At 71.9% G+C, this 115,343-nt stretch carries 96 protein-coding genes and 2 tRNA genes; 36 read left to right on the top strand and 62 right to left on the bottom strand.

The window, feature by feature from the left end:
• Positions 1-85: 85 nt before the first annotated feature.
• Positions 86-1,333 carry a cytochrome P450 gene (locus tag ABZX75_RS16550; protein WP_355411049.1) on the bottom strand — a complete coding sequence of 416 codons (1,248 nt, stop codon included), beginning with the start codon at positions 1,331-1,333 and terminating at the stop codon, positions 86-88.
• A gap of 237 nt (positions 1,334-1,570) precedes the next feature.
• Here ABZX75_RS16550 and ABZX75_RS16545 point away from each other — a divergent pair, with 237 nt between their 5' ends.
• Positions 1,571-2,782: a globin domain-containing protein gene (locus ABZX75_RS16545; RefSeq protein ID WP_355411047.1), complete on the top strand. Its 1,212-nt coding sequence runs from the start codon at positions 1,571-1,573 to the stop codon at positions 2,780-2,782.
• A gap of 14 nt (positions 2,783-2,796) precedes the next feature.
• On the opposite strand, the gene ABZX75_RS16540 is transcribed toward ABZX75_RS16545, so the two are convergent.
• The 4 genes from ABZX75_RS16540 to ABZX75_RS16525 form a co-directional block, all read right to left on the bottom strand.
• Positions 2,797-3,858 (bottom strand): nucleoside triphosphate pyrophosphohydrolase, encoded by a 1,062-nt coding sequence (locus ABZX75_RS16540; protein ID WP_355410898.1) that lies wholly within the window; start codon positions 3,856-3,858, stop codon positions 2,797-2,799.
• A gap of 28 nt (positions 3,859-3,886) precedes the next feature.
• The gene (locus ABZX75_RS16535; RefSeq protein ID WP_355410896.1) at positions 3,887-4,510 is read right to left on the bottom strand and encodes a SurA N-terminal domain-containing protein; all 624 of its coding nucleotides are present in this window, start codon (positions 4,508-4,510) and stop codon (positions 3,887-3,889) included.
• 292 nt (positions 4,511-4,802) lie between these two features.
• A complete protein-coding gene (locus ABZX75_RS16530; protein ID WP_355410894.1) occupies positions 4,803-6,389 on the bottom strand; it encodes a serine/threonine-protein kinase in 1,587 nt (528 codons plus the stop codon).
• On the bottom strand, positions 6,386-7,015 hold the full coding sequence (locus ABZX75_RS16525; RefSeq protein ID WP_355410892.1) for a hypothetical protein: 630 nt from the start codon (positions 7,013-7,015) through the stop codon (positions 6,386-6,388). The genes ABZX75_RS16530 and ABZX75_RS16525 overlap by 4 nt, the downstream gene beginning before the upstream one ends.
• Before the next feature lie 219 nt (positions 7,016-7,234).
• Between ABZX75_RS16525 and ABZX75_RS16520 the strand changes: the two genes are divergently transcribed.
• Entirely contained in the window at positions 7,235-8,077 is an 843-nt protein-coding gene (locus ABZX75_RS16520; RefSeq protein WP_355410890.1) for a hypothetical protein, read from the top strand.
• A gap of 166 nt (positions 8,078-8,243) precedes the next feature.
• On the opposite strand, the gene mfd is transcribed toward ABZX75_RS16520, so the two are convergent.
• A complete protein-coding gene (gene mfd / locus ABZX75_RS16515) occupies positions 8,244-11,771 on the bottom strand; it encodes a transcription-repair coupling factor (RefSeq protein ID WP_355410888.1) in 3,528 nt (1,175 codons plus the stop codon).
• 261 nt (positions 11,772-12,032) lie between these two features.
• Between mfd and ABZX75_RS16510 the strand changes: the two genes are divergently transcribed.
• The 3 genes from ABZX75_RS16510 (at position 12,033) to ABZX75_RS16500 (ending at position 14,135) form a co-directional block, all read left to right on the top strand.
• Positions 12,033-12,302 (top strand): type II toxin-antitoxin system prevent-host-death family antitoxin, encoded by a 270-nt coding sequence (locus ABZX75_RS16510; RefSeq protein WP_355410886.1) that lies wholly within the window; start codon positions 12,033-12,035, stop codon positions 12,300-12,302.
• Positions 12,299-12,673 (top strand): type II toxin-antitoxin system VapC family toxin, encoded by a 375-nt coding sequence (locus ABZX75_RS16505; protein ID WP_355410884.1) that lies wholly within the window; start codon positions 12,299-12,301, stop codon positions 12,671-12,673. Before ABZX75_RS16510 ends, ABZX75_RS16505 begins: the two co-directional genes overlap by 4 nt.
• A 199-nt stretch (positions 12,674-12,872) precedes the next feature.
• The gene (locus ABZX75_RS16500) at positions 12,873-14,135 is read left to right on the top strand and encodes a DUF2079 domain-containing protein (protein WP_355411045.1); all 1,263 of its coding nucleotides are present in this window, start codon (positions 12,873-12,875) and stop codon (positions 14,133-14,135) included.
• 67 nt (positions 14,136-14,202) lie between these two features.
• Here the strand turns inward: ABZX75_RS16500 and ABZX75_RS16495 are convergent, their stop codons facing one another.
• Positions 14,203-16,791: an FtsX-like permease family protein gene (locus tag ABZX75_RS16495; protein WP_355410882.1), complete on the bottom strand. Its 2,589-nt coding sequence runs from the start codon at positions 16,789-16,791 to the stop codon at positions 14,203-14,205.
• Complete coding sequence (locus tag ABZX75_RS16490) at positions 16,788-17,606, bottom strand: ABC transporter ATP-binding protein (RefSeq protein WP_355410880.1); 819 nt, start codon at positions 17,604-17,606, stop codon at positions 16,788-16,790. Before ABZX75_RS16490 ends, ABZX75_RS16495 begins: the two co-directional genes overlap by 4 nt.
• Before the next feature lie 335 nt (positions 17,607-17,941).
• On the opposite strand from ABZX75_RS16490, the gene ABZX75_RS16485 reads away from it, so the two are divergent.
• Together ABZX75_RS16485 and ABZX75_RS16480 are read left to right on the top strand one after the other, a co-directional pair.
• Positions 17,942-19,588, top strand: coding sequence for an MFS transporter (locus ABZX75_RS16485; RefSeq protein WP_355410878.1), 1,647 nt, complete (start codon positions 17,942-17,944; stop codon positions 19,586-19,588).
• Between the two features lie 92 nt (positions 19,589-19,680).
• A complete protein-coding gene (locus ABZX75_RS16480) occupies positions 19,681-20,808 on the top strand; it encodes a hypothetical protein (RefSeq protein WP_355410876.1) in 1,128 nt (375 codons plus the stop codon).
• Positions 20,809-21,056: 248 nt separating this feature from the next.
• Here the strand turns inward: ABZX75_RS16480 and ABZX75_RS16475 are convergent, their stop codons facing one another.
• The 3 genes from ABZX75_RS16475 to ABZX75_RS16465 form a co-directional block, all read right to left on the bottom strand.
• Positions 21,057-21,929: a cellulose-binding protein gene (locus ABZX75_RS16475; protein ID WP_355410874.1), complete on the bottom strand. Its 873-nt coding sequence runs from the start codon at positions 21,927-21,929 to the stop codon at positions 21,057-21,059.
• Between the two features lie 145 nt (positions 21,930-22,074).
• Complete coding sequence (locus ABZX75_RS16470; RefSeq protein ID WP_355410873.1) at positions 22,075-24,642, bottom strand: SUKH-4 family immunity protein; 2,568 nt, start codon at positions 24,640-24,642, stop codon at positions 22,075-22,077.
• A gap of 7 nt (positions 24,643-24,649) precedes the next feature.
• Positions 24,650-25,663, bottom strand: a complete 1,014-nt coding sequence (locus ABZX75_RS16465; protein ID WP_355410872.1) for an SMI1/KNR4 family protein — start codon at positions 25,661-25,663, stop codon at positions 24,650-24,652.
• 406 nt (positions 25,664-26,069) lie between these two features.
• Between ABZX75_RS16465 and ABZX75_RS16460 the strand changes: the two genes are divergently transcribed.
• Together ABZX75_RS16460 and ABZX75_RS16455 are read left to right on the top strand one after the other, a co-directional pair.
• Positions 26,070-26,534 (top strand): YwqJ-related putative deaminase, encoded by a 465-nt coding sequence (locus tag ABZX75_RS16460; protein WP_355411043.1) that lies wholly within the window; start codon positions 26,070-26,072, stop codon positions 26,532-26,534.
• A 2-nt stretch (positions 26,535-26,536) separates the two neighbouring features.
• Entirely contained in the window at positions 26,537-27,046 is a 510-nt protein-coding gene (locus ABZX75_RS16455) for an SUKH-3 domain-containing protein (protein WP_355410871.1), read from the top strand.
• A 105-nt stretch (positions 27,047-27,151) separates the two neighbouring features.
• Here the strand turns inward: ABZX75_RS16455 and ABZX75_RS16450 are convergent, their stop codons facing one another.
• Complete coding sequence (locus ABZX75_RS16450; protein ID WP_355410870.1) at positions 27,152-28,441, bottom strand: histidine kinase; 1,290 nt, start codon at positions 28,439-28,441, stop codon at positions 27,152-27,154.
• A 131-nt stretch (positions 28,442-28,572) separates the two neighbouring features.
• On the opposite strand from ABZX75_RS16450, the gene ABZX75_RS16445 reads away from it, so the two are divergent.
• The 7 genes from ABZX75_RS16445 to ABZX75_RS16415 all read left to right on the top strand — a co-directional run bounded on the left by ABZX75_RS16445 (position 28,573) and on the right by ABZX75_RS16415 (position 34,623).
• Positions 28,573-29,475 carry a hypothetical protein gene (locus tag ABZX75_RS16445; RefSeq protein ID WP_355410869.1) on the top strand — a complete coding sequence of 301 codons (903 nt, stop codon included), beginning with the start codon at positions 28,573-28,575 and terminating at the stop codon, positions 29,473-29,475.
• A gap of 22 nt (positions 29,476-29,497) precedes the next feature.
• A tRNA-Gln gene (locus ABZX75_RS16440) sits at positions 29,498-29,570 on the top strand.
• Between the two features lie 107 nt (positions 29,571-29,677).
• Positions 29,678-31,123, top strand: coding sequence for a bifunctional UDP-N-acetylglucosamine diphosphorylase/glucosamine-1-phosphate N-acetyltransferase GlmU (gene glmU, locus ABZX75_RS16435; RefSeq protein ID WP_355410868.1), 1,446 nt, complete (start codon positions 29,678-29,680; stop codon positions 31,121-31,123).
• Positions 31,124-31,255: 132 nt separating this feature from the next.
• The gene (locus tag ABZX75_RS16430; protein ID WP_355410867.1) at positions 31,256-32,233 is read left to right on the top strand and encodes a ribose-phosphate diphosphokinase; all 978 of its coding nucleotides are present in this window, start codon (positions 31,256-31,258) and stop codon (positions 32,231-32,233) included.
• 200 nt (positions 32,234-32,433) lie between these two features.
• Positions 32,434-33,015 carry a 50S ribosomal protein L25/general stress protein Ctc gene (locus ABZX75_RS16425; RefSeq protein WP_355410866.1) on the top strand — a complete coding sequence of 194 codons (582 nt, stop codon included), beginning with the start codon at positions 32,434-32,436 and terminating at the stop codon, positions 33,013-33,015.
• 90 nt (positions 33,016-33,105) lie between these two features.
• Positions 33,106-33,696: an aminoacyl-tRNA hydrolase gene (gene pth / locus ABZX75_RS16420; RefSeq protein WP_355410865.1), complete on the top strand. Its 591-nt coding sequence runs from the start codon at positions 33,106-33,108 to the stop codon at positions 33,694-33,696.
• Between the two features lie 201 nt (positions 33,697-33,897).
• Positions 33,898-34,623 (top strand): LPXTG cell wall anchor domain-containing protein, encoded by a 726-nt coding sequence (locus ABZX75_RS16415; protein WP_355410864.1) that lies wholly within the window; start codon positions 33,898-33,900, stop codon positions 34,621-34,623.
• Positions 34,624-34,729: 106 nt separating this feature from the next.
• On the opposite strand, the gene ppc is transcribed toward ABZX75_RS16415, so the two are convergent.
• Positions 34,730-37,438 carry a phosphoenolpyruvate carboxylase gene (gene ppc, locus ABZX75_RS16410; RefSeq protein WP_355411041.1) on the bottom strand — a complete coding sequence of 903 codons (2,709 nt, stop codon included), beginning with the start codon at positions 37,436-37,438 and terminating at the stop codon, positions 34,730-34,732.
• A gap of 482 nt (positions 37,439-37,920) precedes the next feature.
• Here ppc and ABZX75_RS16405 point away from each other — a divergent pair, with 482 nt between their 5' ends.
• Both ABZX75_RS16405 and ABZX75_RS16400 read left to right on the top strand, forming a co-directional pair.
• Positions 37,921-38,907 carry an acyl-CoA desaturase gene (locus ABZX75_RS16405; protein ID WP_355410863.1) on the top strand — a complete coding sequence of 329 codons (987 nt, stop codon included), beginning with the start codon at positions 37,921-37,923 and terminating at the stop codon, positions 38,905-38,907.
• A complete protein-coding gene (locus tag ABZX75_RS16400; RefSeq protein WP_355411039.1) occupies positions 38,907-39,578 on the top strand; it encodes a TetR/AcrR family transcriptional regulator in 672 nt (223 codons plus the stop codon). Before ABZX75_RS16405 ends, ABZX75_RS16400 begins: the two co-directional genes overlap by 1 nt.
• A 170-nt stretch (positions 39,579-39,748) precedes the next feature.
• Here the strand turns inward: ABZX75_RS16400 and ABZX75_RS16395 are convergent, their stop codons facing one another.
• Complete coding sequence (locus tag ABZX75_RS16395) at positions 39,749-40,606, bottom strand: trans-aconitate 2-methyltransferase (RefSeq protein ID WP_355410862.1); 858 nt, start codon at positions 40,604-40,606, stop codon at positions 39,749-39,751.
• A 160-nt stretch (positions 40,607-40,766) separates the two neighbouring features.
• Here ABZX75_RS16395 and ABZX75_RS16390 point away from each other — a divergent pair, with 160 nt between their 5' ends.
• Positions 40,767-41,264: a MarR family transcriptional regulator gene (locus tag ABZX75_RS16390; RefSeq protein ID WP_355410861.1), complete on the top strand. Its 498-nt coding sequence runs from the start codon at positions 40,767-40,769 to the stop codon at positions 41,262-41,264.
• Here ABZX75_RS16390 and ABZX75_RS16385 read toward each other — a convergent pair.
• The 12 genes from ABZX75_RS16385 to rsmI all read right to left on the bottom strand — a co-directional run bounded on the left by ABZX75_RS16385 (position 41,223) and on the right by rsmI (position 56,390).
• Positions 41,223-41,987: a response regulator transcription factor gene (locus ABZX75_RS16385; RefSeq protein WP_355410860.1), complete on the bottom strand. Its 765-nt coding sequence runs from the start codon at positions 41,985-41,987 to the stop codon at positions 41,223-41,225. The genes ABZX75_RS16390 and ABZX75_RS16385 overlap by 42 nt on opposite strands.
• Positions 41,988-42,510: 523 nt before the next feature.
• On the bottom strand, positions 42,511-43,458 hold the full coding sequence (galE, locus tag ABZX75_RS16380) for a UDP-glucose 4-epimerase GalE (RefSeq protein ID WP_355411037.1): 948 nt from the start codon (positions 43,456-43,458) through the stop codon (positions 42,511-42,513).
• A gap of 126 nt (positions 43,459-43,584) precedes the next feature.
• The gene (locus ABZX75_RS16375) at positions 43,585-44,274 is read right to left on the bottom strand and encodes a LuxR C-terminal-related transcriptional regulator (protein ID WP_355411035.1); all 690 of its coding nucleotides are present in this window, start codon (positions 44,272-44,274) and stop codon (positions 43,585-43,587) included.
• A gap of 129 nt (positions 44,275-44,403) precedes the next feature.
• The gene (locus ABZX75_RS16370) at positions 44,404-46,113 is read right to left on the bottom strand and encodes a PQQ-binding-like beta-propeller repeat protein (protein ID WP_355410859.1); all 1,710 of its coding nucleotides are present in this window, start codon (positions 46,111-46,113) and stop codon (positions 44,404-44,406) included.
• Between the two features lie 40 nt (positions 46,114-46,153).
• The gene (locus ABZX75_RS16365) at positions 46,154-47,794 is read right to left on the bottom strand and encodes a PQQ-binding-like beta-propeller repeat protein (RefSeq protein WP_355410858.1); all 1,641 of its coding nucleotides are present in this window, start codon (positions 47,792-47,794) and stop codon (positions 46,154-46,156) included.
• A 153-nt stretch (positions 47,795-47,947) separates the two neighbouring features.
• A complete protein-coding gene (locus tag ABZX75_RS16360) occupies positions 47,948-49,762 on the bottom strand; it encodes an ABC-F family ATP-binding cassette domain-containing protein (RefSeq protein ID WP_355410857.1) in 1,815 nt (604 codons plus the stop codon).
• Positions 49,763-49,920: 158 nt separating this feature from the next.
• Positions 49,921-50,847 (bottom strand): 4-(cytidine 5'-diphospho)-2-C-methyl-D-erythritol kinase, encoded by a 927-nt coding sequence (locus ABZX75_RS16355; RefSeq protein ID WP_355410856.1) that lies wholly within the window; start codon positions 50,845-50,847, stop codon positions 49,921-49,923.
• A 29-nt stretch (positions 50,848-50,876) separates the two neighbouring features.
• Positions 50,877-51,788, bottom strand: a complete 912-nt coding sequence (gene rsmA / locus ABZX75_RS16350) for a 16S rRNA (adenine(1518)-N(6)/adenine(1519)-N(6))-dimethyltransferase RsmA (RefSeq protein ID WP_355410855.1) — start codon at positions 51,786-51,788, stop codon at positions 50,877-50,879.
• 130 nt (positions 51,789-51,918) lie between these two features.
• Positions 51,919-53,178 carry a ubiquitin-like domain-containing protein gene (locus tag ABZX75_RS16345; protein WP_355411033.1) on the bottom strand — a complete coding sequence of 420 codons (1,260 nt, stop codon included), beginning with the start codon at positions 53,176-53,178 and terminating at the stop codon, positions 51,919-51,921.
• Positions 53,179-53,911: 733 nt separating this feature from the next.
• Positions 53,912-54,832, bottom strand: coding sequence for a TatD family hydrolase (locus tag ABZX75_RS16340; protein WP_355410854.1), 921 nt, complete (start codon positions 54,830-54,832; stop codon positions 53,912-53,914).
• Between the two features lie 10 nt (positions 54,833-54,842).
• Complete coding sequence (locus tag ABZX75_RS16335; RefSeq protein WP_355410853.1) at positions 54,843-55,382, bottom strand: hypothetical protein; 540 nt, start codon at positions 55,380-55,382, stop codon at positions 54,843-54,845.
• Between the two features lie 159 nt (positions 55,383-55,541).
• A complete protein-coding gene (rsmI, locus tag ABZX75_RS16330; RefSeq protein WP_355411031.1) occupies positions 55,542-56,390 on the bottom strand; it encodes a 16S rRNA (cytidine(1402)-2'-O)-methyltransferase in 849 nt (282 codons plus the stop codon).
• Positions 56,391-56,615: 225 nt separating this feature from the next.
• Here rsmI and ABZX75_RS16325 point away from each other — a divergent pair, with 225 nt between their 5' ends.
• Together ABZX75_RS16325 and ABZX75_RS16320 are read left to right on the top strand one after the other, a co-directional pair.
• On the top strand, positions 56,616-58,298 hold the full coding sequence (locus ABZX75_RS16325; protein WP_355411029.1) for a phospholipid carrier-dependent glycosyltransferase: 1,683 nt from the start codon (positions 56,616-56,618) through the stop codon (positions 58,296-58,298).
• Positions 58,299-58,426: 128 nt separating this feature from the next.
• Positions 58,427-60,073 carry a penicillin-binding transpeptidase domain-containing protein gene (locus ABZX75_RS16320; protein ID WP_355410852.1) on the top strand — a complete coding sequence of 549 codons (1,647 nt, stop codon included), beginning with the start codon at positions 58,427-58,429 and terminating at the stop codon, positions 60,071-60,073.
• A gap of 208 nt (positions 60,074-60,281) precedes the next feature.
• Here ABZX75_RS16320 and ABZX75_RS16315 read toward each other — a convergent pair whose 3' ends face one another.
• From ABZX75_RS16315 to ABZX75_RS16300, 4 genes are all read right to left on the bottom strand, one after another.
• Positions 60,282-61,490 carry a serine hydrolase domain-containing protein gene (locus ABZX75_RS16315; protein WP_355410851.1) on the bottom strand — a complete coding sequence of 403 codons (1,209 nt, stop codon included), beginning with the start codon at positions 61,488-61,490 and terminating at the stop codon, positions 60,282-60,284.
• A 91-nt stretch (positions 61,491-61,581) separates the two neighbouring features.
• Complete coding sequence (locus ABZX75_RS16310) at positions 61,582-62,322, bottom strand: ABC transporter ATP-binding protein (RefSeq protein ID WP_355410850.1); 741 nt, start codon at positions 62,320-62,322, stop codon at positions 61,582-61,584.
• 92 nt (positions 62,323-62,414) lie between these two features.
• Positions 62,415-63,176 (bottom strand): cobalt ECF transporter T component CbiQ, encoded by a 762-nt coding sequence (cbiQ, locus tag ABZX75_RS16305; protein ID WP_355410849.1) that lies wholly within the window; start codon positions 63,174-63,176, stop codon positions 62,415-62,417.
• A gap of 1 nt (position 63,177) precedes the next feature.
• Positions 63,178-64,275: an energy-coupling factor ABC transporter permease gene (locus tag ABZX75_RS16300; protein WP_355410848.1), complete on the bottom strand. Its 1,098-nt coding sequence runs from the start codon at positions 64,273-64,275 to the stop codon at positions 63,178-63,180.
• 170 nt (positions 64,276-64,445) lie between these two features.
• Here ABZX75_RS16300 and ABZX75_RS16295 point away from each other — a divergent pair, with 170 nt between their 5' ends.
• Positions 64,446-64,835: an SsgA family sporulation/cell division regulator gene (locus ABZX75_RS16295; RefSeq protein WP_355410847.1), complete on the top strand. Its 390-nt coding sequence runs from the start codon at positions 64,446-64,448 to the stop codon at positions 64,833-64,835.
• 153 nt (positions 64,836-64,988) lie between these two features.
• Here the strand turns inward: ABZX75_RS16295 and ABZX75_RS16290 are convergent, their stop codons facing one another.
• Both ABZX75_RS16290 and ABZX75_RS16285 read right to left on the bottom strand, forming a co-directional pair.
• A complete protein-coding gene (locus tag ABZX75_RS16290) occupies positions 64,989-67,241 on the bottom strand; it encodes an MMPL family transporter (protein ID WP_355410846.1) in 2,253 nt (750 codons plus the stop codon).
• Between the two features lie 127 nt (positions 67,242-67,368).
• Positions 67,369-67,968, bottom strand: a complete 600-nt coding sequence (locus ABZX75_RS16285; RefSeq protein WP_355410845.1) for a TetR/AcrR family transcriptional regulator — start codon at positions 67,966-67,968, stop codon at positions 67,369-67,371.
• Between the two features lie 151 nt (positions 67,969-68,119).
• Between ABZX75_RS16285 and ABZX75_RS16280 the strand changes: the two genes are divergently transcribed.
• Positions 68,120-71,452 (top strand): S41 family peptidase, encoded by a 3,333-nt coding sequence (locus tag ABZX75_RS16280; protein WP_355410844.1) that lies wholly within the window; start codon positions 68,120-68,122, stop codon positions 71,450-71,452.
• A 341-nt stretch (positions 71,453-71,793) separates the two neighbouring features.
• On the opposite strand, the gene ABZX75_RS16275 is transcribed toward ABZX75_RS16280, so the two are convergent.
• From ABZX75_RS16275 to ABZX75_RS16260, 4 genes are all read right to left on the bottom strand, one after another.
• Complete coding sequence (locus tag ABZX75_RS16275) at positions 71,794-71,961, bottom strand: hypothetical protein (RefSeq protein ID WP_355410843.1); 168 nt, start codon at positions 71,959-71,961, stop codon at positions 71,794-71,796.
• Positions 71,962-72,035: 74 nt separating this feature from the next.
• Positions 72,036-72,920 carry an SDR family oxidoreductase gene (locus ABZX75_RS16270; RefSeq protein WP_355410842.1) on the bottom strand — a complete coding sequence of 295 codons (885 nt, stop codon included), beginning with the start codon at positions 72,918-72,920 and terminating at the stop codon, positions 72,036-72,038.
• On the bottom strand, positions 72,917-73,861 hold the full coding sequence (locus ABZX75_RS16265) for an alpha/beta hydrolase (RefSeq protein WP_355410841.1): 945 nt from the start codon (positions 73,859-73,861) through the stop codon (positions 72,917-72,919). The genes ABZX75_RS16270 and ABZX75_RS16265 overlap by 4 nt, the downstream gene beginning before the upstream one ends.
• Positions 73,858-75,522 carry an NAD(P)/FAD-dependent oxidoreductase gene (locus tag ABZX75_RS16260; protein WP_355411027.1) on the bottom strand — a complete coding sequence of 555 codons (1,665 nt, stop codon included), beginning with the start codon at positions 75,520-75,522 and terminating at the stop codon, positions 73,858-73,860. Before ABZX75_RS16260 ends, ABZX75_RS16265 begins: the two co-directional genes overlap by 4 nt.
• A 152-nt stretch (positions 75,523-75,674) precedes the next feature.
• Between ABZX75_RS16260 and ABZX75_RS16255 the strand changes: the two genes are divergently transcribed.
• A complete protein-coding gene (locus tag ABZX75_RS16255) occupies positions 75,675-76,358 on the top strand; it encodes a MerR family transcriptional regulator (protein ID WP_355410840.1) in 684 nt (227 codons plus the stop codon).
• Here ABZX75_RS16255 and ABZX75_RS16250 read toward each other — a convergent pair.
• Positions 76,340-77,143, bottom strand: coding sequence for an exodeoxyribonuclease III (locus tag ABZX75_RS16250; protein ID WP_355410839.1), 804 nt, complete (start codon positions 77,141-77,143; stop codon positions 76,340-76,342). The genes ABZX75_RS16255 and ABZX75_RS16250 overlap by 19 nt on opposite strands.
• Before the next feature lie 38 nt (positions 77,144-77,181).
• Between ABZX75_RS16250 and ABZX75_RS16245 the strand changes: the two genes are divergently transcribed.
• Positions 77,182-77,676, top strand: a complete 495-nt coding sequence (locus ABZX75_RS16245) for a GNAT family N-acetyltransferase (protein WP_355410838.1) — start codon at positions 77,182-77,184, stop codon at positions 77,674-77,676.
• 364 nt (positions 77,677-78,040) lie between these two features.
• On the opposite strand, the gene ABZX75_RS16240 is transcribed toward ABZX75_RS16245, so the two are convergent.
• The 14 genes from ABZX75_RS16240 to galU form a co-directional block, all read right to left on the bottom strand.
• Positions 78,041-79,414: a CoA transferase gene (locus ABZX75_RS16240; RefSeq protein ID WP_355410837.1), complete on the bottom strand. Its 1,374-nt coding sequence runs from the start codon at positions 79,412-79,414 to the stop codon at positions 78,041-78,043.
• Between the two features lie 33 nt (positions 79,415-79,447).
• Positions 79,448-79,801 (bottom strand): hypothetical protein, encoded by a 354-nt coding sequence (locus ABZX75_RS16235; protein ID WP_355410836.1) that lies wholly within the window; start codon positions 79,799-79,801, stop codon positions 79,448-79,450.
• A 289-nt stretch (positions 79,802-80,090) separates the two neighbouring features.
• On the bottom strand, positions 80,091-80,621 hold the full coding sequence (locus ABZX75_RS16230) for a hypothetical protein (RefSeq protein WP_355410835.1): 531 nt from the start codon (positions 80,619-80,621) through the stop codon (positions 80,091-80,093).
• The gene (locus tag ABZX75_RS16225) at positions 80,618-82,063 is read right to left on the bottom strand and encodes a hypothetical protein (protein WP_355410834.1); all 1,446 of its coding nucleotides are present in this window, start codon (positions 82,061-82,063) and stop codon (positions 80,618-80,620) included. Before ABZX75_RS16225 ends, ABZX75_RS16230 begins: the two co-directional genes overlap by 4 nt.
• A gap of 14 nt (positions 82,064-82,077) precedes the next feature.
• On the bottom strand, positions 82,078-82,551 hold the full coding sequence (locus ABZX75_RS16220; RefSeq protein ID WP_355410833.1) for a hypothetical protein: 474 nt from the start codon (positions 82,549-82,551) through the stop codon (positions 82,078-82,080).
• A gap of 576 nt (positions 82,552-83,127) precedes the next feature.
• The gene (locus ABZX75_RS16215) at positions 83,128-83,967 is read right to left on the bottom strand and encodes a hypothetical protein (protein ID WP_355410832.1); all 840 of its coding nucleotides are present in this window, start codon (positions 83,965-83,967) and stop codon (positions 83,128-83,130) included.
• Positions 83,968-84,180: 213 nt separating this feature from the next.
• A complete protein-coding gene (locus ABZX75_RS16210) occupies positions 84,181-84,867 on the bottom strand; it encodes a hypothetical protein (protein ID WP_355410831.1) in 687 nt (228 codons plus the stop codon).
• A gap of 442 nt (positions 84,868-85,309) precedes the next feature.
• Positions 85,310-85,383: transfer RNA gene (locus ABZX75_RS16205), tRNA-Ala, on the bottom strand.
• A 77-nt stretch (positions 85,384-85,460) separates the two neighbouring features.
• Positions 85,461-86,513 carry a gephyrin-like molybdotransferase receptor GlpR gene (gene glpR / locus ABZX75_RS16200; protein ID WP_355410830.1) on the bottom strand — a complete coding sequence of 351 codons (1,053 nt, stop codon included), beginning with the start codon at positions 86,511-86,513 and terminating at the stop codon, positions 85,461-85,463.
• A 158-nt stretch (positions 86,514-86,671) separates the two neighbouring features.
• Complete coding sequence (locus ABZX75_RS16195; RefSeq protein WP_355410829.1) at positions 86,672-87,280, bottom strand: GNAT family protein; 609 nt, start codon at positions 87,278-87,280, stop codon at positions 86,672-86,674.
• Positions 87,281-87,297: 17 nt separating this feature from the next.
• On the bottom strand, positions 87,298-87,798 hold the full coding sequence (locus ABZX75_RS16190) for a MogA/MoaB family molybdenum cofactor biosynthesis protein (protein WP_355411025.1): 501 nt from the start codon (positions 87,796-87,798) through the stop codon (positions 87,298-87,300).
• A gap of 119 nt (positions 87,799-87,917) precedes the next feature.
• The gene (gene moaC / locus ABZX75_RS16185) at positions 87,918-88,397 is read right to left on the bottom strand and encodes a cyclic pyranopterin monophosphate synthase MoaC (RefSeq protein ID WP_355410828.1); all 480 of its coding nucleotides are present in this window, start codon (positions 88,395-88,397) and stop codon (positions 87,918-87,920) included.
• A 74-nt stretch (positions 88,398-88,471) separates the two neighbouring features.
• Complete coding sequence (gene glp / locus ABZX75_RS16180; protein ID WP_355411023.1) at positions 88,472-89,845, bottom strand: gephyrin-like molybdotransferase Glp; 1,374 nt, start codon at positions 89,843-89,845, stop codon at positions 88,472-88,474.
• 88 nt (positions 89,846-89,933) lie between these two features.
• The gene (galU, locus tag ABZX75_RS16175; RefSeq protein ID WP_355410827.1) at positions 89,934-90,836 is read right to left on the bottom strand and encodes a UTP--glucose-1-phosphate uridylyltransferase GalU; all 903 of its coding nucleotides are present in this window, start codon (positions 90,834-90,836) and stop codon (positions 89,934-89,936) included.
• A 92-nt stretch (positions 90,837-90,928) separates the two neighbouring features.
• On the opposite strand from galU, the gene ABZX75_RS16170 reads away from it, so the two are divergent.
• Positions 90,929-91,543: a 5-formyltetrahydrofolate cyclo-ligase gene (locus ABZX75_RS16170; protein WP_355410826.1), complete on the top strand. Its 615-nt coding sequence runs from the start codon at positions 90,929-90,931 to the stop codon at positions 91,541-91,543.
• Here ABZX75_RS16170 and ABZX75_RS16165 read toward each other — a convergent pair.
• A complete protein-coding gene (locus tag ABZX75_RS16165) occupies positions 91,538-94,387 on the bottom strand; it encodes a penicillin acylase family protein (protein ID WP_355410825.1) in 2,850 nt (949 codons plus the stop codon). The two genes, ABZX75_RS16170 and ABZX75_RS16165, sit on opposite strands and share 6 nt — an antisense overlap.
• Positions 94,388-94,667: 280 nt before the next feature.
• Here ABZX75_RS16165 and ABZX75_RS16160 point away from each other — a divergent pair, with 280 nt between their 5' ends.
• From ABZX75_RS16160 to mscL, 7 genes are all read left to right on the top strand, one after another.
• On the top strand, positions 94,668-96,131 hold the full coding sequence (locus ABZX75_RS16160; protein ID WP_355410824.1) for a potassium/proton antiporter: 1,464 nt from the start codon (positions 94,668-94,670) through the stop codon (positions 96,129-96,131).
• Positions 96,132-96,609: 478 nt separating this feature from the next.
• On the top strand, positions 96,610-97,953 hold the full coding sequence (locus ABZX75_RS16155) for an MFS transporter (RefSeq protein WP_355410823.1): 1,344 nt from the start codon (positions 96,610-96,612) through the stop codon (positions 97,951-97,953).
• A 67-nt stretch (positions 97,954-98,020) separates the two neighbouring features.
• Positions 98,021-98,332, top strand: a complete 312-nt coding sequence (locus ABZX75_RS16150; protein WP_355410822.1) for an FmdB family zinc ribbon protein — start codon at positions 98,021-98,023, stop codon at positions 98,330-98,332.
• Between the two features lie 110 nt (positions 98,333-98,442).
• The gene (locus ABZX75_RS16145) at positions 98,443-99,276 is read left to right on the top strand and encodes an S-methyl-5'-thioadenosine phosphorylase (protein WP_355410821.1); all 834 of its coding nucleotides are present in this window, start codon (positions 98,443-98,445) and stop codon (positions 99,274-99,276) included.
• A 194-nt stretch (positions 99,277-99,470) separates the two neighbouring features.
• The gene (locus ABZX75_RS16140) at positions 99,471-100,046 is read left to right on the top strand and encodes a carboxymuconolactone decarboxylase family protein (protein ID WP_355410820.1); all 576 of its coding nucleotides are present in this window, start codon (positions 99,471-99,473) and stop codon (positions 100,044-100,046) included.
• Positions 100,047-100,289: 243 nt separating this feature from the next.
• Complete coding sequence (locus tag ABZX75_RS16135) at positions 100,290-100,793, top strand: hypothetical protein (RefSeq protein WP_355410819.1); 504 nt, start codon at positions 100,290-100,292, stop codon at positions 100,791-100,793.
• A 123-nt stretch (positions 100,794-100,916) separates the two neighbouring features.
• Positions 100,917-101,411 carry a large conductance mechanosensitive channel protein MscL gene (gene mscL / locus ABZX75_RS16130; protein WP_355410818.1) on the top strand — a complete coding sequence of 165 codons (495 nt, stop codon included), beginning with the start codon at positions 100,917-100,919 and terminating at the stop codon, positions 101,409-101,411.
• 31 nt (positions 101,412-101,442) lie between these two features.
• Here the strand turns inward: mscL and ABZX75_RS16125 are convergent, their stop codons facing one another.
• The 7 genes from ABZX75_RS16125 to ABZX75_RS16095 form a co-directional block, all read right to left on the bottom strand.
• Entirely contained in the window at positions 101,443-101,667 is a 225-nt protein-coding gene (locus tag ABZX75_RS16125; RefSeq protein WP_355410817.1) for a hypothetical protein, read from the bottom strand.
• Between the two features lie 61 nt (positions 101,668-101,728).
• Complete coding sequence (locus ABZX75_RS16120) at positions 101,729-103,156, bottom strand: NarK family nitrate/nitrite MFS transporter (RefSeq protein ID WP_355410816.1); 1,428 nt, start codon at positions 103,154-103,156, stop codon at positions 101,729-101,731.
• Between the two features lie 2 nt (positions 103,157-103,158).
• Entirely contained in the window at positions 103,159-103,527 is a 369-nt protein-coding gene (locus ABZX75_RS16115) for a hypothetical protein (protein WP_355410815.1), read from the bottom strand.
• Positions 103,524-104,243, bottom strand: a complete 720-nt coding sequence (locus ABZX75_RS16110) for a Rieske (2Fe-2S) protein (protein ID WP_355410814.1) — start codon at positions 104,241-104,243, stop codon at positions 103,524-103,526. Before ABZX75_RS16110 ends, ABZX75_RS16115 begins: the two co-directional genes overlap by 4 nt.
• Positions 104,240-104,839 (bottom strand): 4Fe-4S dicluster domain-containing protein, encoded by a 600-nt coding sequence (locus ABZX75_RS16105; protein ID WP_355410813.1) that lies wholly within the window; start codon positions 104,837-104,839, stop codon positions 104,240-104,242. Before ABZX75_RS16105 ends, ABZX75_RS16110 begins: the two co-directional genes overlap by 4 nt.
• Before the next feature lie 7 nt (positions 104,840-104,846).
• Positions 104,847-107,177, bottom strand: coding sequence for a molybdopterin oxidoreductase family protein (locus ABZX75_RS16100; protein WP_355410812.1), 2,331 nt, complete (start codon positions 107,175-107,177; stop codon positions 104,847-104,849).
• Complete coding sequence (locus tag ABZX75_RS16095; protein ID WP_355410811.1) at positions 107,174-108,337, bottom strand: MFS transporter; 1,164 nt, start codon at positions 108,335-108,337, stop codon at positions 107,174-107,176. The genes ABZX75_RS16100 and ABZX75_RS16095 overlap by 4 nt, the downstream gene beginning before the upstream one ends.
• Positions 108,338-108,534: 197 nt before the next feature.
• Between ABZX75_RS16095 and ABZX75_RS16090 the strand changes: the two genes are divergently transcribed.
• A complete protein-coding gene (locus ABZX75_RS16090) occupies positions 108,535-109,719 on the top strand; it encodes a low temperature requirement protein A (protein ID WP_355410810.1) in 1,185 nt (394 codons plus the stop codon).
• A 202-nt stretch (positions 109,720-109,921) separates the two neighbouring features.
• Positions 109,922-111,178: a cytochrome P450 gene (locus ABZX75_RS16085; RefSeq protein ID WP_355410809.1), complete on the top strand. Its 1,257-nt coding sequence runs from the start codon at positions 109,922-109,924 to the stop codon at positions 111,176-111,178.
• Between the two features lie 139 nt (positions 111,179-111,317).
• Here the strand turns inward: ABZX75_RS16085 and ABZX75_RS16080 are convergent, their stop codons facing one another.
• A complete protein-coding gene (locus tag ABZX75_RS16080; protein ID WP_355410808.1) occupies positions 111,318-111,812 on the bottom strand; it encodes a DUF5949 family protein in 495 nt (164 codons plus the stop codon).
• A gap of 482 nt (positions 111,813-112,294) precedes the next feature.
• Here ABZX75_RS16080 and ABZX75_RS16075 point away from each other — a divergent pair, with 482 nt between their 5' ends.
• Positions 112,295-112,750 carry a DUF6299 family protein gene (locus ABZX75_RS16075; protein WP_355410807.1) on the top strand — a complete coding sequence of 152 codons (456 nt, stop codon included), beginning with the start codon at positions 112,295-112,297 and terminating at the stop codon, positions 112,748-112,750.
• 89 nt (positions 112,751-112,839) lie between these two features.
• Here the strand turns inward: ABZX75_RS16075 and ABZX75_RS16070 are convergent, their stop codons facing one another.
• Positions 112,840-113,007, bottom strand: coding sequence for a hypothetical protein (locus ABZX75_RS16070; RefSeq protein WP_355410806.1), 168 nt, complete (start codon positions 113,005-113,007; stop codon positions 112,840-112,842).
• Between the two features lie 84 nt (positions 113,008-113,091).
• The gene (locus ABZX75_RS16065; protein WP_355411021.1) at positions 113,092-115,095 is read right to left on the bottom strand and encodes a SpoIIE family protein phosphatase; all 2,004 of its coding nucleotides are present in this window, start codon (positions 115,093-115,095) and stop codon (positions 113,092-113,094) included.
• Positions 115,096-115,343 lie beyond the last annotated feature (248 nt).

Raw genomic sequence — 115,343 nt, 5'->3', positions numbered from 1 at the left:
TACCTTTCGCATAACGGCGGGGTAACGGCAGAACCTAGCGGCCTTCGAACGATTGTCACAAGTTCCGACAGAAACTGACTTCGGGTCAGTCGGCTCCACCGGCTCCGGGAGGCGTGAAGCGGACGGGCAGCGTGCGCAGGCCGCGCATGATGAGCCCGCCGCGCCAGCGCAGTTCGGCCGGGTCCACGGCGAGCTCCAGGTCCGGAAGGCGCGTCAGCAGCGTCGCGAGCGCGGTCTGCCCCTCCAGCCGGGCGAGCGGGGCGCCCAGGCAGTAGTGGATGCCGTGCCCGTAGCCGAGGTGCTGGTTGTCGGTGCGGGACAGGTCGAGGGTGTCCGGGTCGGCGAACCGCTCGGGGTCCCGGTCGGCGGCGGCGAGGACCACCAGGACCGGGTCGCCGACCGCGATGTCCTGGCCCGCGAGGGTCAGCGGCTCGGTGGCGAACCGCCAGGTGGCCAGCTCCACGGGGCCGTCGTAGCGCAGGAGTTCCTCGACTCCGGTGGCCAGCAGGCCGCTCTCGCCGGCGGCCAGGGAGCGCTGGAGCCGCTCGCGCTGGTCGGGATTGCGAAAGAGGGCATAGAGCCCGTTACCCACCAAATTGACGGTGGTTTCGAAACCTGCGAAGAGAAGGATGAAGGCCATCGCGGTGGCCTCGCCCTCGGTCAGGTGGTCGCCGTGGTCGCTCGCCCGGATCAGGTCCGAGATCAGGTCGTTGCCCGGATCATCCCGTTTGCGATGGATGAGCTCGCCCAGGTAGGTGCGCATCTGCTTCACCGACCGGGCCACCCCGCCGCGCGGCCCGCCGCCGTGCCGGATCATCATGCCCGCCCAGTCGCGGAAGTCGTCCTGGTCCTCGCGCGGTACGCCGAGCATCTCGCAGATGGCGTAGATGGGGAGCGGGAAGGCGAACTCGTGGATGAGGTCCGCCTCGCCCTTCGCCCCGGCCCCCGCCTTTTCGACGATCTTGTCGATGAGGTGGTCGGTGAGCTCCTGCACGCGCGGGGCGAACTCGGCGACCCGGCGCGGGGTGAACGCCTTCGACACCAGCCGCCGCAGCCGGGTGTGGTCCGGCGGGTCGATGTTGAGCAGATGCGTCATCAGCTCCGCCTTGCGCTCCCCGGGGATCCCGGTCTTGCCCTTGGCGTGCGCCGGCTCGGCGTGGTGCGCGGGGTTCTTGCTGAGCCGCTGGTCGGCGAGGGCCTGGCGGGCATCGGCGTACCGGGTGACCAGCCAGGCCTCGACCCCGCTGGGGAGCTTGGTGCGGTGCACGGGGGAGTTCTCGCGCAGCCAGGCGTAGGCCGGGTAGGGGTCGGTCGCGAACTCCCAGTCGAACAGGGTCGGGCCCCGGCCGGAAGGAGCGGCGGCCGGGGCGTCGGCTGGTGTCTCGGCCGGGGCGTCGGCTGGGGTGTCGGCCGGGGTGTCGGCTGGGGTTGCGGGGGTCTGCTCGTGCACCCGATGACCGTATCCCGGTCCCAAGGGGTGCCCCGTATGCGTGGTTCGTCGCGGCTGTCCGTAGATCCGCCATTCCTTGACCTCGGGTTGTCCGACATTCCTACTTTCGGTTTTGTGGATGTGAGGATCTTGAGCAGCAGCTTCGCGGTGGTGGAGAGACGGGCCGAGCACGCGGTCAAGTTCTTCTACACCCACCTCTTCTGGCACAACCCCGGGATCCGTGACCTCTTCCCGGCTTCCCCCCAGGACATGGAGCGGCAGCGCGACCGGCTCTTCGCCGCGCTCACGCACGTGATCGCCCACCTGGAGAACGAGACCCTCCTCCCCTATCTCCACGACCTCGGCCGCGACCACCGCAAGTTCCTGGCCGGTCCCGAGCACTACGCGGCCGTCGGCTCCAGCCTGCTCGCCGCGCTCGCCGAGGCCTCCGGCGGGGCCTGGACCCCGTACGTGGAGAAGGCCTGGGCCGAGGCGTACCAGGTGATCGCCGACGCGATGATGTCCGGAGCCGCCGCGAGCGGGGATCCGCCGTGGTGGGACGCGGAGGTCGTGCGCCACCTCCGGTACGGGGAGGACATCGGCGTCCTGACGCTGCGGCCGCACGCCCCGCTGCGCCATCTCCCCGGCCAGTACGTGAGCGTGAGCAGCGACCGGGTCCCGACGACCTGGCGCACGTACTCCATCGGCAACGCGCCCCGCCCGGACGGCACGCTGGACCTGCACGTCAGCCGGATCGGGCAGGGGCGGCTCAGCACGGCCCTCGTCCGGGACGTCCGGCCGGGCGACATGCTGCGGCTCGGCTCCGCCGGCGGCCGACTGGTGTTGCGCCGTGAGGACCGCCCGGTCAGCCTCATCGCCGCCGGCACCGGCTGGGCGCCGATCCGGGCCATGCTGGAGGACCTCGCGGAAGACCCTCCCGATCAGGACGTACGGCTCTTCGTCGTCGCGCGGGACGCCGCCCACCTCTACGACCGCCCGCTCATCGAGGAGTACGCCGCCTCCTGCGGCTGGCTCGCCGTCACCTACATCACGCCCGCGCCCGGGCAGCACCGCAACCAGGCCACCGACCGGCTCGCCACCGCGCTCGGCCACCGGGGCATGTGGCCCGACCAGGACGTCTACCTCAGCGGCCCGGCGCCGTTCGTCGAGGAGACCGCGTACCTCCTGGAGGAGCTGGGCGCCCACCCCGGCCGCATCTTCTACGACTCCGTACCCGCCGGTGGCAGGGGCCACGAACCCGGCGACCGCCCACTGGGCTTCGGCGAGTGGTTCCTGAACCGCCCGTCGCCGCACTGGCACAACCCCGCGGCCCGCGCGCCGGGCCCCTGCTGAACCGCCGCTGAGGGCTACGCGCCGACGCCCTCGGCCGCCCGGATCGCGTCCCGGTAGACGCGGGCCGCGGCGCGCAGCGCGGTCTCCGGGTCCACCCCCTGCGCCTCGGCGCGCGCCGCCAGCTCCAGCAGCTCGTACCCGATGCCCTCGCCGCGGGGCAGTTCCACGGCCACGCCGCCCGCGCGGACCCGTCCGGCGAGCTTGGACGCGAGCGCGAGACCGGGCTGGCCCAGCGGGATCCCGTCGGTGACCGACTCGCGCTGCTTCTCGACCGCCTTGGTGCGCTGCCAGTGGGCGTGGACGTCTTCCGGGGTGTGGGCCTCGGCGTCGCCGAAGACGTGCGGATGCCGGTGGATCAGCTTCTCCACCAGGGTCCCGGCCACGTCGTCGATGGAGAAGGCCCCGCCCGCGTTCTCGTCGGCGTCCTCGTCGGCGTCCTCGTCGGCGTCCCCAGCCTCCCCGCCGCCCTCCTCCGCGATGCGGGCGTGGAAGACCACCTGGAGCAGGACGTCGCCGAGCTCTTCGCGCAGCTCGTTGCGGTCCCCGGCCTCGATGGCCTCAACGAGCTCGTACGCCTCCTCGATCGCGTACTTGGCCAGGCCCCGGTGGGTCTGGGCGGAGGTCCAGGGGCACTCGCGCCGGACCCGGTCCATGACCTGGACCAGGTCGAGCAGGCGCGCGCCCGGCAGATCGTACGATCCGGGCAGCAGCTCCAGGTCGGGCATGGAGACCCGGCCGGAGCCGACGAGGCGTGCCAGCCCGTCGGTGAGCCGCTGGTCTCCCTCACCGCCGGGGAGCACCACGACGGTGCGCCCGCCCGCGCAGGCCTCGACGAGCTCGTGCGCGTCCGGGGTCTCGTACGCGACCTCGATGCCCGCCTCGCGCAGGTACGGCAGCTGCGGGTGGCCGGGGTCGGCGCACAGGACCCGGTCCGCGGCGTGCAGGGTCTGCCACGCCGGCCAGGACAGCACGCCGGGGGCGACCCGGTGGCTGGTGGTCAGCAGGACGATGCGGCCGGTGGGCTCGGCGGGTGCGGGCCCGGCCGGGGCAGGCTCGGCGGATGCGTGGTCGGTCACCCTTCGAACCTACCTCTGCGGCGCCGCGTCAGGCTCCGGCGGGGGCCTGCTCGGGGCGGGTCTTCTGGGTGATCCAGGGGGTCTGCCCCTCGCCGAGCTGGAGCTGCTGGGCGTCCCAGGCGCCGTAGCGGGGATTGACCTCGATGCGCAGTGCCTTGGCGGCGGCTGCGGCTGGCTCGGTGAGCTTCCCGCTGCCGTACTTGGTGTTCAGCTTGGTGAGCAGGACCCGGTCCCGGAGGAAGCGGTCGACCTGGCCGGGGGCGGTGGCGGCCTTCTGCAGCAGCAGCGCCTCGAACTGCTCGGCTCCGCCGTTGTCCTCGACGTACGCCTTGCGCTCGTCCTCGATCTCCTTGGGGGAGACCGTGAGGGAGGCGGTCTCGGCCATCTTGTCGATGATCCGGCTCTGGAGCATCGAGCCGAGCTTGATCCGGTCCAGGCCGGGGGTGCTCGCGATGAGCTCGGCGGCGGCGTCCCCGGAGCGGTTCTGGGCGGCGCGTACGTCCTTCACCTGGGCCTGGACCGCGGAGGTGGTGATCCGTTCGCCGCCGACGACGGCCGCGGTGCCGGGGCGGGCCTGGCCCGAGCAGGCGGACAGCAGGGGGGCCGCCAGGAGCAGGGCGGTGGAGACGGAGAGCGCTGTGCGACGGTGCAAAGGAGCCTCCAGGGCCGGGAGATGGTGCGTCGGTGCAGAGGGGGCGTCCTGTCGACCGGACCGGGCGCCGCGGGCGTCGCGGGCCCCGCCCGGTCGACAGGACACCCCCTCAGGCCGTGCGGTGATCGATGGTATGCAGTCGAGGTGGTCCGGGCCACCGGTTCGACCAACGATTCCGCAGGTGTCGGGGTGCGTGTTCACCCGGCGGCCATCCTCCGGGCCTCCTGCCGGGCACGGCGGTGGCGGGCGCGGCCCTGGCCGCCCTGCTCGGCCTGGCGCTCCGGCGGCGGCGTCAGCGCACCTGACCGAGCCAGTGGAGGGTACGGCGGACCTCGGCCGGGAAGGGGTGGGCGGGGCCGTGCAGGCGTTCCGCGTCGAACAGGAGCCGGGCCAGGGTGTCGTGGGCCGCCGGGCGGTCGCCGAGGGAGAGCAGCAGGTGCGCTATCCGGCGGCGGACCTCGAGGGGGAGGCCGGGGTCCGGGTTGGCGTAGTGGTTCTCGAACAGCGGGAGCAGCGCGCGGTATTCCGCGAGGGCGGCCGCCGGTTCGCCGAGCTGTTCCAGGCACTGGGCCGCGTCGTAGCGAAAGCGCAGGACCTGCGGGTCACCGGCGGAAAGCTCTCCCCCCGTCTTCGACGGGGAGGTGCCCCCCGCAAGGCGGCGCAGTTCCGGCAGGGCGCGGCGGTACTGGCCGTCGTCCATCAGCGTGGCCGCGTACTGCTTGCGCAGGGAGCGGACCACCGGGGAGTTTTCGCCGTGCTCGGCGGCGGCCGCCGGGAGGATGCCGCCCAGGATGTCCACGGCCTGGGTGAGCAGGCCCTCGTCGAGGAGCTTGCGGGCCTCGTCCACGGCGCCCGGGATGTCCGGCCGGGGCGGTGTCGTGGGCGTCGCCGGCGTCATCGGCGGGACGGTCGGGCGCGGCGGGATGAGAGCCGCGGCGCTGTCCGGCCAGGGGGCGTGCGGGCGCAGGAAGGGGCGGGTCGGGTCGAGGGGACCCGTCCCCCGGACCCGGCCCGGGTGGACTCCCGGGGCGCCGCTGCCGCGGGCGGGCAGGAGCGGGGCGAGGGCCTCGTAGACCTCCTGCGCGGAGGCGGGGCGGTCCTGCGGGTCCTTGGCGAGCATGCGCAGGAGGACCGCCTCCAGCTCCTGCGGGACCTCGGGGCGCAGCGGGCGGATGGGGGCCGGCGGCTCGTACAGGTGGCGGTGCAGGACGCCGAGGGCGGTGGATCCGGCGAATGGGACGGTGCCGCTGAGGAGTTCGTACAGCAGCACGCCGAGCGCGTAGAGGTCGGTGTGGGGGCCCACCGCGCCGCCCATGGCCTGCTCGGGCGCCATGTACGCGGGGCTGCCGATCGGCGAACCGGTGCTGGTGAGGCGGGTGGTGTCGGTGTCCATCACCGAGGCCACGCCGAGGTCCAGGACCAGGACGGTGCCGTCCGGGCGGACCATCACATTGCGCGGCTTCAGGTCCCGGTGCACGATCGGCACCGCGTGCACGGCGGACAGCACCGCGCACAGCTGCGCGACGACGCAGACCGCCCACGGCCAGGGGTACGGGTGGTGCTCGGCGAGGTGGTCGGCCAGGTCGGAGCCCTCGACGTGGCCCATGACGAGGAAGAGCTCGTCGCCGTCGCTGCCCGCGTCGTGCACCGTGACCAGACCGGGGTGGTCCACCTGCGCCGTGACCCGGCACTCGCGCACGAAGCGGAGGCGCAGCTCCTCGGCGACCGCGCCCGGGCCGGCGACCTTGTCGGGGCGCAGCAGCTTGACGGCGACCCGCCGGTCCAGGCGCTCGTCGTACGCCGTCCAGACCTGGCCCATGCCGCCCTGGCCCAGGATGCTCGCGAGCCGGTAGCGGTCGCCGATGAGGCGGTCGGTCACCGGTGCGGGTCCTCTTCGCGGGGCGGCTGCCGCGGGTGCGGCGTCTGCTTGCGCAGGAGTTCGCTGAGCTCGTCGAGTTCGGCGCGGACCTGCCCGATGCGGGGCGGCGCAGTGGGCTGCGGCGGCTGCGCGGGGACCTGGTGCGGCGGCTGCGCGGGAGCCTGGTGCGAGGGCCGCGTCTGCTGCTGCGGCGCCGGCGGGTAGCCGTACCCCTGGGTCGTCTGCTGCGGGACCCCGTAGGGCGCGGGGCCCTGCGGGTACCAGTGCGCGGACCGGGCCGCGGCCCTGGCCTCGTGGTGGCGGATGTCGGAGTAGAGGAAGTAGACGCAGGTGACGAGACCGGTCAGGATCACGCCACCCGCGCCGGTGTTGCCCTGCCAGCCGTTGGTGTCGGGCGTGGGGTCGGCGCCGATCAGCGCGAGCCAGCTCACGCTGAGGACGCTGACGAGCACGAGCAGCGCCCAGTCACGGGGCTTGCGGGTGAGGATCGCGAGCCGCAGCATCGTGCCCCAGGCCAGGAACCCGCAGCTCAGGACGGGCAGCAGGGCGAACAGCACACGCAGCGCCACCACGCCCCCGGTACTGGGCTGGGGGCCGTGTTGCGGCGGGAGGCCGGGGGCGTGCATCGCTGCTCCTGACGGGCCGTGCGGAAGGGGTTTCGGGTCTGAGCGTATACAGCGTTTCCGGCCGTCGGTGAGGGGATGTCCCAACCGTTGTACGGATGCCGCCCGGCAGTTCCGCGGGCGGCGTCCGGCGGCGCCGCCCGGCCCCGGAACAACCGGGGCGCGAGCGGCGCGTGGGGACGGCTAGTGTCGGGTCGACAGTTGTTCCAGGGGGGAATGCACATGCGTAGCGGGACGATCGCCGCGACGGCGCTCGGCACGACGGCCCTGTTCGCGCTGACGGCCTGCGTGCCCGGGTCCGGCGGGGACAAGGCGGCGGAGATCGGGAGGGCGGCCCGGGCTTCGGCCGGCGCCACGGCGCCCGCGCCTACGGCCTCCGCGCCGGCCAAGGGTTCGGACGGGATCGAGGGCATGTCCGGCGCCGACATCCTGACCCGGTCCTACGAGGTCACGCGCAAGGCCGAGTCGGCCCATGTCGTCGCCAAGGTGCGGGACCAGGGCAAGCCGATGGAGATCGACCTCTCCCTCGACAAGAAGGGGAACTGCAACGGCGTCATCCGGCTGGAGGGCATGGGCACGATGACCCTCGTCAAGTCGACGGAGCTCATCCACTTCAAGGGTGACGCCGCCTACTGGCGGGGCACGGCCAAGGCCAAGAGCGCCCCGAAGAAGCAGACCGACCAGATGGTGGCGACGCTCGCCGACCGCTGGGTGCGGATCCAGACCTCCGATCCCCGCGCCGCGACGATGACGAGCAGCTGCGATCTGGACAAGCTGACGGGCCACTTCGGCAAGGGCAGCCCGCTCGCGCGCAAGGGCGAGACGGCGACCGTCGACGGCAAGCAGACGCTGGCGATCACCTCACCGGCCAAGCAGGGAATGCAGACCGACTACGTGGCCACCCAGGGCACGCCGTACCTGCTGAAGTCCGCCATCTCCGGGGACACGACCGGGGAGATCTCCCTCTCCGGCTTCGGCGCCCCGGTCGACGTGACCTCGCCGAAGGACTCGGACATCCTCGACCTGTCGAAGCTGGGCGGCGGCGTCCCGGGCGAAGCCGTCTGAACCAGGGGGCTCCGCTCCCCCGGCGGGCGGATCACCCCGAACGGCGTGCGGCCGCGGCCGGGGACCGTCACGTCCCCGCCGCGGCCGCCGCCGTCGCACGGGCTCGCGCCGTCGCACGGGCTCGCGCCGTCGCACGAGCTCGCGCCGCCGGACCGGCCTAGAGGGCCTAGCCGAGGATGGTGGTGAGGAACTCCCCCGTCCAGCCCAGCAGTTCGCGGCCGACCAGCGGCTTCCCGCCGATCTTCCCGGTCTTCGGCCGCGGGATCAGCACCTGCGAGGTGGCGGGCTTGAGGACCGCCCCCGGGTACAGCCGCTTGAGGCGCAGCTCCTGCGACTCGCGCAATTCCACCGGCCCGAAGCGGATGTTGGGCCCCTGGAGGGTGATGTCGGCGACCCCGCAGGCGCGGGCCAGCATCCGCAGCCCGGCCACCAGCAGCAGGTTCTCCACCGGCTCGGGCAGCTTGCCGTAGCGGTCGGTGAGCTCCTCCCGTACGGCCTTGACGTCCTCCTCCGAGTTGGCGGAGGCGATGGACCGGTAGGCCTGTAGGCGCAGCCGCTCGCCGGGCGCGTAGTCGTGCGGGACGTGCGCGTCGACCGGCAGCTCGATCTTGACCTCCAGCGGCGGCTCCTCCTCCACCCCTCCCTGGACGGCGGCCCGGTAGTCGGCCACCGCCTCGCCCACCATGCGGATGTACAGGTCGAAGCCGACCCCCGCGATGTGGCCGGACTGCTCGCCGCCGAGCAGGTTGCCCGCGCCGCGGATCTCCAGGTCCTTCATCGCCACGTACATGCCGGCGCCCATCTCGGTGTGCTGGGCGATCGTCGCGAGCCGCTCGTGGGCGGTCTCGGTCAGCGGCTTCTCCGGCGGGTACAGGAAGTACGCGTAACCGCGGTCGCGGCCACGGCCGACGCGGCCGCGCAGCTGGTGCAGCTGCGAGAGGCCGAAGTTGTCGCCGCGCTCCACGATGAGGGTGTTGGCGTTGGAGATGTCGATGCCCGACTCGACGATCGTCGTGGAGACCAGCACGTCGAACTTCTTCTCCCAGAAGTCCACCACGACCTGTTCGAGGGCACTCTCCCCCATCTGGCCGTGCGCGGTCGCGATGCGCGCCTCGGGCACGATCTCGCGCAGCTTGGCGGCGGCCCGGTCGATGGACTCGACCCGGTTGTGGATGTAGAAGCACTGGCCCTCGCGCAGCAGTTCGCGCCGGATGGCCGCGCCGATCTGCTTCTCCTCGTACGGGCCGACGAAGGTGAGCACCGGGTGCCGCTCCTCCGGCGGGGTGGTGATCGTCGACATCTCGCGGATGCCCGTCACCGCCATCTCCAGGGTGCGCGGGATCGGGGTCGCGGACATGGTGAGCACGTCGACGTTGGCGCGGAGCTTCTTCAGCTGCTCCTTGTGCTCGACGCCGAACCGCTGCTCCTCGTCGACGATGACCAGGCCCAGGTCCTTGAACTTCGTCTCCTGCGAGAAGAGGCGGTGGGTGCCGATGACCACGTCCACCGAGCCCTCGCGCAGCCCTTCCAGGGTGGCCTTGGACTCGGCTTCGCCCTGGAAGCGGGAGAGCGCCTTCACCTTCACCGGGAACTGGCTGTAGCGCTCGGAGAAGGTGCCGAAGTGCTGCTGCACGAGGAGGGTCGTCGGCACGAGGACGGCGACCTGCTTGCCGTCCTGGACCGCCTTGAACGCCGCTCTCACCGCGATCTCGGTCTTGCCGTAGCCGACGTCGCCGCAGACCAGCCGGTCCATGGGGACCGACTTCTCCATGTCCTCCTTGACCTCGGCGATGGTGGTGAGCTGGTCGGGCGTCTCCGCGTACGGGAAGGCGTCCTCCAGCTCGCGCTGCCAGGGGGTGTCGGGGCCGAAGGTGTGGCCGGGCGCCGCCATGCGCGCGCTGTAGAGCTTGATGAGGTCCGCGGCGATCTCCTTGACCGCCTTCTTGGCCCGCGCCTTGGTCTTGGTCCAGTCGGCGCCGCCGAGCCGGTGCAGGGTCGGGGCCTCGCCGCCGACGTACTTGGTGACCTGCTCCAGCTGGTCGGTGGGGATGTAGAGGCGGTCGCCGGGCTGGCCGCGCTTGGCGGGTGCGTACTCGACCAGGAGGTACTCGCGGGTGGCGCCCTGGACGGTGCGCTGCACCATCTCGACGTAGCGGCCGACACCGTGCTGTTCGTGGACGATGTAGTCGCCGGCCTCCAGGGTCAGGGGGTCGATCGTCTTGCGGCGCCGGGTCGGCATCCGGCCGAGGTCCTTGGTGGCGGTGCGCTGGCCGGTCAGGTCGGTCTCGGTGAGGACGGCGAGCTTGAGGGCCGGGTCGACGAAGCCGTTGCCGAGGGAGCCGCAGGCCACGTGGACCAGGCTCGGCTCCAGGGTGCGCAGGTCCGCCTCCAGCCGGGCCGGGATGCCCTCGCCGCCGAGGACCTCCACGGTGCGGGCGGCCGGGCCGTGGCCCTCGGTGAGGTAGACGGTGTGCCAGCCGTCGGCGATCCAGGCCTTGGTGTCGGCCAGCGCGCGGGCGGTGTCGCCCCGGTACGCCTCGGGGGCGTGCATGCCGAGCTTGAGGACATCGCCGCCCGCCTCCTCGTCCGCGGCGAAGGGGGAGACGGACCACCACATCATGCCCAGCTCGCGGGCCCGGTCGCGGACGTCCGCGATGCCGCGCAGCGAGGCGGCGCCGACGTCGATGGGGGCCTCGCCGCCGCCGGCGGTGGCCGCCCAGGAGGCCATGAGGAACTCCTGCGAGGTGGCGACCAGGTCCGCGGCGCGCGTGCGCACCCGCTCGGGGTCGCAGACGACGGCCATCGACCCCGCCGGCAGGACGTCGATCAGCAGCTCCATGTCGTCGACCAGGACCGGGGCCAGGGACTCCATGCCCTCTACGGCGATCCCCTCGGCGATCTTGTTCAGCAGTTCGCCGAGCTCGGGGTGCGCCTCGGCGAGGGCGGCGGCACGCTCCCGTACCTGGTCCGTGAGCAGCAGCTCGCGGCAGGGCGGGGCCCACAGGCCGTGTTCGGCGACCTCCAGGGACCGCTGGTCGGCGACCTTGAAGTAACGGATCTCCTCGACCTCGTCGCCCCAGAACTCGATGCGCAGCGGGTGTTCCTCGGTGGGCGGGAACACGTCAAGGATGCCGCCGCGCACGGCGAACTCCCCGCGCTTCTCGACGAGCTCGACACGGGCGTACGCGGCGGCGGCCAGCGCCTGGGTGATCTCGCCGAGGTCGACGTTCTCCCCCTGGCGCAGGCTCACGGGTACGAGGTCCCCGAGCCCCTTGACCTGCGGCTGGAGCACGGACCGGATGGGCGCGACGATCACGCTGACGGGCCCGGCGGCCGGGTCGTCCTTGCTCGGGTGCACGAGCCGGCGCAGTACGGCGAGCCGGCGGCCCACGGTGTCGCTGCGCGGGCTCAGCCGCTCGTGCGGCAGCGTCTCCCAGGAGGGGTAGTCCGCCACCTCGTCGGGCGGCAGCAGCGAGCGCAGCGCGGCGGCCAGGTCCTCGGCCTCCCGCCCGGTGGCGGTGACCGCGAGCACGGTCCGCTCGGTCTGCCGCGCCAGCGCGGCGATCGTGAAGGGCCGCGCGGCGGCGGGTCCGACCAGGTCCACATGCATGCGGCTGCCGTCTCCGGCCGCCGTGACCGCCTCGGCGAGGGCGGGGTCCCGGGTGACGGCATCGAGCAGTCCGTGCAAGCTCATGAAGGGGCTTTCCGTCCGATGGAGTGCTTGAAGGGGCAACGCGAAGGGCCCGACACGTCACACGGGCCGGGGTTTCCAAGCCTACGCCCGCCCGTCTCCCGACCCCCGCCCCTCACGGAATCGCTGCGCGCCGCCGCTTCTGCCTCCGTTCCCCCGCGCGGGGGAACGGTATCCCCCCTGGGCGTGACGGAGCTGGCGCGGACTGGGCCGATCTGATTAAGCTTGGCCCAGTAGTTAGTCCACCTCGGCCCTGGAGCTCCCATGGAAGCGGCCCGGCAGTACAACGTCCACGAGGCCAAAACGAACTTCTCCAAGATCCTGGAGGCGGTCGCCACGGGCGAGGAAGTGATCATCAGCAAGGCCGGCGAGCCCGTAGCGAAGGTGATCCCGCTCGCGGGAAAGGTCTTGCGGACCTCACGTGGATCCGTCCGGGAAGCCGTTGTCTTCGCCGAGGACTTCGACGACATGTCCGACGACGCCGGCTTCGCCGAGGCCTTCGGACTGCTCCCCCCCGCCGAGGCAGCCGAGTGAAGCTCCTGGCCGACACCCACGTCATCGTGTGGTGGCTGATGGACTCGCCTCAGTTGACGGAACAGGTCAAGCACCTGCTCGACACCGAGCGACTCGTCTACGTGAGCGCCGTCACCCCCTGGGAGCTGGCGGTCAAGCAGGCCCTTGGCAAACTGGACGGCCCGGAAGACCTGCCCGAACGAGCCAGGGACTGCCAGCTCCGGCCGCTCCCCATCACTGCCCTGCACGGCATCCGGGCAGGCCAGCTCCCCTTCCACCACAGGGACCCCTTCGACCGGATGCTCATCGCCCAGGCCCAGTCCGAAGGGCTGACCCTCGTCACCCGGGACAAGTTCATCCCGCTCTACGATGTCGACGTACTGACCGTCTGAGCTCGCCGCGTCGCTCGCGCAGGAGTTCACCCCGCCCGGCCGAGGGAGCACCAGTCCCGTGACGCGTGACGCGATAGCCCGCCCTGCGTCCGCCGCTCCCCCCGTGCGGCGGGAGGGCACCCGGTGGGCGGGGCCCTACCTGGTGGCCGCGGGTTTCTTCCTCGTGTACCTGGTGCTGTCCGTCGGGCGGTTCCGCCGGATGGACTGGACCTCCTGGGACCTGGGGATCTTCGAGCAGGCCATCCGGGCGTACGCGCACCTGCAGACGCCCGTCGCCGACCTGAAGGGGCCCGGGGCGAACATCCTCGGCGACCACTTCAGCCCGATCATCGCCCTGATCGCCCCCCTCTACCGGGTGTTCCCGGGGCCCGTGACCCTGCTGGTCGCCCAGGCCGCGCTGTTCGCGCTCTCCGCCGTCCCCGTCACCCGGGCCGCCGGGCGGCTGCTGGGACGGCCGCGCGGACTCGCCGTCGGGGCCGCGTACGGGCTGTCCTGGGGCATCCAGCGGGCCGTGGAGTTCGACTTCCACGAGATCGCCTTCGCCGTACCCCTGCTGGCCTTCGCCCTGGAGGCGCTGCTCGCCCGGCGCTGGCGCGCCGCGCTGCTGTGGGGGCTGCCGCTGCTGCTCGTCAAGGAGGACCTCGGCTTCACGCTCGCCGCCCTGGCCGTGGTGGTGGCCTGGCGGGCCATGCCCGGCGACCGGCGCGCGGGCTGGACCGCGCTGGCCGTCGCCGCCGGAGCCACGGTGGCCGCCGTCCTCGTGTTCACGGTCGTCATACCGGCCTTCGCGACCGCGGGCTACGGCTACTGGGACAAGATCGGCGGCGCCGGTCCGCTCGACGGCCTCTCCACCAAGCTCCCCACCCTGGCGTGGGTACTGATCCCCACCTCCGGGCTGCTCGCGCTGCGCTCGCCGCTGCTGCTGGTCGCCGCCCCGACCCTCGGGTGGCGGTTCCTCTCCGGGGACGAGCACTACTGGTCCACCGACTGGCACTACAGCGCCGTCCTGATGCCGGTCGTGACCCTCGCCCTCGTCGACGCCATCGACACCGTCCGGCGGGGCCACCGGCCCAGGCTGCGCGCGTACGCCCTCCACCTGCCCACCGCCGTCCTCGCCGCGGGCCTCGCGCTCAGCGCCACCACCCTGCCGACCGCTCAGCTCGCCGAGGCGCGTACGTACGAGAAACCCGCCCGCGCCGGGGCGATCGAGCGGCTCCTCGCCCAGATCCCGGACGGGGCCAGCGTGGAGGCCGACACCACTCCGTTGACCCGGCTGACCTCGCGCTGCCGCGTCTTCTGGATCGGCGGCTCCCGCGGGGTGGTCCCGGACTGGATCGCGATCGACAACTCCTCCCAGTGGGCCGGAGAGGACCCGACCGCCTACGCCCGCCAGCTGCACCCCGGCGAGCGGTTCACGCTCGTGGACGAGGCCGGGGGGATCGTCCTGATGCGCAGGGGCTGAACGGCACGGCGCCGGTCCGGGACCCAAGGTCCCCGACCGGCGCCTCCCCCGTACGACCGCGGCCGTCCTACTCGCTCGCGATCGCGTTCAGGATGTTCATCCGCCCCGCCCGGAAGGCCGGGACCAGCGCGGCGAACAGGCCCACGAAGGCCGAGGCGGCGAACACCCCGAGGATCGTCGGCCACGGGATCTCCAGCACCTTCAGGCCCTCCAGCGCGAGCAGCTGCTGCGCGGTGGCCCCCCACCCCATGCCCAGCCCGAGGCCGAGCAGGGCGCCGAAGAGGGCGATGACCACCGACTCCAGGCGGATCATGCGGCGCAGCTGGCGGCGGGAGAGGCCGATGGCGCGCATGAGGCCGATCTCCCGGGTCCGCTCGACCACCGACAGGGCGAGGGTGTTCACGACGCCCAGGACCGCGACGACGATGGCGAGGGCGAGGAGGCCGTAGACCATGTTCAGCAGGGAGCCGACCTCGTCCTTCAGTCCCTGCTTGTAGTCGGACTGGTTGAGGACCTTGTACTGCGGGTACTGCGCCAGCGCCGCCTTGACCTCGGCGTACGCGGCCTCGGCCTGACCGTCCTTCGCGGTGGCCAGCAGCATGAAGGGGCGCGGCATCCGGTCGGCGGGGAGGTTCGCCTCGGCGACCGCGGTGCTGACGTACTTCATGGTCTTGTCGAGGCTGCCCTCGTCACTGGTGATCGCCGCGACCTTCAGCTTGACGGTGCTGCCGCCGGTGAAGGCGACCGTCAGCTCGTCACCGAGCTCGATGTGGTGCTCGGTGGCGTAGATCGAGCCGACCGACATGGAGTCCTTGCCGTACGCCGCCGCGTGCTCCCCCGCGACCATCTCGCGGCGGATGTCCTTGGCGTACGTCGGGTCGGTGGCGCCCAGACCCACCTCGCTGGTGGTGCCGTCGGGTGCGGTGATCTTCGCCCGCACCTGCCGGTAGGCGGTGACGTGGTCGAGGCGGGCGGAGGCGCGCAGCGCCTCCTCGGCCTGCGGCATGACGGGCTGCCCGGTCGTGGCGTTGACGATGTAGTCGGCGCCGACGGACTTGTCGAGCTCGTTGGTGGCGGAGGCCACCATCGAGGAGCCCACCACCGACAGGCAGGCCACCAGGGCGAGCCCGATCATCAGCGCGGCGGCGGTTGCGCCGGTGCGGCGCGGGTTGCGCAGGGCGTTGCGCTCGGCGAGGCGGCCGACGGACCCGAAGGGCCGCAGCACCACGCCGGACAGCACCCGTACGACGCCCGCGGCGAGCAGCGGGCCGATCACGATGAAGCCGACGAGGGTGAAGACGACGCCGAGGCCGAGCCACAGGCCGCCGGCCTTCGCCTCTTCGGCGCTCGCGGCGAGGAGGAGGCCGGCTCCGCCGATGCCGGTGAGGACCAGGCCGAGGACGGCGCGGACGATGCCGGCCTTCCTGTCGCCGGGGGTGCCCGCCTCGCGCAGGGCGGCCATCGGGGAGACCTTGCTGGCCCGGCGGGCCGGGACGAAGGCGGCGATGACGGTGACGACGATGCCGAGGAACAGGCCGATGACCGGGGTGGTCCAGGCGATGGTGAGCTCGTCCGTGGACAGGTTCATGCCCATCTGGCCCATGAGCTTCATCAGCCCGATGGCCAGGCCCACGCCCGCGCCGACGCCGAGGACCGAGCCGACGATGCCGAGGAGGAAGGCCTCGACGATGACGGACTTGAGGACCTGCCCGCTGTCGGCGCCGATGGCGCGCATCAGGCCGATCTCACGGGTGCGCTGGGCGACCAGCATGGAGAAGGTGTTGAAGATCAGGAAGATGCCGACGAGGAAGGCGATCCCGGCGAAGCCGAGCATCACGTACTTCATGACGTCGAGGAAGGAGCCGACGTCCTTGCGGCCCTGGTCCGCGGATTCCTTGGCTGTCTGCAGCGTGTAGGTCTCGGCGCCGACGGCGGACGCGATGTTCTGCTTGAGCTGCTCGTCACTGACGCCGTCCTCGGCGGTGACGTTGATGTTGGTGAACTGACCCGTAGCGCCGAGCAGTTCGCGCTGGGCGGTCTCCGTGTCGAAGTAGACGATGGTCGCGCCGGGGTTGGTCATCTTGAAGGTGGCGATGCCGGAGATCGTGGCGCGGAAGTCGCCGGTGACGGCGATGGTGCGCAGCTCGTCACCCATCTTGAGCTTGTGCTTCTTCGCCGTGTCGGCGTCGATCATCACCTCGGTGGGGCCGCGCGGCGGGTGACCCGAGCTGACCTCCATCGACGTGAGCTCGTTGTCGTTCCAGCTGGCGGCGATCGTGGGAGCGCCCGAGGTGGGGCCGACGTTCTTGTTCTCGGCGTTGACGACCGTGACGGACATCGAGATGACGCTGCCCTGGGCCGACCGGACGCCCCGCACGGCGGAGACCTTCTCGACGGCGTCGGCCGGCAGGGTCGCCGGCCGGCCGCTGCTCGGGTTCTCCACGTCGTCCTCGGCGGACCCGGCGGCGGCCTTGGCACTGACGGTGACGTCGGCGCCGGTGGTCGTGAAGAGCTTCTCGAAGGTGGTGTTCATGGTGTCGGTGAACACCAGGGTGCCGCAGACGAAGGCGACGGAGAGCAGGACCGCGACGGCGGAGAGCGCCATCCGCCCCTTGTGCGCGACGAAGTTGCGCCGCGAGGTCTTCAGGACGGTCATGAGGTCCGCCCGCGTGCGTCGAAATCGGGGGTCTGGGGGCGCCCCCCGGAAAAGCGCAGCATGCGGTCGAGGACCTGGTCCGCGGTGGGCCCGTACATCTCGTCCACGATCCGGCCGTCGGCCAGGAAGATGACGCGGTCCGCGTACGAGGCGGCGACCGGGTCGTGCGTGACCATCACGATGGTCTGGCCCAGCTCGTCCACCGAGCGGCGCAGGAAGCCGAGGATCTCGGCGCCGGCCCGCGAGTCCAGGTTTCCGGTCGGCTCGTCCCCGAAGATGATGCTGGGGCGGGCGGCGAGGGCGCGGGCGACCGCCACGCGCTGCTGCTGGCCGCCGGAGAGCTCGGTCGGGCGGTGCTTCAGCCGTCCGGCGAGGCCTACGGTCTCCACGACCCGGTTCAGCCACTCCGCGTCGGGCTTGCGGCCCGCGATGTCCATGGGGAGCGTGATGTTCTCCAGGGCGTTCAGCGTGGGCAGCAGGTTGAACGCCTGGAAGATGAAGCCGATCCGGTCGCGCCGCAGCCGGGTGAGCTTCTTGTCCTTCAGCCCGGTGATCTCGGTGTCGTCCAGGTGGATCTGACCGCTGGTCACCGTGTCGAGACCGGCGAGGCAGTGCATCAGCGTGGACTTGCCGGAGCCCGAAGGGCCCATGATCGCGGTGAACTCGCCGCGCCGGATGTCCACGTCCACCTCGTCGAGGGCGACGACGCGCGTCTCGCCGGAGCCGTAGGCCTTGACGACCTCGCGGGCCCGGGCCGCGACGGCTTCATGGCCTCCAGTGCCCCCGTGCCTGGTTTCGGTCACAGCCGTTGTCACGGTGTCTCTCCTCGTTCGATTGCGCGCGAGCACCTCGCCGCGCTGCGTACGTCGCCGTCATGAAGTCTGTGGCGGGAGGGTCTGGGGCGCGCTGGTGCCCATCGCCGTGTCCGCCCGGGGGTTAACCCCACCCCCGGCCCCGCCTGTATGAACCAGTTAAGGACGCGCCGGAGGCTTCTTCCTCCTCCGCCCGGACGAAAGACCCCTGGCCCCTTGTGCGGAGCGGCCCCTAGGGGTTCTCCACCCTCCGGGCGAGCCGCCGTGCGGGATACCGCGGGGTATGCCCGTGGTGAGAAGGTGTTCCCCGCATGTGCGTGCAGGGGGAAGGAATCTCGGTGGGCTCAGGAGAGAGCGCGAGCGGCAGCCCGGACGGCATATCCGGAAAGGCTTCGGACGGGGTGAGCGGAGGGACGGTTTCGGCCACGGGCGACACCGGGGCCGCCGCGACCCGGCCGCCGGCCAGACCGTCCGGCAGACCACCCGGCAGACCGCCGGCCGCGGTCGTCGCCTCGCTGATGCTGGGCATGGCCCTCGTCGCCCTCGACAGCACCATCGTCGCCACCGCCGTCCCGCAGATCGTCGGCGACCTCGGCGGCTTCTCCGTCTTCTCCTGGCTCTTCTCCGGCTACCTGCTGGCCGTCACCGTCACCCTGCCCGTCTACGGGAAGCTCTCCGACACCTTCGGCCGCAAGCCCGTACTGCTCTTCGGCATCGGCCTCTTCCTCGTCGGCTCGCTGCTGTGCGCGCTCGCCTGGAACATGGCCGCCCTCATCGCCTTCCGGATCATCCAGGGCCTGGGCGGCGGCGCCCTCCAGGGAACCATCCAGACCCTGGCCGGCGATCTGTACCCGCTCAAGGACCGGCCGCGGATCCAGGCCCGGATGTCGGCGGTCTGGGCCACCTCGGCCGTCGCCGGCCCGGCGCTCGGCGGGCTGCTCGCCGCGTACGCGCACTGGCGCTGGATCTTCCTGATCAACCTGCCGCTGGCCGCCCTGGCCCTGTGGATGATCGCCCGCCACCTGGCCGAACCCGTACGGTCCCCAGGCCGCCGGGGCCCGATCGACTGGGCGGGAGCGCTGGGCGTCTTCGCCTGCGGCGGGCTGCTGCTCTTCGCGCTGGTGCAGGGCGGGGTGGCCTGGCCCTGGCTGTCGGCGCCCTCACTGGCGCTGCTGGGAGGAAGCGCGGTGCTGGCCGCGGTTGTGGTCCGCGTCGAGCGCCGGGCCGAGGAACCGATCCTCCCCGGCTGGGTGTGGCGCCGGCGCACCATCGCCGCCGTCAACCTGGCCATGGGCGCGCTCGGCCTGCTGATGGTCGCCCCGATGGTCTTCATGCCGACCTACGCCCAGTCCGTACTGGGCCTCGGACCCATCAGCGCCGGCCTGGTCATGTCCGTGATGACCCTGAGCTGGCCCATCAGCGCCGCCCTCAGCCAGCACGTCTACCGGCGCATCGGCTTCCGGAACACCGCGGCCGTCGGGATCGCCCTGGCCGCCGTGATCCTCTACTCCTTCACCCTGCTCCCGTACTCCGCCGAGCCGTGGCAGCCCGCGCTGATCATGCTGCTGCTCGGCGGCGCCCTCGGCCTGTTCCAGCTCCCGCTGATCGTCGGGGTGCAGTCCACCGTGGGCTGGGCGGAGCGCGGGACCACCACTGCCTCGGTGCTGTTCTGCCGGCAGCTCGGCCAGAGCGTCGGAGCGGCCTTGCTGGGCGCCGTCGCCAACGCGACCATCGCGGCCCGGCTGGTGGACTCCCCCGTGCCGGGACTCCCGGGCAGCCTGGACGACGTGGCGAGGGCGCTGGAAGAGCCGCGACTGCTTCCCCGGGCCACCGCCGACTACCTGCGCGAGGCGGTGGCCGCCGCCGTGGACCACATCTTCCTCGGCGCGACGGCGGCGGCCGTGGCCTCACTGCTGGTCCTGCTGCTGGTGGCGCCGCGGAAGTTCCCGGTACTGCCGGAGCAGGGGGAGCACCGGGAGGAGTGACGAGCCGTCACCGGCGCATGCCGGTGCGGCTTGTCACGGCCGGGGCCAGTGGGTAAGTCTCTCGTCAGGACCGACCGTTTCCGGGGGACGACATGGCTTCCACACTCTTCGCGCTCGCGTTACTGGCCGCCTTGGCCGGGCCGATCGGCCGGCGGCTCTACCGCCGCCCGGGCTTCATCACCGGCCGCGACGGCCGCCTGTCCACCTCGATCACCCTGGCCCTGGCCTGGACGGTGATCCTGCTCTGGCTGCTGCTCACGATCCTCGTGTACGGGCTCACCGCGGGCGGCGGCGTCGACTGGTTCCAGGGCGAGCACGGCCCGCTGTCCACGCTGACGACGGTGTACCTGCCGCTGCTCGGGGGCCCGTACGTGGCCCTGATCGCGGCCAAGACGGTCGTCGGCATGCGCGTGGAGAGCGGCGGCATGGCCAAACCGGCGCCCAAGCCCACCGCTTCGGGACGGCGGCCGCTGCGGGAGCTCATCGCGAACGACAGCGGCCGGACGGACCTGATCGACCTCCAGTACGTCGCGCTCAGCGCGGTCACGATGCTGTACGTGGTGCTGTTCTTCCTCGCGGACGTGGGCGGCGGACTGCCGCGCCTGCCCGCCGAGATGTGGGCCCTGACGGGCGCCCCGGCCGGGGCCTACCTGATCAACAAGATGGCCACGCGGGCGACTCCGGTGATCACCGACGTCACGCATGAGGCCGGCCTGCTGACCGTCGCGGGCGGCGGCTTCGCCCCTGACCCCGCGGGGCGGCCGGCGCAGCTCAGCGTGGACGGCGCCGTGCTTCCGGCCGCCCTCGACCCCGTGACGGGCGCCCTGACGGCCCCCCTCCCGGCCGCGACGGAGCCCCCCTTCACGGTGGTCGCCACGGCGCGCGGCCTGCGCAGCGACCCGTACCGATACGCCCCGACGGCCGCGGTCGCCTCCGCGACCCCGATCGCTCCTGCGCCCCTTCCCGAGGCGGCCCCCGCGGCGCCCGTCGCTGCGGTCCCGGTCGCCCCGACGGCCTCGCTCGCTCCGGTTGCTCCTACGCCCCTCGCCCCGGCGGCTCCGGCTGTCCCGATCGCCCCGACGGCCTCGGCCGCTGCGGCGGCACCGGTCGCTGCGGTCCCCGTCGCGCCGGCGGTCTCGATCGCTCCGGCGGCTCCGATCGCCCTGCCGGCGCAGCAGCAGACCGGAGGACTGGACACCGATGAGGCCGTCTCGCCCTGAGGGCCGGGTACTCGGTGCGGGGTGCCGCTGCGCGGAGCTGGTCCCCGTCCCGCAGGCACACCGCCCCGTCGGCGGTGTCGAGGCGCGTGGGTGGGGCGGGGCTCGCGCGGGGGCGGGGTGGCGGCGGGGGCGGGGCTCGCGCGGGGGCGGGGTGGCGGCGGGAGCGGGGCTCGCGCGGGGGCGGGGTGGCGGCGGGAGGGGGGTGGCGGCGGGAGCGGGGTGGCGGCGGGAGCGGGGTGGCGGCGGGGCTAGCCCTCCGCCGGGGTGCGGCCCGTCAGGGCCGCCAGGCTGGCGCGGACGTGGTTCATGTGCGCCCGCATCTCCTCCTGCGCCTCCGCGTGCTCCCGCAGGATCCGCTCCGTCTCGCGGCCGATCCGCTCCTCCTGGACCCGGGCCGCCGCGAGGAGCTCGTGGGCCTGCGCCTCCGCGTCCTCCTGGCCGTGCCGCGCCGACTCCTCCGCCTCCGCGAAGCCGCGCCGGGCCTCCGAGAGCCGCCCCTGCGCATACCGCTCCAGCTCCGCGTGACGGGCCTCCAGCTCCGCCTCCCGCGCCGCCAGCTCCCGCTCCGCCGCATCCCAGCGCTCCGCGTGCTCCTGCTCGCGCTCGGCCAGCAGCGCGTCCGACCGCCGCCGCATCTCCGTCAGCGCCGTCTGCGCCTCCGTCCGCCATGCCGTCGCCTCGTCCCGCGCCTCCGCCCGGAGTTCGTCGGCCTCCCGCTGCGCCCGCAGCAGCCCCTGCCGGGCCCGGACTTCCGTCTGCTCGCGCACCGCGTCCGCGTCCTGACGCGCCAGTTCCGCCGCCCGGTCGGCGTGTGCCTCGGCCGCACCCAGCGCCGCGGACGCGTCCACCCGCGCGTCCGCCCGTACGGCGTCCGCCTCCTCCTGCGCCAGGAGCAGGATCCGGCGGGCCCGTTCGCTCAGCTCCTCGTACGTCTGCGGGGCCAGCGTGGACACCGCCTCACGCAGCCGCGCCGCTTCGCCTTCCATCCGCTTCGCCAGGACGGTCAGCCGTGCCACCCGCTCCCAGGCCTCGTCGCGGCTGCCGGAGAGCCGGGCGAGATACCGGTCGACCTCTTCGATGCGATAGCCACGGCCACGCACGGTCGCAATGGGTGCACTCATCCTGGAAGCGCCTCTCTCGCGGGGATTCCTGTCAAGGATGCGTCATTTGCGCGCAGAAGCCGGAATGGCCGGGCCGAGACCCTGTTCGAGGGTCTCCACCCGGCCATTCAACTGATCACCCGATCGACACCGGTTCAGTCCGGCGTCACAGCAATCCGTCCCACATCTGCTCCAGCAGCACCGACCACCAGCTCTCCGGCGAGGCCAGGGCCGCGATGTCCAGCCCCGCCAGATTCGCCTGGAAATCGACGGTCCAGCGGCCCGCCTGCTCCGGCGTCAGATGCTGGCGCAGCCGCCACATGTGACCCAGCATCGCGAGGGACCGTACGAACTGCGGCAGGCTCGAATTCACGAACTGCGGAGGTACCGGGGCACCGCCCGGACCGCCTTCCACCGGCACCGCCACGATGTGCGCGGTCCCGTACTGCACGCAGAGCGCCTTGCCGAAGTCGCTGCCGACGACGAGGTACGAACCGGCGTCCGACGCGGGCTGCACCTGCCGCTGCGCGGCCATCTCGGCGAGCGTCGGCACCGGCTGGCCCGGCACCGCCTGGCCCCAGAAGAACGGCCCGAAGTCGACGGGCACGCCCGCCCACATCAGCGTCTGCGCCACGATCTCCGGCACGCCCTGACGGGACACCGCCCGCTGGTCGAAACGGAAGACACCCTGCGGGCCGAACGCCCCCGCCAGCTCCTGCGCGATCGCGTCCAGCGGGATCGCCGGCTGGAGCGGCACCTGCGGCAGCGGTGCCCGTACCGGCGCGGGGCGCGCCGGGCCGTCCGCCACCTGGTGCAGCTCTCCCTGATGGGTCAGCAGATGCCGCATGCCCTGCTGGCGACCCGCGTGGTCCTTGCCGTACGGGGCCACGCTGGTGATCCGCACCTGCGGCCAGGTCTCGCGGATCATCCGCGCGCAGTAGCCGCCGGGCAGTTCACATGACTCCAGCTCGGTGTGCAGTTCCAGCACCTGCTGCGGCGGCACGTTCATCGCCCGCAGCTCGTGCAGGATCTGCCACTCGGGGTGCGGGGTGCCGGGGGCCGAGCGGCGGATGAGCTGCTGCTCGGAGCCGTCGGGAGCCCGGTAGCGGAGCACGGCCTGATAGCCGGGGCCGACGGTCGGCACACCGGTGGGCCCGCCGACGGGCCCGGACACGGCCTGGGGCGCGGGCCCGGGAGGAGCCGGCGGCCGGCCCACGGCGGGACCGGCCAGCATCGTGGCGGCATGCTCCAGCCCGCCCCCGGGAGCACCGGGAGCGCCCGGCGGACCGGGAGGCTGCGGTACGCCGGGACCCGCGAGCATGGTGGCAGCGTGATGCGCCCCGCCACCGGGGGCCCCGGGCGGACCGGGAGGCGTCGGCGGCTGCCCCACAGCCGGACCCGCCAGCATCGTCGCGGCATGGTCCAGCCCCCGCCCGGAAGAGGCTGGAGACCCCGGCGGACCGGGAGGCTGCGGCGCACCGGGAGCACCGGGCGGACCGGGAGGCTGCGGTACGCCCGGACCCGCGAGCATGGTGCCGGCATGATGCGCCCCGCCACCGGGGGCCCCGGGCGGACCGGGAGGCGCGGGCGGCTGCCCCGCACCCGGAGCACCCGGAGCACCCGGCGGACCGGGAGGCGCCGGCGGCCGACCCACAGCCGGACCGGCCAGCATCGTCGCCGCATGGTCCAGCCCACGCCCGGAAGACGCGGGAGACCCCGGCGGACCGGGAGGCTGCGGCGCACCCGGAGTACCCGGAGCACCGGCGGGGGCGGGGGAACCCGGCCGGGAGATCTGGGCCTTGCTCGTCGGCGCGTCGGCGATGTCGCCCCCGTGCGAACCCTGCGAGCCCTGCAAACCCGTTCCGGGACCCGAGCCCGCGCCCGGCCCCGCCGCCGACACCGGCCCGAGCGCCGGCGCGATCGCGGTCTTCGGCAGCTGGCTGCCCCCCGCCATCAGCGTGGTCTTCGCCTCCGCCGCCGTGACGGGCGGCGGGGCGTCGTCCAGGTCCGACCCGGACAGCGGCGGCGCGAACACGGTCGCGGGCAGCGGCACGGACACGTCGTCGTCCGCGCCGGAGTTCACGTCCGTCCCGGCCCACGGCGTGGAGCCGGTCGGGACAGGGGCGGGCGTCCGGGCCGGCACCCCGTCGTTGGCGGTCGGCTCGTACGGGATCCCTCCCTCACGCCGCAACGGCACCGGGTCCACCGGCGCCGACACGGCGTCAACGGGCTCCACCGGAACGGGAGCGGCGGATTCGGCAGGAGCAGCCGAAACCGGCTCGGCCGAAGCCACGGGGGCCACCGGCGCCGGAGCCGGAGCCGGAGCCACAGCCGCAGCCGAGCTCGACGAACCGCCCGGAATCCCCGCCCGGTCCGCCGCCTCCTGCAACCACTCCGGCGGACTCAGCATGAAGGAGGTCTGCTCCGAGTCGATCCGCGGCGTCGGCACCGAAGCCTCCGCCACCGGCGCGGCCGGAGCCCCGTACTCCTCCTCGTACCGGCGGATCACCTCACCCACCGGCAGCCCCGGCCACAACGTCACCTCGCCGCTGTCCCGCGCGATGACCAGCCGCTGCCGGCCGCCGCCGGACACGGGGCCCGTCGCGCGGTCCTCCGCCCACACCACGAACCCCAGACCGAACTCCCGTACGCGCACCTCGCGGTGCTGGTACGCGGGCACCTCACCGTTGATCCACTCCTCGGCGCGCTCCTGCGCCTGCGCAAACGTCACCACCGCGCCGTCACCCCTCATCCGTACCGGAACGCGCCACCGGAACCGGCCCCGCCACGGGAACCGAGCGTGCGAATCCGCCGTCCACCATCAGACCGGCCACCGTCTCCAGCTCCGGCGGATTCCCCGCCAACCGCTCCAGAAAGGCGTCGAAATCACCGCCGCACGGCAGCAACAGCCGCTCCACGCGCTCCTGCACCGACCAGCCGTCCCGGTCGCGCGCATCGTCGTACGGGGAGAACCACACAGAACCGATCGCCTCGCCCTTCACCTTCACGGCGAGCAGTCCGCCCTGGACGAAGGCCACGCACAGGTAGTCCTTCGTCAGGTGGTCCCGCAGACACTTGTTGACGTACACGAGGTCATTGACCGCCGCCTCCTCACGCACCGTGAAGAACGGCTGGTCCACCAGCAGACCGAGGTCCACGTCGAGGCCCGCGCCCACGGGAGCGCAGCCGCCCGCGGCCTTCAGGAACGAGCGGTACGGCTCCGGCAGCCGGTAGCCGAGGTCCTCCTCGACCCCCTGCACCTGCTGCTCGGACACCGACACCACCGACTTCGGCAGCCCCAGGTGCGCCGGGCGCACCTCCTGAAGCGACCGCGTCCCGCGCTTCTCGTGGTCGACCGGCGCCGTCGCCAGTCCCGCGTGATGCCGCAGCAGCGCCTTCACCTCGACCGGGACCAGCTCCATCCGCCGCGAACCCGCCACGTGGTGCCAGGTCCAGCCGTGCGGGGTCGCCACCGGGCCGACGGTGTCCCACAGCTCGTGGCCGACGGCCTGCATCGCGGCGTTCGCGGACACGTAGTCCGTCAGCCGCAGCTCGTCCACGCCGAAGCCCTCCGGGGGTTCGGCGATCTCCACGGCCGCACGCGCGTACGGGGAGAGGTCCGGATGTCCGCCCTCGTCCATCCGCACTCCGTGGGGATGCCGAGCGGCCCGGACCGGGTCCGGGAAATGCACGACCTGCCCCGAATAAGCGGCGTTGGGTGGCGCGGCGTGATGCCCGAGCCGACCTGTCGTCATGGCGGTAGCCCCCTGCTGGATCTGGCTGGTTCACCACAGCCTATGTGCTGGGGCAAGGGACCCACCCGCACGCGACCCGCGCACCCGCGCGCGGGCCGGGAACATCCGAATTGATACGAATATTCGACCCCGCTTCCGCGCGACAGGGGACATTTGGCAGGCTGTCCCCGCACCACGGGGGCGTGCGCGACAGCGGCCACCACCGCGGCACGGGAGGGAAAGCACGACCATGCAGAACACCGCGACACGTACGGAACCAGCCGACACGGCCTCAGGGACCCCGCGAACGCCCGGCACACCGGGCACACCGGGCACACCAGACAGACCCAGTACACCCGGCACACCGGCACCCACCGGCGCCCCGGGAGGAGCCGCCGACGCGGGCGGCCCCGCCGGCGACCCCCGCCTGCGCTGGAGCAGCGCCGACGGCCGCCCCGCCGCGCCCGTCCTGCGCTTCCGCCGCGACGGCATCCTCCCGACCGTCGCCGCCGCCCTCTCCGTACGCGGTGAAACCCTCACCGGCACCGCCGGCAAGGCCGACCAGCCGCCCGTACTCCACCCCCTCGTCCAGGACTTCCTGGACACCCTCACCAGCGGCCAGCGCGAACGATTCACGGGCCGCTGCCCCGAGGCGATCCTGCTCTCCCGCCACCTGACCACCGTCGAAGGCGCCCGCAGCAAACGCGCCTCCCGCAAGCCCCTCACCCCGAGCGAGGCCCGCCGCTCGCTCAAACACGCCAAGATCACCGCCCGCCGCATCCGCGAGGACGGCGACCCGCTCCACGGCAGCTACGCACCCCCCTGCCGCTCCTGTGACGCCCTCCTCGCCCACTTCGGCGTACGCCCCGTCGACCTCACCGCATCCGAGTAGCCATGACCACTGCCTCAGCCTCCTACGACCGCTCCTCGACCACCCGCTTCCCGGTCGCCGTGGACTCGGCCCTGCGCACCGCCGGCTGGGAACCCGGCCGCTGGGACATCAAGCAGGCCGAGTACTGGGCCGACGCACTGCGGGACCACACCACCCCCGCCGGGCACCGGCACACCGTCTTCCCCGCCGCCGTCGAGGCCTGGGCCGAATTCGGCGGGCTCACCGTCACCGCCCCGGGACCCGGCCGGCAGATAGCGCCCACCGCGGTCCGGCTCGACCCGCTCACCGGACTCCACCTGGCCCGAACCTTCGCCGACCTCGGCCGCGCCCTTACCACCCAGCTCTGCCCCCTCGGGGTCGGCGCGGACGGCGGCTCGCACCTCGCCATCGACCGCGAAGGCCGCGTCTACGGCATCGACCACACGGGCGACTGGTACCTCGGCTCAAGCCTCGACGAGGCCCTCACCCTCCTCCTGACGGGCCTCCAGCCGACCCGCCTCACCACCGGCTGACCGGCATACGGTCCGGACCGGCGGGCGGGCGCGCGGCCGGGCGCACGTCCGGCCACGTGGCCGGACGCCCGGCGTACGGCCACCACCCGCACCGACCCGGGCGGCCTACTCGGCCGGCAGCACCGCCGACACCCGGAACCCGCCCGCATCCGTCGGCCCGGACACGAACACCCCGCCCAGCCCGAGCACCCGCTCCCGCATCCCGACCAGCCCGTTACCGCCACTGGGCAGCCCGGGCTCGGCGGCCTTGCCGTCACAGGGCCCGTTCTCCACCTGCATCGCCACCTCCCCGTCCCGATGCGCGAGCCGCACCACGACCCGCGCGCCGGGAGCGTGCTTGTGGCAGTTGGTGAGCGCCTCCTGCACCACCCGGTACGCGGTCTGCTCCACCTCCGGCGCGTACGCCACCCCCTCGCCCCGCACCACCATCTCCACGGCCATCCCGGCCGCCCGCGACTGCCCGACCAGGTCCTCCAGCGCATCGAGCGAAGGCCCGTCCTCCAAACCGCCCACCAGCACCACGGGCGCAGCCTGCACCGCGGGCCCGGCCGACACCGCCGCCGCGGCCGACACGGCCGCCACGGCCGGCTTCGGCGCCTGCGCCCGCAGCACGCCGAGCATCTCCCGCAGCTCCGTCAACGCCTGCCGCCCCATGTCCCCCACCAGCGCGGCGTTCTTCGCGGCCCGCGCCGGGTCCTTCAGGGCCACCGCCTCCAGGGCCGCCGCGTGCACCACCATCAGGCTCACCCGGTGCGCCACCACGTCGTGCATCTCCCGCGCGATCCGGGTGCGCTCCTCGGTACGGGCCCACTCGGCCCGCTCCTCCGCCCGGTCCGCCAGCAGCGACAGCTCCCGCTCCAGGGAGTCCGCCCGCTCCTGAAGGCTCTCCAGCAGCCGCCGCCGGGCCCCTATGTACAGCCCGAACAGCACCGGCGGCACGGTCAGCGCCACCGCCACGAAGCAGGACAGCACGACCACCAGCGTCGGGTCGGCCTCCACGTCCCCGCGGGTCCGCAGGTACATCACCACGAAGGTCCCGCCCAGTGACATCGAGGCGAGGACCGCGGTGATCCGCCGGGGCACGTCGGAGGAGGCGAGCGTGTACAGCCCCACCACTCCGAGCACGAACCCCATCGCGGCCGGCGCCACGGCGATCCCCACGAGCACCACCGCGATCGGCCACCGCCGCCGCAGGACGAGCGAGGCCCCCACCCCCAGCCCGAACAGCACCCCCACCACGGTCGGTACCCCCGCCTCACGGGCGAAGGCCACCCCTTCCCACGCGCACTCGACGGCGGACACCCCGCCGAGCCCCACGTCCCACACGGCATCCCGCCGCCGCCCCCACCACGCCGGCGGCCCAGCGCGGCCTTCCACTTCCCCCGTACTGGTCATGCCGTCCAGCCTACGCAGCGGCCCCAGCACACTGGCCACCGGAAATCCCGGAAACTGCCGGTCATCGCACGTACGACTGAATCGTCCACGAATCAAGACCTGAATCCCACATTCCGGACGATATTGGCGACATGACCGAAATCCGACGTCGCCCCGGCGACGGCACCGGCGGCCTCCGCACCGGAACCGCGACCTTCGAATCCCTCCGCGAGCAGGCCGTCACCCTGCGCCGCGAAGGGCTGAGCCTGCGCCAGATACGCGACCGCCTCGGCGTCCACAACAACACCATCCTCAACGCCCTGGTGAAGGGCGAACCCCCGCCCGCGTGGACGAAGCGCCCCCGCGCCAAGGACGACCTCCGCGCGAAGGCCCGTGAACTCCGCCTCCGGGGCATGACCTACGACGAGATCCAGGTGGAGCTGGGCTGCTCGAAGAGCTCGATCTCCCTCTGGGTCCGCGACCTCCCGAAGCTCGATCACCGGTCCCCTGCGGAGCAGGGGAGGGACGCGGCCCTCAAGCGCTGGGCGCATGAAGGACCCCTGCGGGAGGCTCGACGTGAGGCGGCCGTCTCGACGGCCGAAGACGCTGTGGGTGCGCTGAGCGCCCGCGAACTCTTCCTCGCGGGCGTCGCCCTCTACTGGGCGGAAGGGAGCAAGAGCAAGCCGTACCGGCGCGATGAGAGCGTCACGTTCATCAACAGCGACCCGGGCGTCATTCGGGTCTACCTGGCCTGGCTGCGCCTGATGGAGATACCCCGCGACCGCATCCGCTTCCGCTTCCGGGTGATGATCCATGAATCCGCCGACGTGAGCGGGGCCGAGAAGTACTGGGCGGATCACGTGGGCGTGGACCACGACCAGCTTCAGCGGACCACCCTCAAGAAGCACAACCCGAAGACCGTCCGGAAGAACACGGGCAGCGCATACCGCGGGTGCCTGATCGTCCGCGTCTCATCCGGATGCGACTTGTACCGTCGCATCGAAGGCACGTGGTGCGGCATAGTAGGTGGCGTCGACTCGATCACCGGCACGTAATGCCCGATTTAGTCGGCTATATTCCCCCGTAGTGTAATTGGCAGCACAGTGGCTTTTGGTGCCATTAGGTTCGGGTTCGAGTCCTGACGGGGGAGCCCTGCACCGGGTCCTGACCATCGAGGTCGGGACCCGCGTTCGTTCGTGGCCACTGGGGCCCCCGGTATCCTTCCTGCGTCCACTCCCGAAGCCGAAGGGCATCCCCGTGAGCGCCAACCGCCCGGCAGCCGTCGTCGTACTCGCAGCGGGTGAAGGCACCCGCATGAAGTCGGCCACTCCCAAGGTTCTGCACGAGATCTGCGGGCGTTCGCTCGTCGGTCACGTCGTCGCCGCCTCCCGCGAGCTGGACCCCGCCGAACTCGTCGTCGTCGTCGGGCACGCCCGGGAGCAGGTCGGCGCACACCTGGCCGGGATCGACGCCGGCGTGCGCACCGCCGTCCAGTACGAGCAGAACGGCACCGGCCACGCCGTCCGGATGGCCCTCGAAGAGCTCGGCGGGCCCGTCGACGGCACCGTGATCGTCGTCTGCGGGGACACGCCGCTGCTGACCGGCGAGACCCTGGAGCAGCTCGCGCGGACGCACACCGCCGACGGGAACGCCGTCACGGTGCTCACCGCCGAGGTTCCGGACTCCACCGGCTACGGGCGGATCGTGCGCGACGCCGGCGGCGCCGTGACCGCCATCGTCGAGCACAAGGACGCCACCGACTCCCAGCGCGCCATCCGGGAGATCAACTCGGGGGTCTTCGCCTTCGACGGCGCCCTGCTCGCCGACGCGCTCGGCAAGGTCCGCACCGACAACAGCCAGGGCGAGGAGTACCTCACCGACGTGCTGGGGATCCTCCGCGAGGCGGGGCACCGCGTGGGTGCCTCGGTCGGCAGTGACCACCGCCAGATCCTCGGCATCAACAACCGCGTCCAGCTCGCCGAGGCCCGCGCGCTGCTGAACGCGCGGCTGCTGGAGCGGGCCATGCTCGCGGGTGTGACGGTCGTGGACCCCGCCAGTACGTTGGTCGACGTGACCGTCACCTTCGGGCAGGACGCGATCGTCCACCCCGGTACGCAGCTGCTGGGTGCCACCCATGTCGCCGAGGGGGCCGAAGTCGGCCCGAACACCCGGCTGAAGGACACTCAGGTCGGCCCGCGCGCTCGCGTGGACAACACCGTGGCCGACAGCGCGGTCATCGGCGAGTCGGCGAGCGTCGGTCCCTTCGCGTACCTGCGTCCGGGCACGAAGCTCGGCTTGAAGGCCAAGGCCGGTACGTACGTCGAGATGAAGAACGCGACGATCGGCGAGGGTACGAAGGTGCCCCACCTGTCGTACGTGGGCGATGCGACGATCGGTGAGTACACCAACATCGGTGCGGCGAGCGTCTTCGTGAACTACGACGGTGAGCACAAGCACCACACCACCGTCGGCTCACACTGCAAGACGGGCTCCGACAACATGTTTGTGGCTCCCGTCACGATCGGGGACGGCGCTTACACGGCCGCCGGTTCGGTGATCACCAAGGACGTGCCGCCCGGTGCGCTGGCGGTGGCCCGTGGCCAGCAGCGGAATATCGAGGGCTGGGTGGCCCGGAAGCGTCCGGGCAGTGCGGCGGCGACGGCGGCTCAGTCGGCGGCTTCGGAGGACTCCGAGCGCCGTTGAGGTGAACTGACCGGAAACGGGTGCGTCCGGGACGGCGTACCGTGATAGTGCACGCAATTCGGCTGGCTCACCGTGTGCGGGACGGACGCACATGGGGGCGAGCAGCTTCAACACGTCTGAGGAGACAGTGCTGTGACCGGGATCAAGACGACCGGCGAGAAGAAGCTGATGCTCTTCTCCGGCCGCGCCCACCCCGAGCTGGCCGAGGAGGTCGCGCACCAACTGGGAGTCGGCCTCGTGCCGACCAAGGCTTTCGACTTCGCGAACGGTGAGATCTACGTCCGTTTCCAGGAGTCGGCTCGCGGCGCGGACTGCTTCCTGATCCAGAGCCACACGGCTCCGATCAACAAGTGGATCATGGAGCAGCTGATCATGATCGACGCGCTGAAGCGCGCGTCGGCACGCTCCATCACGGTGATCGTCCCGTCCTACGGGTACGCCCGCCAGGACAAGAAGCACAAGGGCCGCGAGCCGATCTCGGCCCGTCTGGTCGCCGACCTCCTGAAGACCGCGGGTGCGGACCGCATCCTCACGGTCGACCTGCACACGGACCAGATCCAGGGCTTCTTCGACGGCCCGGTCGACCACCTCTCGGCGCTGTCGGTCATGGCGGACTACGTCGGTGCCAAGGTGGACCGTTCCAAGCTGACGATCGTCTCCCCGGATGCCGGCCGGGTGCGTGTGGCCGACCGCTGGTGCGACCGTCTGGACGCCCCGCTGGCCATCGTGCACAAGCGCCGTGACAAGGACGTCGCCAATCAGGTGACCGTCCACGAGGTCGTGGGTGAGGTCAAGGGCCGTGTCTGTGTCCTGGTCGACGACATGATCGACACGGGTGGCACCATCTGCGCAGCCGCCGACGCGCTGTTCGCGCACGGTGCGGAGGACGTCATCGTGACGGCCACGCACGGCATCCTGTCGGGCCCTGCGGCCGACCGTCTGAAGAACTCGAAGGTCAGCGAGTTCATCTTCACGAACACGCTGCCGGACCCGTCGGACCTGGAGCTGGACAAGATCACGGTCCTGTCGATCGCCCCGATGCTGGCCCGCGCGGTGCGCGAGGTCTTCGAGGACGGTTCGGTCACCAGCCTCTTCGAAGAGCAGCAGTAAGACAGGCAGTAACACCGGCTCCCAGGAGCCGGGAGAGATCCTTTTGAAGTGCGGCCCCCACGCCGGGTAGACTCATGAAGTTGCTCGGCGAGGGAGGCCGCACTTTCATGTGCGGACACTCCGTTATCGACGCGCTCTTCGTAGCAGGCCGTTCCGGCCGGGTGACTCTGTCCATTTCCGTCACCCCACGAGGAGTGAGCATGTCCGAGGTCAAGCTTTCCGCCCAGCTGCGCGACACCTTCGGCAAGGGCTCTGCCCGCCAGGCCCGTCGCGACGCGCTGGTTCCCGCCGTGATCTACGGCCACGGCCAGGACCCGAAGCACGTCAACGTCGAGGGCCACGGCCTGCTGCTGGCGCTGCGCACCCCGAACGTCCTGATCTCCCTGGACATCACGGGCGCCGGCACCGAGCTGGTCATCCCGAAGGCCGTGCAGCGTCACCCGCTGAAGCGCTCCATCTCGCACGTGGACTTCCTGATCGTCAAGAAGGGCGAGAAGGTCACCGTCGACGTCGCGATCGTCACCGAGGGCGAGCTGGCCGTCGGCGGCAACATGCTGGAGACCCTCCAGAACACGATCTCCGTCGAGGCCGAGGCCACCCACATCCCGACCGAGGTCACCGTCTCCATCGCGGGCCTTGAGGCCGGCGCCACCATTCACGCCCGGGACCTGGTCCTGCCGGCCGGTACCACGCTGGCCGTCGACGGTGACATCGCCGTGCTGCAGGTCGTCGCCCCGCAGGCCGAGGAGCCGGCCGCCGAGGCCGAGGGCACCGAGGCCTGAGCCTCGCCCTTTCCCCTCAGCACTTGCTGAACGACCGCCGTCCGGCTCCACTGGAGCGGGACGGCGGTCGTCCTCGTTAAGGAGCTATTGATGTCGGACGACGCGGCGCCCTGGCTGATCGTCGGCCTCGGGAATCCCGGGCCGGAGTACGCGGGCAACCGCCACAACATCGGGTTCATGGTGGCCGATCTGCTGGCGGACCGGATCCGCGGGAAGTTCAAGGCGCACAAGGCCCGGGCCCAGGTGGTCGAGGGCCGTATGGGCCCGCCGGGACCGGCGGGCCGCCGGGTGGTGCTGGCCAAGCCGATGACGTACATGAATCTGTCCGGCGGGCCGGTGACGGCGTTGCGCGACTTCTACAAGGTCCCGCTGGAGCGGATCGTCGCGATCCACGACGAGCTGGACATCGACTACCCGACGCTGCGCCTGAAGCTGGGCGGCGGGGACAACGGCCACAACGGCCTGAAGTCGATGACGAAGGCGATGGGGCCGGACTACCACCGGGTCCGCTGCGGCATCGGCCGGCCCCCGGGCCGGATGCAGGTCGCCGACTTCGTGCTGAAGGACTTCTCCTCCACGGAGCGCAAGGAGCTGGAGTGGTTCGTGGACCGGGCGGCGGACTCGGTGGAGTGCCTGGTCCAGGAGGGCTTGGAGCGGGCGCAGTCGGCGTACAACTCCTGAGGTGGGTAGGGCCGTCGGGGTTCCGGCGGCGGCGGGGGGCCCGCCGTCGCTGGATCGTTATCCGCGACCTTTGGTGTGCTGGAGCTGTTATGGGGCTGGAGGGGTCAAACCCGCCTTGACCGGCCGGGAGAACCGGAGTTGGCTACTCCGCCTCACCCCCCACTCCTGTCCGCCCTTCCTGCTTTCGAAGTTGGTATGCCCATGCGCGCCTTTGCTTCAACGGGTGCGGTCGTAGCGGCAGTAGCCGTCTCCGTGCTGCTCGCCCCCGCCGCCGCCCACGCCACCCCTCCCGGGGACAACGGCAATGTGAAGATCCACGACGCGAAGACCGGTGAGTGGCTCAAGAAGAACGAGCCCCACGTCTGCACCTTCTACCTCGACGGTTTCCAGTTCGACAGTGCCCAGCAGGTGTCCTGGCGGATCGAGGCCTGGGCCCCGACCGCCGATGTGAAGGGCACCGAGGTGAAGGCCGGCTCGCTGAAGCTGGACGGCTCCGGTCACGAGCGCACCGAGAACCTGAGCCTGCCCGACGGCCACTACAAGCTGTTCTGGAACTTCGACGGCGAGCACGGCCGGGCGAAGCACAAGGTGTTCTGGGTCGACTGCTCCGACGAGTCCAAGCCGGGCAACCCGGGTGGCACGCCGTCGGGTACGCCCTCCGGGACGCCGTCCGGTTCGACGAGCGCGTCCGCTTCGGGCAGCCCGTCCGCGAAGCCGTCCGGCAGCCCGTCCGCCAAGCCGTCGGGTTCGGCGTCCTCCCCCGCTCCGTCCGGATCGGTGGCCGCCGCCGGCGGCTCCACCGGCGGGGACCTGGCGAACACCGGCTCGGACGCCCCGATTGGCCTGATCGCCACGATGGCGGGTGCGCTGATCGCCGCGGGCGCCGTCCTGGTGGTCCGCCGCCGCAAGGCCGGCGCCACGGGCTGAACCCCGTAGGCACCCGGTAGGCACCCCGTAGGCACCCGGCACGAGAGAAGGGGTCCCCCGCCGCCACGACGGCGCGGGGGACCCCTTCTCGTGCGTACGGGGAGACTCAGCCGGTGTTGCGCAGGCCCGCGGCGACGCCGTTGACCGTGAGCAGCAGGGCGCGGGCCAGCAGCGGGTCCGCGGCCTCACCGCGGGCGGCGGCGGCGCGCTGGCGGGCCAGCAGGGAGACCTGGAGGTAGGAGATGGGGTCCAGGTAGGCGTCGCGGACGGCGAAGGTCTGCTGGAGCACCGGGTGGGAGTCGAGGAGCTTGCGGCCGCCGGTGATGCGCAGGACCTCGCGCACGGTGAGCTCGTGCTCGGCCTCGATGCGGGCGAAGACGTGCTGGAGGTGGTCCGGGACGAGGGTGTCGACGTAGTGGCGGGCGATCCGCAGGTCGGTCTTGGCCAGCGTCATCTCGACGTTGGACAGGAAGTTGCGGAAGAAGTGCCACCGCTCGCCCATCTCGGCGAGGACGGCGTCCTGGCCCGCTTCGCGCAGCGCCTTGAGGCCCGAGCCGACCCCGTACCAGCCGGGGACGATCTGGCGGGACTGGGTCCAGCCGAAGACCCACGGGATGGCGCGCAGGCCGTCGAGTCCGGCGCCGGAGTCGGGGCGCCGCGAGGGGCGCGAGCCGAGGTGGAGGTCGGCGAGCTGGTCGACGGGGGTGGCGGCGAAGAAGTACGCGGGCAGGTCCGGGTCCTCGACGAGTGCCCGGTACGCGGCGTGGGCGGCGTCGGAGACGGTGTCCATGGCCGCGTCCCAGCGGGCGAGGGCCTCGTCGGACTGGCGGGGGGCGGTGTGCAGGGCGGAGGCCTGAAGGGTCGCCGCGACGGTCAGTTCGAGGTTTTCGCGGGCCAGCGAGGGGACGAGGTACTTGTCGGAGATGACCTCGCCCTGTTCGGTGACCTTGATCTCGCCTTCGAGGGTGCCCCAGGGCTGGGCGAGGATCGCGTCGTGGGAGGGGCCGCCGCCGCGGCCGACGGTGCCGCCACGGCCGTGGAAGAGGCGCAGCCGCACGCCGTAGCGGTGGGCGACGTCGCGCAGGCGGCGCTGGGCGCGGTGGATCTCCCACTGGGAGGTGGTGATGCCGCCGAACTTGGAGGAGTCGGAGTAGCCGAGCATGACCTCCTGGACGTCGCCGCGCAGCGAGACCAGGCGCCGGTAGGAGGGGTCGGCGAGCATCTCGTCGAGGATGACGTCGGCGGCGCGGAGCTCGTCGGTGGTCTCCAGGAGCGGGACGATGCCGATCTTGGCCCAGCCGCCGTGCAGGTCGATGAGGCCGGCCTCGCGGGCGAGGACGGCGGCGGCGAAGACGTCGTCGGCGCCCTGGCACATCGAGATGATGTAGGACTCGATGACCTCGGGGCCGAACTTCTCGAAGGCGTCCTTGACGGCGAAGAAGACGCCGAGGGTCTTGTGTCCGGCGGCGTCGAGCGGGGCCGGGGTGGGGGCCAGCGGGCGCCGGGAGCGGAGTTCCTTGGCGAGGAGCTTCTGCCGGTAGTCGCGCGGCATGTCGGCGTAGCGCCAGGACTCTTCGCCGAGCCGGTCGAAGAGCTGCCCGAGCGCGTGGTGGTGGGCGTCCGCGTGCTCGCGTACGTCCATGGTGGCGAGCTGGAGGCCGAAGGCCGCCAGGGTGCGGATGGTGCGGTCCATGCGGCCGTCGGCGAAGAGCGCGCCGCGGTGTTCGCGCAGGGAGGTCTGGATGAGGGTGAGGTCGCTCAGCAGCTCGGCGGTGCCGAGGTAGTCGCGGCCTTCCTCGTGCGGGGTGCCCTTGGCCAGGCGTTCGCGGGTGTTGACGAGCTTCTGCCGGATGCAGGTGGCCTTGAGGCGGTACGGCTCCTCGGCGTTCAGCCGCTTGTAGCGCGGGCTGATCTCGGGGAGGCGTTCGAGGTCGGCCTGGAGCGAGGAGAGGAGTTCCTCGGTGGCTCCGGTGTAGCGGATGGAGTTGGACAGCAGGCCGCGCAGGAAGTCGATGAGCTCCAGGGCGTCGGTGATGCCGTGCTCGTGCTGGAGGATCAGCACGTCCCGGGTGACGTCGGGGGTGACGTTGGGGTTGCCGTCGCGGTCGCCGCCGATCCAGGTGCCGAAGGTGAGCGGGCGGGTGCCGGGGGGCAGCTCGACGCCGACGCGCTGGAGCTCGGCGGCGAGGTCTTCGAGTACGTCTCCGACCGCTCCGGCGTGCAGCTCGTCGAGGTAGTAGATCGCGTTGCGGGCCTCGTCGGCGGGCTCGGGGCGGACCACGCGCAGCTCGTCGGTCTGCCAGACGAGGTCGATGTTCTCGGCGAGGCGCAGGTCGTGGCGGCGGCGGTCGCCGGGGCCGGTGACGGGCTCCTCCAGGAGGGCGGCGATGCGGCGCAGCTTGTTCAGGACGCTGCGGCGGGCGGCCTCGGTGGGGTGTGCGGTGAAGACCGGGCGGACGTTGAGGTTCCTGACCGTCTCGCGCAGGTGCTCGGGGTCGGCGTCCTTGAGCATGTCGGCGGTCCGGGCGAGGAGACCGCCCTCGGCGGCGCGGTGGGCGCGCAGCTCCTTGCCGCGGTGCACCTGTTCGGTGACGTTGGCCAGGTGGAAGTAGGTGGAGAAGGCGCGCACCAGCTTGGCGGCGGTTTCCAGGTCGGTTTCGCCGAGCAGGGCGGCGGCGGCTTCGCCGTCGGTGCGGGTGAGGGCGCGGACACGTTCGACGAGGTCGAGCAGGTCCTGGCCCTCCTGGCGTACGAGGGTCTCGCCGAGGAGGTCGCCGAGTCGGCGGATGTCCGCGCGCAGCTCCGCGTTGGCCATGTCTGCGGGGGAAACGGTGGCCGGGTTGACGGGGGCCTGGGAGGCCTGGTCAGCACTGCTCACAGGTGCGGCTCCTTGCAGTGTTCGAGCGCTACTGGGCTGTGGGCCCCCGGCGGCGCGCGGTGGTTCTTCCCCCGGACTCCTACCCAGCTACCGCTGGGAGGTGTCCCTCGGGGGGACCCCCGCCTGGTGCGCAGCTCGGGCTGCCCGTGCGGACCGCGCTGTCCGACGACACCAGGATAGGTGTCCGATGCCCGTGCCTGGGCAAACGTGTCAGTAGGTGGAACCTGCGCGGTCGGCGCACACCACCCGTCCGGGGCCGTGTCCGGACCGTGTCCGGACCGTGCTCCTCTTGCCGCCGGCTTCACCTTTGCCATACTTACGATGCCGTAGGTTACGGTTCCGTAGGTCCGTGATCGGGCTCCCCCAGCTCCTGCTGGGAGGCTCCCCCCTCGCCGACTCCTCACCCCCAGGGGATTCCCATGACCCTCAGTTCCGACCTGATCGAGGACGCCTCACGCGCGCCCTCCGGTACTCCGTCCGAGCCGTCCGCGACCCGCGGCGGCGAGAGCAAGAGATCCGTCGAGCAGATCGCGCTTCTGCTCTTCATCGTCTTTCCCTTCCTGGCGCTGCTGGCGGCTGTCCCGCTGGCCTGGGGCTGGGGGGTGAGCTGGCTGGACCTCGGCCTGATGGTGTTCATGTACTTCCTGGCCTGCCACGGCATCACCATCGGTTTCCACCGTTACTTCACGCACGGCTCCTTCAAGGCCAAGCGGCCGCTTCGGATCGCTCTGGCCGTCATGGGTTCCATGGCGGTGGAGGGCCCGCTGGTGCGCTGGGTGGCGGACCACCGCAAGCACCACAAGTACTCCGACCACGAGGGTGACCCGCATTCGCCGTGGCGTTTCGGGGAGACGCTGCCCGCGTTGATGAAGGGCCTGTGGTGGGCACACATCGGCTGGCTCTTCGACGAGGAGCAGACCGATCAGCAGAAGTACGCCCCGGACCTGATCAAGGACCCGGCGATCCGCCGCATCTCGCGTGACTTCGTCTACTGGACGATCCTCTCGCTGGCGATCCCGCCGCTCGTCGGTGGCCTGGTGACCATGTCCTGGTGGGGCGCCTTCACGGCGTTCTTCTGGGGTTCCCTGGTGCGGGTGGCGCTGCTGCACCACGTGACGTGGTCGATCAACTCGATCTGCCACGCCGTGGGCAAGCGGCCGTTCAAGTCCCGGGACCGCTCGGGCAACGTGTGGTGGCTGGCGGTGCTGTCCTGCGGCGAGTCCTGGCACAACCTGCACCACGCCGACCCGACCTCCGCCCGGCACGGTGTCCTGCGCGGCCAGGTCGACTCCAGTGCGCGGCTGATCCGCTGGTTCGAGCAGCTGGGCTGGGCGACGGACGTGCGCTGGCCTTCGGAGGCCCGCCTCGACGCCCGGCGCAGGGAAAACGAGCCGAACGCGGCATGATGGGGGGCGTGGCGATCGACGGCGGTAATTCCAGCAGCGACAAGCCCAGGCGCGGTCGCCGGGTCCGGATGACGGGCGCGGAGCGGCGTCAGCAACTGCTGGACATCGGTCGGGCCCTGTTCGCCGAGAAGGGCTTCGAGGGCACGTCGGTGGAGGAGATCGCGGCGAAGGCCGGGGTGTCGAAGCCGGTGGTGTACGAGCACTTCGGCGGCAAGGAAGGCCTGTACGCGGTCGTCGTGGACCGGGAGATGCGCCAGTTGCTGGACGGGGTGACGGGCGCGCTGACGGCCGGGCACCCGCGGGAGCTGCTGGAGCAGGCGGCCTTCGCCCTGCTGGACTACATCGAGTCCTACACGGACGGTTTCCGCATCCTGGTGCGGGATTCCCCCGTGGCCCAGTCGACGGGCACCTTCGCCTCGCTGATCAGCGATATCGCCACGCAGGTCGAGGACATCCTGGGCCTGGAGTTCAAGGCCCGCGGCTTCGACCCGAAGCTGGCCCCGCTGTACGCGCAGGCGCTGGTCGGCATGGTGGCGCTGACGGGGCAGTGGTGGCTGGACGTGCGCCGCCCCAAGAAGGCGGAGGTCGCCGCGCACCTGGTGAACCTGGCCTGGCACGGGCTGGACGGGCTGGAGGCGAAGCCGCGCCTGGTGGGCCACCGTAAGAGCTGAGGCCGCGTACGCGCCTTCGCGTACGCGGCCGGAGTGCGACGGCGCCCCGTCACCGGGATCCGGTGGCGGGGCGCCGTCGTGTCCGGATCACATGACGGGTCGCGGGCGGTGTGCTTCCAGGGGTTCGAGCCGGTTGCCGGGCGGGACGCGCTCGACGGCGGTCGGCATGGTCAGGCCTCCTTGCGTGCCACGGCGAAGATGCGGCGGAAGGGGAAGGCGGTGCCCCGCGGCCCGGGCGGGTAGACCGCGCGCAGTCGGTCGCGGTATTCGGCGATGAAGGCGTCGACGGCGTCCTTGTCGTCGCCGAGGGTGGTGAGGATGGGCCGCAGGGCGGTTCCCTTGACCCATTCCAGCACCGGGTCGGGGCCTTGGAGCAACTGGTGGTAGGTCGTCTCCCACACGTCCGCGGCGCAGCCGAGTTCGGTGAACCGGGCGAGGTATTCGGCGGGTTCGAGCAGATGGATGTAGCGGGCTCCCTGCCCGGCGAGGCGGGACCGCCAACGCGGCGTGTCGCAGAGCTCGGCGATCAGGGCGTGGCTGGGGGCGTTGAAATTGCCGGGAATCTGGAAGGCGAAGGTGCCGCCGGGGCGCAGGCTGTTCGTCCAGGCGGCGAAGGAGCCCGGGTGGCTGGGCACCCACTGGAGGGCGGCGTTGGAGACGATCAGGTCGTAGGGCTCCTCGGGGAGCCAGCCGGCGAGGTCCGCCTGGCGGAATTCGAGGCTGCCGCCGCCGCTGGTGGGTCCGGCGTGGTCCGAGGTGGCGCGGTCGAGCATGTCCGGGGAGAGGTCGAAGCCGGTGATCCGGGCTTCGGGCCAGCGTTCGGCCAGGAGCGCGGTGACATTGCCGGGGCCGCAGCCGAGGTCGGCGATGCGGGCGGGGCTGGTGGGGAGTTCGGGTATGCGGGTCAGAAGGTCCAGGAAGGGCCGCGTGCGGTGGCCGGCGTGCCGGAGGTACTGCTGCGGGTCCCAGACGGGTGCGGAGGGTGCGGTGGCCGTGGGGATTCCGGCCTGCGCGGTATCGGAATACATGTTCGAGCCTCCCTACTGGCGGGGCGGGCGGAAGCGGAAGCTGTTCCGGCCCGTCCATGCCCCAGGTTCGCCGCGTTTATATCTCTATTCCAAGATACTTGAAATCAAGAAACTTGAGCTCAAGAGACTTCATGTCGACAGACCCCTTACAATGATCGGCATGGAGGACGAGGTCGACCGACTGGTCGCGGCATGGCGGCGGGAGCGCCCTGACCTCGACGTGGAACCGCTCGAGGTACTGAGCCGCGTCAGCAGGCTCGCGCGCCACCTCGACCGCGCCCGCAGGCTGGCCTTCTCCGAGCACGGCCTGGAGCCGTGGGAGTTCGACGTCCTGACCTCGCTCCGCCGGGCCGGAGCGCCCTACCAGCTCTCCCCCGGTCAGTTGCTGACCCAGACCCTCGTCACCTCCGGCACCATGACCAACCGCATCGACCGGCTCGCCAAGAAGGGCCTCGTCGAGCGGCTGCCGGACCCCAGCGACCGGCGCGGGGTCCTGGTGCGGCTGACCCCCGAGGGGCGTGACCGAGCCGACCAGGCCCTCGCCGGACTGCTGGCCCAGGAACGGGCGATCCTGGCCCAGCTCTCGCGGAACCAGCGCGGCGATCTGGCCGCACTGCTACGCCAGTTGACCGCTCCGTTCGACAACGTCCCCGGCTAGCTCCGCCGGTCTTACGCCGGCCCGGCGCGCCAGCGCCACCGCCGCCAGCGTGGAGTGCACACCGAGCTTGCCCAGCACGTTCTGCATGTGCGTGCGGACGGTGTGCGGGGACAGGAACAGCCTCGACGCCACGTCCTTGCGGCCCAGCCCCGCCACCATGCAGCACAGCACCTCGTGCTCGCGCGGGGTGAGCGACTCGACCAGCCTTTCACTGTCCGTACGGTGCTTGCGCGCCGCGGTCAACTCCCGGAGCACGCCGGTGAGCAGCGCGGGCGGCAGGTGCGTCTCCTCGCGCAGGACACCTCGGATGACGGCCAGCAGCCGCGACAGCGAGCAGTCCTTCGCCACCCAGCCCGAGGCTCCCGCCTGGAGCGCGAGGGCGGCCCGGCGGGGGTCGTCGCGCCCGGCGAGGACCACCGTACGGACCTCGGGCTGGGACGTCCGCACCCCGGCGACCAGCGCGATGCCGTCCGAGCCGGGCGGTGGGCCCGACCCCGACTCCCGCTGGACGGGCACGGTCCCGGCGACGGTGCCGAGATCGGCGTCGACGAGCAGGACGTCGAAGCGGCGGCCCTCGGCCGCCGCGCGTTCGAGGCAGCGCAGCGCGGCGGGGCCGCTGCCGGCCGCGGACACGTCCACGTCCGGCTCGGCCGCGAGCGCGGCCGCGAGAGATTCGGCGAAGATGCGGTGATCATCGACCACGAGAACCCGGATACGAACCACAAAACCCCCAAGGGTCGGGGAACGGACGGCTGCGGGTACGGCGCCCGGACCGGGTGATCCACAGCTGCCGCGGCCGCCGCCGTGACATCTCTGCACTACCCCGGACCGGACGTCGTACCCGACTTGTCTCGACCCCTGAATCAACACCGGCCCCCACCGGTGTCACGCATCAGCGTAGGCCCGGGGGCGGGTCGCGGTTGGCCGAATAGCAGAAGTTTTCCCAGCGATTTTCCGATGGGGCCGTCCTGAACGGCCTTTATGGTGGCTTGAATTCGACTGCCCCGAAGGTCCGGACGGCGGTGTAGCGCCCGGGGTGTGCCGCGGGCAGTTGCACGGGGTCCATTTCACCCGGCGTGTGCACGCCGGGCGCCCGCGCACGGCGCCCGGCCACGGCGCCCGGCGTTGACGCACACGCCCCCCGCACCAGGGGTCCCCGGGGGCACCTCCCAGCGGTAGCTGGGGGCGGATGGCGGGGAGGTGCGGAGGGCGAGGGGAAAACGGTAGGCCGGGCCTGCCGGACGGTTCAGGCGGTGCGCCCGCGCGCGAAGTTCCACGCGTCCGTGATGATGCCGGTGAGGTCCGAGCGGCTCGGGGTCCAGCCGAGGCGTTCGTGGGCCGTCCGCGCCGAGGCGACCAGGACCGCCGGGTCGCCGGCCCGGCGCGGGGCGACGACCTCGGGGATCTCCCGGCCGGTGACCTTGCGGACGGTCTCGATGACCTCGCGGACCGAGAAGCCGCTGCCGTTGCCCAGGTTGCAGATCAGGTGCTCCCCGGCGGCGGCCACCCGCAGCGCGGCCAGATGCGCCTCCGCCAGGTCGGCGACGTGGATGTAGTCGCGCACGCAGGTGCCGTCCGGCGTCGGGTAGTCCTCGCCGAAGACCGAGATGGACTCCCGCTCGCCGAGGGCGACCTGGAGGACCAGCGGGATCAGGTGGGACTCGGGGTCGTGCCGTTCCCCGAACCGGCCGTACGCGCCCGCCACGTTGAAGTAGCGCAGCGAGACCGCGGCCAGGCCGTGCGCCGCGCACATCCCGGCGATCATGTGGTCCACGGCCAGCTTCGAGGCGCCGTACGGGTTGGTCGGCGCCGTCACCGAGGCTTCGGTCAGAAGCCCTTCGGTGGGTTCGCCGTAGGTGGCGGCGGTGGAGGAGAACACCAGGGTGCGCACGTCCGCCTCACGCATCGCGCTCAGCAGGGCGAGGGTGCCGCCGACGTTGTTGTCCCAGTACTTGCCCGGGTTCGCGACGGACTCGCCGACCTGTGAGGAGGCCGCGAAGTGCAGCACCCCGTCGAAGGAGGGGTCCAGGTGTTCGGCGGCGTCCTGGATCCGGCCCTCGATGAAGGCGGCGCCCGCCGGGACGCCGGCGCGGAAGCCCGTGCTGAGGTCGTCGAGGACGGTGACCTCGTGGCCGGCCTCCAGGAGGTGGGCGGCGACCACGCCGCCGACGTATCCGGCACCACCGGTGACCATGTACTTACGAATCGGCGTTCTACTCACTCGCCTACTGCCTCTCGCGGGGAACCGCACGCAGGATGCCTGCACACGCTGCTCACTGGCATACCCGATTCCGCGCCCGCGGGGAAATCCGGGTCCCGTTCAGCCCCCGGCGGCGGGCGCCGGCACCGGCGTCGCGCGGTCCAGCAGGCCGGTACGGGCGGCCAGCGCGGCCGCCTCCAGCCGGGAGCCGACGCCCAGCTTCATCAGGACCCGCTGCACGTGCGTACGGGCCGTGCTCGGCGCGATCGCCATGCCCGCGGCGATGAGCCGGGTGTCCTCGCCCTCGGCGACCCGGACCAGTACCTCCACCTCGCGCGGGGTGAGCAGGCGCAGCAGCCGGCTGCCTTCGTCGTCGGGCTGGACCGCGGGGTTGAGGAGCTCGGCGAAGGCCCCCTGCAACAGCTGCGGGGAGATCGCCACTTCGCCTGCCCTCGCCTTGGCCAGGGCCCGCTCGACGCCTTCGACCCGCTCGTCCTGGCGTACGTACCCCGAGGCGCCGGCGGCGAAGGCGGCGGCGATCCCGCGCGGGCTGGGCACCGGGCCGAGGACGACGACGGCGATCTGCGGCCGCTCCCGCTTGATCCGGACCACGGGTTCGAAGACCCCGGGCTCGGCGGGGGCCGAGGTGCCCAGCAGGCAGACCTCGGGGGCGCGGCTGATGACCAGTTCGGCGGCTCCCGCGGCCGGGGCGGCCGCGGCGAGCACCCGGTGACCGCGCAGTTTCAGGGCCGAGGCGAGCGCCTCGGCCAGCAGCCGGTGCTCGTCGACCACGACGACCCGTACGCCCATGAAGGCAGCCACCCCCGTTCCTTCTGACCCGGCAAGCTACACGCTTGTTCGACGGTGCGCGGCGGATACCGCGCAGAAGCCCCCGGAAGGAAGGACCTTCCGGGGGCTCGCGACGGGCATGGTGAGGCGTCAGCTCGTGGTGAACGAGACGAAGAGGTACTCGGGGTCGTCACCCACCGAGGACGTCTTGCGGGCGTACACGCGGGAGATGAAGAGCTTGCCGTTGTGGTAGCGGTACTCGGCGCCGGTGGGCGTGGTGCGCGTCTCCGCGCGTTGGCTGGTCTTGTCCCCCGGGTTCTCCATGAGGAGGGTCTCCTTCATGGTCGTGCCGTCGATGCTGACGATCTGGCCGCCCTTGTCGTACGGGGGGTTCTTGTAGGCGATGATGTTCGACCCGTCCATGCGCAGCGGGAAGATGGTGTACCGCTCGCCCGCGGGGGCGCTCTCGTTGGTCTGCTTGCCGGTCTCCAGGTCGAAGGAGAGCAGCTCGTTGGTGCGGGCTCCGCTGCTGTCCTTGCCCTGGTGCTCGTAGGACGGCAGGTAGACCTTGCCGTTGCCGACCACCATGAACACGCACTTCTCGACGTCGTTGGCGGGGCAGTCGGGGCCGAAGTTGCCCGAGGAGAGCGAGATGCGCGACTTGAGCTGGCCGGCGTCGTCGATGACGAACAGGTCGCTGACGTTGGTGGCGTTCTTGGCGGTCCTGCCGACGTTGGCCGCGACGACCAGGGGCTTGGTGGAGATGATGCCGGCGTACTCGATGCCCGGGGAGAGCTTGTACGAGGCCTTGGGCGCGCCGGTGGCCGGGTCGAGGGACTGCGCGTGCAGGGTCTGGTTGGGGCTGCGGCCGCACCTGCGGATGACGGCGAGGGCCTCGCCGCCGGCATAGCCGACGTCGTAGCAGCCTTCGCCGTCGACCTTGGGCTGCCACAGGGACTTGCCGTCGGTCAGGTTCCAGGCGGCGCCGCCGGAGAGGCCGCCCGCGGCTACGGTCTGGCCGCTGACGGTGACCTCGGCGAAGGTCACGTTCTTGTCGCCGCCGGTGGCGGACTTGGCGGCAGCGGACCAGAGGAGCTTGCCGGTCTCCAGGTCGATGACGCCGACGTGGGTGCAGGGCTGGTACTTCTTCTCCGGGGTCGGCAGGGCTTCCTGGAAGAGGATGGCCGACTTGTTCTCGCTGACGTGCTTGGTCGCGCCGCAGATCTGGGCGGGGAGCGGGATCTCCCACTTCTTGCCGCCGTCGACGAGGTTGTAGCCGACGACCTTGGCCACATCGGACTTGATGTAGGTGGAGTCGGTGATCCAGGAGCCCTCGACGATCACCTGCTCCTCGGGCTGCGGCAGGGGGACGTTGACCAGCGTCTTCGACTTGGTCTTGGCCGGCACCTTCTCGGTACCGCCCGCGCCGGCCTGGCCTTTGTCGCCGCCCGGGTTGGTGGCGGGGCCGCCGTCCGCGGTGTTCTGGGTGCCGCCGCCGCTGTCGCCCGAGACGTACCAGAAGCCGCTCCCGATGATGAGGACGATGGCCAGCAGGGCCGCGCCGACGATCATCAGCTGGGTGCGCTTGTCGTTGTTGCCGCCGCCCGGGGCCGCCGGGGCCTGGGGTGCGTACATGGGCGCGGTGGGCGGGCCGAACGGCGGCGGGCCGGCGGCCTGCTGCGGGTATCCGTAACCGCCCGGGGGCTGCTGCGGGGGCGCCGGAGGTACGGACGGCGGCTGCGGCGGCTGGTCGGGCGGCGGGGGCGCGCCGAAGCCGCCGGAAGGCTGCCGGCCCGGGGGCGGCGGCGGGGCTCCGAAGCCGCCGGAGGGCGGCTGGCTGGGGGGCGGCGGGGTACTCATCGGTTGCTGTGCCTCTCGGTGGGCGGCTCGGTGGACTCGTTCACTTGCCGAAGACCATCAGGAGCTTCTCGTCCTTGCCCTTGGCGAGCAGGCGGGAAGCGGAGATGAAGAACCGGCCGTCCACGTAGTCGGCCTTCGGGGAGTGGAAGGAGCTCTCGACCGGAGCGGCGGGGCCCGACGGGTGTCGCAGGACCGCGGTCGGAGTGCCTCCGGCGGCCGGGATCGTGAGGATCTCGCCGCCCTTGTCGTACTCCGCCTCGCGGTAGGCGACCAGCTGGCCGTTGGCGGCCTTGAGCGGGGTGAGGGTGCGCTTGTCCCCGGCCGGGGTGCGCCACTTGACCTTGCCGGTGGCCAGGTCGAAGGCGACGATCTCGTTGCCGGTGCCCGCCGACGGGGAGGTGGGCAGGTAGAGGATGCCGGCGTCGACGGCGGCGTCGGCGCAGCCCTGCAGGGAGCGGTTGCCCAGACCGCAGCCGCTCGCGAAGCTGCCTTCGCCGGAGACGGTGGTGCGCAGCTTCCCGTCGGGTCCGAGGACCACGATGGAGCGCTCCTTCTTCGTCTGGTCGCCGATGTCGAGGACGATCGGGTCGACCGAGTAGATCTGGGTGACCTTCCAGCCCTTGGGGAGCGGGTAGGACCAGGTCTTCTTGCCGGTGACCGGGTCGGCGTCCTGGATCTCCTGGGTGGAGTCGGCGTCGTGGCAGGTGGCGATGGCGATCATCTTGCCCTGGCCCGCGGCGTACGAGGACGGCTTGCAGCCCTCGGGGACGGCGCCGGTGAAGAGCTTGTCGCCGGTGCTGACCTTGAAGGCGCTGCTGGAGATGAAGCGGTTGATGGCGACGGTGTCCCCGGTGATGGTGGGGTTGGCCTCGCTCATGAGGTCGAAGGCCCCCTCCTTGGGGATCTCCTTCGTCCAGCCCTCCTTGCCCGCCTTGAGGTCGACCATCTTCATCTGGCTGCAGGTGGCGGTCTCCGACTCACCCTCCTTGAAGGTGATCACGGTTTTGCCGTCCTCGGTGGTCTGGTCGGTCACCCCGCAGATCTCGGTGGGGAAGTCGATCTTCCACTTCTCCTTGCCGTCGGCCACCGCGTAGCCGATGACGGACTTCCAGACGGTCTTGACGACCGTGTCGCCGACCACCCACTGGCCCTTGGTCTCGACACCGGCGCCAGGACCGTCGATCTTGCTGGTCTTGAGCCAGAGGACCTTGTCCTCACCCTGCTTGCGGCCGGAGTTGAGGTCGGCTTCCTCGCCGCCGTCGCCGCTGCCGTCGCCCTTGTCGACGGAAGGGGAGCCCGAGGGCTTGCCGTCGGCGGGCGTGGAGCCCTGTGCGACGGGCTGCTTCGGGTCCTCGTCGTCACCCTTGAAGAAGCCGACGTAGGCGACGGTGCCGAGGACGAGAACGGCGGCGACCGAGGCCGCGATCAGCACGGTCAGCTTCTTCTTGGGGTTCGTGCCGGGGGCGGCCGGCGGCATCCCGGGCGGGCCGGGAGGCGGCGGCGGGTAGCCGTAGCCGGGCTGCTGCTGGGGCTGCGGGGGCTGCTGGCCGTACGGGGTCTGCTGGGCGTACGGGTTGGCGCCCTGCGGCGGGTAACCGTAACCGGGTTGCGGTGGGCCGGGCAGGTGGCCGTAACCGGAAGGTGTCGGCGGCTGGTTCGGCGGCTGGGGCGGCTCGGTCATCAGCGACACTTTCGGCTTCAGGGGGCGTGGAGGATGACCTTTCTATCACTGCCGGCCGACACGCACCGGGCCGGTCCACCCCCTGTTCCCAGAGGAGGACCGGCCCGTGATGCCGCCGTTATCCGGCCAGTTGACCCGCGGGGCGCCGGATTCCTACGCGTCCTCGGCCAGCTCCAGCCAGCGCATCTCCAAGTCGTCGCGCTCGGTCAGGAGTTCCCGCAGCTCGGTGTCGAGCTTGGCCACCTTGTCGTAGTCGGTGGAGTTCGCGGCGATCTGCGCGTGCAGGTTGCTCTCGCGGTCGGAGAGCTTGTTCAGCTGCCGCTCGATCTTCTGGAGCTCCTTCTTCGCGGCACGGTCGTCCTTGGACGACACGGCTCCGGGCGCACCCGACTTCGCCGCGGCGGCCGGAGCGGCGGCCGGGACGGCCGCCTCGATCATCCGCTGCCGGCGCTCCAGGTACTCGTCCAGGCCGCGCGGCAGCATCCGCAGGCTCGCGTCGCCGAGCAGCGCCATCACCGTGTCGGTGGTGCGCTCGATGAAGAACCGGTCGTGCGAGATCACGATCAACGAGCCCGGCCAGCCGTCGAGGAGGTCCTCCAGCTGCGTCAGGGTCTCGATGTCGAGGTCGTTGGTGGGCTCGTCGAGGAAGAGGACGTTGGGCTCGTCCATCAGCAGCCGCAGGATCTGCAGCCGGCGGCGCTCGCCACCGGAGAGGTCGCCGACCGGCGTCCACTGCTTCTCCTTGGTGAAGCCGAACTGCTCGCACAGCTGGCCCGCCGTCATCTCGCGGCCCTGGCCGAGGTCGACGCGGTCGCGGACCCGCTGGACGGCCTCCAGGACCCGCAGGGACGGGTCGAGTTCGCCGACCTCCTGGGAGAGGTAGGCGAGCTTGACGGTCCTGCCGACGCTGATCTTGCCGGCGGCGGGCTGGGTCTCGCCCTGGGTGCGGGCCGCCGAGGCGAGGGCCCGCAGCAGGGAGGTCTTGCCGGCGCCGTTGACGCCGACGAGGCCGATCCGGTCGCCGGGGCCGAGGTGCCAGGTGAGGTGCTTGAGGAGGGTCTTGGACCCGGCCTGGACGGTGACGTCCTCCAGCTCGAAGACGGTCTTGCCGAGGCGGGCGTTGGCAAAGCGCATGAGCTCCGAGCGGTCGCGCGGCGGCGGCACGTCGGCGATCAGCTCGTTGGCGGCCTCGATGCGGTAGCGCGGCTTGGAGGTCCGGGCGGGGGCGCCGCGGCGCAGCCAGGCCAGCTCCTTGCGCATGAGGTTCTGCCGCTTGGACTCCTCGGTCGCGGCGATCCGCTCGCGCTCGGCGCGGGCGAAGACGTAGTCGCTGTAGCCGCCCTCGTACTCGTGCACGTCACCGCGCTGCACGTCCCACATGCGGGTGCAGACCTGGTCGAGGAACCAGCGGTCGTGGGTGACGCAGACGAGCGCGGAGCGACGCTCCTGGAGGTGCTTGGCCAGCCAGGCGATGCCCTCGACGTCGAGGTGGTTGGTGGGCTCGTCGAGGATCAGGAGGTCCTGGTCGGCGATGAGCAGCTTGGCGAGCGCGATCCGGCGGCGCTCACCGCCGGAGAGCGGGCCGATGACGGTGTCGAGGCCCTGGCCGAAGCCCGGCAGGTCGAGGCCGCCGAAGAGTCCGGTCAGCACGTCGCGGATCTTGGCGTTGCCGGCCCACTCGTGGTCGGCCATGTCCCGGATGATCTCGTGGCGGACGGTGGCCTCGGGGTCGAGGGAGTCGTGCTGGGTGAGGACACCCATGCGCAGGCCGCCCGATTGGGTGACCCGGCCGGTGTCCGGCTCCTCCAGCTTGGCCAGCATCCGGATGAGGGTGGTCTTTCCGTCGCCGTTGCGGCCGACGACGCCGATCCGGTCCCCCTCGGACACGCCGAGGGAGATGCCGTCGAGCAGGGTACGTGTGCCGTACACCTTGCTGACTGCCTCGACATTGACCAGATTGACGGCCATCAGACGCGCTCCAGGGAAGGGATGGGGATCAGCCCCTCAGCCTAACCCTCCGGGCCGGGCCGGATCGCTCCGCCGGGAACCACTCGCCCGCCGTGGCCGGGGAAAAGGGAGGCGCGGGGGTCCGGGTACGGAGCCCCCGGGCGGCGGCGGGGGGAGGGTCAGGACGGCAGGACCGTGGCTCCGGGGGCCGGGGACGACGCCACGCGGGTGGCCCGGCAGGTGCCCGAGGCGTCGAGCGCGGCAGCGACCTCGGCGGCGGATTGCGGGTCGCGGACCAGGAAGGCCGTCGTGGGTCCCGAGCCGGAGACGAGCGCGCCCAGGGCGCCGGCCGCGGTACCCGCCGCGAGGGTGTCCGCCAGGCGCGGGCGCAGCGACAGCGCGGCCGGCTGGAGGTCGTTGGCCAGGGTGGCGGCCAGTGCCCGCGGGTCGCCGGAGGCGAGGGCCGCGAGGAGGGCCGGGGAGGCCTCGGGCTCCGGGATCCGCGTACCGGCGCAGAGGCGGTCGAACTCGCGGAACACCGCCGGGGTGGACAGGCCTCCGTCGGCCACCGCGAACACCCAGTGGAAGGCGCCGGCGTCCACGGCGGTGAGCACCTCACCGCGGCCGGTGCCGAGGGCCGCCCCGCCGACGAGGCTGAACGGGACGTCGCTGCCGAGCACGGCGCACATGTCGAGCAGTTCCGCGCGCGGGGTGTTCAGACCCCACAGGGCGTCGCAGGCCAGCAGGGCCGCCGCGCCGTCCGCGCTGCCGCCCGCCATGCCGCCCGCGACCGGGATGTTCTTCGCGATGTGGAGGTGGACCGCGGGCTCGATGCCGGCCCGGACCGCCAGGATCTCGGCGGCGCGCGCCGCGAGGTTGGTGCGGTCCAGCGGGACGTGCTCCGCGTCCGGGCCCGAGCACGTCACGGTCAGCCCGTCGGCCGGGGTGACGGTCACCTCGTCGAAGAGGGACACGGCCAGGAAGACGTTGGCCAGGTCGTGGAAGCCGTCGGGCCGGGCCGCGCCCACCGCGAGCCGGACGTTGACCTTCGCGGGGACCCGTACGGTCACACCCGTCACACCCGTCACACCCGTCACGCTCGCCATGCCCGTCACGCTCGTCGTACCGGTCGGGTTCACAGCGCGGGCCTCGGCGCCGCCGGCTTGTGCTCGGCGATCGCGGCGAACTCCTCCACCGTGAGCGACTCACCGCGCGCCTGCGGCGAGACGCCCGCGGCGACCAGCGCCGCCTCGGCGCCCGCCGCCGAGCCGGCCCAGCCGGCCAGCGCGGCGCGCAGGGTCTTGCGCCGCTGCGCGAACGCCGCGTCCACGACCGCGAAGACCTCCGCCTTGGAGGCGGTCGTCCGGACCGGCTGCGCGCGCCGCACCAGCGAGACGAGACCGGAGTCGACGTTCGGGGCGGGCCAGAAGACCTTGCGGCCGATGGACCCGGCCCGCTTGACGTCCGCGTACCAGTTGGCCTTGACCGAGGGGACTCCGTACACCTTGTTGCCGGGCTTGGCGGCGAGCCGGTCGGCGACCTCCGCCTGCACCATCACCAGCGTCCGCTCGATGCTCGGGAAGCGGTCCAGCATGGTCAGCAGGACCGGCACGGCCACGTTGTACGGCAGGTTCGCGACGAGCGCGGTCGGCGGCGGACCGGGCAGTTCCGTCACCAGCATCGCGTCGGAGTGGACCAGCGCGAAGCGGTCCTTCCGCTCCGGCATCCGGGCCTCGATGGTCGCGGGCAGCGCCGCCGCCAGGACGTCGTCGATCTCCACGGCGGTCACCCGGTCCGCGGCCTCCAGCAGCGCGAGCGTCAGCGAGCCCAGGCCCGGCCCGACCTCGACGACCACGTCGTCGGGGCGCACCTCGGCAGTGCGCACGATCCGGCGCACCGTGTTGGCGTCGATGACGAAGTTCTGGCCCTTCTGCTTCGTCGGGCGTACGCCGAGGACTGCCGCCAGCTCCCGGATGTCGGCCGGGCCGAGGAGGGCGTCGGGGGTGGCGGAGGAGGGGGTTTCGGGCTGCTGCTCTGCGGTGCTCACCGGTAAAGCGTCTCAGATCGGCTGAGTGATCCCGAGCCGGACCGGGCGTCTGGTTCGAGGAGCGCCTGAACCCGGCGAGGCGCACACGAACCGATCGCTACGCGTAGCCGGGGAACGCATACCCGGGGAACTACGTGAGCCTTCGGCCGCAGTGCGGCCACGGGCTCGCCCCCCGCTGCATGTAGAGCTTCTTCGCCCGGTACGTCTGCTCCGCGGCGGACGCGTCCTGCGGGCGCCCGCTCCCTCCGAGCCCCTGCCAGGTGCGGACGTCGAACTGGTACAGCCCGCCGTACGTCCCCGAGGGGTCGGTGGCCGAGGGCCGCCCGCCGGATTCGCACTGGGCCAGTGCGCCCCAGTTGAGGCCGTCCGCTCCCGCGACGGACGTCGGCAGCGGTTTCGTGCCGACCTTGACGAGCTGGGTGACCGGCTCGCGGACGACCTCCTCGGCGATGCGGCGGGGCTTCTGCCGGACGCCGTTGACGGTGCGCAGGCTGTACGTGACCCTGCGCGCCCCGGGCCGGCCCGCGCGCTCCACGACTTCGGTGCCGGCGAACAGGCCGTCGTCCTCGACCCGCTCGGTCGCGTACGGGATGCGCTCCTCGCGGACCTCGCGGGTGCCGGTGATGCGCAGCACGGTGACGGTCTGGCCGTCGCGCGGGAAGGAGCCGGGCGGCACGGAGGTGGTGTCCTGGCCGCGCAGGCTGATGCCGGCCTGGTCGAGGGCCTCCTGGACGGTGGCGGCGTTGGTGCGGATGGTGCGTTCGCTGCCGTCGGCCATGAAGGTGACGCTGCGCTCGGTGCGGACGCCGAGGGTCAGGCCGGAACGGGGGACGGGGGCGGTGCGGGGGGCGGAGAGGTAGGCGCCCTCGGCCCGGATGCCGAACTGGCGCAGGGCTCCTTCGACGGTGCGGGCGGTGGTCCACACCCGGCGCTGCTGCCCGTCGACGGTGAGGAGCAGGGGGCGGCCGTAGCGGACGACGATCTCCTCGCCGTCGTCGAGGGGCTCGCCTCGGGCGGGGACGACGAGGTCGTGGGGTCCGATGCCGACGCCTTCGGCGACGAGCAGCTCGTCCACCCCGTCGGCGAAGGTGTGGAGGGTTCTGGGCACGCCGTCCACGGTGAGCCGTACCGACTTGTCGGCGGCGACGAACGCGGTCGTGCCCCCGGCGAGGAAGGCGACGACCAGGGCCTGCGGGACGATCCGCCGCCAGGTCCCGGCGGCGGCGGGGGCGGGCAGGGCGCCGCCGGGCGCGGCCCCGGCATGCCGCCGTCTGCCCGGTCCGGGGGACGGCAGCGCGACTTCGGGGTCGTCGGCCGCCGGTACGCCGCCGCGGCGCCGCCCGGGCCCGGCGGGAGCCAGGAGCGTCCCGGGGTCCGCGGGCTCGGCCACCGCCCTGCGACGCCGCCCCGAGCCCGCTGCGGCGGGCGCCGGCCGTACACCCGGCTCGTCGGCCTGCGGTCCCCCACCACGGCGACGGCCCGGTCCGCTCCCGTCCGCCGCGGGCTCTGCTTCGGGCGGGGCGAAGTGGTCCGGCCACCGCGCGCTCAGGGGCCAGGTCTCGGCCGCCGCGCCCCGGCGACGGCCCGAGCCGCCGGCGGGCGGGGCGCCCGCGTCCGGCGGGGCGAAGGGCGGGGCGAAGAGCGCGGGACCGTGGTCCTCGGCCGCCGCGCCCCCGCGATGGCTGCCTGGCGGGTCGGGGAAGGGCGCCGTCTCCGGCGCCCCGGCCCGGCGGCGGCCTGCGGCCGGCCCGGTGTGAGCGGGGACCTCGGTCGGCTGTCCGGCGCCCCGGCGGTGGCCGGAGCCGGGAGCCGCGTCCGGGGCCTTGCGGCGACGCCCCGCCCGCCGGTCCCCGCCGCGCGGGCCCGGGACCCCCGGCTCGTCCCCGGTCGCCGCACCGTCCCCGGGCCCGACCCCGGCGCCGGCCGGCCAGGCGCTCCCGGTGCCGGGCTCGTCCTCGTACGCCCCCGGGACGGGACCGCCACGGCGGTGACTGCCCTGCGTATCGCTCACGACGCTCGCTCCACTGGTCCGGCCCATGCTGGTTCGGGCACGGCACCCTAGCGGAGTCACCGTCACTCACCAAAGTCGGACGACTACGGAACGTGTCGTGGCTGTGGGGTCCTCAGTACGCGAAGGCGCGCGCCGTGTTGGCGGCCAGGGCGGTGGCCATCGCGTCCTCGTCGAGGCCGCGGACCGCGGCCATCGCCCGTACCGTCAGCGGAATGAGGTACGGCGCGTTGGGCCGTCCGCGGTAAGGCGCCGGGGTCAGGAACGGCGCGTCCGTCTCGACCAGCACCAGGTCCAACGGGGCCACGGCGAGGGCCTCCCGCAGCGGGCGGGCGTTCTTGAAGGTGACGGTCCCGGCGAAGGACATGTAGTACCCGGCGGCGGCGCACTCCCGGGCCATCTCGGCGTCCCCGGAGTAGCAGTGGAAGACGGTCCGCTCGGGGGCGCCCTCCTCGCGCAGCACGCGCAGCACGTCCGCGTGGGCCTCGCGGTCGTGGATGACCAGCGCCTTGCCCTGCCGCTTGGCGATCTCGATGTGGGCGCGGAAGGAACGCTCCTGCGCGGCCATTCCCTCCGGCCCGGTGCGGAAGTAGTCGAGCCCGGTCTCGCCGACCGCCTTGACGTGGTCCAGCGCGGCGAGCGCCTCGATCTCGGCCAGCGCGTCGTCCAGCGCGGCGTCACCGCCGCCCGGCCGCCCCCCGTGCCACGACCGGCCTCCCCCGGCTCCGGAGGGGTCCCCCGGGACCCCGTGCACGATCCGGGGGGCTTCGTTCGGGTGAAGGGCGACGGCCGCGTGGACGTTCTCGTACGCGGCGGCGGTCTCGGCGGCCCACCGGGAGCCCTTCACGTCGCAGCCCACCTGGACGACGGTGGTCACGCCCACCGAGGCGGCCTTCGCGAGGCCCTCCTCGACGGTGCCGGACTGCATGTCCAGGTGGGTGTGGGAGTCCGCCACCGCCACCCGGAGGGGGTCGGGCAGCGGGGGCGGCGCGTCCTTGGAGACGGAGTTCGGGGAGGGGGCGGGGCTGGGGCTCATACGGCCGATCTTATGACCGGCGCAGCCACCCGAGCAGGCGGGACAGCGGACCGCCGCGCTCCTGCGCCGCCGTCACGTGGACGGGTCCGGGCGCGTCGTGCGGCACGTCCCCCGGCCCACCCGGCGCACCCGGCGCGCCCGCCGCGAGGCTCTCCGCGTGCCGGCCGCCCCGGGGCCGGTGCTCGCGCTGGTAGCCCGCACCGGTGGCGGGCACGGGTCCCGCGATCCCGGGGGCGATCCCCGGGTGGTGGTAGAGCTCGTCGAGCATGCCCAGTACCGAGGAGACCTGCCCCGCCCGCATGATCCGTAGGACGTGTCCGCCGCAGTTCAGGCAGGTCGGGTTCGACAGCGGGGAGCGCACCCGCTCGCCCTTCACCTTGTACATGATGAAGGGCTCGCCCTTGCCGTCGACGTGGTGCTCTATCTCGTACGCCTGCTCCCAGCCGTAACCGCACCTCATGCAGGCGAAGGAGTAGGCCTCGTGCACGGTGTGCACGTCGGACAGGGGAGCAGCGGGCACAGGTACCGAGGTGTCTGCGATCTCACTCATGCGAGCTCCTTTTGTTCCACTGGTGCCATGCCAGTGGACGCCTCTTCGGGCGGGAGCGCATCAGGCCCTGTCTCCTTTTGGACGGTCTTTGGGCCAATCATGCCCAAAGCGCCCGGTGCGCGGTCTGAGCTTTGCCTTTCAGGTTAGCTCTTTACCGACTTACGGCACCTTTTGTGCCGCATTCTTTGCCGCGACGACGGCGTCGAAGACCTCGCGCTTGGGTACGCCGGCCTCGGCCGCGACCGCCGCGATGGCCTCCTTGCGCCGCTCCCCCGCCTCCTCGCGCACCTTCACCCTGCGCACCAGCTCCTCGGCGTCCACATCGCCGGGACCGGCCGCCGGGGCGCCCTCCACGACGACGGTGATCTCCCCGCGCACGCCTTCGGCGGCCCACGCGGCCAGCTCGCCGAGCCCGCCGCGCTTGATCTCCTCGTACGTCTTCGTCAGCTCGCGGCACACCGCGGCCCGCCGCTCGGCGCCGAAGACCTGGGCCATCGCGGCCAGGGTGTCGTCGAGCCGGTGCGGGGCCTCGAAGTAGACCAGCGTGCGCCGCTCGCCCTCGACCTCGCGGAGCCGGCCGAGGCGCTCGCCCGCCTTGCGCGGCAGGAAGCCCTCGAAGCAGAACCGGTCCACCGGCAGCCCGGACAGCGCGAGCGCGGTGAGCACCGCGGACGGTCCGGGCACGGCCGTGACCTTGATGTCCTTCTCCACGGCGGCGGCGACCAGGCGGTAGCCGGGGTCGGAGACCGAGGGCATGCCCGCGTCCGTCACCAGCAGCACGCGCGCGCCGCCGACGAGGGCCTCGACCAGCTCCGGGGTGCGCGCCGACTCGTTGCCCTCGAAGTACGACAGGACCCGCCCGGTGGTGTGCACGCCGAGCCCCTGGGTCAGCCGGCGCAGCCGCCGGGTGTCCTCGGCGGCCACCACGTCGGCCCGCTCCAGTTCGGCGGCGAGCCGGGGCGGGGCGTCCGCGAGATCACCGATGGGGGTGCCGGCGAGGACGAGCACGCCGGCTCCCTCGGCGGGCTGGTGGACGGGTGCGGTACCGCGGGACTGGTCAGTTGTCACCGGCCCATCCTCTCAGCCCCGGAGCCCGACGCACCCGGCTACCGGGGCGCGCACAGCGGCGTTCCTTACGATGACCCGGTGACCAAGACCGCGACGCCGCCGCCCAGCCCCGCGGGGGCCCCGCCCGCCCCGTCCGCGGGACGCGCACCAGAGCCGCCCACCTGGCTGCGCCGCCTGCGCGGCTTCGGCTACGCGCCGCCCGCCTCCGCGTCGGCGCGCGGCGACGTCCGCACCCGCCTGGTGCCCCCGTACGCCCGCCCGTCCGAGCAGCTGTGGACGGCGCTCGGCGTGCCCGCCGCGGCGGTGGACACCTGGCGGCGCGTCCTGGCGTGGGCGGGCCCGCTGCTGGTCGCGCTGGTCGCCGGGGTGCTGCGCTTCGTGCACCTGGGCAGCCCGAAGGCGGTGATATTCGACGAGACGTACTACGCCAAGGACGCCTGGGCCACGATCCGGCAGGGCTACGAGGCGAGCTGGCCCAAGGACATCGACAAGTCGATTCTCGCCAACCCCGACGGGATCTCCCTCCCCGTGGACCCGGGCTACGTCGTGCACCCGCCCGTCGGCAAGTGGGTGATCGGACTCGGCGAGTGGATGTTCGGCTTCACACCCTTCGGCTGGCGGTTCATGACTGCCGTGCTCGGCACCCTCTCGGTGCTGATGCTGTGCCGGATCGGCCGCCGCCTGCTGCGCTCCACCTTCCTCGGCTGCCTGGCGGGCGCCCTGCTGGCGGTGGACGGCCTGCACCTCGTGATGAGCCGCACGGCGCTGCTCGACCTGGTGCTGATGTTCTTCGTGCTCGCCGCCTTCGGGGCGCTGCTCATCGACCGGGACAGAGCCCGGGCCCGGCTCGCGGCCGCGCTCCCGGTGGACGCGGAGGGCCGGACCCGGCCCGACCCGGGGATCGCGGAGACGCTGCGGCTGGGATGGCGCCCGTACCGGATCCTGGCCGGCGTCTGCCTCGGCCTGGCCGCCGGCACGAAGTGGAACGGCTTCGTCGTGCTGGCCTTCTTCGGCGTCCTGACCGTGCTGTGGGACGCCGCCGCGCGCCGTACCGCGGGCGCGGGGGCCCCGTACGCCTCGATGCTGCGCCGCGACGCGCTGCCCGCCTTCGTGTCCACGGTCCCGGTCGCGGTCGCGACGTACGTGGCCTCCTGGACGGGCTGGATCCTGAGCCCCGACAACGGCAAGGGCGGCTACCTGCGCGACTGGGCCGCCAAGCACGACCAGGGCAGCGCGCTGTCCTTCCTGCCGGAGTGGCTGCGCAGCCTGTGGCACTACGAGACCGAGGTCTACAAGTTCCACGTCGGCCTGACCTCGGGGCACACCTACGAGTCGAACCCGTGGAGCTGGCTGGTCCTGGGCCGCCCCGTCTCCTACTTCTACGAGTCCCCCGAACCGGGCACCGAGGGCTGCCCCGCGACCGAAGCGGGCAAGTGCGCCCGCGAGGTCCTGGCCCTGGGCACCCCGCTGCTGTGGTGGGCGGGCTGCTTCGCGCTGCTGTACGTGCTGTGGCGGTGGGTCTTGCGCCGCGACTGGCGGGCGGGTGCGATCGCGTGCGCGCTGGCCGCGGGCCTGCTGCCCTGGTTCAACTACCAGGAGCGGACCATCTTCTACTTCTACGCGGTGGTCTTCGTCCCGTACCTGTGCCTGGCGGTGGCGATGATGATCGGCGCACTGCTGGGCCCGGCCGGCTCGACCGAGCGGCGGCGCGCCCTGGGCGCGATCGGGGCGGGGGTCCTGGTCCTGCTGATCGTGTGGAACTTCATCTACTTCTGGCCGGTCTACACCGCCCAGACCATCCCGATGGACTCCTGGCGGGCCCGGATGTGGCTGGACACGTGGGTGTGAAAGGCCGGAGTGCCGGATGTTCCGGTCCGGTAACAACGATGGAGGGTGGTGTGAGCACGACGTAAGGTCTGCACCAAGGGTTCTTTGAACATGTTCAGAGAACCGTGGCTCCTGGGGAGGGGACGCAAGTGAACGGGGCAGCCAAGGGCGCGGTCGTCGGCGGGGTGTTCCTCGCGATGCTCGGCGGGACGGCGTACGGGGTGTACGCGCTGGTCGGGGACAGCGGCGGGGACGGCGAGAGCAGCGGGGGAAAGACCGGCGAGACCTCCGTCCGGTCGGAGAAGGGCAGCGGGCCCGTCACCGAGAAGGAGGCCGCCGCGACCGCCAAGGCCTTCCTGGCGGCATGGGCCGCCGGCGACGAGCTGACGGCCGCCGAGCTGACGAACAACACGCAGGCGGCCAGGACGGCTGTGGCCGACTACGGGGCCAAGGCCCACGTGTCCAAGGCCGTGATCACCCCCGGCGCGGCGAACGGCACCACCGTGCCCTTCACCGTCGCCGCCGAGATCACGTACGAGGGTGCCACCAAGCCCCTCGCCTACGCGTCCCAGCTGACCGTGGCGCGCGGGCTGACCAGTGGAAAGCCGCTGGTCGACTGGCAGGCCTCGGTGATCCACCCGGAGCTCCAGCGGGACGAGAAGCTTCGCGCGGGCGCCCCGCCGAGCCCGCCGGTCACGGCGGTCGACCGCAACGGCAAGGAGCTGACGGCCGACAAGTACCCGTCCCTGCGCCCGGTGCTGGACTCCCTGCGCAAGACGTACGGGGAGAAGGCGGGCGGCACGTCCGGCGCCGAGGTGTGGATCGAACCGGCCACCCCGGAAGCGCCCCGGCGGACGCTGATGACGCTGGTGGAGGGCAAGCCGGGCCGGATCGAGACCGTGCTCGACGCCGATGTGCAGGCCGCGGCGGAGAAGGCGGTGGAGAAGTACGCCGAGGCGTCGGTCGTCGCCGTGAAGCCCAGCACCGGCGACATCCTGGCCGTGGCCAACCACCGCAAGGACGGCTTCAACGCGGCCATGGAGGGCATGCGCGCCCCCGGCTCGACGATGAAGATCGTGACGGCCGCCATGCTGCTGGACAAGGGTCTGGTGGCGGCGGACAAGGTCGCGGCGTGCCCCCCGACCGCCACCTGGGAGGGGAAGCCCTTCCGCAACCTGAAGAACTTCAGTCTGGACGGGCAGACCTTCGCGACGAGCTTCGCCAAGTCCTGCAACACCGCCTTCATCAGCCTGATCGACGACGTGGACGACAACGGCGCACTGCCCCGCGAGGCCAAGGAGGTCTTCGGGATCGGGCTGGAGTGGAAGGCGGGCGTCCGCTCCTGGGACGGCTCGGTACCGGTGGCCTCGGGGCCGGTGGCGGCCGCCGAGTACATCGGCCAGGGCACCATCCAGATGAACCCGCTGAACATCGCCTCGATCACGGCGACCGCGCGGACCGGTGTGTTCCGGCAGCCGGTGATCGTCAAGGCCTCGCTGGACGGACGGACCCTCGCCTCGGCCCCGCGCTCCATGAAGCCGGGGGTGTCGGCTCAGCTCGTCAGGATGATGAGGCAGACGGCGACCAGCGGCACCGGCAGCACCGCGATGGCCCCGGTCAAGGGCACGGACAAGGGCGCGAAGACCGGCTCGGCGGAGGTCGACGGCGCGGGCAGCCCGGACAGCTGGTTCACGGGCTTCAGCGGGGACGTGGCCGCGGCGGCGATGGTCGAGGGCGGCGGCCACGGCGGTGACACGGCGGGCCCGATCGTCGCATCGGTCCTCAACGCCGGCTGAGCCCCGCGGCCCGGGACGGAGCCAACCTCAAGCCCCGTCGGCAGATCTCAGCCCCGCCAGGGGGCACCTACGAGGGGTCCCCCTGGACGGAGTCTGGGGGAGGTAGCCGGGGGAGTTCGAGGCGCGGGGGCTCGGGGGCAGAGCCCCCGCGACGGCGCCGCACCTGTGGGCCGACGGGGGGGCGGGCGGGCGGACGTACGGGATCCGCCTAGCCCAGCGCAGCGCGCACGGCTCGGACCAGTGCCTGCGCACGCGGGTCGGCGGTTACCGACTTGGCCAGGGCGTTGGTGACGTAGCCGAAGCCGATGCCCGCCTCCGGGTCCGCGAAGGCCAGTGAGCCGCCGCGGCCGGGGTGGCCGAAGGAGGCCGGGGACAGCAGCGGGGACGCCGGGCCGTGCAGCATGTAGCCCGGGCCGAAGCGGGTGTTCACGACCAGGACGTGGTCGGGTCCCGCGGAAAGCTCCGTCCCGGCCAGGGCGGTGGTCTCCGCGGTGAACAGGCGGCCGCCGTCCTCGGTGTCGTCCAGCAGCGCCGCGTACAGCCCGGCCAGGGCGCGCGCCGTGCCGATGCCCGCCGAGGCCGGGAGTTCGGCCGCGCGGTACTCCGGGGCGTTCTCGTCCGGCAGCGGGTCGATCGCGGCGAAGGCGCGGCGGGTGAGCGAGGACGGGTCCTCGTACGCCTCCGAAACGTTCCTGCGCGGGCGGACCTTCAGCGTGCCCGCGCCCTGCGGCGGCTCCACCGGGGCGACCCGGCCCACCCGGCCCGACGCCGCCTGCGCTTGCGGCAGGCCGATCCAGAAGTCCAGTCCCAGCGGCCCCGTGACCTCCCGGGCCAGCCAGCTGCCCAGCGAGTCCCCGGTCACCCGGAGCACCAGCTCCGACAGGAGCCAGCTGTAGGTCTGCGCGTGGTAGCCGTGTGCCGTGCCCGGCTCCCAGAAGGGGCGCTGCTCGGCGACGGCGCGCGGCCCGGACGTCCCGTCCACGGCCTCGGCCGGAGTCAGGCCCCGGTCCAGCGCCGGCACCCCGGCCCGGTGCGCGAGCAGGTCGCGTACGGTCAGCCGTTCCTTGCCGCCCGCCTTGAACTCCGGCCAGTACGACCCGACCGGAGCGTCCAGGTCCAGCAGCCCCCGCTGGTGCAGCAGCAGCGGCACCGCGGCCGCGACCCCCTTGGTGGCGGACCGCACGACCTGCGCCGTACCGGCCGTCCAGGGCAGGGCGTCCGCCCCGTCCGTCCCGTCCCCGCCCTCAGCGCCGTCCCCGCCGTCCGCGTCCCTCGTGCCCGCCCACAGGTCGACGACCTTGCGTCCGTCCCGGTAGACCGCCACGGCCGCACCCCGGTCCCCGAGCACCTCGAAGTTGCGTACGAAGGCGTCCCGGACCGGCTCAAAGCCCTCCGCAACCGTCCCCTGGACCACCACGTGCGACTCCTCGCGTACGGCCACGGCGCCCCGACGGCGCCGCCCGACAGGATGCAACGCCCACCGGACGGCCCTGCTTCCCGGGGTGCTCTCAGCCGGAGGACCGCGCCAGAGACGGCGTCCGCGGGTCGAAGCCGAACGGCAGCTCCAGGCGGTGGGCCCGCATCAGCTCCTCGTCGCACAGCAGGTCCCGCGTACGGCCGTCCGCCGCGATGACCCCCTCGCTGAGGACCACGGCCCGCGGGCACAGCTCCAGCGCGTACGGCAGGTCGTGCGTCACCATCAGCACCGTCACGTCCAGCGACCGCAGGATGTCCGCCAGCTCCCGGCGCGAGGCGGGGTCCAGATTGGACGAGGGCTCGTCCAGGACCAGGATCTCCGGGCGCATGACCAGTACGGTCGCCACCGCGACCCGGCGGCGCTGGCCGAAGGACAGGTGGTGCGGCGGGCGGTCGGCGAAGGCCGCCATCCCGACCTGCTCCAGCGCTGCCTGGACCCGCGCCTCCAGCTCCGCTCCCCGCAGACCGGCCGCGGCCGGGCCGAAGGCCACGTCCTCCCGCACGGTCGGCATGAACAGCTGGTCGTCGGGGTCCTGGAAGACGATCCCGACCCGGCGCCGGATCTCGGCGAAGTTCCGCTTCTCCACCGGCAGCCCGGCCACGGTCACGGAGCCGACTCCGCCGCCCAGGATGCCGTTGAGGTGCAGCACCAGCGTGGTCTTGCCCGCGCCGTTGGGTCCGAGCAGGGCGACCCGCTCGCCGTGGCCGACGGTCAGGTCCACCCCGAAGAGGGCCTGGTGGCCGTCCGGGTAGGCGTACGCGAGCCCCGACACATCTAGAGAGGGAGCGGAAGGAGAGGAAGGAGCGGAGGAATGCGAAGGAGAAGGCGAAGGAGAGGGAGAGGGAGAGGGAGAGGGAGCAGGGGTCACAGCGTCCAGCCCATCAGACAGACGGCGAGCGCCGTCACCGGGAGTGCGGCCGCGTGCGCCCACTGGGCGCGCGTGGCCGCGACGTCGTCGATCACCGGCATCGAGCCGGTGTAGCCGCGGCTGACCATCGCGAGGTAGACCCGCTCGCCGCGCTCGTAGGAGCGGATGAACAGCGCGCCGGCCGTCTTGGCCAGCACCCCCCAGTGCCGGATGCCACTGGCCTCGAAGCCCCGTGAGCGGCGCGCGATCGACATCCGGCGCAGCTCGTCGGTGATGACGTCGCCGTAGCGGATCATGAAGGTCGCGATCTGTACGAGCATCGGCGGCAGTTTGAGCCGCTGCAGGCCCAGCAGCAGCGCCCGCAGTTCGGTGGTCGAGGCGAGCAGGACGGACGCGGCGACTCCGAGGGTGCCCTTGGCCAGCACGTTCCAGGCACCCCACAGGCCGGAGACGCTGAGCGACATGCCGAGTACGTCCACCCGCTCGCCCTGCGCCACGAAGGGCATGAGCACGGCGAAGGCGACGAACGGGATCTCGATGAGCAGCCGCCGCAGCAGGAAGCCGGCGGGGACGCGGGCCACGGCCGCGACCGCCGCGATGAGGACGGCGTACAGGCCGAAGGCCCACATCGCCTCGCGCGGTGTGGACACGACGACCACGACGAAGCCGAAGGTCGCGGCGAGTTTGCAGTGCGGCGGCAGGGTGTGGACCGGCGAGTGCCCGTGCCGGTAGAGCCTATGGGCGTGGCCGGCGCCCATGTCAGCCCGCCGGGGAGGCTGCGGACGGCGTCGAGGCGGGGTCGCGGTCCTCGGCGCGGCGGCGGCGTACCGTCCAGAAGATCCCGGTGCCCACGGCGACGGTCGCGCCGACGCCGATGACCCCGGCGAGACCGCCGGACAGGCGGGCGTCGTCGACGTCCTTGACGCTGTAGTCGGCGAGCGGGGAGCCGGCGGCGGCGTGCTCCTCGACCTTCTGGTCGATGCCCTTGTCGGCGGCGACCTTCTCCAGGCCGTCGGGGCTGGCGGAGGCGTAGAAGGAGACGAAACCGGCCAGGACGAGGGCGGTGACCAGTCCGGTCGCCCAGACCTTCCGGGTGGAGCCGGCGGCGGCCGCGGGCGCCGCGGCGGAGGCGGCCGGGACTTCGACGAGCGCGCCGTCGATGCGGAGCTTCAGCGGTGTGGTCAGCCCGCGCGCCCCGTGCACCAGGTCGGGCCGTACGGCGATCACGGCGCCCACGGTGGCGGCGGTGATGGCGGCTTCGCCGATGCCGATGAGCGTGTGCACGCCGACCATGGCGGTGAACACCTTGCCGAGGGGCACGTCGGTGGTCCCCCCGACGGCGTAGACGGCGGTGAAGGCGGCGGCCGCGCCCGGCACCGAGAGCAGGGCTCCGGTGAAGGCCGCGGCGGTGACGGAGCGGCGGGTGGGCGGCAGCACCTTGAGCAGCCCGCGGAAGATCGCGTAGGCGACGACCACGGTGACGACGCCCATGACGCTGATGTTCACGCCGAGGGCGGTCAGCCCGCCGTCGGCGAACAGGATGCCCTGCATCAGCAGCACCACGGACACGCACAGCACGCCGGTGTAGGGGCCGACGAGTATCGCGGCGAGCGCCCCGCCCAGGAGGTGACCGCTGGTCCCGGCGGCGACGGGGAAGTTGAGCATCTGGACGGCGAAGATGAAGGCGGCCACGAGTCCGGCCAGCGGGGCGGTGCGCTCCGTCCCCGAGCCCCCGATCTGGGACGGGCCGGCGAGTTCCCGGCGGGCTCCGCGCAGGCTGACGGCCACCGCGGCGGCGGCCACCACTCCGGCGGCCAGCGAGACGGGTGTGTCGATGAATCCGTCGGGCACATGCATGGAGTGGCTCCGCTTCCTCACAAAGTGTTCAGCCGCTCAAGAATAGTGCCCAGTTGCAAACCGTTGGCAAGAGCGTTCACGTACCAAATAGACCCGCGCGGTTTCGTCGGAATGTGCGAGGCTGGACGGACAAACGGACGCATATGTTCCGATTTCGAGGAGTCGTGTCGATGTCAGCGACCGCCGAGAATCCCCCTGCCACCGCGACAGTCGCCGCCGTCGAGGAGCGCGTCACCGCCCGCGTGATCACCGACGACCCGCTCTACCGGACCATCCCGGTCGCCCTGCGCTTCGCCCCCGCCGAGCCGCTGGCCGTACGGATCGTCTTCCCCGCCGACCTGTCCCCCGAGGGCACCGACAACGAGTGGGTCCTCCCCCGGGCCCTCCTGGAGGCGGGCCTCGCGGCCCCGACCGGAACCGGGGACGTACGCGTCTGGCCCTGCGGCCGCGTGCAGGCCATCGTCGAGTTCCACTCCCCCGAGGGCGTCGCCGTCGTCCAGTTCGACATCTCGGCGCTGCGCCGCTTCCTGCGCCGTACGAACGCGTCCGCCACCCGGTAGGCGTAAGCGGGCGGAACGGATCCGGCCCCGCGCCCCCTGGTCATCAGGCGGTGCGGGGCCGGTCCGGCATCGTACGGAGCATCCGTACGGGGCACGCGTACGGGGCGGGTCAGATCAGGCGTCGACCGGTCAGGCGACCGGTCAGGCGACCGGTCAGGCGCCGACCAGCTCGCGGTCCTTGTCCGGACCCTCCGGGGAGGCCGCCGCGTCCTTGAGGTGCCGGCGCAGGCTCTCGCCCTCCACGTCCACGTTCGGCAGCAGCCGGTCCAGCCAGCGCGGCAGCCACCAGGCCTTGTGTCCGAGCAGCGCGAGCACCGCCGGGACGATGGCCATCCGGACCACGAAGGCGTCGAAGAAGACGGCGACGGCCAGGCCGAAGCCGATCATCTTGACCATCTGCTCGCTGGCTCCGATGAAGCCGGCGAACACGGCGATCATGATGACGGCGGCGGCGACGACCACCCGCGCGCTGTACTGGAAGCCGGTCACGACGGCCTGGCCCGGACGCTCGCCGTGGACGTACGCCTCCCGCATGCGGGTGACGAGGAAGACCTCGTAGTCCATGGCCAGGCCGAAGACGACACCCACCATGAAGATCGGCATCATCGACATGATCGGGCCGGTCTGCTCCACTCCGAAGAGCGAGGCGAGCCAGCCCCACTGGAACACGGCGACGACCGCGCCGAGAGCGGCGACGACGGACAGCAGGAAGCCGAGCGCGGCCTTGAGCGGGACCAGGATCGAGCGGAACACCAGCATCAGCAGCAGGAAGGCGAGGCCGACCACGAGCGCCAGGTAGGGCAGCAGCGCGTCGTTCATCTTCTGCGAGAAGTCGATGTTCATCGCGGTGGCGCCGGTGACGAGGACGTCCTCCCCGCTGACCTCGCGGATCTTGTGGACCAGGTCCTCGGTCTGGGCGGAGGACGGGCGGTCCTTCGGGACGACCGTGATGATCCCGGCGTCGCCGGCCTCGTTGAGGTGCGGCGGCATGACCGCCGCCCAGCCCTCGAGTCCCTTGATCTGGTCGACCGTGCGGTCGGCGAGGGCCTTGTCGCCGTCGACGACCACCATCAGGGGGCCGTTGAAGCCCGGGCCGAAGCCCTCGGACAGCAGGTCGTACGCCTTGCGCTGGGTCGTGGAGACCGGCTGGGCCCCGTCGTCCGGCAGGCCCATCTCCAGCTTGCCCGCCGGGATCGCGATGGCGCCGAGTCCGATCACACCGACCAGCAGCACCATCACCGGGCGGCGCAGCACGAAGCGGGCCCAGCGGGTGCCGCCGTTGGGCTTGGCCGCCTCGTCCGCGCCGTCGGCGGACCCGGCGTCGGCGGACCCGGCGTCGGCGGCCGCGCCCTTGGCCTTCCCCTTGCCGAAGAGCTTGCTCTTCGCACCGGCCGGCAGGACCTTCTTGCCCGCGAAGCCGAGGATGGCCGGGACCAGCGTCAGGGCGACGAGCACCGCGATGACGACCGTTCCGGCGGCCGCGACACCCATCTTGGTCAGCATCGGGATGTTGACGACGGCCAGGCCCACCAGGGCGATGACCACGGTCAGACCGGCGAAGACGACGGCGGAGCCGGCGGTTCCGGCGGCCCGGCCCGCGGCCTCCTCCCGCTCGCGGCCCTCGGCGAGCTCCGCGCGGTAGCGGGAGACGATGAAGAGCGCGTAGTCGATGCCGACCGCGAGGCCGATCATCATCGCGAGGGTGGAGGTGGTGGAACCGAGGTCCAGCACGTTGGCGAGCGCGGTGATGGAGGAGACGCCGATGCCGACGCCGATCAGCGCGGTCAGCAGCGGCAGCCCGGCCGCGATCAGCGAGCCGAAGGTGATCACGAGGACGATCGCGGCGACCAGGATGCCGATGATCTCGCCGGAGCCGGTCTGGGGCGCCGTCATCAGGGCGTCGCCGCCGATCTCGACGGTGAGTCCCTGCTTCTGGGCCGCCGTGCCGGAGTCCTTGAGCGTCTCGCGGGTGGCGTCCTTCAGCTCCATGCCGCTGACGTCGTACTTGACGCTGATGTAGGCGGTGGAGCCGTCCTCGCTCACGGCCCGCATCTGGTACGGGTCGTCGACGGAGGCGATCTGGTCGGCGCCGGGGCCGTCCTTCAGACCGGAGATCATCTTCTCGACCTCGGTCTTGGTGCCGGGGTCGGTGACCTTGGCGCCCGCCGGGGCCTTGATGACGATACGGGCGGTGGCGCCGTCGGCGGCCATCCCCGGGAAGCGCTGGTCCAGCAGGTCGAAGGCCTTCTGGGCCTCCGTGCCGGGTATCGAGAAGGAGCCGGAGGTGGGCGCGGACGCCGAGGCCGCGCCGAAGCCGGCGAGGAACAGCAGCGCCACCCAGACGAGGGCGACGAGCCGGCGGCGGCGGAAGGCGCCCCTGCCGAGTCGGTAGAGGAAGGTGGCCACGTCGTGGTTCTCCCGTTCAGGTCGTGGGATGGATCCGGGATGGATCAGGGCATGGAGAGCCGGCCCGACGACGAGAGCGGCGTGTCAGGAGCAGCACAGCGGTGGATGGGGAAGGTGAGCCGGCGGATCAGACGCCGAGGGCGGGGAAGACCACGGCGTCGATGAAGTCACCGAGGAAGGCCCGGTCCACCGGGCGGTCCTCGATCAGCGGCAGCGCGATGAACGCTCCGATGAGCATGTGCGGTACGAAGGGCACGGCCGGGCAGCCGGGGGCGATCTCGCCCCGGTCCACCGCTCGCTGCAGCATCACCTGCAGTCCGGTGATCTCCGGGTCGACCAGCAGGTCCCGTAGCGCCTTGTGGAGCTCCGGACTCTCGTGGACCGCGTGGGCCAGGCCCCTGATCAGCGCGCTGTCCTTGGCCATCTGGGCGTCGTCGGAGTGCTCGACCATGCGCGCGAGGTCCCCGCGCAGGCTGCCCGTGTCGATCTCCCGCAGCGAGACGGGCTGCGTACATCGCAGGGCCTTGGCGACCAGCTCCGGCTTGCTCCCCCACTGGCGGTAGAGGGTGGCCTTGCTGGACTTCGTACGGGCGGCGACCGCGTCCATGGTCAGCGCCTCGTAGCCGACCTCGCGCAGGAGGTCGAGGACCGCCCCGTGCAGTTCGGCTTCGCGCTCGGGGGTGATCCGGCTGCGCCGAGCCGACATCGCCGACATCGCTTCGGGCATTTCCGCGTCTCCCATCCGAACGAAACGGTTGCGTACGTTCACGACGATACCCCCGCCCCAATCGAAACGAAACCGTTCCGTTTCGTTTAGGGAGTGGCATGGATCACCTGTACGAGTTGCCATGCCCCGTCTCCACGGAAAGCATTGGGGGGTGAGTCACGACGTCGCGTACCTCCGCTTCCCGCACCTCCACGACGACCTGCTGTGCTTCGCCACCGAGGACGACCTCTGGGTCGCCCCGCTGGTCCCCGACCGCCGAACACCCGGCCGCGCCTGGCGGATCACCGTCGACCGGACCCGCGTGGGGCACCCGCGCTTCTCCCCCGACGGCCGGCACATCGCCTTCACCACCTGGCGCAGCCTCGACCCCGAGATCCACCTCGCCCCCGTGGACGGCGGTCCGGCCCGCCGGCTCAGCCACTGGGGATCCACCGACACCCGGGTCTGCGGCTGGACCCCGCCCGACGAGCACGGCCACAGCGACATCCTGGCCGTCTCCTCCCACGGCCAGCCCTTCTCCCACTTCGCCTGGGCCTACAGCCTGCCCACCGACGGCAGCCCCGGCGGGCGCCTGCCGTGGGGACCGGTCTCCGACATCCAGGTCCAGGAGGTCGAAGGCGGCGAGCGGCGCACCCTGCTGCTCACCGGCAAGCCCCCGCACGAGCCCGCCGCCTGGAAGCGCTACCGCGGCGGCGCCACCGGCCGGCTGTGGCTGCACGGAAAGCGGCTGCTGGAGGACATCGAGGGCCACCTCGACGCCCCGATGTTCGTAAGCGGCAGGATCGCCTTCCTCTCGGACCACGAGGGCATCGGCAATCTGTACTCCTGCCTGCCGGACGGCACCGGTCTGCGCCGCCACACCGACCACGAGGAGTTCTACGCCCGGCACGCCTCCAGCGACGGCTCCCGGATCGTCTACCAGTGCGCCGGGGACCTCTGGCTCGTCGAGTCGCTCGATCCCGAGGCCGTCCCGCGCAAGCTCCAGGTCCGGCTGGGCGGACAGCGCGCGGGCCGCCGCGTCTACCAGGTGCCGGCCGCCAGCCACGTCGACTCCCTCTCCGTCGACACCACCGGGCGCGCCAGCGCGGTCGTGGTGCGCGGGAGCCTGTACTGGCTGACCCACCGCGACGGGCCCGCCCGGGCCATCGCCGACACTCCGGGCGTGCGCGTACGGCTGCCCGAGATGCTCGGCAGCGGCGGACAGGTCGCCTACGTCACCGACGCGGAGGGCGAGGACGCGATCGAGATCGCGTACCTGCCGCGCGCCTCCGGGGAACGGCAACCGCGCCGGCTGGCCTCGGGCCGGCTGGGGCGCGTACTGGAGCTGCTGTCCGACCCTGACGGGAACCGGCTGGCCGTCGCCTCCAACGACGGGCGGCTGCTGCTGATCACCGTGCCGGACGACGAGGCCGGGGCGGAGGGCCCGGAGGCCTCCGACGCACAGGCCTCGCAGCCCGGCGGGGGCGAGGTCACCGAGCTGGTCCGCTCCATCAACGGTCCCGTCACCGACCTCGCCTTCTCGCCCGACGGATGCTGGCTGACCTGGTCGCACCCGGGCATCGGACGCTCGCTGCGGCAGATCAGGATGGCCCGGATCTCCGGTCCGGGGGCGCCCCTCGTCGTGGACGTGACCAACGGCCGCTTCGAGGACGAGAATCCGGTCTTCACCCGGGACGGGCGCTACCTGGCCTTCCTGTCGTGGCGCGGTTTCGACCCGGTCTACGACGTGCACACCGGCGACCTGTCCTTCCCGCTGGGCTGTCGCCCGTACCTGGTCCCGCTCTCCTCCGCGACCCCCTCGCCGTTCGCGTTCTCGCCCGACGGGCGGCCCGCGGCGGGCGGGCTCGACCCGGTGGAGGGGGATTCGGATTCCGGCGACGGCGCGGTGACCGTGGAGGTCGAGGGGCTGGAGAGCCGCGTCACGCCGTTCCCCGTGGCGGCGTCGAAGTACTCGGCGCTGCACCCCGTGCACGGCGGCGGGCTGGTATGGCTGCGCTGGCCGATCTCCGGTGCGCTCGGCGAGACCTTCGCCAACCCGGCCGACACCAGCGGGAAGCCGACGCTGGAGCACTTCGACATGGCCAAGGCCCGCAAGACCGAACTGGCCTCGGGACTGGACTGGTTCGCGGTCAGCGGCGACGGCACCCGGCTCGTGGTCCACGACGACGGCGATCTGCGGGCGGTCCCGGCGACCGAGTCGGGCGACAGCGACTCGACCGTCTACCTGGACCTGCGGCGCATCCTGCACGAGGTGGACCCCGGGGCCGAGTGGCGCCAGGCCTTCGAGGAGGCCGGACGGCTCATCCGCGCCTACTTCTGGGACCCGAAGATGAGCGGGATCGACTGGGACGCGGTACTGCGCCAGTACCGTCCGCTCGTCGAACGGGTCGCCTCGCCCGACGAGTTCGCCGACCTGCTGCGCGAGGTCCTCGGCGAGCTCGGCACCTCCCACGCCTACGTCTCCCCCGCACGCCGCAATGAAGGCCCCCCGCACTACCAGCGGGCGATCGGACTGCTCGGCGCCAACCTCGTGGCCAGGGACGGAACATGGGTGGTCCGCCGGATCCTGCCCGGCGAGTCCTCCGACTCCAAGGCCCGCTCCCCGCTGGCGGGCACCGGCATCCGGGAGGGTGCGGTCCTCACCCATGTGGACGGGCGGCCGGTGGACCCGGTCGCCGGGCCCTACCCGCTGCTCGCGGCGGCGGGCGGCACGACGGTGGAGCTCACCTTCAAGCCCGCGGAAGGGCAGGGCCGTTCCCGCCGGGTCGCGATCATGCCGCTGATCGACGAGCGGCCGCTGCGCTACCAGGACTGGGTGTCCAAGCGGCGGGCGGTGGTCCGGGAGATCAGCGGCGGCCGGTGCGGCTACCTCCACATCCCCGACATGGGCGGCTCCGGCTGGGCGCAGTTCAACCGCGACCTGCGGATGGAGATGTCCCGGCCCGCGCTGATCGTGGACGTACGCGGCAACGCGGGCGGGCACATCAGCGAGCTGGTGGTGGAGAAGCTGACCCGGTCGATCCTCGGCTGGGACCTGACGCGGGGCGCCGAGCCCGTCTCGTACGCGTCCAACGCGCCCCGCGGTCCGATCGTGGCGCTGGCCGACGAGGCGACGTCCTCGGACGGCGACATGATCACGGCGGCGTTCAAGCTGCTGGGGCTGGGGCCGGTGGTCGGCCAGCGCACCTGGGGCGGCGTGGTCGGCATGACCGGCCGGCACACCCTCGGCGACGGCACGGTGATCACCGTGCCGATGAACGCCGCGTGGTTCCCGGAGTACGGCTGGTCGGTGGAGAACCACGGCGTGGAGCCGGACCTCGCGATGCTGCGCACTCCGCTCGACTGGGCGGAGGGCCGCCACGTCCAGCTGGCCGACGCCGTGCACCTGGCGCTGGAGCTGCTGGAACAGGACCCGGCGCTACAGCCTCCCGGATACACCGACGTGCCGGACCGCAGCCGTCCGAAGCTGCCGCCGAGGGCGTAGCGCTGTGACCGGAAAGGTGCACCGGCCCGCGACGCCCGGCACGGCACCTCGCTGCACTGCGTTCGCTGCGCTCACTGCGTCTCGGCTCCTCTTCGAGGACCTTGGAGGCCGAGCTGTCGGACCGCGCGAGTACGGCCGAGTACGAGCTGCGGCCCTCCGCCTTGCGATGCAGCTCGGCATCCGAAGGATCAGTCAAAGAGCCGAGGCGGAGCGAGCGAAGCGAGTGCAGTGCACCGGACGCCGCGGGCCTACCGGCAAACCTTTCCGGTCACAGCACTAGCCACGCGGGAAGGGGCGCGACCCGTACGGTTCCACGGGTCGCGCCCCTCGGCTGCCGCGCGCTACTTGTCGAGCTGGTCGTCGAAGGTCTCGCGGGCCTTCTCGGCATGAGGCTGCGCCTGCGCGTCCCGCGAGCGTTCCGCGGCCTCGTCCTGGGCGCCCTGCGCCCCTGCCATGGCCTGCTCTGCGAGCCGCTTCGCCTTGTCGTGGAACTGGTCCTTGAGACCCATGCTGTTCCCTCCTGAAGGGTGTGGGGGATTGGCCTGGACCAGCCTGACACGGTCGGACATTCCTCGCATTCCGACTAGGCTCCTCGGACCCGCTCTTGCTCGTCGGCGGCCCCGCCGGCCCCCACAAGTCCCTTGGAGACACCGCCCAGTCGCGGCTCGAAGCGCTTCATCTCCCGCTGCCCGACCACCCCGATGACCCCCGGCAGGTAGCCGCGGACGCCCTGCATGCCGCGCAGCCACCACTGCGCGTACACGTGCGGCGAGCGCCGCTCGATGCCCGCGACGATCCGGTCGACGGCGGGCCCCAGCGGATAGGTGCGGTTCGACGGCCACGGCAGCCGCTGCCGCAGCTCCCGCATGACGTCGTCCCGGTCGGCGCCGCGCACCATGTCGGTGTCGGTCCAGGAGAGGTAGCCGACGCCGACCTTGACGCCCTTGTAGCCGACTTCGGCGTGCAGGCAGTGGGCGAAGGCTTCGACGCCGGACTTGGAGGCGCAGTACGCCGTCATCATCGGCGCGGGGGTGATCGCGGCCAGCGAGGCGATCTGGAGGAAGTAGCCGCGGCTCTCCATCAGGACGGGCAGGAAGGCCCGGGCGGTCACGGCGCCGCCGATGAGGTTGACCTCGATCACCCGGCGCCAGGCCTCGGGGTCGGAGTCGACGAACGGCCCGCCCGCGGCCACGCCCGCGTTGGCGACGACGATGTCCACCTTGCCGAAACGCTGCTTGACCTCCTGCGCGACCCGGGCCATCGCCGCGTGGTCGGTGACGTCGGCGTGCCAGTGGCCGCTGTCGGTGTGCAGCCGCTCGGAGACCTCCTTGAGGGCCTCCGGCTCCAGGCCCACGAGCGCGATCTTCGCGCCCCGGGCGGAGAGCTTGCGGGCGAGCAGCTCGCCGACCCCGCGGGCGGCGCCGGTGACGACGGCGACCTGTCCTTCCAGACTCCTGCGAGCGCTCACGGCGTCTTCTCCTTCTGGTCCTTCTCGGTGGGGACTGCGGGCACGAGATACAGGGCGGCCAGCTCGGCGACGGCGTTGGTGACGGCCTCCGGCGCCTCTATCGGCGTCATGTGGCCCATGCCGGTCAGCTCGGTCAGCCCGACGCAGTTCGGCAGCGCGGCGGCGAGCCGGCGGGCGTGCACGACCGGGGTGAGCCGGTCGTCCTTGCCGCCGATGACGGCGGTGGGCACGGTCAGCCGGGCCACTTCGGCTTCGAGGTCCAGCCCGGCCAGCACCTGGGACCACGCGTGCCGGACCCCGGTGGGACAGGCGTGCACGATACGGGCGCACGCCTCGACCTTGTCGGGCGCCGCTCCGGGGCCCATGGTGGCGTACCGCAGGACCTTCTTGCCGACGGGCGTGACCGGCCCGAGCGGGGCGCGGGAAGCGAGGACCGCGCCGGTGATACGGGTCCGCGCGCGCCCGGCGCGCAGGGGCAGCACCAGCGCCTCCGCGACCAGCCGGGCGCTGCCGGTGCTGCACAGCAGCGCGGCCGCGACGTGTTCGGCGAACTCCTCCCGGCCCGCGGCCGCCATGACGGTCATCCCGCCCATGGAGTGCCCGGCGACGACCGCCCGCTCGCCGGGGGTGAGGGCGGCGCCCAGTACCGCCACCAGGTCGTCCGCGAGGGCGTTGGCGCTGCACGCGCGGGAGGCGGGGCTGCGCCCGTGCCCGCGCTGGTCGTAGGCGATGACCCGGTAGGCGGCCGACAGGGCCCGTATCTGCGCGGCCCAGAACGCGGTGGAACAGGTCCAGCCGTGCGCCAGCACCACGGCCGGCGCCTCCTCGTCCCCGTGCACCTCGACGTGCAGCCGGGCCCCGTCGGCGGAGACCGCCACCAGCTCCCGCCGCGCGACCGGGGGCGCGTACGGCCCGGCGGTGACGTGCATCAGCCGGCTCACGCGGCGTCACCGGCAGGGGCGCGGGTGACGGCGGGGGCCTCGGCCTGGCCGGACTCGGCCGCCGCGCCGGCCTGGCGGCGGCCCGGCGTGGCCGCCGCGCCGCTGTCGCCCGCGGCCGGAGCCGCCGCTCGGACCGCCACCGGCTCGTCGGCGGCCGGGACCGGCTCGCGCTCCCGTCTCCGTACGACCTCGTACTCGGCGAGGTCCACGGTCCGGGTCTCCTTGCGGAACTCGCCGGTCGTGCCGGGCCACACCGTCGTATTGCGGCCCTGCGCGTCCAGGTACCAGCTGGTGCATCCGCCCGTGCTCCACACGGTGCGCTCCATCCGCGCCTGGACCTGCCGGTTCCACTCGTTCACGGCCGAAGGCCTGGCCGCGAGGGCGACCCGCCCACCCGGGCCGCTTCCATCGAGGAGGGCGAGCTGCCGCAGGTAATCGGCCATGTAGTTGAGCTGTGACTCGATCATCAGGATCATCGAGCTGTTCCCGAGCCCGGTGTTCGGCCCGATGATCGTCATCCAGTTGGGGAAGCCCGCCGCGGTCGCCCCGCGCAGCGCCTGCATCCCGTCCTTCCACTCGTCCGCGAGGGTCTGGCCCTCGGCGCCCACCACCCGGTCCGCGATCGGCATATCCGTGACGTGGAAGCCGGTGCCGAAGACGATCGCGTCGACCTCCGCCTCCGTGCCGTCGGCGGCGACCAGGACAGAGCCGCGGATCTCCTTCAGCCCTGAGGCCACCAGGTCCACATCGGGCCGGGCGAGCGCCGGGTAGTACTCGCTGGACAGCAGGATCCGCTTGCAGCCGATGCGGTAGGAGGGCGTCAGGCTGGCCCGCATCGCGGGGTCCTTGATCGACCGCGCCATGTTGGCCTTGGCGAGTGACTCGATCAGGCCCAGCCGGCTCGGGTGCTTGGTGAAGGCGCTGACCTGGAGCTCGCGGATCCCCCACAGCAGCCCGCGCCGGGCGGCCCGGGTGAAGGGCAGCTGGCGGTGCAGCCAGCGCTCCACCGCGCTGATGGCCCGGTCGGTGCGCGGCAGGACCCACGGGGCGGTTCGCTGGAAGAGCGTGAGCCGCTCCACGTCGGGTGCGATGGCGGGCACGATCTGGATGGCGGAGGCGCCCGTACCGATCATGGCGACGCGCTTGCCGCGCAGGTCGTAGTCGTGGTTCCAGCGGGCGGAATGGAAGACCTTGCCGGGGAATCCGGCCAGGCCCGGAACCTCCGGCATCTTGGGGTCGGACAGCGGCCCGGTCGCCGACACCACCACATCGGCGCTCAGCTCGCCCGCGGAGGTCTCGATCCGCCAGAGCAGTTCGTCCGCGTCCCAGCGCATCATGCGGACCTCGTGGCCGAGCCGGATGTGGGGGCGCAGGCCGAAGGTGTCGGCGACGTGCTCCAGGTAGGCCCGGATGTGCGGCTGCCCGGAGAAGGTCCGCGGCCAGTCCGGATTGGGCGCGAAGGAGAACGAATAGAGGTGCGACGGGACGTCGCACGTGCACCCGGGATAGTCGTTGTCGCGCCAGGTCCCGCCGACCGAGCCCGCCCGTTCCAGTACGACGAAGTCCGTGATCCCCTCGCGCCGCAGCCGCACGGCCGCCCCGAGTCCGCCGAATCCGGACCCGATCACTGCCACTCGTACGTGCTCGCCCCTGCCCGCCATGCCCGCCGCCTTCCGCATCATCCGCATCATCCGCAGTCCCAGACAAACACTGCCAGCAATCACTGGCACAATCGGGAGAGTAGAGCAGCTCCGTACTCATGGGTAGGGGTCACGCCGCGAAAGTTACCGCCGGTACGCCATAGGCTGCGTCTGTGGCGAAGGAAGAGACGGAAGCGAAGACCGTGCGTGAGTACCGTACGGAGGAACTGGCCGAGGCCGCCGGTATCCCCGTCCGCACCCTGCGCTTCTACCGCGAGCGCAAACTCCTCCCGCCACCGCGCCGCGAGGGCCGGATCGCCTGGTACGACGACCACCACCTGGCCCGGCTGCGCACCATCGCCGCCCTGCTGGAGCGCGGCCACACCCTCGGCGGCATAGCCGAGCTGACCGCGGCGTTCGAGAACGGCCGCGATGTCGGCCAGCTCGGCGAGCTCCTCGGCATCGGCTGGTCCGAGGAGACGCCCGTACGCCTGTCACCCGAGGCACTGGCCGACTACTTCGAGGGCGAGGTCACCCCGGAGAACCTGGCGGCCTCGCTCGACCTCGGTTACCTCGCCGCCGACGGCGAGGAGATCGTGCACGTCAGCCGCCGCCTGCTGGACGTCTCCTCGGCCCTGGTCCGCGAGGGCGTGCCGCTGGCGGCCGTCCTGGAGACGGGCCGCCGCGTCCGGGAGCACGCGGACGCGATGGCGGCCCTCTTCACCGAGCTCATATCCACCCACATCTCGCCGGACGCGCTCCCGCGGCTGCGCCCGCTGGCGAAGAGCGTGGTCGAGGCCGAACTCACGATGGCGATGGACCGCCTGCTGGCCTCCGGTCAGGAACGGAGCTCGTAGACGACGGTCACGGGCGCGTGGTCGGACCACCGCTCGGGATGCGTCTCGGCCCGCTCCACGAACGCCTTCACCGCCTTCGCCGCCAGCCCGGGAGTCGCCACCTGGAGGTCGATCCGCCAGCCGGCGTCGTTGTCGAAGGCCCGCCCGCGGTAGGACCACCAGGAGTACGGCCCCTCGGTGTCGGGGTGCAGCGCCCGCACCACGTCGACATAACCGGCGTCCGTGTACACCTTCCCCAGCCACTCCCGCTCCTCGGGGAGGAAGCCGGCGTTCTTGCGGTTGGTCTTCCAGTTCTTGAGGTCGGCCTCCTGGTGACAGATGTTCCAGTCACCGCAGACCACGACCTCCCGCCCGTCCGCGGCGGCGCGCACCTTCAGCGCCGCCAGGTACGTCAGGAACTCCTCCATGAACCGGTACTTCTCGTCTTGCTTCACGGTCCCGGCCTCACCCGACGGCAGGTAGAGGCTGGCGACGGTCACCCCGGGCAGATCCACTTCGAGGTACCGGCCGCTGGCGTCGAACTCGTCACTGCCGAAGCCCACCCGCACCTGCTCGGGCGCCCGGCGCGTGTAGAGCGCGACGCCGGCCCGCCCCTTGACGGCGGCCGGCGCGAAGACGGTGTGCCAGCCCTCGGGGCTGCGGACCTCGTCCGGAATCTGCCCCTCCTCGGCCCGTACCTCCTGAAGGCAGACCACATCGGCGTCAGATCCGTCGAGCCACGCCCCGAACCCCTTCTTGGCGGCAGCGCGGATCCCATTCACATTCACGGAGGTCACAGTGAGCATCCCCGCACCCTAGCGGGAGCGTTCCGTACGATGTTCGGATGTCTCACGGGATCCAGCTCCGCGCCCTGCCGTACGACCACCCGGACGCGGTGAAACTCAACGACCAGGTCCAGCTCGAGTACCAGCAGCGCTACGACGGCGAGGGCGATGTCACACCCCTCGACCCGGCGATGTTCACCCCGCCGAACGGCCTCTACCTCCTGGCGTACGACGCCGCGGGCTCCCCGGTCGCCAGCGGCGGCTGGCGCAGCCAGGACGAGAACGAGGAGGGCTACTCGGACGGCGACGCCGAACTGAAGCGCATGTACGTGATACCGGAGGCCCGCGGCCTGGGCCTGGCCCGCCGGATCCTGGCGGACCTCGAAACGAGCGCCCGCGCGGCGGGCCGCGTCCGCATGGTCCTCGAAACGGGCGACCAGCAGCCGGAGGCGATAGCCCTGTACCTCTCCGCGGGCTACACCCCGGCACCCAAATTCGGCCACTACCGCCTCTACGACTCCAGCCGCTGCATGGCCAAGCCGCTCCCTTCCTGACGCACCGCTCCGACGGCTCGGCCCTGGCACGCTCACCGGCTTCCCGCCGCTGCGCCGGACTCCGTCCGTCGACTTGCCGGCCGGGACCCCCCGGGGTCCTGCCTCACCCTCCGGCCCACAGCCGATCCCACCCCGCCCGGAGTCTGAGGCGCGGCCTTGAGGCGCGGCCTTCCAGCCCCGCCGGCGATCGAGGCGCGGGGTCCAGGGGCGGAGCCCCAGGCATGTCCAGCCCCGTCAGGGGGCACCTCCGAGGGGGTCCCCCCGGACGGAGTCTGGGGGAGGTAGCTGGGGGGAGCCCCAGGTGCTCCTCCGCCGCGGGCGGCGCTGGCCGTGGGGCGGAGGCAAAGCCATGGCAGGCGGGGCGCTACCGCGCAAGCCAGACCGCCCGGTCCGTGCCCCAGCGGGACGGCCCCCGCCCCCACTCCCCGAAGGGAACGGGAGGCGCGGCGTGCCGCAGCACCCCGTACGCCGACTCCGTCTCCCGCAGCCACGGCTCGGCCGCGTACGCGCCCTCAGCCGCCCCCGCCTCCGCGCCCGAATCCGCCCCCGCCGCCGGAACCCCCCGCACCAGCCACGACGCCGTCCCCGCCAGCGAGAACCGCAGCCCGCACCCGCCCCCACCCGCCAGCGCCCTCAGCACCCCCGCCGCCACGAGGTAACCCGTCCCGTGGTCCAGCGCCTGCGCCGACAGCACCCCCGGCACACCATCCGCGCCGGCATACCGCGCGGCCACCCCGTACCCCGCCTGCACCAGCGAGTCGAACCCCCGCCGCCCGGCCCACGGCCCGTCCCAGCCCCACGCGCACAGCTGCGCCACCACCAGTCCCGGCCGCCTCTCCCACAACTCCGGGACGCTGAGCCCGTACCGTTCCAGCGCCCCCGGCCGGTATCCCGTCACCACCACGTCCGCCTCGGCCAGCAGCCCTTCGAACACCGCCCGGTCCTCCGCGGCCCCCAGGTCCAGCAGCGTCGACCGCTTCCCGAAGCCGGTGTCGGCGTACGCGTCGTCCGACTCCGGCAGCCCCGGTGGGTCGATCCGCAGCACGTCCGCTCCCAGGAGCCCGAGCGTCCGCGTCGCGACGGGCCCGGCGATGACCCGGGTCAGGTCCAACACCCGTACCCCCGCGGCGGGCAGCCCCTCCGGAGCCGGTCCGAGCACCCGCCGCGCCCGCCCGCGCTCCCCCCGCACGATGTCCACCAGCGGCTGCGGCTGCCCGTACCCCTCCGCCACTGCGACGGCCAGTCCGCCCTCCCCGTACACCCGCTCCTGCACCTCGACGGCCCTGCGGCCCGCCACCACCTCCCGCAGCGCCTCCGGCGTCGCCGCTCTGAGCCCCAGCGCCCGCACCAGGGCGGCCTCGTGGTGCGGATAGTTGGCGTGCGTGCGCACCCACCCGTCCGCCGCCCGCCAGAACCCGGACAGCGGGGCGAAGTTCACGGGGGCGCGCCCCTCCACCCGCAGGTGCCGCTCGCTGACGAAGGCGGTCGCCACCGCCCCTTCGTCCACCACCAGCGGAGCCACGTCGTCCACCCCACCGCCGGCCCTCACCGCGCCCAGCTCCGCCGCGGCGAGGGCGCACACCCCCACGGTCGCCCGCGCCAACTCCCGTACGGGCAAAGGCCCTCCACCAAGCCCACCGGCCCCGCGATAGCCGACCCGTCCGGCCGTCTCCACCGCCCCGCCCAGTGCCGCCCACGCCTGCGCCGTCGCCCGGTCGCCCTGCCCCTTGCTCGCCATGGGCCCATTCTCGATGTGCCGCGGCTCCCTCGGTCAGCCGAGGTAGCCGAACAGGTCGACGATCACATGGGCGGAGCCCCAACCGAGGTCGGCGATCTCCACCTTGCCGTCGGCGCCCACCGGCACCGTCACCAGGTTGGCCACCGTGGCCGTCCAGTTGAGTTTGGACGAGTTCGGCCTCTCGCTGCCCGACGGCCACACCGTCAGGTGCCCGCCGTCCTTCGCGTCCGTCACCGTCACCTTCAGCACTACGGCTCTGACGCCGCTCTGCGGGACACGGGCGGGCAGGCGCAGCCCGGTGTCAGTGGTGGCGCCGGTGTCGTACCGGGTCCACAGCAACTGGTCGCTGCCCTCGCGGGCATGCAGCAGACCGGTGTCGCCAGCCACGAAGAGCTGGTCCCTGGCCGGGAGGCCGCGCGGGGCCGCGGGCAGCACAGCTCGGCGGGAGCGCCGGCGGCCGGCGCGGCGACCGCCTCGGGCAGGGCCACGGTCAGTGACGCGGCGGCGGCGACCAGGCCAGCGTGGCGGCTCCCAGCCCTCGGCGCAGTCGCGACGATCGTCGTACGGCCGGATCCACAACCACCCTCTCGCGGGCGAGCACAGGTCAGGGCTGCGACGCACGGCAGCGCGTTCGTTAGTTCAGGGCCTGGCGTGACGGGCGTTCACCGGTCGGTGCTCAGTCGACGCCGCTGAGATAGACCCGGCTGGTGCGGTCGTCGACCTGCGCCACCGCGACCTTCAGCCAGTTGAGGTTGTCCTCGCACGGCGCGCACACCTGACCTTCGCGGACCCTCGCCAGCAGATCGGGCTCCGGCAACCCGAGGTGCGAGAACGGCGTCGATGGGTTCGTGTTGCGGGCGAGTGGCTGTTCCCGCAGGCTGAGCGGTTGCTCCGGCTTCAGCTGTGCGACGAACTTGTCCACCTCGTCCGTGGGGAGGACGAACGCCATGATCAGGCCGTCGTCCTGCAGCCCCTCCAAGTGCGCCGCCTTCGCCTCCGTTGCCGCGGCGGGCAACTGCACATGCAGCGTCTTGGCGACCGACTCCACGGTGGCCCCGTCCACCCAGTGCGAGACTCGCCCCGATGAGCGGTCCGCCGCCGGGGTGCCGTTCCCCGTTGTCCCCGAGCACCCGGCCACCAGCCCGGCGAGCATGGCCATCCCGCCGACCAGCGCCGGACGCCACCTGCTTCGGGGCTCGAAGCTCATCGGGCGTCCCCGTTCCGGCCAATGTCGGTACGTGTGCCATCCCGTCCCGGTTCCTTCGGATCGGGCCAGGCGCCGCCCGAACTCATGTCGTGCTGCTGCACCGAACTGCTCCCCCTCATGTCGAATTCCCTGGCCTGTCCCGTCGTGTGCATTCGGGCCATATCGGCGTCGGTCACCGTGGTCGGACCGATGGGCGTGGCCTTCCCGGGGTCCCAGTTGTACCGGTCCCACACGTTGACCTGATAGTCGATGGTGACCTGCGGTTTGCCGTCCGGGCCCGGCACCGCCGTCACGACACCCGTGGTATTCGTCATGGCGCTGCCCACGGCCAGGTACCAGTTTGCTGTGCCGTCCGGGCCCTTGTCGTGGGTGTACCCCTCCCCCGTGGTCTCCACGGGGATCGCGACGGGCTTGCCGCCCGACTGCGCGAAAGCGTCCAGCGCCTGGCGGCGCCACTCGTCCTCCTGCTTGGCGCGCGTCGCCGCCGACACGTCACGCAGGACCGTGTCGTCCTCGTCGCTCAGCATCCTGTCGACATCGAGGTCGAGGGTCTTGCCGGTCCCGTTCAGATAGCGGTCCATGTGCCAGGCCGCATCCGTCTTGCCAATGAAGTCACCGCTGTTCGAGATCCCGTTGGCCTGGACCTCATTCCAGTAGTCCCCGAAGCCGGGTGAATCGACGTCGTACGGTCCCGCCCCGTCGTCAGCGGCCACACGCTTGACCGAAGGGGTCAACAGGCCGGCCGCCAACAGCTCGTCCTTGTGCTGCGTCCACAGCTGCGCCCGGGCGTCGGGACTCAGGGACTGCCACAGCCGCCGCAGCTCCGCGCGCTGCTTGTCATTGGCGTCTTCTCCCAGACCGGCGAGTTTCAGGGCGCGGGGCAGCATGTCCTGGTCGAGCGACGTGTACGACGCGTGGCCGGCGTTGGTCGGATCACCGCCGTGGCTCGCGCGCAGCGCCCGTACCGCAGCTGCGTCCACCTCGGTGGCGTGGCTCACGATCCCGGTCAGTGTGTCGGCGTACCACTGCATCATGTCGCGTTTTCTCTGCCCGGGCCCATCCACCTCGCAGATGAGGGCATCCGCGATCACTACGGTTCCGTCCTTGCGTCCGGCGACGCTGAAGCCCTTCTCCTTAGCCTCGGCGGTCACGCTCCTGGCCTGCTGTTGGATGCTCTTCAGCTCGGTGTGCGCGTCATCGAGGACACTGAAGATGCTCTGCGCCTCCGCGTGGAGGTCCGCGAACTCCTTCACCGTCTTGCCGACGAAGTCCCGGGTCACGCCCGCGTTGACGCCCTCCCAACGGGCCTTGTCAGACTTCGCCTTCATACCGTCGCGGGCCTCGCCGCCGAGCCGCCGCATCTCCCCGGCCACGCGCTTCCAGTCGGCAACCGCCGTCCCCAGTTTGCCGAGGTCGACTTCCATGAGCTCGGTGTAGTCCATGATGCGCTCCTCCCCTACTTGAAGTACTCGGTGAGGCGGGAAACGGGCACGGACGAGCCGTCCCGGTTCCGGAGAGACGCGGCGATCGCGGCGTCGTCCTCGGCGTGTGCCTTCTTCGAGTAGTCCAGGTGGTTCGATATGTGCGCACAGCCCTGAAGGACGTTCTTGACCTGCGAGGTCCATACGGACACCGTCGTCTGCAGCTCATCCCCGAGGGCGAAGTTGCTGCCCTTCAAGGCTGCTGCTGCCTGCATCGTGGAGCCGGCCCCCTCCTTGTTGGCGCCGGCGCCGGCGATGTCAGCCTCCTTATGCAACTGGCTGTGCAGCATGAAGGCCTCATGGCCGACACCGCCGAGGTCGTCCTGGTTCACGACGAGGTCGGCCTGTCCGCCGCCCCCTGGGCCGCCCGGCAGTTGGTTGAGTCGCATCGAGGCTTGCCGTTGGGCGGTCACGTCCGCTTTCGCGCTGTCCCATTCATCCCATGCCATCACGCCATTGGATCACGACCCTATGGCAGGCCGATCGACGGTCAGGGGACGAGGGTTGGGACAAGTCCCAGGTCGCCGTGCGGACGTGCCCCGCCACCACCACCTCGCGAAGACCAGCCCCCAGTACCAGCTCATCGCAGGCACTTCGCAGCACTCCGCCCCGCCGAGCAGAGGCTCGACGGCGCGGAGTAGACCCCTGAATTGACCAACAATGTCCGCTCTCGCGCCGCCGCCTATGGGCGTGTTGTCATCCGCCGACGAATCGAGAAACCGATCACCACACCTGCAGTCACTGTGACCTTGCCGGGAGCGAGGTCACCGTCACACCGACATCAAGGACGTGGACTCCGATCAGCTGCAGAACTCCTACCGTGGGCACGGCCAAGCGGTTGGGGGCGAGCTGGCCGACCTGGCTGGTGGCGGGTATTTGTTCCGGCCCCGGCGGACCGTTGAGTACGCCAAGAACCTGATCTGCTCCTGGTCCCTGATCCACCGTCCGTCGGAGGGCCTGCCGGCTGTGTCGGCGGGCAGAGCGCGGGCAACGTGGATCGTCGAGCTGATGCGCGCGCACATCGATCACCATCTGATCGCCCAGGCGGCCAGGCTTGCCTCGGCCGCGTCCCTGGCCCGCTGGCAGCACCTGGTCCCTCCCGTCGATGACGCGACCGCCACACGGCTCCTGCGCGGACCTGAGAGGTGAGCAAGCCCCGGGCCTGGCGGAGTTCGCAGAAGATCAGGAAGTGCCGGCCGCGGCCGGTCACCGACGCGCCGTTCGAGATCCCGGACTCGAAGGTCGGCCAGCTCGACACTCTCCTGCGCGGCTCCGGTGCGCTGGAGCTGATCGACACCGAGTTGGCGGGCCGACCCGGTCCGGACGGACTGCCGGTACGGACCGTGCTCGTGGGACTGCTGCTGTCCCTGCACTACCACCGCAGTGCGAGCCTCGCGGACGTCTGCCGTGTTCTTCTGGACGAGCTGCGGGTGCCCGCCCGGGGCTGGCTGGGGGTTCCGGATCCCGCCTCGCTCGACGATCACGGACGGCACGCCTTCGCCCGGCGCGTCTACCGGTCCTTCGACCGGCTGACCACCGTCCTCGACCCGCATCGGGTCGACCGGCGTCGAGGACTGCCCGCCGATGAGGCAGCACTTGCTGTCGCGGCGTGGGAGAGCGTAGATGGCGAGCTCTTGCGCCGCCGGGTCCTGTTGCAGGAGATCAGCGACCGCCTGGTCCTGACCACGGTCCGCCTCGCTCACCGCCGCGGCCTGTTCAAGGGCTGGCAGGGCGACATCGGCGTCGACACCACCCCGGTTCCCGCCTGGCACCGCCCGCCCAGCAGACGACGGGGTCTTGCCTCCGTCGAGTTCACGGCCGGCTGGCACTTCTGCGGGGGCTCCGATGAAGGGATCTTCGGGCACTCGGCCACCCTCCTCGTCGCCGCCAGCCGCCGGTATCCGACCGGCCATCCTCAAGCAGGGATGCGCGTCAGCTGGCACCCGCAGCTGGTTCTCGGCCTGGTCTTGGACACTCCCGGCAAGCGGATCGGTCCGAACGCGATCCATGCCCTGACAAAGCTGGTTCCCCTCGGCTTCCCTACCGGGATCCTGGGCCTCCGACCGTGCCTACACCGATCAAGTCTCCGAGCACTTCGCCCACCCGCCCGCCGCCTCGGCTACCAGCTCGTCCTCGACTACAAGCAAGAGCACCGAGGCGTCCAGGGCACCCATCACGGCGCCCTGCTGGTCGACGGATCCCTCGCATGCCCCGCCATGCCCACCGCTCTGGCCCAAGCCACCCTCGGCCTCGATGACGAAGACGTACGCGGCATCGACGACAACACCCGGCTTCGCGAGCAGATCGCCGCCCGCGAGCCGTACTTCCTCCGCCTCAAAGAATCCGCGGACGAGCGTGGCGCGATCCGACTCAAGTGCCCCGCCAGCGGGCCCTCGCCCGCAGTGGCCTGCCCTCGCTTCAACCAGGTCCACCAGATCCCCGCACCACGGCCTGCCATCGTGGACTTCACCAACCGGCGGGCCACCGCCGCACACACCGCGGCCAAACCGACCGTCCCCATCCCTGCGGCCGAACGCCTGCGGGCCCTGCCTAGGAAGGAACTGCCGCGGATCTGCCAGAAGCCGACGATCACGGTCCGTCCTGGTGACCTCGGCAAGCTCGACAAGTTCCGTCAGGACCGGCACTACCTCCACCCCAGCTGGCAGGACGCCTACCGGCCCGAACGAGCGAATATCGAAGGGGTAAACGGGAGGCTCAAGAGCCACGGCATCAACATCGCCGACCCGAGCAAGCGACTCGCCCACGGACGCGTCGCCCAGACCATCCTCCTCGCGCTGATGGTCTGCAGCACCAACCTGCAGATGCTCTCAGCTGGGCACAGACCACCGGCACCACCGCCAACGGTGATCTTCTCGATGTCATCACCGAACTCGCGGGAATCGCATCGCCCGCCATCACCGCGAACGGGCTCTCCCCACCCCAGCTGCCGCCGACGGTCCACGCGAGTACCTGACACCCCGGCACCACATGACGGGCTTACGCACGCCCAACAGCAGCCCCGGCACCGCTCACGCACCCGAACCACCCCGAAACCCAGGCCGATCCTCCGCCAGACAGCCACCCGAGGCCCCGCCCGCGTTCGGACACCACCTCGAACACACCCCACAAACGCAGAGATCCCGCTCAGCCTCTCGGCGGAACGGGATCTCGTGACGTTCTCGGGAGCAACCCGTGAACTGTCGTTTGTGGACCTGTGGGGATTTGAACCCCAGACCCCCTCGATGCGAACGAGGTGCGCTACCAGACTGCGCCACAGGCCCTTGCGACGTGTGAAACATTAGCATCCCCCCGTGGGTGCTCCAAAACCGGAATCCGGGAGCTCCGCACAGGTCAGCGATCACTCGTTCGCGGCGCGCGGGCGGTCGTCGCTCTCGTACTGGTCGAACAGCGGGGTGCGGCCGCGGTCGCGGCCGCGGGGGCGCGGGGCGGTCTGGGGCTTCGGGTCCGACCGGGGGGCCGGGGGCTGGGCGCGCAGGCGGGGGTCCGTCGGTTCGGCCGCGCTGGAGCGGGTCGCGCTCCAGGCGTCCGGGGTCGCGGGGCCCGTGGCGCGCGGGGCGACCGGGGCCGTCACGTACGTCGGAAGCGGGACCGGGACGGGCTCCCAGCTGTCACCGCGGGCGGGGCCGCGTTCGCGCTCGCGCTGCTGGTCCACCCACTCGGCGTGGTCGGTCTGCTCGACCAGCGCGCGCCGGTCGGCCTCCTGCGGGGAGACCGGTGGCGCGGGGTCCGGTTCGGCGCCCGCGGTGGCCTCGGACTCGCGGCGGCGGGGGCGGGGACGGTTCTCGCGCAGGTGCCGCGCGGCCGCCTCGGCACGCCGCCGGTCCATGGTGAATTCGTAGCGCCGCCGTTCCTGGACGCGCAGGTGCACGATGTACGTGCTCAACAGGAGGGCCGGTACGGCTGGCGCCCACAGGTAGCCCAGTCCGCCGACCGCCGCGACGACCGCGCCGACGGTGAAGATCAGGAAGAGGAGCGCGGTGGTGCGCCGGCGGCGCGCGAGGACCTGGAGGCGCTGCTCGCGCCGGGCCCGCTCCGCCCGTTCCCCGCGTTCCGCCCGCTCCGCGCGGTCGGAGGCGGCGGGTCTCGGCTCCGCCCTGGTCGGGGGTACGACAAGGGCCCGGGCGTCGGCGTCCACGGAATTCACCGTTTCCGTCGCGGCGTCCGGGTCCGCGTGGGGTTGTGGGTCCGCCTCCTCGTCACCGCGCTCACGCAGTCCCTTGGCGTAACGGCGCTCCATTCCCGCCCGGCCGGAAAGCAGCCGAATGGCAGTGGAGAAGCGTTCCGTCGGACGGGCTTCGTTCAGCTCGTCCTGCCTCCGGAGCCACATGGGCACCAAGTAGGCGGCCCAGGCCCCGACAATGACTGCGTAGATGAGGCCGCTGCTGCTCACACCCCACACCGTAGAGGGGCGCGGCCGAGCGGATCGGCCAATTGGGCCGGTGTGTCGCACGATCCGGCTGATATCACGGACTTTTTTTGTGATTCTTCGGATCAGGTTATGGGCGAACCGGTCAACCGGCGCCTAAATTCGAACTGATATTCGCTTTTTCATTTCGGCGGCACTCCATGCCGGCGTACTCGGTGCCAGCGGCGCAGCAGCCCCTCCGGAACCTCTTCCACCGTGATCGCGTACACGAGGTGGTCCCGCCAGGCCCCGTCGATGTGCAGATAGCGCGGGCGCAGCCCCTCCTCGCGCAGTCCGAGCTTCTCCACCACCCGTCGGCTCGGTCCGTTCTCCGGCCGGATGCACACCTCGATCCGGTGCAGTCCGACCTTCCCGAAGCAGTGGTCGACGGCGAGGGCCACGGCCGTCGGCATCACACCGCGGCCCGCCACGTCGCGGTCCACCCAGTAGCCGACGTGGGCCGCGCACATCGAGCCCCAGGTGATGCCGGCGACCGTCAGCTGGCCGACGAGCCGGCCCTCGTACTCGATGACGAACGGCAGCATCCGGCCCGCGTTCGCCTCCGCCCGCAGATGGCGGACCATCTGGCGGTACGTCGGCCGCTGGACGACCGGCCCCCACGGCGCGGGCGGCGGAATCGTGGCCTCCCACGGCCGCAGCCAGTCGCGGTTGCGCCGATTGACCTCCCGCCAGGCCTTCTGGTCCCGGAGTCTTATCGGCCGGAGGGTGACATCGCCGTCCGTCAGGACCACCGGCCAGGTGGAGCCGTTCAGCTCGCGCTCCCGGAAGGTCCCGCCGGTCTCGGGTGGTCGCCGCCCCGGATCTGGTCCACGGCGTGCGGGAGGATCCGGGAGAGGACGGCGAGGCCGTCACGCACCCCGCCCGTCGAGCCCGGCAGGTTGACGATCAGGGTGTGCCCGGCCACGCCCGCCAGGCCCCGCGAGAGCGCGGCGGTCGGTACCTTCGCCAGGCCTTCGGCGCGGATGGCCTGCGGGATGCCGGGGATCTCGTAGTCCAGCACCCGGGCGGTGGCGTCCGGGGTGCGGTCCGTCGGCGAGATGCCGGTGCCGCCGGTGGTGAGGATGACGTCGTACGCGGCGGCCACGCCCTCGCGCAGCGCCCGCTCGACGGGATCGCCGTCCGGGACGACCCGCGGGCCGTCCACCGCGAACCCGAGCTCCTCCAGCGCCTCGGCCAGCAACGGGCCGCCCTTGTCGGCGTAGACGCCCTGCGAGGCCCGGTTGGAGGCCGTGACCACCAGAGCGCGCAGCGAGGAAGGGGCCGGAGCCGGAGCCGCGGCTTGGGCCCTAGCACCGGCCGCGGTACCGGCCGCGGGCTGGTGACCAGGGCCGTGACTGTGGCTGTGGACCTCGCCGCCGCGCGGGGCGTTCACGAGCGCGCCCAGTCGCCGGACTTGCCGCCGGTCTTCTCCTCCACCCGGACGTCCGTGATGACCGCGCCCTTGTCGACGGCCTTCACCATGTCGATCACGGTGAGTCCGGCGACCGCGACGGCGGTCAGCGCCTCCATCTCCACGCCCGTACGGTCGGTCGTCTTCACCGTGGCGAGGATCTCGACGGCGTCGTCGGCCACCGACAGGTCGACCGTCACTCCCGAAACGGCCAGCGGGTGGCAGAGCGGGATCAGGTCGGGGGTCTTCTTCGCGCCCATGATCCCGGCGATCCGCGCGGTGGCGAGGGCGTCGCCCTTGGGGACGCCCTCGCCGCGCAGCAGCTCGATCACCCGGGGCGAGACGAGAACCCGTCCGCTGGCCCGCGCCGTGCGGGTGGTGACGTCCTTCTCCGAGACGTCGACCATCCGGGCCGCGCCGGCCTCGTCGATGTGGGTCAGCCTGCTCTGCGTACTCATACTGTGCGCGCCGCTTCCGTCCGGGCCCCTCAAGGGCCTGTGTGGTGCAACACGCTACCCGCACCTGCCGGACTTCAGCCGAGCAGGACCACTTCCACCTCGGCCCCGGGCTCCACCGAGGTGACGTCCTCCGGTACGACCATCAGCGAGTCGGCGTGCGCCAGGGCGGCGATCAGGTGCGAGCCGGATCCGCCGACCGGGCTGACGGTGCCGCTCCGCGCGTCGTACTTGCCGCGCAGGAACTGGCGGCGTCCGGCCGGGGAGCCGAGCGCCTTGTCGGCCTTCAGCACCGCCCGTACGCTCGGCCGGCTGACCTCGGATTCCGGCAGGCCCATGAGCGCGCGGATCGCGGGGCGCACGAACAGCTCGAAGGAGACGTACGAGGACACCGGGTTGCCGGGCAGCGCCAGCAGCGGGGTGTGGTCGGGGCCGATGGTGCCGAAGCCCTGCGGCTTGCCGGGCTGCATGGCGAGCTTGCGGAAGTCGATCCCGCCGCCGTCCACGTCCTCGCCGCCGGGACCGGAGCCGGAGCCGACGGAGGCACCACCGGATCCGACGGAGGACAGCGCCTCCTTGACCACGTCGTACGCGCCGACGCTGACCCCGCCCGTGGTGACCATCAGGTCGGCCCGGATCAGCTGGTCCTCGATGGTGGCGCGCAGCGTCTCGGCGTCGTCCGCGACGGCGCCGACCCGGTAGGCGATGGCCCCCGCGTCCCGCGCGGCCGCGGCCAGGGCGAAGCTGTTCGAGTCGTAGATCGTCCCGGCGGTCAGGGCTTCGCCGGGCTGGACCAGCTCGCTGCCGGTGGACAGGACGACCACGCGCGGACGCGGCCGCACCCGGACGGTGCCGCGCCCGATGGCGGCCAGCAGGGCGATCTGCGGCGGCCCGAGCACCGTGCCCGCGGCGAGCGCGAGGTCCCCGGCCTGTACGTCGCTGCCGCGCGAGCGGACGTGCGCCCGCGCCTCGGCGGCGCGGTGCACCCGTACCTCGCCGCCCGCGCCCTCCGGTGCGGTGCTGGCCGGGGTCATCCCGGAGGCCGCGCCACCACCCGTACCGCCGTCGGTCCACTCCACCGGTACGACGGCTTCCGCTCCGGGCGGCAGCGGGGCGCCGGTCATGATGCGGGCGGCCTCGCCGGGGCCGACGGTCGGCAGCTCACCGCTGCCGGCCGCGACGTCCCCGATGACCGTCAGCACCGCGGGAAACTCCTCGCTCGCACCCTGGACGTCGGCCGTGCGGACGGCGTAGCCGTCCATGGAGCTGTTGTCGAAGGGCGGGAGGGCGACGGGCACCGTGACGTCCTCGACCAGGACACAGCCCTGGGCGTCCAGCAGCTGGAGCTCGATGGGCTCCAGCGGCCGGACGGTGGCGAGGACGTCCGCGAGGTGCTCGTCCACCGACCAGAGGCGCTGCTCGCGCTGCTGGCGCCGCTCGTGCTCGTGCAGCTCGTGCTGCTCGTGCTCGTGCTGCTGCTGCTCGTGCTGTTCGCTCGGGAGCCGGCCGGTGTCCTGCGGTGCGGAACTGCTCAAGGTGCTACATCTCCTCCGTGACGTAACGGTGAAGCCAGGTGCGGAACTCCGGGCCCAGGTCCTCACGCTCACACGCGAGGCGGACGATGGCCCGCAGGTAGTCCGCGCGGTCCCCGGTGTCGTAGCGACGGCCCCGGAAGACCACGCCGTGCACCGGGCCGCCGATGGTCTCGTCGGCGGCCAGCTTCTGCAGGGCGTCGGTGAGCTGGATCTCCCCACCGCGGCCCGGCTCGGTCTCCCGCAGTATGTCGAAGATCGCGGGGTTGAGGACGTACCGTCCGATGACCGCGTAATTGCTGGGCGCGTCCGCCGCGTCCGGCTTCTCGACGAGGCCGGTGACACGGACGACGTCCGGCTCGTCCGTGGCCTCGACGGCGGCGCAGCCGTAGAGGTGGACGCTGGCGGGGTCCACCTCCATGAGCGCGATGACGGTGCCGCCGGTGCGGGCGTAGATGTCGGCCATCTGACGCAGCAGCGGGTCGCGGGGGTCGATGAGGTCGTCGCCGAGCAGGACGGCGAAGGGCTCGCGGCCCACGTGCGGCTCGGCGCACAGCACGGCGTGACCCAGGCCCCGCGGGTCGCCCTGGCGGACGTAGTGCATGGTGGCCAGGTCGCTGGACTCCTGGACCTTCTTGAGCCGGTCGTCGTCGCCCTTGGCGATGAGAGCCGACTCCAGCTCGTAGTTCCGGTCGAAGTGGTCTTCCAGAGCGCGCTTGTTACGCCCCGTGATCATGAGCACATCGTCCAGCCCTGCCGAGACGGCCTCCTCGACCACGTACTGGATGGCCGGCTTGTCCACCACCGGGAGCATTTCCTTGGGTGTGGCCTTGGTCGCCGGGAGGAACCGAGTGCCGAGGCCCGCGGCCGGAATGACGGCCTTCTTGATCACGGGGTGCAACATAGTCATGGCCAGAACGATAGTGGGTCTTATAGAACGCCAGGCCAGACGCTGACCGGTAGATCCGTTATGTACAAATTCTCAAGGATATTGAGCCAGCTGTGGTAGCGAACCAGCCCCCCGCGTCCCCCAAGGCCGAGCTGCGCCGAGGCCTCCTGGCAGCCCGCCGCGCCCTGTCCCCCGACACCTGCCGTACGGCGGCCACCGCACTCGCCGACACGGCTTTCGAACTGCCCGAGCTGGCCGATGCCCGCACGGTGGCGGCGTACGTCTCCGTCGGGAGCGAACCGGGCACCCGCGACCTCCTCGACGCCCTGCGCGCGGCCGGCAAGCGGGTGCTGCTGCCCCTGCTGCTGCCCGACAACGACCTCGACTGGGCCGTCTACGCGGGCCCGGGCAGCCTCGCCGAAGCCGCGCACCCGGGCCGGATGCGCCTGCTGGAGCCGACCGGCCCGGCGCTCGGCCCGGACGCGGTGACCGAGGCCGACGCCGTGCTGCTGCCCGGGCTCGCGGTGGACGGGCGCGGCATGCGGCTCGGCCGCGGCGGGGGCTCGTACGACCGGGTGCTGGAGCGGCTGGAACGCGCGGGGGCGCACCCGGCGCTGGTCGTGCTCCTCTACGACGACGAGGTGGTCGCGCGGGTCCCGGAGGAACCGCACGACCACCCCGTACAGGCGGTGGCCACCCCCTCGGGGGTGCGCCGCTTCAGGTCATGACCCCTGCGTGTCCGCGGGCTTGAGGGTCAGGGTTTCGACCGTGGCCTTCTCGACGGCGTCCTTGCCGAAGGGCCACTCCAGCAGCTCGCCCTTGGCCCACATCGTCGTCTGGTCCGTGTAGTTGCCGTGGTACGCGTGTCCCGAGGCGCCCGTCAGGTTGATCCAGCGGGACTTGTCTAGGTCGTTGAGGTTCACGACCATCCGCATCGACGGCACCCAGGTGACCCCGTACCCGCTGGAGGCGTTCCAGCCGGTCGCGTTGACGGTGGCCTCGCCGCCGCCCAGGTTCCACGGGCCGCGGTTGAGGAGCCACTGCATGAAGCCGGGGCCCGAGGTGCCGATCGTCTGGTTCTTCAGCGTCAGCTGGTGCAGCCGGCCCCAGCTCCAGGTGGACTGGTCCTTGCCGAGCTTGGCGGTCAGCTCCCAGCGGGCGTCCTTCATGGCCCGGGCGAACAGCTCGTCGCGGGTGGTGGCGGCCGGCTCCCGGAGGGTCTTGGGCGACTGCCACCAGGCCGACTTCTCGTCCTTGACCAGGCGTCGGACCACCTCGAACCAGCGGTCGCCGCCGTCCGGCTGCGCCGAGTCCGAGTCGCGCTCACCGCACTCGCGGATCACCTCGGCGAGGTCGTCGACGGGGCCGCTGGTCTCGTCGCGGACGTTCATGCAGCTGCCCTCGACGCGCAGCTCCTTCGGCATCTTGTCGCCGAAGGACAGCTTGAGGATGTTGCGCCACACCGCGTTGAAGTAGGCGGCGGCCGCCGAGTCGGGCTCCTGGGTGTAGTTCCAGCCCTCCAGCAGCTTCTGGGCGGAACGCACGTCCGGGTCGGAGACCTCGATTTTGGCCAGCATCGGCGTCAGCAGCGCCGCGATCTCGCTGCTGTTGTCCATCTGCATGGTGCGCATGTCGTCGGTCGAGATCTTGCCGCTGTCCTTGATCTTCGCCTCGATGAGGTCGTTGATCCGCTGGCTGCGGGCGCCGTAACCCCAGTCGGTGGTCAGCAGGTGCGGGTACTTGCCGGCGCCCGTCCCGTTCTCCGCGACGGCCTGGTTCGCGGTGACGATGTAGCCGCGCGACGGGTTGAGGTCCCACGGCATCTCGCTCTGCGGGATGTAGCCGGCGTTGCCGTCCTTGCCGCCCTTCCAGGCGTACTTGGAGTCCCAGCCGGGGGCGGGCATGCGGCCGTCGCCCTGGCCGCGGACCGGGATGCGGCCCGGGGCCTGGTAGCCGATGTTGCCGTTGTTGTCGGCGTAGATCAGGTTCTGCGAGGGGACCTCGAAGTCGGCGGCTGCCTGCCGGAAGGCGTTGAAGTCCTTGGCCTGGTTGAGCTTGAAGACCGCGTCCATCGACTTGCCGGGGTCCAGGGCGGTCCAGCGCAGGGCGACGGCGTAGCCGTTGCCGCGGTCGGGGGCCGAGGGCGCGACGGGGGCGCGGGCGCCGACCGCGGCGAGCTCGTCGCTGCGGTCGGAGACGAGCGGGCCGTTGTTGGTGGTGCGGACGGTGATCTTCTTGCTCTTGGCGCCCGCGACCTTGATGACCTCGTCGCGCGTGGCGAAGGGGAGCACCTTGTTGTCGTAGACGTAGCCCTCGGGCGTGACCTGCTCCAGGTAGAGGTCGGTGACGTCGGCGCCGAGGTTCGTCATGCCCCAGGCGATGTGGGCGTTGTGGCCGATGACCACGCCGGGCATGCCGGAGAAGGTGAAGCCGGCCACGTCGTACTTGCACTGGGGCGAGGCGGCGCGGCAGTGCAGGCCCATCTGGTACCAGACCGAGGGCAGCTGCGGGGAGAGGTGCGGGTCGTTCGCGAGCAGCGGCTTGCCGGTGGTCGTGTGCTTGCCGGAGATGACCCAGGAGTTGGAGCCGATGCCGCTGCCGTTGGGCCCGAGGATCGCGGGGATCTCGTCGAGCGTCTTGGCGAGGGCGGACATCTGGGTGCGCAGGCCCACCGCCGCGCCCTGGGCGGTGGCGTTGTCGGCGAGGCCGGTGGCGGTGCCGGTGCCGGTCCCCGTGCCCGTGGAGGCCTGGGAGCCGACGGCGCTGCCGGAGCCCGAGCCGGTGGAGCCGGAACCCGAGCCCGTGATGCCCTGGGGCGTGTACTTCCCGCCGTCCGTCTTGCCGCCCTCGACGATCGGCTTGTTCCGGTCGAAGGGGTAGGGCGGGTAGAGCTCGGCGATCTGCGCCTGCGTCATCTTGCTCGACATCAGCGCCCGGTCGATCTCGTCCTGCATGTTGCCGCGCAGGTCCCACGCCATCGCCTTGAGCCAGGCCACCGAGTCCACCGGAGACCACGCCTCCGGCGCGTAGCCGTCGCTGAGCTTGAGGGCGGCGTGCTCGACGGAGAGGTCCTTGCCGGACTTCCCCTTCAGGTACGCGTTGACCCCGTCGGCGTAGGCCTGCAGGTGCTTCTTCGTATCGTCCGAGAGCTTGTCGTCGTACTCCGTCTGCGCGACCTGGCGCCAGCCCAGCGTGCGCAGGAAGGCGTCGGTCTCGACCTGGCCGGAGCCGAACATCTCGGAGAGCCGGCCGGAGGTCATGTGACGGCGTACGTCCATCTCCCAGAACCGGTCCTGCGCGTGTACGAAGCCCTGCGCGCGGAAGAGGTCCGCGTCGTTGTCGGCGTAGAGCTGGGGAATGCCGTGGGCATCGCGCTTGACGTCGACGGTCCCGGTCAGGCCGGGCAGCTTGAGGGAGCCGGTCGACTGGGGGAAGGAGGCGCGCACGCTGTCCACGCTCCAGTACCCCCCGAAGCCGAGGCCCGCGAAGAGCGCCAGGACCAGGACGAGCAGGATCAGACGGGCGCGTCGTCCCTTCTTCTTGACGGAAGGAGCGGATTCGTTGGCGGGCATCGCTGTCCTTAGAGGGGCAGGGTGGTCCTGGGAGTGCTGGGAGCAACCATAGGCGCAGGACCGCTCTCGATGATCCGCCAGGGGTCGAGCTGCCCGAGACAGCGCCGAACAGGCGTTTCACAATGTGGGTATCCCGTTAAGGAAGCGTCAAAGATTAGGTAAGGTAACGAAGTAGTTGCCGTACGTGCCGTCGGGAGTAACGATCCGCCAGGCGCTTTGAGGAAAGGCCCGCCCGCTGACCGTCCACACGCTCAATGAGCTTCTGCTGGTCTGCTCGCTCGTGCTGCTCGTCGCCGTCGCGGCGGTACGCATCTCCTCACGCAGCGGCCTCCCCAGCCTGCTCATTTACCTCGGCATAGGCATCGCGATAGGCCAGGACGGCATCGGCAACGTCGTATTCGACAACGCCGAACTGACCCAGGTCATCGGTTATGCCGCACTCGTCGTGATCCTCGCCGAGGGTGGTCTGGGCACCAAGTGGAAAGAGATCAAACCAGCCTTGCCGGCGGCGATCGTGCTGTCGCTGCTCGGCGTCGCGATCAGCGTCGGCGTGACGGCTGCGGGGGCGCACTACCTGGTCGGACTGGAATGGCGGCAAGCCCTGCTGATCGGCGCGGTCGTCTCCTCCACCGACGCGGCCGCCGTCTTCTCGGTCCTGCGCAAAGTGCCGCTGCCCACCCGGATCACGGGTGTGCTGGAGGCCGAGTCCGGCTTCAACGACGCCCCGGTCCTCATCCTCGTGGTGGCCTTCGCCACCGTCGGCCCGGTGGACGAGTGGTACGTCCTGCTCGGCAAGATCGCGCTGGAGCTGGCGATCGGCGCCGCGATCGGCCTGACGGTGGGCTTCCTGGGCTCGTACGCCCTGCGCCATGTGGCACTGCCCGCCTCGGGCCTCTACCCGATCGCCGTGATGGCGATCGCGATCACGGCCTACGCCGCGGGCGCGATGGCGCACGGCTCCGGCTTCCTCGCCGTGTACCTGGCGGCCGTGATGCTCGGAAACGCGAAGCTCCCCCACTGGCCGGCCACCCGGGGGTTCGCGGACGGGCTCGGCTGGATCGCCCAGATCGGGATGTTCGTGCTGCTCGGCCTGCTGGTCACCCCGCATGAGCTGGTGCACGACTTCTGGCCCGCGGTGGTCATCGGGCTGGTCCTGACGATGGTGGCGCGGCCGCTGGAGGTCCTCGTCAGCCTGCTGCCCTTCCGGATCCCCTGGCGCGAGCAGGCCCTGATGTCGTGGGCCGGCCTGCGCGGAGCGGTGCCCATCATCCTGGCCACCATCCCCATGGTGTCCGGGATCGAGGGCAGCGACCGCGTCTTCAACATCGTCTTCGTGCTGGTCGTCGTCTACACCCTGGTGCAGGGGCCGACCCTGCCGTGGGTGGCGCGCAAGCTGAAGCTCGGCGAAGCGGCGGAGACCGCCTCCGACCTCGGCATCGAGTCGGCGCCCCTGGAGAAGCTGCGCGGGCATCTGCTGTCCTTCGCCATCCCGGAGGCCTCGCGGATGCACGGCGTGGAGGTGAGCGAGCTGCGGCTGCCGCCCGGGGCGTCGGTCACGCTGGTGGTCCGGGACGCGAAGAGCTTCGTACCGCTGCCGTCGACCGTGCTGCGCCGCGGGGACGAGCTGCTGGTGGTGGCCACGGATCCGGTACGGGACGCGGCCGAGGCGCGGCTGCGGGCGGTGGCGCGGGGCGGCAAGCTGGCGGGGTGGCTCGGTACGGGCGGCGAGCGGTCGGGGTCCTGAATCCGACGGCCCTCATTCTGACGGTCGGGATCCTGATGGTCGGGATCCCGATGGTCCTGACTCGATGGTCCTGACTCTGATGGTTCTGAAGCTGACGGACTCCCCGGTTTAGAGTGACGTTCTAATTCGGCCATTTTCGGTGGCCTATGCCCACTTTTGTCGCCATTTCATGGGCCCTGACGTGCGAAGTTCCCGTTAATCGCAGGTGAAGACATGGCTTGTCACCGTAATCACAGGGCGTGGTAGAGGCTTTCCCTGTACGATGAAGGCACACCAGATCGAACCAACTCTGCCTGACGCAGAGCTGGCGCGACCGCAAAGCGGCCGTGGCACCACCCGCAGTGGGCGCCCAGGTATCACTCGGTTCTGCGCAAGAGGACAGCTCTCGGGGCTCCCACATGTACGGGTGCGGTCGCTCACAAGGCGGCCCACCGTCCGCAGACGGGGACGCTCTACCAGGCAGCGGAAAGGCCAGGCCGTGACATCCGCGGTCACGACCGACAAGTCCGCCCGCCCCGGCTACGGACAGCTCCTGCGTACGCCCGGCGCCCTCAGCTTCCTGCTCCCCGGCTTCGCCGCCCGGCAGCCCTTCGCCATGCTGACGATCGGCATCGTCCTTCTCGTCCAGCACACCACCGGCTCGTACGGCGACGCCGGAATCGTCGCCACCGTCACCGGTGTCTCCATGGCGCTGTTCGCGCCGCAGATGGGCAAGCTCGCCGACCGGCTGGGCCAGAGTGCCGTCCTGATCCCGGTCGTCTTCGCGCACGCCGCCGCCGTCGGCGCCCTCACCGCGCTCGCCCTGACGGGCGCGCCGCTGTGGGCGCTCGCACTGGCCGCCGTCCCCGCGGGTGCCTCCGTACCGCAGGTCGGACCCATGGTCCGGTCCCGCTGGGCCGCCAAGCTGGAGGGTTCGCCGCTGCTGTCCACGGCCGCCGCTTTCGAGTCCGTCACCGACGAGCTCACCTTCGTCGTCGGCCCGGTCCTCGCGACGTTCCTGTGCACCTCGGTCCACCCCTCCGCCGGTCTGATCACCGAGGCGGCCCTCACCCTCGCGGGCGGTCTGCTCTTCGCCGCGCAGCGCGGCACGCAGCCCAAGCCCGTTCCGCCTCTCGCGGACGGTGAGAAGCACGCCTCCGCGCTGTCCTTCCCCGGCCTGCGGGTCCTGATCGTCGCCTTCGTCGGCATCGGCGCCGTCTTCGGCGGCATGCTGATCTCGCTCGCCGCCTTCTCCAACGAGATCGGCAACCCGGGCGCGAACGGCCTTCTCTACGGCGTCTTCGCGGGCGGCAACATGATCGCCGGCATCGTCTGCGGCACCATCGCGTGGAAGATCGGACCGCGCCGCCGGCTGATCCTCGGCTACCTGGGGCTCACCGCCGCCGCGTCCGTCCTGTGGGCCGTGGACTCCCCGATCCTGCTGGGTGCGCTCGGCCTGGTCGTCGGACTGTGCATCGCCCCCGCGCTGATCACCGGCTACACCATGATCGAGCAGCTGATCCCGGCCGCGTCGCGCACCGAGGCCTTCACCTGGCTCACCGGAGCGGTCGCCTTCGGGCAGGCCGGCGCCGTGACCCTGGCCGGCCGCCTGACGGACGCGCACGGATCCTCGTACGGATTCCTGGTGCCCATGGCGGCCACCGCGCTCGCCCTGGTCACCCTGCTGGCGCTGCGCTCGAAGCTGGCGCCGAAGGCCCCGAGCCGGATCGTCAACTCGTCGGGACCGGCCCGTACGGCCGCCCCGAAGGCCGCCGAGAAGACCTCGGACAACCGGGTGAACGAGCGTGGCCTGGGTCACCGAGTGCCGGTGACGGTGGACTGATCCGCCGGAATGCGTCACCATGGAGCGTCGTTAGCACTCATTGAGTGAGAGTGCCAGGAGGAAATTCGTGCCGACCTACCAGTATCAGTGCACCGAGTGCGGTGAGGGCCTTGAGGCCGTGCAGAAGTTCACCGATGACGCACTGACCGTGTGCCCGAGCTGCGACGGACGCCTGAAGAAGGTGTTCTCCGCGGTCGGCATCGTCTTCAAGGGCTCCGGCTTCTACCGGAACGACAGCCGCGGCTCTTCGTCGAGCAGCACGCCTGCCTCGAAGCCGGCCTCGGCCCCGTCGTCCGCGACGGCGACCGCTGCCGCCCCGGCCGCTTCGTCGTCGTCCACGGCGTCGAGCACGAGCAGCAGCTCCCCCTCGGCTGCCTGACCGGTCCCGCACCCGCCTGACGGGTGCGGCCCGTCCGATCGTTCGCCGTGAGGCCCCGCCGCCCTTCCCGGGCCGCGGGGCCTCACGCGTGCCCGGTTAGGGTGGGCGCCATGGCGAACGCAGAGATCGGTGTCATCGGCGGCTCGGGCTTCTACTCCTTCCTGGAGGACGTCTCCGAGATCCAGGTGGAGACCCCGTACGGGCCCCCGAGCGACTCCCTCTACCTGGGCGAGCTCGCCGGCCGCCAAGTGGCTTTCCTGCCCCGGCACGGACGCAGCCACACCGTCCCTCCGCACAAGATCAACTACCGCGCCAATCTGTGGGCCCTGCGCTCCACCGGCGTCCGCCAGGTACTCGGCCCGTGCGCGGTCGGCGGCCTGCGGCCGGAGTACGGACCGGGCACGCTGCTCGTTCCCGACCAGCTGGTCGACCGTACGAAGTCCCGCGCCCAGACCTTCTTCGACGGCGAACCCCTTCCCGACGGAAGCGTCCCGAACGTCGTGCACGCCACCTTCGCGGACCCGTACTGCCCGGCGGGCCGCGAGGTGGCCCTGGCGGCGGCGCGGGGCCGCGGGTGGGAGCCGGTGGACGGCGGCACCATGGTCGTCATCGAGGGGCCGCGCTTCTCGACGCGTGCCGAGTCGCGCTGGCACGCGGCGGCCGGCTGGTCGGTCGTCGGCATGACGGGCCACCCCGAGGCGGTCCTCGCCCGTGAGCTGGGGCTCTGCTACACCTCGATGGCGCTGGTGACCGACCTCGACGCGGGTGCGGAGACGGGCGAGGGCGTCTCCCACACGGAGGTGCTGCGGGTCTTCGGCGAAAACGTCGGCCGCCTGCGCGAGGTCCTCTTCGACGCGGTGGCGGCGCTGCCGGCCACGGAGTCGCGCGCCTGCCTGTGCACCCGTGCGCACGACGGCTGGGACCTCGGGATCGAACTGCCGTAGGCGCCCGGGCCCGCGGGAGCCGTAGGGGTCTGGGCCCTGCGGAGCCGTAGGGGTCTGGGCCCCGCGGAGCCGTGGGGACGGACCGCCGGGCCGGACGCCCGCTGTCACATTCCGCGGGGCTGTCCTGTCTCAGCTGGTGAAGGACCGCCGACCGTCCGGTCCCGGTCCCGGCCCAGAACCAGGAGGCAACCGTCATGCCGCGCATCTCCCTCACCCCGCCCCGCACCCTCCTCATGCGCATCGGCGCCTGGTACTCGCGGCGCACCTACGGCAAGGTGCTCGAACCGGGCCTCGCGTACGGGCACAACGCGCGCGTGCTGTTCTCGTACGTCCGCCTCGAACAGCGGGCGGCGAAGTGGAACGCGCTCGACGCCGGACTCAAGCACCTCGCGGTGATGGCCGCGGCGGCCCGCATCAACTGCTCGTGGTGCATGGACTTCGGCTACTGGGAGGGCCGGCAGCTGGGGCTGGCGCCCGGGAAGATCGAGCAGGTCCCGCGGTGGCGGGAGGCCCCCGAGGTCTTCACCGAGCTGGAACTGCTGGTCATGGAGTACGCCGACGCCATGACGGAGACCGAGCCGGCCGTCACGGACGAACTCGCCGCCGACCTGATCGCGCGGCTCGGCGAGGCCGCGTTCGTGGAACTGACCGCCGTGGTCGCCCTGGAGAACTGGCGCTCGCGCGTCAACAGCGCGTTCGGCCTGACCGGCCAGGGCTTCTCAGAGCTCTGCAAGGTGCCGTCCAAGCCCTCCGGTCACTCCATCGGGTGAGGAGGTTATCCACAAGCCGGGGATCATCCACAGGCCGAAGCGAGATCGCGCGGGAGGCCGGATCGTGAGGGGTGTCCGGGCGCTGGGTCCGGACACCGGAACTCCCTCGGTTTGGTGGTGGTCGTCATGTCCGGGACCTCTTCGGCTTGTTCAGTGACCTCGGCGTCGTCAATCTCCTCGGCGCGCGCGGCTGCATCGGCGCGCTCAGCGTCATCGGCATGCTCGGTTTCATCGGCGCATTCAGTGTCATCAGCGCCTTCGGTCTTCTCTTCCCCGTGTCCCCCCGCGCGCCCCGTCCCGCTGTTCCCACCGCTTCGCGTGGGCCGGAGCGGGGACCGGCTGCGCAGGGCCGTGCGGCGCCGGCGCCGGGCCGCTTCGGCCGGGCTGGCCGTCGTGGCGGCGGCGCTTGCGGTGGGCGGGACGGAGGCGCAGGCCTCGCGGGGCTCCGCACCACCGGAGGTGAAACGCCCGCCCGCGGCGGTCCGGTTGGTGTCCGCCCCGGTGCGCATCGCGGACTCGGGGGCGGTGCGGCTGCTGCGGCCCGGGGACCGGGTCGACGTGGTCGCGGCGGAGCGCGCCGGACCGCCCCGGGTGGTGGCGGCCGGGGCCCGTGTTGCCGAAGTGCCCGATCCCGACCAGGGTGCCGGGGACGGCGGGGCGCTGGTGGTCCTGTCCGTGCCCCGGGACACCGCGCGGGATCTCGTGGGGGCGGGCGCCGTGACGCGACTGGCGGTGACGCTGTGCTGAATCGCACGCACGAACAGTCACGTCACCTCGACGCGGACGCCGACTGGACGCACCGGGCCCGGACTGCCGTAGCTTTCGGAACCGTTGGCTCCGTGTTTGGCACCTGTGAAGAAAGGCTCAGTGGTGAGCGAGAAGAACAAGGAGAACGTCCTGGCGGGCTTCAAGGCCTTCCTGATGCGCGGCAACGTGGTCGACCTGGCGGTGGCCGTGGTCATCGGCGCCGCGTTCACGAACATCGTGAACGCGGTGGTGAAGGGGATCATCGGACCGCTGGTGGGCGCCATCGGCACGAAGAACCTGGACGTCTACTCCTCGTGCCTGAAGGACCCGTGCGGCATCAACGCGCAGGGGGAGCCGACCGGCGTGAACATCTTGTGGGGATCGGTCCTCAACGCCACGCTGACCTTCCTGATCACCGCGGCGGTCGTCTACTTCCTGATGGTCCTGCCGATGGCGAAGTACCTCGCGAAGGTGGAGAGCCGCCGCAAGGCCAGGGAAGGCGTCCAGGAGTCCGTGGAGATCACCGAGCTGGAGGTCCTCAAGCAGATCCGCGACAACCTGGTCGCGCAGCGCAGTGGCAGCGGCACCGCGCCGACGGGTGCGCGCGACGCGCTCTAGCCGCTCGCGCTGATCCGGTTGCCCCGGTCGCTCAGATGTGGTGCGGGGGCTTCTCGTCGAGGAAGCGCGCCAGGTCGGCCGCGCTTCCACCGGCGGCCGGCCGCTCGCCCCAGCCACGGTCGGTGTCGTCCGAGGACTGCTGGTCCAGCGGGTCGTCGAAGACCAGCTTGGGCTTCGGCCGAGGCTTCTCGGGCGCGGGCACGGGGTGGGCGCCGGTCTGCGAGGGTTGCGGGTCGAAGGCGGGGGCGGTGCTCATGCCTTTAGGGTACGGCCGCCCCGGGCCCCGGCCCGGCCCCCGCTCCCGCTCCGGCCTCCGCTCAGCTGGGAGCTTCGGCGCCCTTGCGGGCGTAGAACCACCAGCACACCACCAGGCAGGTGGCGTAGAAGCCGATGAAGAGCCAGAGCGCGTGGGTGACCGCCATCGCCGCGAACATCGCGGGAATGAAGAAGAAGCCGTAGGCCGCGATGCCGGAGGAGAAGCCGCTGACGGCGCCCGCCTCCATCTCGGACTGCCTCAGCGCGGCCGCCTGCGCCTGCGGCCCCTTGCCCTCCGCCTCCCGCATGTGCTGGTCCCGGAAGATCACCGGGATCTGCCGGAAGGTCGAGCCGTTGCCCAGACCGGAGAAGAAGAACGCGGCCAGGAAGCCGATGAAGAAGGTCCAGAAGCTTCCTCCGTCGCCCGCGTGCGGCAGCGCGAAGATCACCACCACCAGCGAGGCCGCCATGCCGACGAAGGACAGCATGGTGACCCTGGCGCCGCCCATCCTGTCGGAGAGCCAGCCGCCGGCCCAGCGCATGAGCGCGCCGACGAGGGGGCCGATCCAGGCATAGGTCGTGGCGTGGTAGCCCTGCACCTCGAAGTTGTTCTTGATCAGCAGGGGCAGGCCCGCGGCGAAGCCGATGAAGGACCCGAAGGTGCCCACGTAGAGCCAGGTCATCAGCCAGTTGTGCTTGCGCTTGAAGATGACCTTCTGCTGGCTGAAGGGGGCCGCGGCCACCTTGAGGTCGTTCATCAGGAACCAGGCCAGCAGCGCCATGACGACCAGCAGCGGGACCCAGAGGAACGCGCCGTTCTGGAGCCAGATGTCGGTGCCGGTCTTCGCGTCGTGCTGCGGACCGCCCGCCGGGGCGCCGAGCACGGCGGCGGTGACCGCCAGCGGGGCGACGAGTTGGACCACGCTGACGCCGAGGTTGCCGAGGCCGCCGTTGAGGCCGTTGGCGCTGCCCTTCTCCCGCTTGGGGAAGAAGAAGCCGATGTTGGCCATCGAGGAGGCGAAGTTCGCGCCGCCGATGCCGCAGACGGCCGCGATCAGCGCCAGCTCCCAATACGGGCTGCCGGTGTCCTGGAGCGCGAAGCCGAGCCACAGCATCGGCACGACCAGGACGATCGTGCTGAAGGCGGTGAACTTCCGCTCGCCGAAGATGGGTCCGATGAAGGTGTACAGGATCCGGAAGGTGCCACCGGTGATGCCGGGGATGGCGGTCAGCCAGAACAGCTGCGACTGGGAGAAGCCGAAGCCGACGTCGTTCAGCTTCACCACGGTGACGGACCAGACCTGCCAGACGACGAAGCCGAGCATCAGCGCGGGGATCGAGACCCAGAGATTGCGCTGGGCGACCTTGCGGCCGGTGGACTGCCAGAAGGCGTCGTCCTCGGGCCGCCAGTCGCCGATGGTGGCTCCGGGCTTGTAGGTCTCCGCGCGGTGCGAGCGCACCGCGGAGGGGGTGGGGGTGGGTATGGACATGGTCATCGGTCCTTCGGGTCGAGGAGCCACAGGCCGAACACGACGAGGAAGGACAGGATCAGGAATCCCGCCCCCCACCAGGCCGTGCCGGTGTTGCCCTTCATCCACTCGTTGACGGTCACGGTCAGCGCCCAGAGCTGTCCGGTCACGACGGTGAGGGCCAGGGCCAGACGGGCATTGAGTTTCGAGGACCGTTCCGGCTCCTGTTCGGTGCCGGCGCCCGGTCCGGGGCCCGTGTGCCGGATCCGCGGGTCTCCGTAGCCGCTGGTGGAGCGGATCTGCGGATACCGCTCCCGCACCGGCCTGTTCAGCCGGGGATCGGCACTGCCCGGGCGGTAGTGCGGGCGGGGAGGCAGCGGTGCGTCGCTCATGCACGCCTGCTCTCGGTCGTGGTGACGCGACTCGCTCCGGGGCAGCCCAGGCGCTGGGTCATCTCGGGGCGGTCGTCTCCGAACTGCCGGCACAGGGCTTCCTTGGCCGGCTCTCCCGAACGGGCGGTGGCGAGGGCCCACACGCTGCCGTCGGCCTGCTCGCTCAGGAGGATCCTGGGGAGGGGACGGGGCGGCGGGCCCGCGGTCACCTCGCCGGTGCGGGCGTCGAAGACACCCTCGTGGCAGGGGCAGTACAACTCCCCGTCGGCACCCCGGTCCGCGCGCCACAGGACGGCGCAGGCCAGGTGGGTGCAGACGGCGGAGTAGCCGACGAGGGAGCCGTCGGTGAGCCGTACCGCGAGGGCCCGGTCCTCGTCGCCGGGGTAGCGGAAGGCCACGGACTCGCCCGGCGCCAGCCGGTCGGTGACCTTCTTCGCCTCGGGCAGCGTCTCGCTGTCACCGTGCCGGTGCAGGATGCCGGCGGCGACGCCGACACCGCCGATGGCCAGGCCGCCGGAGACGGTGGCAACGATCCGCAGGTAGTCGCGGCGGGTGGTGAGGGAGTCCGCGCTGATCCGGTCGCGGAGCTGCTCGGCGGCGGCGTCACCGTCGGGCCCGGCATCCCGGCCTGGCGGCGGTTCTGGTCCCGATCCTGGGCCCGGTCCTTGTCCAGGGGCAGGTCCGGGGGCAGGAGGCGGCTGTTCGGTGAGGCTCATCGGACGTCCACTCCGTTCACCTCGACGACGGGCAGGCCGCCGGGGACGGGCCACTGGACCTTGTCGGCGGGGACGACCATCGCCACGCCGGTGCTGAGCACCACGTCGCCGAAGACGAAGGAGTCGGCGACCTGGACGCCGGGGCGCTCGGCCCGGAGCTCTTCGAGGGTTCCGTAGAAGAGGGCTCCGGTCGGGCAGACGGTGGCGCACATGGGGGCCAGGCCGTAGGCGGTGCGGTCGTAGCAGAGGTTGCACTTCATCTGCAGCTTCGCCTGGAGGTCGATCTTCGGGACTCCGAAGGGGCAGGCGTTGACGCAGTTGCCGCAGCCGATGCAGCGGCTGGTGTCGGCCTGCTGCACCACGCCGTCCGCCGTGACCAGGATCGCGTCGGCGGGACAGACCTCGGCGCAGGGCGCGACCGGGTCCTCGCAGTGCATGCAGACGGTCGGGAGGGAGGCGACGGACATGCCGGGTTCGGTGTAGTCCAGGTGGATCATCGACTTGCCGCGGTGCGAATCGCATTCGCGGCAGGCGGAGACGCAGGCCTGGCAGCCGATGCAGCGACCCGGGTCGATGAAGATCGTGCGGCCCATCATGGCGGGGTCAGCTCCTCTCCGCCGTGCCACGGCCCTGCGGGGCCGAGGGGGGCAGGGGGTCGGTGCGGGACGCCTGGGTCTGCGGATAGGCCTCGTGGCCCGGTGCCGTGGGCGGCTCGGGGACTTCGTCGATCCGGTCGGCGGCCTCGATCCGGGCGGCGCAGACCTTGTACTCGGGGATCTTCGAGCGGGGGTCGAGGGCGTCGATGGTCAGGGCGTTGGCGGCCGTCGGAACGGGCCAGTGGTACGGGATGAAGACGGTGTCCGGGCGGATGGCCTCAATGACCAGGGCCGGGAAGACCTCGCTGCCGCGGCGGGTGACCACCCGGACCGGGTCGCCGTTCCCGAAGCCGTGCGAGGGGTGGACCTCCACCCAGGGGCGCGGGGTCTGCTCGACGAGGGCGCCCAGGCGGCGGGTCTGGTTGCCGGAGAGGAAGTGAGCGACGGTGCGGCCGGTGGTGAGGGAGAGGGGGAACTCCTCGGTGTAGGGGTCCATGGGGGGATGCCATTCCACGACCTGCAGATGGATCTTGCCGTCGGGGTGGTAGCTGCGGCCGTCCTCGAACAGCCGGGGTGTGCCCGGGTGCTCGGTGGACGGGCAGGGCCAGGCGATCCCGCCGGTCTCCTCCAGCCGGTCGTAGGTGATGCCGTAGTAGTCGTTGACCGTGCCGGCGGAGGCGATGCGCAGCTCCTCGAACACCTCGCGCGAGCCGGGGAAGTCGAAGTGGTGGCCGGCTCCCAGGCGCCTGGCGAGTTCGCAGATGACCCAGGTGTCGGTGCGTACTCCGGCGGGGGGTTCCTGGGCCTTGTTGTGCTTGACCACCCGGGCCTCGGCGTTGGCCATGACGCCCTCGTCCTCGGCCCAGGTGGTGACGGGGAAGACGACGTGGGCGTTGGCCGCGGTCTCGGAGAGGAAGAAGTCGAACTGGGCGTGGAACTCGGCGGTGTCGTAACCGTCTTTGACCACCGCGTAGTGAGGGAGGGAGACGAAGGGGTTGTTGCAGATGCCGATGAGGCCGCGGATCTCGCGGCGCTGCATCTGCCAGACCATCTCCATCATGGAGGTGCCGGCGCCGGGGAGTTCGGATTCCTCGATGCCCCAGATCCGGCAGATCTGGCGCCGGTGCTCCGGGTTGGTGATCGAGCGGCCGCCGGGGAGGAGGTCGGACTTCTGGCCGTGTTCGCGTCCGCCCTGGCCGTTGCCCTGGCCGGTGATGGTGCCGTAGCCGGCGCCGGGCTTGCCGATGTTGCCGGTGGCGACGCACAGGTTGATGACGGAGAGGCAGTTCTCGACGCCCTGGGAGTGGTGCTCGATGCCGCGGGCGTGCCAGGCCATGGCCCGGTCCGCGGCGGCGAAGACGCGGGCGACCTGGACGATCTGCCCGGCCGGGACTCCGCAGATCTCGGCGGAGCGGGCGGGCGGGTAGTCCTGGACGGTCTTCTTCACCTCCTCCCAGCCGGTGGTGTGGGCGGCGAGGTAGGCCTCGTCGGTCAGCCCCTCCTCGACGATCACGTTCAGGACCGCGTTGAAGAACGCCGAGTCGGTGCCGGGCCTGAGGGCGACGTGGATGTCGGCGGTGCGGGCGATGGCCGTCTCACGCGGGTCGATCACGATGAGCGAGGCCCCCCGGTCCCGCGCGCCCCACAGGTACTGGGTCATCACGGGGAAGCACTCCCCCACATTCGACCCCGCGATGAGGAGGCAGTCGGACAGGAGGATGTCGGAGAAGGGGTTGCCGGCCCGGTCGATGCCGAAGGCGAGCTTGTTCGCGCCGGCGGCGCTGACCATGCACAGCCGGCCGTTGTAGTCGACATGCTTGGTCTTGAGCGCGACGCGGGCGAACTTGCCGACCAGATAGGTCTTCTCGGAGAACAGGCTGGCGCCGCCCAGCAGCCCGAAGGCGTCGTTGCCGTACCGGCCCTGGATGCGGCGGATCTCGGAGACGGTGAAGTCGAGGGCCTCGTCCCAGGAGGCCTCCCGGAACTCCTCGTCCCGCGAGCGGCGCATGAGCGGCGCGGTCAGCCGGTCGGGATGGTTGACCTGCTGGTAGGCGTTGATCCCCTTGGGGCACAGCCGCATCCGGTTGATGTCGTGGTTGCGGGGCTCCACGCCGAAGACCTTGCCGCCCTTGTCCACGCGCAGGTACATCCCGCACTGCACGCCGCAGAAGCAGCAGTGGGTGGGGACGAGGGTCTCGCCGTTCTGGTCGGCGTGCCACTGGTCGGCCGGGATGCCGCCGGCGTCGCGGAAGTCGCGGGTGCCGGGCGGGGTGATGGACGGGTCGATGGAGACCGGCACAGGCCGCGACACGGCCTTGGCGGGGTCGGTCGCGGTCACTTGAACCCCTTCTTGACGTGGGTCAGGTAGGCGTTGCCGCGCAGCACCCGCTTGCAGCGGGGGCAGTATTCGGCCCAGGCGTCGAAGTCGAGATCGAGGTCCTTCATCGTGCCGCGCAGGTTCTCGACGTACGGGGTGGTGTCGACGGGTTCGCCGCAGCGCTTGCAAGCGAAGACCTGCTCGTCCCGGCGGGCCGTGTACTTGAACAGCTGCATGCCGACGGCGGCCGGCCGCTGGACGATGTGGAAGAACTTCCCGAAGGGGATGTAGATGAGGGTGAACACCACCGACACCATGTGCAGGATGGCGAGGAACTCGTATCCGCCGCCGCGCAGGAAGATCGACGAGAAGGTCAGCAGCAGCCCCGTCACGGAGATCACGATCAGGCAGATCAGCGGCAGCAGGTCGTACGCGAACCGCTGGCCGGTGATGGCTCCGCGGTCCTTCATCCGCCGCCACAGGAAGTACGAGGCACCGGGGATGACCAGCACGGCGGCGACGTCGAGGCCGTGGAACATCAACCAGCCCAGGATGTTGAGCGAATCGAAGCCCAGCACCTTGACGCCCCAGATCCGCATCTCGTAGCCGGGGCCCGAGCCGCTGGCGGAGGTGAAGGTGAACCAGCCCCAGGTCAGCGGGAAGGTGATGAGCGCGGCCAGGACGCAGCCCCAGAAGATGAGCTGGTGGGCGGCCCAGCGGGCACGCGAGCGGGCGCCCAGGAACGTCTGGAAGCCGAGGTAGGTGGCGATCATCTTCGGCAGGGCGGTGGGCGCCTTGCGGAAGTTGGCGGCCGAGAAGAAGCTGCCGAAGCCTCGTCTGAAGAGGCGGCGCGCGCCGGGCGCCGAGACCCAGACCGTGTACCGGTAGGCCACGCCGAAGGCCAGGAACACGGTGGCGACCGCGTACGGCAGCAGCGCCGAGTCGAAGTCGCGCAGCATCCGGCTGCCCAGCACGATCGCGGCGATGAGCAGCAGCGAGACGACGGTTCCGGCCAGGGTGGCCCGTGCGGTGACGGACCGGCGTGCGCGCGGCGCGGGCCGTGGGCTGGGCTGGGGATCGGTGCCCCCGGCCGTGCCGTGTGCCCCGGAGGCCTCGAAGCCTCCGTGGGCGCCGGAGGGCGGCGGAGGCGGAGCGGCAAGGGCTTCTGGTGGCTCGGGCACGACACCACGCTAGGTGTTATCTGCCGTTTTAGCCCGCTATGCCATCCCCTTGGTTGCTCCGAACGAGTCAAACGTCCGTCAGGCCCCGGGAGGGTGAGGGTCCTGACCCCTCCAGGCTCCGCTCCGCCCGGGGCACGCGGGCACCGAGCACCGCGCGCCTCGCCTGCCGACCGGCTCGGGGCTGCTGTCCTGACGGCATGACGTACGTCGGCATGACCGCCCGCAGCCGTGACGAGGGCCACCGTACGGCCACTCCACTGGAGCTCTTCTTCGACCTCTGTTTCGTCGTCGCCGTCGCCCAGGCCGGTGCGCAGCTGGTGCACGCGCTGGCCGAGGGCCATCCCGGGACGGGGGTGAGCGGCTACTTCTTCGTCTTCTTCGGCGTGTGGTGGGCGTGGATGAACTTCACGTGGTTCGCCTCCGCCTACGACTGCGACGACGTCCCGTACCGGATCGCGACGCTCGTCCAGATCGCCGGTGTGCTCGTCTACGCGGCGGGCGTGGGCCGGGCCTTCGAGCAGAACGACTGGACGGTCGCCGTCATCGGCTACCTGATCATGCGCGTGGCACTCACCGCCCAGTGGCTGCGGGCCGCTGCCGGGGAGAGCGGCGCCGCGCGTTCGACGGCGCTGAAGTACGCGGCCGGGCTGGTGATCTGCCAGGCCGGCTGGGTGGCGCTGCTGTTCGTGCCGGACGACTTCAAGCGCTGGCTGTTCCTGGTCTTGGTCGCGGCGGAGCTGCTGGTTCCGGTGATCGCCGAACGCCGGCACCAGACCCCGTGGCACCCCCACCACATCGTGGAGCGGTACGGCCTGTTCACCATCATCGTGCTGGGCGAGACGATCGCCGCGAGCACGGTGGCCGTGAAGTCGGCGCTCGACGAGAACGAGGCCCTGGGCCGGCTGCTGCCCATCGCAGGGGGCGGACTGCTGATCGTCTTCGCGGCGTGGTGGATCTACTTCGCGGTGCCGGTGCACCAGCGGCTGACCTCCAACCGCGAGGCCATCCCGTGGGGCTACGGCCACCTGCTGATCTTCGCCTCGGGCGCCGCGATCGGCGCGGGCATCGAGGTCGCGGTCGAGCACGCGGTCGGCAAGGCCCACATCTCACAACTCGCCGCCAACGCCGCCGTCACCGTCCCGTCGGCGCTGTTCCTGCTGATGGTGTGGCTGCTGCACTCCCGCCACTTCAAGCGCGGCCCCGCCCAGCAACTGGTACTGCCGTTCTCCTCCCTCGCGATCCTCGCCTGCACCTGGACGGGTTCGTACGCCGTGCTCTACGCGGGCCTGGTCGCAGCGGCCACGGTGGCGACGGGGGTCACCCTGATCCACCGCTCCCGTACTCCCGCCCCCACCGCCCCCTCCCACCCCGCCGGCCATTAAGGCGCCCCTCCAAGGCGCCACTCCAGCCCCGCCGGGGGCACCTCCGAGGCGGTCCGCCCGGACGGATTCCGGCGGAGGTGGTCGGGGGGGTCGAGGCGCGAAGCCCCGGCGGCGGCCGCCGGACCCGTCACTCCAGCACCCCCGCACCCGTTCTCCAGCGCAGCAGAACAGCGGCGCAGCAGAACAGGAAGCAGAGGAAGCCATGGCACTCCCGGCACAACGGCACGCCACCGCCCCCACCCCCGGACGGGACCTGGCCGACCCGGCCTTCTGGCAGCAGCCCCCCGCCCACCGCCTCGCCGCCTTCGCCCGCCTGCGCGCCCTCCCCGCCCCCATCTTCGTTCCCGAAGGGGCCGGCGGCCACTGGGCCCTCGTACGCCACGCACATGTGCAAGAGGCCAGCCGCCTCCCCAAGGTCTTCGCGAGCGCCCCCGGAGTGACCACCCCCGAGCCGCCCCGCTGGGTACGCGCCCTGTTCGGGGACTCGATGGTCAATCTCGACGGCGCCGACCACGCCCAGCTGCGCAAGATCGTGCAACGGGCCTTCACCCCCCGCCTCCTGGCGGCCGCCGAGGAGGACATCCACGCGGTGGCCGCCCGGATCGTCGACGACGTACTGGAGGCCCGGCCCGACGAGTTCGTCTCGGCGGTGGCCTCCCGGCTGCCCCTTGAGGTCATCTGCAACATGATGGGCATTCCGGAGCGCTACCGCGCGGAGATCGCCGACCGCGTCAACCACGCCTCCGAGAACATCGGCGTGGAGCGCGGCCTGGCCGCCAGGCTGCGGATGCCCGGGCGCGGGCTGCGGGCGCTGGCGCGCATGCAGAGGATGGTGGCGGGCATCGGGCGGGAGCGGCGCAAGAACCCCACCGACGACCTGATCTCGGCGCTGGTGTGCGCGAACGTCGACGGCCAGGCCCTCGGCGCGCGTCAACTCGGTGCCTTTTTCTCCCTGTTGATGGTGGCCGGGGTGGAGACCACCCGCAACGCGATCACCCACGGGCTGACGCTGCTCACCGACCACCCCGGGCAACGTGACCTGCTGCTGTCCGACTTCGAGCAGTACGCGGACGGCGCGGTGGACGAGATGATCCGGCACTCGACGCCGATCATCCAGTTCCGCCGGACGGTGGCCGCCGAACACACCCTGGACGGACACCTGTTCCACCCGGGCGACAAGGTGGTGCTGTACTACGCGTCCGCCAACCGCGACGAGGCGGTCTTCCCGGACCCCGACGCCTTCGACATCACCCGCTCACCCAATCCGCACCTGGGGTTCGGAGGCGGCGGGCCGCACTTCTGCCTGGGCGCGCACCTGGCGCGGGTGGAGATGAAGGCACTCTTCCGCGAGTTGCTGACCCGTCCGGTCAGGCTGCGCGCGGTGGGCCTGCCGGATCTGGCGGGGTCGAACTTCGACAACCGGGTCCGCTCCCTGAAGTTCGCCTTCGAACGCCCGTGACCCCGGACCCGTACGCCGGGTACGTCCGCATTTCCCCTCCGTCCCGTACTTCCCGTCCTTCCCGTGCGCATGCGAAACCGGCCACCGGGCGGGCTGGGAGCCCGGCGGCCGGAGCGCGTGGCGGGTTCCCGCCGTGCGGCTACTTCTGCAGGCGCCGCACGGCGAGGACGCAGTGGGCGCTGCTGATGAGCACCGACTCGTCGCCCGCGAACTCCTGCAGGGTCTTCGCGTCGACCGGCCGGCCGGGGACGGCCTCGGGCCAGGCACGCGTGGCGAAGAGGAAGTACGCCTGCCCGCTCTCGTCCGCCGCGGCCACCCACTCGTCCGGCGCGGTGCACGTCGCGTTCATCCCGGGCAGGGTGAGCGCGATCTGGTTGCCCTCCAGGAGGATCTGCACCGGGAAGCCGGCCGGGTTGCGGGTGCCGTCCATGACGACGTCGCCGATGGGCAGGCCGATCTCCTCCAGCAGCCCGCGTGCGGCCGCCTCTCCGGCTTCCCTGCCCTGCGGGCCGTCACCGAGGGTGTAGGCGAGGAGGTACGGGATGTCGTGAGCCTCGGAGGGGTCGCCGATCCAGGCGAGCACCGAAAGGGTGCCGAGCTGCGACCGGTCGATTTCGGCTTGAGTAGAAGTCATGCGCGCACCCTAGTGCTCTCTCCGCCGAGCCTTTCGCGGCGTTTCACCCGAGCGGGCTATACGGCCCGGCATCACCCTCCTGCATTCGCCCGCGTGTTCCCGTCCTCGTACTGGAGCCGCACCAGGCGCGGTTTTCCGGGATTTCGAACAGGACCCGTCCCCCGGCCCGCTCACCGACCCGGCGGGAATCGAAGACGAGTGTTTTGCCGGTCGTCGGTTACCCGCTCGGCGCCACGGATGGCGCCGGCCCGCGCTGTCGTGCGCCACCTGCGTCCGAGCGCCCCGTACGGGTCCCCGCCCACGTTGACGACGGCGTCGGCGCGGACGTCGGCGCGGACGTCGACGCGGCCGCCCGGCACCTCCCGTGCGCCCGAGCCGGCAATTGCGCACACCGACACGAGCGCACGGAGCGAGTTGTCGGCCGCCGGGCAGCACAATTCATTGCGGCGGATTTTCGTCCGCCTCACCCACCAGGAGGAATCATGCGTACGTCCGGACGCGCTCTCACCGCGGCGGCACTGTCCGCCCTTGCCCTGACTGCCGTATTCAACGCCCCGGCATCCGCCGGTGCGTTCGGCAATGAGATTTCCGTACAGAAGGAAGCCCATATCTCCGAGGACGGAACCGTCACCCTTTCCGGCACCTACCGCTGCCACAGCACGTCACCCGTCGGAGCGGTCCAGGTGGCCGCGGGTCTGCGCCAGGGCGGCATCCGGCTGGGTATCAGCGGCGAGAACGCGGTCTGTGACGGCGCGTACCACGAGTGGTCCAGCACCGGCTCGCTCCGCTACACCCCCGGCATCACCGCGGGCCCGGCCACGGCCGAGGTCCAGCTGACGGAGACCCGCCGCAACGGCCCCGGAATCGTGCCGGTGTCCGTGTCCGTCGTCCAGCTCGCGGAGCACAGCGAGGAGATCGAGCTGATCGACCACCGCTGAGCGGTACCGGGCCACGCGGCGCCCCGCCCGCTAGCCGCCGCCACCGGCATCCGGGCTCAGCGGTATCCGGGGCTCAGCGGCATCCGGGCTCAGCGGCACTCGGGTGCCACGCCGGTCATCGACATGAACGCCACCGACTGGCACCCGGGGTCCGCGTGCGGGCGCCCCGTCGTCCAGTCCACGACCGTCGGCACCCCGGCCGCCAGCAGGAGGAGTACCACGAGGGCCGTCGCCGCGCCCCTGCTCAGCCCGCGCACGGCGCGATCCGTTCCGAAGCTGTCCGTTCCATGGCCGCATCATCACCCCGCCCCGGGCACCTCACAACTCGGCGTGAGTGGCCGTCACTCCTCGTTCCGAGGTGCCCCCGCGGCGTGGAACTCGCACCAGACGGCCTTGCCCTCGCCCCGGGACTCCACGCCCCAGTGCGTGGCCAGCGCGTCCACCAGCAGCAGCCCGCGCCCGGTGGTGGCCGCCTCGCCCGGGGTGCGCCGCCGCGGCCACACGCTGGAGCGGTCCTTGACCCACAGCCGGATCCGCCGGACCGGTTCGGGCAGCACCTCCATGGTCAGCACCGCCCCGCCGTCCGTGTGCAGCAGGGCGTTGACCAGCAGTTCCCCCGCTGCCAGCTCCACATCGTCGGCGAGTTCCGGCATCCCCCAGTCGCGCAGGGCCTGGCGCAGGGCGTAGCGGGCCTCGGAGAGCCCCTCGGGGTCGGCCTGGTGGATGTACTGGTGGATGCGCGGGGCCCGGTGGGTGCCCGGGTCGGGGGCCCGGCGCAGCACGAGCAGCGCCACGTCGTCACCGGAGCCCCAGCGCTCCCAGAGCCGGTCCGAGAGGTGGTCGGCGAGCGCCCCGGCCTCCTGCGGGCCGCTGCGGACCGCGTGGGCCAGCGCTTCCATGCCCTGCGTGATGGCCGTCCCCGGTTCCTCGACCAGTCCGTCCGTGCACAGCACCAGCGTCTCCCCGGGGACCAGGTCGAGCCGGGTCTCGGGGAATTCCTCCTGCTCGAAGACCGAAGCCAGCCCGAGCGGCAGGCCGCCGCGCACGTTGGGCCAGCCCGTGCGCCCGTCGGTATGGCGGATCAGCGGGCCGAGGTGGCCCGCGCGGACCGCCCGTACGCCTCCCGTCTCCAGGTCCACCTGCGCGTACATGCAGGTCGCGAAGCGTTCGGTGTCCAGCTCGGCCAGGAAGCGCGAGGCCCGGGCGAGCACGGTGGACGGCGGATGGCCTTCCCCCGCGTACGCCCGCAGCGCGATGCGCAGCTGGCCCATGATGGCTGCCGCGTGCGTGTCGTGGCCCTGGACGTCGCCCACCACGATGCCGACGCGGTCGCGGGGCAGCGAGATCACGTCGTACCAGTCACCGCCGACCTCCCGTCCGCTCCAGGCGGAGTGGTAGCGGACCGCGATCTCCCCGCCCGTGATCTCGGGGATCCGGCGCGGGAGCATGGCGGCCTGCAGGCCGGTGGCGTACTCCCGCTCCTGGTCGAAGAGGAGCGCCCGCTGGAGCGACTGGGCGACGATGCCCGCGAGGCCCAGGCAGAGGTTGCGCTCCTCCGGGCTGAACTCGCTGCGCCGGCGGTAGAAGAGGACCAGCCCGCCGATGGCCTTGGCCTGGGCGATCAGCGGCAGGTAGGCGGCCGCGTCGTACTCGATGCGGTTCAGGTAGTCGCTGAGCAGCGGGAACTCTTCGCCGAGTGCCGAGAGGGAGGTGACGAAGCGCGCCTGCCTGGTGAGCACCGTCTGCGACAGCGGCAGCGAGCCGTCGAGGCGGGCGAGGTTGCGCTCGCTGAGGATCTCCAGGGACTCCCCGCTCACCGCGATCATCTTGATGGTGTCGCCTTCGACCAGGCCCAGGGCCAGCCCGTCGGCGCCGAGCCGCTCCAGCGCACCCGCCCCGGTCAGCGTGGCCGTGACGTCGTCGACCGTGACCGCCCGCGACAGGGCCTCCGTGGTCCGCTGCACGATGGTCGTCTGCTGGGCCCGCGCCGCCTCCAGCCTGCGCAGCAGCGTGGCGTGGGCGAGCTCCGCCGTCGCGTCCCGGACGATGCCGACGATCCGGTAGGGGCGTCCTTCGTCGTCGCGGAGCACCCGGCCCTGGGTGTGTGTCCACTGGTCGCGGCCGTCGCGCCGCTGCACCGTGAAGTACGAGCCGTACGTCTCCCCGCCGCTGTCCAGGGCCGCCACGACGGTCTCGCCCAGGCGCACGCCGTCCTCGGCCGGGATCCGCAGCCCGAGGCCTTCGGGGGTGCCGTCGAACTCCTCCGGCTCCAGATCGAAGACGGCCATCCCGGCCTGGTCCAGCTCCAGCGTCCCGGCGCCCAGGTCCCACTCGAAGCTGCCCATGCCGTTCAGCGCGAGCCGCTCCCCGGGCCCGGTCACGGGCCCCTGACGGGCTCGCTCGGGTCTGTCGCGCTCCGCCGCTGCCAAGAGACACACCACCTAACGGCCGGGCCAGCACGGCTGGGAGATCAGCCGCTCCCACTCCTCGTCAGGATGCCCCGGAAGGGTGCGTCCGGCCTCCCGCCAGCGCTTGACGAGGGAGAGGTAGATCGTCGCGTGGTCGGTGGTGGACCCGGTCGCGTGGGCGGCCC

Source organism: Streptomyces sp. NPDC003038 (assembly GCF_040611115.1).
GTDB lineage: Bacteria > Actinomycetota > Actinomycetes > Streptomycetales > Streptomycetaceae > Streptomyces.
The sequence above is the reverse complement of the archived record's forward strand: the minus strand, read 5'-3'. Positions and strand labels throughout refer to the sequence as shown.

What these genes read in the sequence shown, in the direction of transcription:
- ABZX75_RS16525 (WP_355410892.1), bottom strand. Translation starts at nt 7,015, where the DNA reads ATGCACGCCCCCGGCCTCCCGCCGCAACACGGCCCCCAGCCCAGTACC.
- ABZX75_RS16520 (WP_355410890.1), top strand. Translation starts at nt 7,235, where the DNA reads ATGCGTAGCGGGACGATCGCCGCGACGGCGCTCGGCACGACGGCCCTG.
- mfd (WP_355410888.1), bottom strand. Translation starts at nt 11,771, where the DNA reads ATGAGCTTGCACGGACTGCTCGATGCCGTCACCCGGGACCCCGCCCTC.
- ABZX75_RS16510 (WP_355410886.1), top strand. Translation starts at nt 12,033, where the DNA reads ATGGAAGCGGCCCGGCAGTACAACGTCCACGAGGCCAAAACGAACTTC.
- ABZX75_RS16500 (WP_355411045.1), top strand. Translation starts at nt 12,873, where the DNA reads ATGGACTGGACCTCCTGGGACCTGGGGATCTTCGAGCAGGCCATCCGG.
- ABZX75_RS16495 (WP_355410882.1), bottom strand. Translation starts at nt 16,791, where the DNA reads ATGACCGTCCTGAAGACCTCGCGGCGCAACTTCGTCGCGCACAAGGGG.
- ABZX75_RS16480 (WP_355410876.1), top strand. Translation starts at nt 19,681, where the DNA reads ATGGCTTCCACACTCTTCGCGCTCGCGTTACTGGCCGCCTTGGCCGGG.
- ABZX75_RS16475 (WP_355410874.1), bottom strand. Translation starts at nt 21,929, where the DNA reads ATGAGTGCACCCATTGCGACCGTGCGTGGCCGTGGCTATCGCATCGAA.
- ABZX75_RS16465 (WP_355410872.1), bottom strand. Translation starts at nt 25,663, where the DNA reads ATGACGACAGGTCGGCTCGGGCATCACGCCGCGCCACCCAACGCCGCT.
- ABZX75_RS16455 (WP_355410871.1), top strand. Translation starts at nt 26,537, where the DNA reads ATGACCACTGCCTCAGCCTCCTACGACCGCTCCTCGACCACCCGCTTC.
- ABZX75_RS16450 (WP_355410870.1), bottom strand. Translation starts at nt 28,441, where the DNA reads ATGACCAGTACGGGGGAAGTGGAAGGCCGCGCTGGGCCGCCGGCGTGG.
- ABZX75_RS16445 (WP_355410869.1), top strand. Translation starts at nt 28,573, where the DNA reads ATGACCGAAATCCGACGTCGCCCCGGCGACGGCACCGGCGGCCTCCGC.
- ABZX75_RS16425 (WP_355410866.1), top strand. Translation starts at nt 32,434, where the DNA reads ATGTCCGAGGTCAAGCTTTCCGCCCAGCTGCGCGACACCTTCGGCAAG.
- pth (WP_355410865.1), top strand. Translation starts at nt 33,106, where the DNA reads ATGTCGGACGACGCGGCGCCCTGGCTGATCGTCGGCCTCGGGAATCCC.
- ABZX75_RS16415 (WP_355410864.1), top strand. Translation starts at nt 33,898, where the DNA reads ATGCGCGCCTTTGCTTCAACGGGTGCGGTCGTAGCGGCAGTAGCCGTC.
- ppc (WP_355411041.1), bottom strand. Translation starts at nt 37,438, where the DNA reads ATGGCCAACGCGGAGCTGCGCGCGGACATCCGCCGACTCGGCGACCTC.
- ABZX75_RS16405 (WP_355410863.1), top strand. Translation starts at nt 37,921, where the DNA reads ATGACCCTCAGTTCCGACCTGATCGAGGACGCCTCACGCGCGCCCTCC.
- ABZX75_RS16400 (WP_355411039.1), top strand. Translation starts at nt 38,907, where the DNA reads ATGGGGGGCGTGGCGATCGACGGCGGTAATTCCAGCAGCGACAAGCCC.
- ABZX75_RS16395 (WP_355410862.1), bottom strand. Translation starts at nt 40,606, where the DNA reads ATGTATTCCGATACCGCGCAGGCCGGAATCCCCACGGCCACCGCACCC.
- ABZX75_RS16390 (WP_355410861.1), top strand. Translation starts at nt 40,767, where the DNA reads ATGGAGGACGAGGTCGACCGACTGGTCGCGGCATGGCGGCGGGAGCGC.
- galE (WP_355411037.1), bottom strand. Translation starts at nt 43,458, where the DNA reads ATGGTCACCGGTGGTGCCGGATACGTCGGCGGCGTGGTCGCCGCCCAC.
- ABZX75_RS16375 (WP_355411035.1), bottom strand. Translation starts at nt 44,274, where the DNA reads ATGGGCGTACGGGTCGTCGTGGTCGACGAGCACCGGCTGCTGGCCGAG.
- ABZX75_RS16370 (WP_355410859.1), bottom strand. Translation starts at nt 46,113, where the DNA reads ATGAGTACCCCGCCGCCCCCCAGCCAGCCGCCCTCCGGCGGCTTCGGA.
- ABZX75_RS16365 (WP_355410858.1), bottom strand. Translation starts at nt 47,794, where the DNA reads ATGACCGAGCCGCCCCAGCCGCCGAACCAGCCGCCGACACCTTCCGGT.
- ABZX75_RS16360 (WP_355410857.1), bottom strand. Translation starts at nt 49,762, where the DNA reads ATGGCCGTCAATCTGGTCAATGTCGAGGCAGTCAGCAAGGTGTACGGC.
- ABZX75_RS16355 (WP_355410856.1), bottom strand. Translation starts at nt 50,847, where the DNA reads ATGGCGAGCGTGACGGGTGTGACGGGTGTGACGGGTGTGACCGTACGG.
- ABZX75_RS16340 (WP_355410854.1), bottom strand. Translation starts at nt 54,832, where the DNA reads ATGAGCCCCAGCCCCGCCCCCTCCCCGAACTCCGTCTCCAAGGACGCG.
- ABZX75_RS16335 (WP_355410853.1), bottom strand. Translation starts at nt 55,382, where the DNA reads ATGAGTGAGATCGCAGACACCTCGGTACCTGTGCCCGCTGCTCCCCTG.
- cbiQ (WP_355410849.1), bottom strand. Translation starts at nt 63,176, where the DNA reads ATGGGCGCCGGCCACGCCCATAGGCTCTACCGGCACGGGCACTCGCCG.
- ABZX75_RS16300 (WP_355410848.1), bottom strand. Translation starts at nt 64,275, where the DNA reads ATGCATGTGCCCGACGGATTCATCGACACACCCGTCTCGCTGGCCGCC.
- ABZX75_RS16295 (WP_355410847.1), top strand. Translation starts at nt 64,446, where the DNA reads ATGTCAGCGACCGCCGAGAATCCCCCTGCCACCGCGACAGTCGCCGCC.
- ABZX75_RS16285 (WP_355410845.1), bottom strand. Translation starts at nt 67,968, where the DNA reads ATGCCCGAAGCGATGTCGGCGATGTCGGCTCGGCGCAGCCGGATCACC.
- ABZX75_RS16275 (WP_355410843.1), bottom strand. Translation starts at nt 71,961, where the DNA reads ATGGGTCTCAAGGACCAGTTCCACGACAAGGCGAAGCGGCTCGCAGAG.
- ABZX75_RS16260 (WP_355411027.1), bottom strand. Translation starts at nt 75,522, where the DNA reads ATGGCGGGCAGGGGCGAGCACGTACGAGTGGCAGTGATCGGGTCCGGA.
- ABZX75_RS16250 (WP_355410839.1), bottom strand. Translation starts at nt 77,143, where the DNA reads ATGCTCACTGTGACCTCCGTGAATGTGAATGGGATCCGCGCTGCCGCC.
- ABZX75_RS16245 (WP_355410838.1), top strand. Translation starts at nt 77,182, where the DNA reads ATGTCTCACGGGATCCAGCTCCGCGCCCTGCCGTACGACCACCCGGAC.
- ABZX75_RS16240 (WP_355410837.1), bottom strand. Translation starts at nt 79,414, where the DNA reads ATGGCGAGCAAGGGGCAGGGCGACCGGGCGACGGCGCAGGCGTGGGCG.
- ABZX75_RS16230 (WP_355410835.1), bottom strand. Translation starts at nt 80,621, where the DNA reads ATGAGCTTCGAGCCCCGAAGCAGGTGGCGTCCGGCGCTGGTCGGCGGG.
- ABZX75_RS16225 (WP_355410834.1), bottom strand. Translation starts at nt 82,063, where the DNA reads ATGGACTACACCGAGCTCATGGAAGTCGACCTCGGCAAACTGGGGACG.
- ABZX75_RS16220 (WP_355410833.1), bottom strand. Translation starts at nt 82,551, where the DNA reads ATGGCATGGGATGAATGGGACAGCGCGAAAGCGGACGTGACCGCCCAA.
- moaC (WP_355410828.1), bottom strand. Translation starts at nt 88,397, where the DNA reads ATGAGTACGCAGAGCAGGCTGACCCACATCGACGAGGCCGGCGCGGCC.
- galU (WP_355410827.1), bottom strand. Translation starts at nt 90,836, where the DNA reads ATGACTATGTTGCACCCCGTGATCAAGAAGGCCGTCATTCCGGCCGCG.
- ABZX75_RS16165 (WP_355410825.1), bottom strand. Translation starts at nt 94,387, where the DNA reads ATGCCCGCCAACGAATCCGCTCCTTCCGTCAAGAAGAAGGGACGACGC.
- ABZX75_RS16145 (WP_355410821.1), top strand. Translation starts at nt 98,443, where the DNA reads ATGGCGAACGCAGAGATCGGTGTCATCGGCGGCTCGGGCTTCTACTCC.
- ABZX75_RS16140 (WP_355410820.1), top strand. Translation starts at nt 99,471, where the DNA reads ATGCCGCGCATCTCCCTCACCCCGCCCCGCACCCTCCTCATGCGCATC.
- ABZX75_RS16125 (WP_355410817.1), bottom strand. Translation starts at nt 101,667, where the DNA reads ATGAGCACCGCCCCCGCCTTCGACCCGCAACCCTCGCAGACCGGCGCC.
- ABZX75_RS16120 (WP_355410816.1), bottom strand. Translation starts at nt 103,156, where the DNA reads ATGTCCATACCCACCCCCACCCCCTCCGCGGTGCGCTCGCACCGCGCG.
- ABZX75_RS16115 (WP_355410815.1), bottom strand. Translation starts at nt 103,527, where the DNA reads ATGAGCGACGCACCGCTGCCTCCCCGCCCGCACTACCGCCCGGGCAGT.
- ABZX75_RS16110 (WP_355410814.1), bottom strand. Translation starts at nt 104,243, where the DNA reads ATGAGCCTCACCGAACAGCCGCCTCCTGCCCCCGGACCTGCCCCTGGA.
- ABZX75_RS16105 (WP_355410813.1), bottom strand. Translation starts at nt 104,839, where the DNA reads ATGATGGGCCGCACGATCTTCATCGACCCGGGTCGCTGCATCGGCTGC.
- ABZX75_RS16090 (WP_355410810.1), top strand. Translation starts at nt 108,535, where the DNA reads ATGACGTACGTCGGCATGACCGCCCGCAGCCGTGACGAGGGCCACCGT.
- ABZX75_RS16085 (WP_355410809.1), top strand. Translation starts at nt 109,922, where the DNA reads ATGGCACTCCCGGCACAACGGCACGCCACCGCCCCCACCCCCGGACGG.
- ABZX75_RS16080 (WP_355410808.1), bottom strand. Translation starts at nt 111,812, where the DNA reads ATGACTTCTACTCAAGCCGAAATCGACCGGTCGCAGCTCGGCACCCTT.
- ABZX75_RS16075 (WP_355410807.1), top strand. Translation starts at nt 112,295, where the DNA reads ATGCGTACGTCCGGACGCGCTCTCACCGCGGCGGCACTGTCCGCCCTT.
- ABZX75_RS16065 (WP_355411021.1), bottom strand. Translation starts at nt 115,095, where the DNA reads ATGGGCAGCTTCGAGTGGGACCTGGGCGCCGGGACGCTGGAGCTGGAC.